We start from the raw sequence: 112220 nt of genomic DNA, 5'->3' as shown, positions 1-112220 counted from the left end.
GGCGCTTTACACCACCTACGATGCCTACGGCATCCGCGCCACCGCCGACCCCTTCACCTTTCTGGCGTGGTTCTTTTTCATCGACGGCTGGTTCATGCCCGCGCTCACGTTTCGCCGCTGGCGCGGGCTGGCGGCGGCAGAGGTGTTGCCGCTGGCCAAGCGCGGCGTGCTAGGCGCATTTGTCGCCTTTTTCTCCTTCGGCGCAATCATGCTGGCGACGCGACTGGACAAGGTTGGCGAGGCGGCTGTATTGCGCGAAACCTCGACAGTGTTCGCGGCCTTGATCGGATGGGTCATTCTGGGTGAGCGGACCGGGCCGCGCCGCGTTACGCTGATGGCGCTGATCGCGGCAGGCGCGGTGGTGGTGGAAATGGCGGGATAGAGACATGGCAGGCAGAAAGATCAACCCGTGGCTGAAATTCGGGCTGGAGTTCGGGCCGCTCTTGGCGTTTTTCATCGCTTTCGGGCGGCTGAAGGCACGCAGCTTCAGCTTCGCGGGCACCGAGTATTCGGGCTTCATCCTTGCCACCGCGCTCTTTGTGCCGCTGATGGTGGCTTCGACCCTTGTTCTCTGGCGGCTCACCGGGCGGCTTTCGCCGATGCAGGTGGCAACGCTGGTGCTGGTGGTGGTGTTCGGCGGGCTGACGATCTGGCTCAATGACCCCCGGTTCCTCAAGATGAAGGTGACGATCATCTACCTCATGTTTGCCGGCATCCTTGGCCTTGGCATGGCGCTGGGAAAATCCTGGCTGGCGCTGGTGATGGAAGAGGTGCTGCCGCTGACGCCCGTGGGCTGGCGGATTCTGACCTGGCGGCTGATTGCCTTCTTTCTCGGGCTTGCGGTGCTCAACGAAGCGATCGCCCGCACGATGTCGGACCAGGCCTGGGTGAACTTCAAGACCTTCGGTCTCACCGTGCTGGTCTTTGGCTTCTTCATGGCGCAGGCGCGTCTCTTCGCCCGCCACGCCGCCCCAAAGCAGGACTGAGCGGCAGCCATTTCGCTTGCGTCGGCTGGGGGGGGCCTATATGAAGCCGCATCTTCCGCATTCACGTAATTGGCTGAGCCTCTCGTGGCGGGTCGCGGAAGTGTTCGCCCGCCTATGAAGCCGCCTGAGAAGACAGGAGTTTGCATGCCGCTATACGAGCATGTGCTGATCGCGCGTCAGGACCTTTCCAACGCGCAGGCCGAAGGCCTTATCGAACATTTCTCCACGGTGATCGCGGATAACGGCGGCAAGGTCGTTGAACACGAATACTGGGGCGTCAAGACGATGGCCTACAAGATCAACAAGAACCGCAAGGGCCACTACGCCTTTCTCAAATCGGATGCCCCCGCGGGTGCCGTGCAGGAGATGGAGCGTCTGGCGCGGCTGCACGACGACGTCATGCGGGTGCTGACCATCAAGGTCGATGCCCATGAAGACGGCCCTTCGGTGCAGATGCAAAAGCGCGACGAGCGCAGCGAGCGTGGCGACCGCCCCGACCGCGGCGACCGTGACCGTGGCGACCGTGGCGACCGCGGCGATCGTGGTGGTGACCGTGGCGGCGAACGCCGCGGCGGTTTCGACCGTCGTTGATCTGGCAGCTGGAAAGGACATAAACCATGGCGAACAAACCGTTTTTCCGCCGCCGCAAGGTCTGCCCGTTCTCGGGCGACAACGCGCCGAAGATCGACTACAAGGACGTGCGGCTGCTGCAGCGCTACATTTCCGAGCGCGGCAAGATCGTGCCCGCGCGAATCACCGCCGTTTCGGCGATCAAGCAGCGTGAACTGGCCCGCGCGATCAAGCGCGCGCGCTTTCTCGCCCTGCTGCCCTACGCCGTGAAATAAGGAGCGCGCACATGCAAGTCATCCTTCTGGAACGTGTGGCCAAGCTTGGCCAGATGGGCGAAGTGGTCAAGGTCAAAGACGGCTACGCGCGCAACTTCCTGTTGCCGCAAGGCAAGGCGCTCAGGGCCTCTGATGCCAACATCAAGAGTTTCGAGACCCGCAAGGCGCAGCTTGAAGCGCGCAACCTCGAAACCCGCAAAGAGGCCGAGGCGGCCGGCGAGAAGCTCGCCGGGCAGAAGTTCATCGTGATCCGCTCGGCCTCAGACGCCGGGGCGCTTTACGGTTCGGTCACCGCGCGCGACGTTGCCGAAGCGGCGACCGCCGCAGGCTTCAGCGTTGACCGCAAGCAGGTGGTGATTGATTCGCCGATCAAGGAGCTTGGGCTGCACGACGTTTCCGTGGTGCTGCACCCCGAGGTCGCGATAACGATCACCATGAACGTGGCACGCTCGGCAGAAGAAGCCGAGTTGCAGGCCGCAGGCAAATCGATCCAGCAGCTCGCCGCCGAGGCGGAAGCTGCCGCAGACTTCGAAATCGCCGAGCTGTTCGACGATATCGGTGCCGCCAACGAAGACGGCGAAGACCTCTGATACCAGCGCCTTGCTGAAATGAATCCGCGCCCGGGCAACCGGACGCGGATTTTTTCATGCCGCCTTGACGCAGGTCAGCGCGGCTCAGCCCGGCCCGTGGCAGACTCTCCGCACTGGCATTTTAACAGGGGGTTGCGATGAACATGAATGTTGTTCCCCGTCTGGACACCAGCACCAACACCACCGGCTGTTGCGCGAAATTCAACCCGGAAGGCTGGGACGGTGCCGAGGTGCATTTCCGCGACAAGGCGTTCTTGCGCGCATTGACCCGCAGCGTCATGCATATTCCGCTGAACTGGGGCACGGTCTTCGGCAGGGTTCTGGGCAAGCTCGACGCGGGCGCGGCGGTGGAACCCGAGGGTTTCGTGGTGCTGAGCCGCGAGCTTTCGCCCTGGAGCGCCGAGCACCTTTTCGCTATCCGCGCCGCGGTGCCCGGCGAAGAGGTGACGACACTCAGCGGCGATTTCGTGACCAAGGTGTTCGAAGGCAGCTTCGCCGAGGCGCGGCATTGGCACGAGGCGCTGCAGGCAATATCGGCGGCGCATGGAAAACCGGATGGGCAGGCGTATTTCTATTACACCACCTGCCCGAAATGCGCCAAGGCCTACGGCAAGAACTACGTTGTGGGCTTTGCCGAGGTGTGACGACCGCGCAATGCAACCCCGGCGCGAACACGCGCCGGGGCAGGTGCGCCCGGTCTTGCGCTGCCGCAGGCGCATGCGGCGGGCGTTGTGTAGCAGCGCGGAGGAAATTCGCGCTGGATAACGGCGTCGGCATAGGCCAAACCTGTGCCCGAAGCGGTCTTTAGCGCAGCGGAAAGCGATGCCTGAAACAAATCTCATCCACCCTGTCATTCTCTGCGGCGGCGCGGGAACGCGGCTTTGGCCGCTTTCGCGCAAGGGCTACCCCAAGCAGTTCGCCCGGCTGATCGGCGCGCAGAGCCTGTTTCAGGCCTCGGCGCAGCGGCTTTCGGCACCGGGCTATGCTCCCCCCGTGGTTGTGACCGGCGAGGCCTTTCGCTTCATCGTGACCGAGCAGCTTGCGGCCATCGAGGTGGCGGCAGCGGCGGTGCTGATCGAGCCGGAGGGCCGCAACACCGCGCCTGCGGTGCTGGCAGCGGCGCTGTGGCTGGCATCGCGCGCGCCCGGGGCGCTGATGCTGGTGGTGCCTTCGGACCATGTCATTGCTGATGCGGCGGCCTTTCGGGCGGCGGTAGCGGCGGCGGTGCCACGGGCACGCGCCGGTGACCTCGTGACCTTCGGCATCACCCCCACCCGCGCCGAAACCGGCTATGGCTGGCTTGAACTTGCCGCGGGGGCCGATGCGGCGGCGGCAGTGCCGCAGCCGCTGGCGCGGTTCGTGGAAAAGCCCGATGCGGGGCGCGCCGCGGCAATGCTGGCGGCGGGGAACTACCTCTGGAACGCCGGCATCTTCCTCTTTACCGCCGAGGCGCTGATTGCCGCCTACCGCGCCCATGCGCCGCAACTGATGGCGGGGGTCGAGGCGGCGCTGGCGGGTGCCATGAGCGATCTCGGCTTCACCCGGCTTGCGGCCGGGCCTTGGGCCGGGCTGGAAGATGTCTCGATCGATTTCGCAATCATGGAGCACGCCCGGAACCTCGCGGTAATGCCCTATGGCGCGGGCTGGTCCGACCTGGGCGGCTGGGAGGCGGTCTGGCTGGAAGGCGGTCCCGACGGCGCGGGCAACGTGACCTCGGACCGCGCCACCGCCATTGACTGCCGCGACACGCTGCTGCGTTCGGAAACCGAGGGGCTGGAGCTGGTCGGCGTCGGGCTTGACGGCATCGTTGCGGTGGCAATGGGCGACGCGGTGCTTGTGGCGCGCAAGGCCGAAGGCCAGCGGGTGAAAGAGGTGGTAGCGGCGCTGCGGGCCAAGGGTGCGCGCCAGGCCGAGGCCTTTCCGATCGACCACCGCCCCTGGGGCTGGTTCGAAAGCCTCGCCATCGCCGCGCGCTTTCAGGTCAAGCGCATCGTGGTAAACCCCGGTGCCGCGCTTTCGCTGCAAAGCCACCACCACCGATCCGAACACTGGATCGTGGTTGCAGGCACAGCGCGGGTCACGATTGACGGCGCAGTGCAGCTTCTGAGCGAAAACCAGTCGGTCTACATTCCGCTTGGCGCCATGCACCGGCTGGAAAACCCTGGCAAATTGCCGATGGTGCTGATCGAGGTGCAGACCGGAGCCTATCTCGGCGAGGACGACATCATCCGCTACGAAGACGTCTATGCCCGCAAATGATACCGTCTGGCCAAATGGTGGTGCTGCAATGGCACGGGCGGTGTTTCTGCGCTAGAAAGTGGTTGAGCCCGTTTGATCCCTTGAGGCCGCGATGATCGTCGAGCGAACCCGCCTTTCCGGTGTCCTGGTCCTGACCCCGCGCCGCTTTACCGATGACCGTGGGTGGTTCTGCGAGACGTGGAACCGGCGCGATCTGGCTTTGGCGGGAATTACGGTTGATTTCGTGCAGGACAATCATTCGATGTCGGCTGCGGCGGGCACGCTGCGGGGCCTGCATTATCAGCGACCGCCGCAGGCGCAGGCCAAGCTCGTGGGCTGCACACGGGGGGTGGTGTTTGATGTGGCGGTGGATGTGCGGGCGGGTTCGGCCAGTTACGGGCAGTGGGTTGGAGTGGAGTTGAGTGCAGAGAACGGGCGGCAACTCTTCATTCCGGCGGGGTTTCTGCATGGGTTCGTGACCCGCGCACCTGACACCGAGGTGCAATACAAATGCTCGGCCTATTACGCGCCCGAATGTGATGGCGCGGTGCGGTGGGATAGCCTCGGCATCGACTGGGGGCTGACCGGTGCGCCGGTGCTTTCGGCCAAGGATGCCGCAGCGCCTGCCTTTGACGGGTGGCAATCGCCCTTCAGCATGGAGACCCCGACATGAAGATACTGGTCACCGGCGGCGCGGGCTTCATCGGCTCGGCGGTGGTGCGGCTGGCGGTGGCGCGGGGGCATGAGGTGGTCAACCTCGATGCGCTGACCTATGCCGCCTGCCTCGAGAATGTGGCGAGTGTCGCCACCAGCCCGCTTTACGCCTTTGAGCAGGCCGACATCCGCGACCGCGCGGCAATCGATGCGGTGCTGGCGCGCCATTCCCCCGACGCGATCATGCACCTTGCCGCGGAAAGCCATGTCGACCGCAGCATCGACGCCCCCGGCGAATTCATCGAGACCAATGTCAGCGGCACCTACAATCTGCTCGAGGCGGCGCGGGATTACTGGTCGCGGCAGGGGCGGCCCGAGGGGTTCCGGCTGCACCACATCTCGACAGACGAGGTGTTCGGCAGCCTCGGGCCCGAACGCAAGTTCACCGAGACCACCCCCTACGCCCCGCGCAGCCCCTATGCGGCCAGCAAGGCGGCAAGCGACCATCTGGTGCGGGCCTGGCACGAGACCTACGGCCTGCCGGTCGTGCTCAGCAATTGCTCCAACAACTACGGGCCCTACCATTTCCCCGAAAAGCTCATTCCTGTGGTGATCCTGCACGCGCTGGCGGGAAAGCCGATCCCGGTTTACGGCACCGGCGCGAACGTGCGCGACTGGCTTTATGTCGAGGACCACGCCGAGGCGCTGCTGGCGGTGCTAAGCCGTGGCACGCTGGGGCAAAGCTACAATATCGGCGGCGAGGCCGAGGCGCGCAATATCGACCTCGTGCGGATGCTCTGCGCGCTACTGGACGAGAGGCACCCCGAAGGCGCGCCGCACGACCGCCTCATCCGCTTTGTCGCCGACCGGCCGGGGCATGATGCGCGCTATGCCATCGACCCCGCACGCATTCGCGCCGATCTGGGCTGGCGGCCTTCGGTGACGCTGGCCGAGGGGCTGCGGCGCACGGTGGCGTGGTATCTGGGCAATGAGGCCTGGTGGCGGCCGTTGCAGGGCCGCGCCGGGGTGGGCGAGCGGCTGGGAACAAGGGCATGAGCGGCGGCGGCACCCTCGTTTTCGGCAGCACCGGGCAACTGGCGCGGGCGCTGGCAGTTCATCCGGGGGTGCGCACCATTGCCCGCGCCGAGGCCGATCTGGCCGACGCCGCCGCCTGCGCCGCGCTGATCGCCGCCACCCGGCCCGGCGCGGTGATCAACGCCGCCGCCTATACCGCCGTCGATCGTGCCGAGGCGGAGGAGCCGCTGGCGCGGCGGATCAACGCCGAGGCCCCGGGTGCGATGGCGCGGGCCTGCGCGGGCCTTGGCATTCCATTCGTGCAGGTCTCCACCGATTACGTTTTCGACGGCTCGGGGGCGGCACCCTGGGCGACAGACGCCCCGCCCGCGCCGCTCAATGCCTATGGCCGCTCGAAACTGGCGGGCGAGGTGGCGGTGCGCGCGGCGGGCGGGGTGCAGGCTATCTTGCGCACGGCTTGGGTGTTTTCGGGCAGTGGCGCGAATTTTCTGCGCTCCATGCTGCGGCTTGGGGCCGAGCGGGGCGAGGTGCGCGTGGTGGCCGACCAGATCGGCGGGCCGACCCCGGCCGATGCGCTGGCCGAGGCCTGCCTCACCATCGCCGCAGCGCTTGCCGCCGAGCCCGGCAAAAGCGGCACCTACCATTTTGCGGGCGCGCCAGAGGCAAGCTGGGCCGGGTTTGCGCGCGAGATCTTTGCGCAGGCGGGGCTGGCTTGCGCGGTGCGCGAAATTGCCAGCGCCGATTACCCGACCTCGGCCCACCGCCCGAGAAATTCGCGGCTCGATTGCCGGGCGACAGGGGCGGCCTTCGGGCTGGCGCAACCCGACTGGCGCGCCGGTGTGGCGCGGGCTTTGCGAGAATTGCACAGTTACGAGGTGAAACCATGACGGCACGCAAGGGCATCATTCTGGCGGGCGGTTCGGGCACGCGGCTTTATCCGGTGACACTCGGCATTTCCAAGCAACTGCTGCCGATCTACGACAAGCCGATGGTCTATTACCCGCTCTCGGTCTTGATGCTGGCGGGCATCCGCGAAATTGCGGTGATCACCACCCCCGAAGATCAGCCGCAGTTCCGCCGCCTGATGGGCGATGGCAGCCAGTGGGGGGTGCGCCTGCGCTTCATCGTGCAGCCAAGCCCCGATGGCCTCGCGCAGGCCTTTCTTCTGGTCGAGGATTTCCTTGCCGGTGCAGCCTCGGCGCTGGTTCTGGGCGACAACATCTTTTTCGGCCACGGGCTGGTCGATCTGTTGCACGCAGCCAGCGCCAGCCCCGCCCCCGCCACCGTCTTCGCCTATCAGGTCGCCGATCCCGAGCGCTATGGCGTGGTCGATTTTGCCGCCGACGGCCGCGCCCGCAGCATCGTCGAGAAGCCAGCGCATCCCGCCTCCAACCACGCCGTCACCGGGCTTTACTTTGTCGATGCTACCGCCCCCGACCGCGCCCGCACCCTGCGCCCCTCGGCGCGCGGCGAGCTGGAGATTACCGCGCTCTTGCAAACCTACCTTGCCGACGGCGGCCTAGACGTGCAACGCATGGGCCGCGGCTACGCCTGGCTCGACACCGGCACCCATGCGAGCCTGCTCGACGCCGGCAACTTCGTGCGCACCATCTCGCTGCGCCAGGGCCAACAGATCGGTTGCCCCGAGGAGATCGCCTTCCGCCAGGGCTGGATAACCCGCGAGATGTTGGCCGACACCGCGGCGCGGTACCTCAAGAGCGAGTACGGGCGGTATCTCGACACGCTCTGAAGCGCCCTGTCGCGCGGCACTCCCCATTTCACGGAAGGCAAGGGCCTGTTAGCTGGAGACGGTCTTGCGAGCGCAGGCATCGGGGGTGTAGCACTCGCGCTGCAAGAGACCCCCACCGGAAAGCTGTTCTGCCTTTGGTTGTGCTTCAAGCCGACGCATAGCGGCGAAGGCTTTTTGTCGGCGCGGGCGCGAAACCGAGCGCGGGTAGTGGCGCGCACGGGAAATTTATACTAAACGGCTGGCAAGATTTCATCCGACCGGGGTTTTCATTGCTTTTCCCGATACTCAAGACCGCAGTGAAGAAGGGCATTCCCGGACGCTGGATCGATGCCGAGGCGCGCCAGACCGTGCGCGCAAGACCCCGCGATGACGCTGCCTTTTCCGACCCGCACGCAGCGCTTGACCAGATGCTGGCGCATGAGCTGGTCAGCTTTGATCTTTTCGATACCGTGGTGCGGCGGCGGATGGCGCTCGATCTGGTTCATGCCAGGACTGCGGATTTCGCCGATCAGTTCTTGCGCGGCGACAATGGCCCGCTGCCGCGCGGGCTGATTGCCCGAGCCCGCCACCGCCTGCAAGCAGAGGTCAAGGCGCGAACTATCGCCAACTCGGGCGGCGCGCGCAACGAAGTGGACCTCGCCGATGTGTTCGACACCGCTCTGACCCCGTTTCTGGCCAACCCCGTGGCGCGCGCGCGCGCCGTAAAGGGCCTGATCGCGCAAGAGGTCGGAACCGAAAAGGCGGTGCTGAGCGTTGATCCGGCAATGCGCGACGTGATCGGGCAATTGCGCCGCGCCGGGCGCAAGGTGATCCTGATTTCCGACATGTATCTGCAAGGCGAGCATGTTGAAGAGCTTCTCGATGCGTTGGGCCTGCGCCCGCTTTTCGATCACGCCTTTGTCTCGGCCAGCACCGGCGTGACCAAGGCAAGCGGCGCGATGTTTGCCCATGTCGATAGCGTGCTCGGGCTCGCGGGCGTGGCGCGGCTGCATGTGGGAGACAACCTGCATGGCGATGTCTGGCAACCGCGGCAGATGGGCTGGGACGCGCTGCATTACCACAACCCGGCGCAGGAAGAACGGCGCGAGGCGGCACAGATAAGGGCATGGCTTGGAACCGCGCATCATCCGCAGGCCTTTCGCGCGCTGACCCAAGCCTATCCGGTGCGCGGCGCGCAGGGGTTCGAGCGGTTGACGGCGGCTGCCTTCTCGGCCTTCGCGCGGCAGGTTCTGAGCCGCGCGGTGCAGGGCAGCTATGACCGGGTGCTGTTCCTGACCCGCGACGGAACCCGGTTTCTCCGCGCCATCGAAGCGTTGCTGCAAGGGCAGCTTGCGGGTGCAGCCACAAGTTGCCCGCAAATGGCGGATATGGCGTTCAGTCGCCGGGCCGGGGTGCTGCTGGGCTACCCAGAAATGGATCAGCCGGGGTGGCACCAGTTTCTTGCCGACAATGTCTGGTGGCTGCACCACACACCGCTTTCGATCCGCACGATCATGCGTTGCTTTTCGATTGCCGTGGAGGAGTTGCCGGGGCTCTCGTCCGCGCTCGGCGCCGAGGTCGAAGGCTATCTGGCGGGCGATGACCCCGCGACCGATTTGGGCTTTGACGGGCTGCTGGCGCGGCCAGACCTGCTTGAACCGCTGCACGCCGCACTCGTGGCCAAGCGCGACAGGGTGCGCGCCTATCTTGAAAGCCTCGGGCTTTTCGACCGCGACGAGCGCATTCTGCTGGTCGATATCGGTTATTCCGGCACCGCGCTGATCGCGATCTCGGAGCACATGTTCGCCCGCGAGCGCATGGGGCAACCGGTTCGTGCGCGGCTCGATCTGATGCTGCTTGCGGCAAATCGCTACCACCGCGCAAACCTGGGCCGGATGCACCCGCGGGCAACGCTGCTGCCCGGCGTTCTGATCGGAACCGAGAATTGGCGGCACCGCGCCGCTGCCACGAATTTTGGCTGGCTCGAACCGTTTGCGGTTGATCGAAGCCGGGGCAGCCTGCGCGATTACCGGGCCGATGCCACGGGGCGGTTGCAGCCGGTTTTCGCGCCCGCCGAGGATGACGCAACTCACGGCGCGCTGGCGACGCGCATGGAGGGCTTCGCGGCGGAATACGCGCGGGCATTGCTGCTGGCGGAACTGCCCGCCGAGGAAGCCGACCGGCGGATGCTCGAACTCTGGATTTCCGAGGTGCTCCACCCCTCGCGTGCAACCGTCGAGGAAATCCGCATGCTCTGCCACCACGGCGGACTTGCCGAGGTCACATCGCAGCCGGTCTTGGCGCGTATCCGCCTTTGGGCACCGGTTCAGGATATCCTGCGTTGCATCGCCGATGACCGCTGGTTGCAGGGCAGCCTGCGCCACAGCGGGCTGCAATTCATGATCCCGTTTGCCAACCGCATTGCCGCGGCGGAGTCGCGATGAGGATCCTGTTTTACAACTGGGCGCAGTTCGACGATGCGGGCATGGCGGGTGGCGGGGTCACGGTCTATCTGCGCAACGTGATTGAAGAGCTGCTGCGCCGCGAGGGGGTCGAGGTCTGGTTTCTCTCGTCCGGGCACCTCTATCGAAACTTCGACCGCCGGGTGCGGATCGTGCCCACCCCCAACGCCTACGATCACCCGCGCCTGAAAACCTTCGCCCTGCTCAATTCGCCGATCAAGGCCCCCGCGCATGATGCGTTCTATGCGATCGACCGCTGGGCATCGGACGATGTATCAGTCGGCGTGATCCGGGAATTCCTGCGCGCGAACGGGCCGTTCGACGTGGTGCACCTGCACAATCTCGAAGGGGTCGGTGCCGGGGTGCTGCGGTTGCCAAGGGGCGAGGATGCGAAGCGGTTGTTTTACACCTTGCACAACTGCATGGCGTTCTGCCCGCAGGTCGAACTGCTCTATGATGGCCGACAACGGTGTACCGACTACCGCGAAGGTTACCGCTGCGTGGGCTGCCTTGGTTATGAAACCCGCATGTTTGACCTGATCGCAATGGCGCGGGCGGCCAGCGTGGTCAATCTCGGTCGGTTGGCCGGGCATCCGTTGGGTTGGTTTGTTTTCGGCATGCAAAGCGCCGCACAAACAGCCTACCGGGCTGTTCGCAACCTGTTCAAGGACCTGCGGCATGGCTTCAGGACGCGCTTCGGACACTGGCAACTGGGTGCGCGCAAGGGTTCGGGAAAGCGGTATGACTGGCGCGCTACGCCAGATACACCGCGGCTTCGCGCGCAGCCGCTCGACCGCCGCGCCGGACTTGCACTCGGATATCGCAATTGGCGGCAGAAGAACGCGGCGGCGCTGGCGGAAAACCTTGACGGTTTGTTCGCCGTTTCCGACCTGTTGCGGAGTGTCGCGCTGCCACTGCTGCCCGAGGGCACCAATGTTGAAACCTTGGCCCTGCCGATAGATATAGAGACCACGGCCGAAGATCGCGCCGGGCTTCGTGCCCGAAGGGTCGAGGCAACCGAGGTAACGCTTTCCTTCGTGGGTTATGATACCGCCGCGAAGGGCCTCGCGTTCCTGATTGAGGCGCTGACTGACCTCGATGATCCATTCTACCGCGAAAAGGTGAACCTGCTGGTTGTCGCACGGCTCGGCTCGCACCGGGCGCGGCAACTCTATCAGCTGGAGCGGCAGTTCAAATCGGTTCGCGTCATAAGGGGCTACAGGCGCGACCAGTTGCAGGAACTGTCGGGGATGATCGATCTGAACGTGGTGCCCTCGATTTGTTGGGAAACCTTCAATCAGGTGACGGTGGAACTTGCCCGGCTCGGGGTGCCGTCGCTCCTGTCCTCGACTGTCGGAGCAAAGCAGGCGATAGCCGATCAGGAAACCTTCGTGTTCGAAAGCGGCGATGCCGCCGATTTCCGCCGCAAGCTTGATGCCCTGGTAAAAAATGGCACGCTTCGGGCGCGGTTTTTCGAAACCGAACTCGCAATTCCCTCGGTGCGCGAGCATGTGGATTTGTTGTTGGCGCGCTACGCCAGAGAATGAAGGGGCTATTGAGGGGCGATACGCAGTCGACCGAAAATCAGATCGAGCGCCGGTCCTACCTCCAGATTTTTCTCCAGATGGTGGATGTTTGGTGCTTGCGAGTGATAATCGAGGTTGGGCAAGAGATCATCATGGCGCAATTCTTTGCGCCGCGAGGTAACTGCAGCATTCACGTTGGCGAAGCGTTCGGTGATTTCGCTGGCAAGCGCTGCCCCTATCTGCAGACGCTCGGTGCTTGGCAGCGACGAGACGAAACCGCACACCAGTTCCCGCGCAGGTGGTTTGAGACTGTTAAGAATGTGCATGTAGCGCCAGTCCATGAAGCCGTTTTTTCGCGGTTCAGCTTTGAAATCAGCAGGTTCCAGGCCAATTGTCGAACAGAAGGCGGGTATCGCGCGTGGCATGCGCTTGTAAGGCATGACCTGCACCGCTTCGGTGCCGAACACATGCTCCCACATTGAGAGTATGCGATCATAGTTGTAGCGGTGGTTTTCCGGCGTGACGTTTTTTCTGAACCATTTGGCATCAATCCGAAACCCGTGTCGCGCTATCGTCGATGCCAGCGACACAGCGTAATCAACCTGCGGCCGCAGCCCGATCAGAATTTTGACACTGCTAAAATGTCTTTCGGCAAAAGCCTTTACGCGCTGAATCTCCGCCTCATTGCGCAGCACCGCCTGGCAACCCTCGTCTGAACCGATGCAGGTATGGCACGACGCTGCAATCGGGCTGCTCAGTTCTTCGTCAAGGCGCGTCTCGACGACATCGGCGAATTCGCGAAGTTGCTCTTCGCTTGAAATGTTCCGTTGCCGCAGCGCGATCACATCGCTGTTTTCGAAATCGGCAGCGATCATCGAGACGTGCAGCGAGCGACCTGCTCCGAGCGCGGTGGGAAACAGGAATCCGCGTTGCGCCAATTCCACCCTGTTTGCCGCCAGCCAACTTTGTAGCGATGTCGTGCCGGTCTTTTCAGTGCCTACGTGAAGAATGAGGTCCAATGGAGGCTCCCGAAGATGTCTGGAATTTCGGCGCAAAGGGTCAGTTCGCCAGCCCGTCAAGCCTTTCGCCCAAGGTCAACCCAAGATTGAACAACCCGATCAGTTTGCCCAGTTGCACCGACTCGGCGTTGGCAACATAAAGCGCGTCCTTATCGGCGAGCAGAAATGACTGCGCCAGAAACTGGGTCGCCGGGTCGCGCATGTCGAAGCGGAAGACTGTCGGAATGCCGCGTGCGGACTGAGGATAGGGTGCAAGATCGGCCCTGCCGATCGCGCGCAGCCGATCGGGGCTTTCGTAGCGGAACAGGAACACCCCCGTCGCATCGGCGCGCGCGTCAAGCAGGCCGCCCGCCGCTGAAACCGCTTCCAGCACCGAATAGTCAGCGGTGGCAAGCGCATAGGTGCCGGGGCGCGATACCGAACCGGTCAGCGTATAGCGCGGCGGCTCATGGGTCAGCACGATCAGATCATCGCGCTGCACGCGAATGTCGTTGGCAGGCTTGAGCAGGATCTCGCTCAGAAAGGAGCTGCCCGAGCGCCCGCCCCGCACCACGCTCACCCGGGTTTCATGCGCGGGAAAGCGGCTTCCGCCCGATGCGGCGATCGCCTGCGACAGCCGGTCACCGCGCAATGACAGGCGGTATACGCCGGGCGCGCCGACATCGCCTGCCACGGTGGCCCGGTTGTTTTCAGACTGGGTGATGCTGACCAGCGCCTGTGGCTCGATCGCCTTCCCGGCGAGCCTCTCGACAATCTTGCGCTGAATCTCGTCCGGCGTGTCGCCGAAAACCTCGATCTCGCCAACGTAGGGAAGCGAAATGCGCCCGGCACGGTCAACCACGACTCCGGGAAAATCGGTGCCGCCCGCGCCGCCTTGACCGATGGCAAAAAGCCCGCCCGCCCCCGCCTCAAGCACGCGCACATGCAGCACGTCACCATGCCCGACCGCGTTCGATGGCTCGGCGGCGGCGGCGGATTGCAGCGCGGTAAGCGCGTTGCGGCGCGGCAGGCCAAGGCTGCGCGCCACCTTCACATCGACATTGACCAGCAGAAAATCCAGCGCCTCTGCCCCGGCCTCGACCGCCGCACTATCCGGCCCCTGCTGCGGCAGCGCGCAGGCCGCGACTGTCGCGACGCCGCCCAAGAGCACAAAGCGGCGGGGCACAACCGGAACGACTGTGCGCGAGCGGCTTTTGTTGGTGAGTGGCACGCGAATAACCTGCAAGGAGGGCATCGGGAAAGGGGGCGGGGGAAAGCACGGATCGATGCTTCGGAATCTATGGGATACGACCCGCTGTGTCCAGCCTGCGCAAAGATACAAGGTTTTGGTTGTGGCCCTGCGCGCGAAGCGCCATCCTGCGGGCATTGGAGTGGGCGGGACAGGAAACCGATGCGCGACGCCGAGGGTGCCATTTTCGTGACCGGCGGATCGAGCGGCATCGGTCTGGCGACCGCGCGGCGGCTGGCGCGGGCCGCTGCCGCCCCCAAGCTGGCGCTGTTCGCGCGCAATCCGGCCCGGCTAGAACAAGCCGCGGCGCTGCTGCGCACCGATCTGCCGCAGGCAGATATCCGCACATTCGTGCTTGACGTGACCGATACCGCAGCGGTGGAGGCTGCCGTAGCCGCCGCCGCCGCGGCGCTTGGGTCGCCGCATCGGGTTGTGCTTTCGGCGGGCATCACCTTGACGGGACGCCTTGATACAGTCGATCTTGCAGAGCAGCGCGGGGTGATGGAGGTCAATTACTTCGGCAGTCTCAACATGGTCCGTGCGCTCGTGCCACGGATGCAGGCTGGGGCAAAGCTCGCGCTGGTCGGCTCTGCCGCAGGGTTGCATGGGGTCTATGGCTATGGCGGCTACGCGCCGTCCAAGTTCGCGCTGCGCGGGCTGGCCGAGGTGTTACGGGTGGAATTGCAGCCGCGCGGCATCGGCGTGACGCTCTGCCTTCCCCCCGACACCGATACGCCGATGCTCGAAGCTGAAGTGCCGCTGCGCCCGGCCGTTACCAGCCACATTTCCGCCGCCGCACCCGCGATGTCGGCCGAGGCTGTTGCGGCGGCCTTGGTGCGGGGCATGGAGGCGGGGCGGTTTCTGGTCTTGCCGGGGCTGTCGGTCAAGCTGCTCTATCTCTTCGCACCCTGGATCGCGCCACTGCTGCGGTGGCACCAGCAGCGGCTGATCCGCAGACTTGGCGAATAGGCCGGCCTTTCAGCTGAGGTGCTCGCGCACGATCTGGATGAACATCGTGGTCACCCCCCAGATCAGGAATGCCACCACTGCAATCAGCGCCAGCGATGACTTGACCTGCGGATAAATCGCCTCCTCCGGGAACGAGGGCAACACAAAGGCCGCCACATAGCGCTGCTGCCGGTCTGCCTCGACCCGCGCCAATTCCAGCGACGCAAGCGCGGAAAGGTAGGTTCGCTGGCGGAATTCGAGATCGACGATCAATTCCTCGTACTGTGCCACGGCGGAATTGAGCGAGAGGCCGGGGCTGGCCGTGCCGTTCGCGGTCGCGCCACCCGCTCCAAGCTGTGCCCTCTCGGCGATGATCTGCCGCTCGATCGAATCGATCTGGCTGCGCAACACCCGCACGCTGGGCGCATCTTCAGCAAGAAATTCGCGCAGGCTGCTCATTTCGGTCAGGGTGCGGGAAAGCTGCCCCTGTAGCTGCGCCAGCACGTTTTCCTGCGCCGCCACGGTGCTGGTGGGGTCAATCTGCTGTTCGGTCTCGCGAAACAGTGCAATTGCCGCGCGCTGCGCCTTGAGCGCGGCTTCGGCGCGGGCAAGTTCGGCTTCGGCCAGCCGCACCGTATCTTGCCGCGCCCGTTCGGAAACCATGTTGATCAACTCACTGGTCGCGGCAATGACCGCCTCGGTCATCGCCTGGGCATCCTCGGGGCTGAACGCCTGCGCCTCGACGGTAATGATCTGCGAGGTGCTGTCGTAATAGGCCGAAAGCATCCGCCGCAGGTATTTGACCTGCTGTTCCCGCGTCGCATCTGCTGGCATCCGCATCAGGAAATCGGCCCTGTCGGTGGCGTAGGTGGCTTTCAGGTCCAGCCGCTTCGATAACGCGTCAAGAAACTGGCGGCTCTTGATGAAATCGACAACCATGTAGGAATCCGCCTGCGTGCTTCCTGCGGTGGTGGCTCCGGTAACCATGCCGAGCAGGTCTGGCGTCGGCAGGCCGCCGGGCGAGCGGATCGCGAATTTCACTTCGACTGCATAGCGGTCGGCGGCGACATAGGCGAAATAGTACCCGGCGATGGCCACCGGCAGCAGCACGAAAAGCACGAAGGTGGCGATGGCAAGGCCACTGAAAAGGCGGCGCGAGCCGACGCTGGGCACCTCGATCGGGCCCGCAAGGAAGCTTTGCGCCGGGGGTGGCGGCGCACCGTTTGCGGGTTGCAGCGGCACCGGGCGCGGTGCCGGTTGCTGCATCTTCATCGGCCTGGCCACGGCGGCGACAGCTGCGGCTTGGGCTTTCGGGGCGTTTTCGCTGGCGTTGGTCACGTGCACATGCTCCGCATTGCTGGTCTTTGCGCCACCTCAGGCGTTTTGCGCGTTATAGGCTTCAATCGCATCGTCAAGCCGGTCAAAAAGCACTGCCGTGCCGTTGCTGACCAGCAATCCGCAGTCACAATATTCGCGCAACGCCGCGACCGAATGCGAGACCATGATCATCCGCGAGCGCGACAGCAGATCGTTGAAGGCGGCTTTCGACTTTTTCTGGAATCGCGCGTCACCGACGCTGAGCAACTCATCCACCAGGTAGGTATCAAATTTCAGCGCCATGCTGAGGCCAAAGGCAAGCCTCGCGCCCATGCCGGAAGAATAGGTGTGCACCGGTTCGTTCATGAAGGGGCCGATCTCGGCGAAGGCCGCGACACTGTCGATAACCGCCTTCTCCTCGACGCCATAGACCCGCGCCACAAAGCGGATATTCTCAAGCCCGGTCAACTGGCCGTGAAAGCTGCCGCGAAAGCCAATCGGCCAGGAAACGCGCACGTCGCGCCGCACCCTGCCCCAGTCTGGGTCAAGAATACCGGCGATAAGCTGGAGCAGGGTCGATTTTCCCGCGCCATTGCGGCCGAGCACACCGATATTGCGGTGCGGCAACGTCAGCGTCAGGTTGCTGAGAACCTGGCGGCGCGCACCGCCGCGAAGCCGGTAATTCTTGGAGACGCCCTCGAAGTGGATCAATTCCGATCCCTCCGGCTGACCATGAGCTGCAACATGCCGACGAACAGCAAGACGAGGCCGACGAAGTAAAGATAGCTCAGGCTGACATGCTGGTCCGAATAGATCGGGTAGTAGCCAGCGCGAAAGGCCTCGATGCCGTGAATGATCGGGTTCCAGACCAGCAGCAAGCGGTACTCGGGTGCCACGCTCTCGATGGAAAAGAACAGGCCCGAAATGAAGAACGCCGGGGTCATCACCATGTTGTAGATGTAATGGGTCATGGAAAAACGGCGTTGCAGCACCGCAATGTTCAGCCCGACGCCCAGCGCCAGAAGCCCGAGCCCGCCATAGGCGATCAGCATCTTGCCGACATCCACGGGCACTCTGGCCGAGAACACCGCCATCATGAAACAGAAAACCAGCACCACGATGACCAGCGAGGTGATGGTTTCCAGCATCAGCCGTGCCAGCGCCGCATCGAATTCGCGAACCGTAGGATAGTTGAACAGCGGCATGTTGGCCTCTAGCGCCATGCCGATGAACGACGATGAGTGGCGAAAATACTGGAACGGCAGCACCCCGGTCGCAAAGAAGATCGGAAATTCGGAGGAAAGCGGCCCGCCGCGGCCAAGACCGGCAAAAAACAGCGTCATCACCGATATCACCGCGAACGGCTCGAAAATCGCCCAGGCATAGCCGATGCGCGAACGGCCGTGCCGCACCCGCGCCTCGCGCAGGATCAGCGCATACTGGGTGCGCAGCACCGCCTTGAGGCCTGCCACCAACCTCTGCGCCTCGCCCAGCCCTGCCAGCCGCGATTCGATTCCCAGGCCATCCCCCGTTGGCTTCACCATGCGCACGTCACCAGGAAAGTTTCCTTGCGGTAATTTTGCTGTCGGGCCGGGCGTGCCATTCTACGCGACTCATCTCTCCGGGCACGGCCGACTTCACCCGGCCGAGGCGGAACAGCGGCGCTCTACCGTCCGGCGCGGCATCGGAAAATGCTAGAGCAATTCGCAAAACAACACAACCTCTGCGGGTGATTGGCTTTTGCCGCGAAAACCTGCCGCCGGGCGGCCCCGGCTTGCACCACGGCGTGCGGCACCGCCCCGCTGGCGGAATTTCGCCGCAATCGCGCTGCTGCTGCTGCGCAAGCGCCAATCGCCTCAAAGCCATTGGCATCGCCGGATTTGCCAGATATCGTGAAATTTACGTGGCATAACGGCAAAATGAGCGGGCGGTTGCAAAAGCAGATCTTCATCACGGGCCGATCCTGCCGCCTTCCCGGGGCCGCGAATGTGGCCGCCCTGGCCGATGTGATCTTCAAGAATCGCGATACCGTAACCGAGATTCCGCACAATCGCTGGCTGCATGACTACTTTTTGCACCCGGTACCGGGAACCAAGGGCAAGACCTATACCTTTGCCGCAGGCGTGGTGGACGGGATCTGGGATTTCGAGCCCGCGGTGTTCGGCATTTCGCCCCGCGAGGCGGGGCAGATGGACCCGCAGCAACGCCTGCTGCTGCATGTCGCCTGGGAGGCGCTGGAAGACGCGGGAATTCCGCCAAGGCAGCTGGCAGGCAAGAATGTGGGCGTCTATGTCGGCTGCTCGGCGCTTGCCCATGCCGCGCGGCTTTCGCAAGACGCGGGCATCACCGACGCCTATCTGATGACCGGCAACACGCTGGCGCTGGTTTCCAACCGCATCTCGCATGCGCTCGATCTGCGCGGGCCGTCACTGACCATTGATACCGCCTGTTCATCCTCGCTCTTCGCGCTGAAACAGGCCGAAGTGGCCCTGCTGGCAGGCGAGATCGACATGGCGATTGTCGCCGGTGCGAATGCGCTGCTTGATCCGATACCGTTTGTCGGCTTTTCGGCGGCGCGCATGCTTTCGCCGGGCGGGCGATGCCGGCCGTTCTCGGCCACGGCTGATGGCTATGTGCGCGCCGAGGGCGCGGTGGCGCTGGTGCTTGAACGCGCAACCCGCAAGGCGCTGGGATTGCGCAGGCCCTACGCGGCGCTGGTCGCGGTCGAAACCAATGCGAACGGGCGCACGGTCAACGTCGCGCTGCCTTCCGCCGAAGGCCAGGCCGCTTTACTGCGCCGGGTCTATGACCGCGCCAAGGTTGACCCGGATGATCTGGCCTTCATCGAGGCGCATGGCACCGGCACGCTGGTGGGCGACCCTGCCGAGGCCGAGGCGCTCGGCCGGGTGCTTGGGCAGCGACGCAAGGCAGCGCTGCCGATCGGCTCGATCAAATCGAATATCGGGCATCTGGAACCCGCCTCGGGCCTTGCCGGAGTGCTGAAGGCGCTTCTGGCGCTGGAACATGGCGTGTTTCCCGCCTCGTTGCATGCCGAAGCGCTGAACCCGGCGATTCCCTTCGAGGCGCTCAATCTGGCGGTGGCCCGCGAAAACCTGCCGCTGCCACAGACCGACGGGGTGCGTTACGCCGGGGTCAGTTCCTTCGGTTTCGGCGGTGCCAATGCGCATGCAATTCTGGCATCCGTCGCCGATGCACCCAAGCCCGCGCCCCGGCGCAAAGGAACCCAAGAGGGGGCAATTCTTCTCGCCTCGGCGTTCGCGCCGGAATCGCTGCGCGCCACGCTGGCGGACTATCGGCGACTGATCGGCTCTGCCGACGCCGATGCGGCATCGCTTGAAGAAATCTGCGCTGAGGCCGTGCGGTTTCGCGATCTCTACCCGCAGCGCGTCGCCGTTCTGTGCGACGGCGCAGCCTCGGCCATGGCCGCGCTGACCAGTGCCGAGGCGGGCGCTTCGGATGCGCGGGTGCTGGGCGCAAGGTCAGACCTGACCGACGCCCCGACGGCATTCGTCTTTTCCGGCAACGGCTCGCAATATGCGGGCATGGGGCTTGCGGCGCTGGCTACCGACCCGGCCTATGCGCGCGCGCTGCGGCGCATCGACCGTGCCTTCGCGCAGATTGCAGGCTGGTCGATCATCAAGACCCTGCGTCGCCCTGACCTTGACCAGGCGCTGCGCGATTGCGACGTGGCGCAACCGCTGCTTTTCGCCGATCAGATGGCGCTGGTTGCGGCGCTGGCCGCGCGCGGGCTGCGGCCTGCCGCCGTGATGGGCCATTCTGGCGGCGAGGTGGCGGCGGCTTGCGCTGCGGGTGCGCTATCGCTTGACGATGCACTGTTGCTCATCCATCAGCGCAGCCTTCATCTGCAACACCTGCGCGGGCGCGGCACGATGGCCGCGGTCCAAGCCCCCGCAGCGCAGGTCGCTGAAGCAATAGCAGAATTCGGCGGCGGCATCGAGATTGCTGCCGAAAACAGCCCCAAGAGCGTGTCGATTGTCGGCGCGGCGGGGCGGATCGACGATTTCATCCGGCTTGCACGGCGCTCCAGACGTTGGGCCGCCGTGCGGCTTGCGATCGACTATCCATTTCACGGTGCCGCAGTGGACGAGGTGACGGGAGCGCTGCGCGCAGCAATCGCTGGCATCGTTCCCGCGTCCTGCACGGTTCCCTTCGTTTCCTCGGTAACCGGTCAGATCTGCGCAGGTGCCGCACTTGATGCCGATTACTGGTGTGCCAATGTGCGCCGCCCGGTCGCCTATTCCGCCGCGGTCGAAACGCTCAAGGCAATGGGGTTCAAGGCGGTTCTGGAAATTGGCCCGGCACCGGTTCTGGGCAATTACACGGTTGACAGCCTTGGCGGTTCCGATGGCACGGTGGTCATCAACAGCTTCGAGATGCGCGATGCCGCCGAGGTCAATCCGGTTGCGCGGACCATCGCGCGCGCCCTTGTCCACGGAATTCGGATCGACCTTGCGCGGATGCTGCCAGCGCCGCGCCAGTATCGTCGCGATCTGCCCCGCTACCACTGGAACTGCACCGAGCTGCGCATCGACCGCACACCGACCCTGCTGAACCGATACGGCAATCCCGATGACAGCCACCCGCTGCTCGGGCGCGAGGAGGGGGTCGAGGCGGGCCTCTGGCTCGGCGAGATTGATCAGCATGTCATGCCACAGTTCTGCGACCACCGGGTTGGCGGCAAGGTGGTGGCACCGGGCACCGCGCTTGCGGAAATGGCGCTGGCGGCGGCCCGCGCCACGCTTGCCACCGACCTTGTGGAACTGCGCGATGCCGATATCGTGGCACCGCTGCTGCTTGGGCGCGATGCACTTTACGAAATCCGCACCCGGATCGCGCCCGATCAGACCAGCCTAAGGGTTTCCGGGCGGCACCGGGGCACCGGCGGGGCGCAGCGAACCCACCTTTCGACACGGTTCTACCGCGCCTCGATCGAGCACATGCCCGAACCCGCGCCTGACCCGGAACTGCGGCAGGGCGACCGCGACGGCGCGCGCCTTTACGCGGCTGCAAGGCGGATCGGGCTTGATTATGGCCCGGCCTTCGCGCTGGTCGAAAGGTTGCGCCGGGTCGAACCGGGCGTTGTCGAGGTTTTCCTGCGCGAAAGTGGTTCGATAGGCGGCAGCGCCAACCCGACGCTGATCGACGTGATCGGCGCGGATGCGGCCTTTCACGGGGTGATCGCCGCGCTGGAAGATACCGAGGCGGCGCGGGGTGGCATGGGCTATGTGCCCATTCGCATTGCCCGGCTGTGTGTGCTCCTGCCCTGGGCCAAGGTTGCCTCGGCGCGGGTTCGGATCGAGCGGATCGGGCAGCGCACGGTGCTGGCCTCGTTTCAGCTTTACGATGCGGCAGGCGCGGGGGTCGCGGTTTTCGAGGGCGTGCGCTTTAAGGCGATGCGTCTGGTGCGCGAAATCAGCCTTGACCACCATGCCTTCAGCCAAGTTCTGGTGCCGCTCGGCGCTGCCTGTGCCGATGCGGCCACGCTTGCCCCGCACGACATTGGCGTGGCGCGTCTGCATCCGCTGTTCGCGACAACAGAAGAAACCCATTTCCTGATTGAAGCGGCGGCGCAGGCAATCGCGGTCGAGGTATTGGCAAGACTGGCGGATGATACCGGGGTCATTCGGCCAAAGGCCGAGACCAGATCGCCCTATCTCGCGGCGCTGGTCGGCATGGGCAAACGCGCTGATCTGGTCGCCGCTGGTCCGCAGGGCATGCAACTGACCGCGCGCGCCGCCGAAAGCAGCCCCGGCCCGCTGCTCGATCTGCTGGCCCACGAACACCCCGGGATGGTTGCCGAGCTGGCGCTGCTCGCGCATGCGCGCGCCACCCTGCCCGATCTCATCGCCAGCGGCACCGCCCTGCCGACGACGCTGGCGCATTTCGGGCGCGAGGCGCTGGCCAATCTGGCGGAAGGATCGGCCTCCGAGCGCCTGCAGGTGGCGGCGCTGGCCGAAGCGGTGCTGGCGCTGGTCGCCAGATGGCCGAAGAACCGGGCGCTGCGGATTGCCGAGCTTTCGGATGGCGCGGCGCGCATTCTGCCGCAGTTGCTGCGGGCTTTGCCCACCGATCGGGCAAGCTTTTTCGAAATCACGGTGCCGACGCTCGATGAACCCGGTGCCGCAGCGCAGCTGCCGATGGATCGGGTCACGCTGCTTGAGGCGAAGCCAGAGGTCTTGAAGGTTGCCGGGCCGTTCGATCTGGTTCTCGCGGCAGGAATTCTCAACCGGATGGAATCTTCGGAAGCCGTCCTTTCCATGCTTGGAGCGGCACTGAGCGAACGCGGGCAGATCGTCATGGTCGAACCTGCGCCTTCGGATTTCGCCGATCTGGTGTTCGGCCTCGGCCCCGACTGGTTCGTAGCCTCTGCCAAACCTTCTGACCCGGTTTCGCGGCGCTACGGCCCCGATGATCTGAGGTCGCTAGCCCGTCGGGCGGGGTTGACCGAGGTCGAAACGACGCCGCTTGCCGAAGGCTGCGCCGCGGCAAGCGTGCTCTTGGCGCGCAGTGCGTTGCGGCTCGCCGCCCTGCCCGCGCCCGAACCCGAACATGCCGATCTCATCGCCCGGCTGCTCGACGAGGGCGCTCATACAGAAACAGGCGAAGCGCCGCCGCCCGGCATGCAATTCGCCCGTGCCGAGGGGTCGGTGCCGCGGCTTTATGCGTATTTCCGGCGGGGTGCCGGGGCCGATGATCCGCAGCGCCTTACCGCCGCACGGTTGCTGGCGCTGAAAGAGTTGATGCCGACACTCGCGGCGGAAGGCGGAAGGCTGGTGGCGTTGGTGCCCGGCGGCACCGGGCAAGGCGGCGGCGCGGTCGATCCGTGCCAGACCGCGCTTTGGGCGCTGCTGCGCACGGTGGCGAATGAATACCCGGCGGTGAGCGTGGTTTGTTACGATATCGCCCCCGACCTTGGCCCCGAAGCCGCGGCACGGCGCATTGCCGAACGCGAGGCCGCGACGGACGGAGAAACCGAATTGGTGCTTAGCGTCGAGGGCCATGCCGCGCTTCGCGTCATCCACGGGCCGGGCGTGCAGCGGGGCGAAATTGCAGCTACGGCGATGCGGCAGGTGCTTGAAGTGCCCGCGTCGGGCAAGCTTGATGATCTGCGTTGGGTTGCGCAGCCGCGCCGCACTCCGGGCGCGGGCGAGGTTGAAATCGAGGTTGCGGCAAGCGGGCTCAACTACCGCGACGTGATGTGGGCGATGGGTCTTTTGCCCGAAGAGGCGCTTGAAAACGGCTTCGCCGGGCCGACACTTGGCATCGAATGCGCTGGCACCGTGCTGCGCGCCGGCCCCGGCGTGACCACGCTCCGGCCCGGTGACCGGGTGCTTGGCTTTGGCCCGCAAAGCTTCGCCTCGCATCTGGTGGTTCCTGAGGCCATGGCGACGCAGCTTCCCGATGGCCTCGATCTTGAGGCAGCGGCGACGGTGCCGGTAACCTTTTTCACCGCGTGGTATGCGCTGATCACACTGGCGGCGCTGAAACCCGGCGAATGGGTGCTGATCCACGGCGGCGCGGGCGGGGTCGGGCTGGCCGCAGTGCAGATCGCGCGGCATTTCGGGGCGCGGGTGATCGCCACCGCAGGTTCGCCGGTGAAGCGGTCGTTCCTTCAGGCCGCCGGGGCGGAGCATGTGCTCGACAGCCGCTCGCTGGGCTTTGCCGAGGCGGTGATGCAGCTTACCGGCAATCGCGGCGTCGATGTGGTGCTTAACGGCCTTGCTGGTGCGGCGATGGAGCGCAGCCTGAATTGCCTCGCGCCTTTCGGTCGCTTTCTGGAACTCGGCAAACAGGATTTCTACGCCAACACCGCGGTCGGCCTGCGCCCGCTCAAAAAGAACATCGCCTATCACGGCATTGACGTTGACGAACTGATGGCTTTGCGCCCCGCGCAGGCTCGGGCGATCTATGCCGACATGCTGGCGGAATTCGGCAAGGGTTCATTCCGTGCCCTGCCGTTCCGCGCCTTTGAAGGTGCCGAGGTGGTGAGTGCCTTCCGGCTGATGCAGAAGTCTGGCCATATCGGCAAGATCCTGGTGCGCCCGCCGCAGAAGCTGGCGCTTGACGCAGCCCTGGCCGACACTGGGGCCGCGCCTTTTGACCGCAACGCCACGCAATTGGTGGTCGGAGGGCTTGGCGGGCTCGGGTTTGAAATCGCCGATTGGCTGGTTGCCGGGGGCGCGCGGGTGCTCGCACTCCTTGGGCGGCGGGCCGAGCCTTCTCCCGAAGTCGCGGCGCGCATCGGGCACTGGCGCGCCGATGGGGTGGAGATCGAAGTCATCGGTTGCGATGTGGCCGATGCGGCGGCACTCGATCAGGCGTTGACCCGGCTGCGCGCCCGCCGCCCGATTGCCGGGGTGATCCATTCTGCGATGGTGCTGGAAGACATGCCACTTTCGGCGCTGACCCCCGAGGTGCTGGCGCGCACACTTCCCGCCAAGATCGCGGGCGCGGCCAACCTCGACCGGTTGACCCGGGGCGACAATCTCGGGCATTTCGTGCTTTTCTCCTCAATCGCCACGCTGATCGGCAACCACGGCCAGGCGAGCTATGTTGCCGCCAACGGGTTTCTGGAAGGCCTCGCCCAGAGCCGTCGCGCCGAGGGCCTGCCGGGACTTGCCGTCGGTTGGGGTCCGGTCAGCGACGTGGGCTATCTTTCGCGCAACACCGAAAAGGCGCTGCTGGTCAAGCGGATGTCAGGCAACATCGATTTCACCAGCCTGCAACTTACCCGGGTGCTGGAGCGGCTTCTGGCGCTCGGCTCCGCCGCGGCACCCGTGGTGCATGTTTCGCCCATGTCGTGGAACACACCTGCGGCCACGCTCAGAACGCTTGCCGCACCCGCCTTCCGGCTGCTCAAACTGCTCGGCCAGCGCAGCGAGGCCGAAACCGGCGAAGAGGATCTGCGCGCCACCCTGCTTGGCCTGCCTGCTGCGCGGGCCGAGGAAAAGCTGACAAATTACCTTGTCGAAAAGATCGCGCATATCCTGCAAATCGCCGAAAAATCGGTCAGCCTGCACAAACCGATGAATGAGCTCGGCATCGATTCCCTGATGGGCGTCGAACTTGCGCTGACCCTGCAAGACGGCCTTGGCGATGATATCCCGGTGACCTCGGTTTCCGAGGCGGTCAGCATCAGCGAGGTTGCCCTGCGCATCATTTCCCACCTGCACGGTACCCCGGAGGATGCGGGGCTGCACAGCGACGATGCCCGGCTCGCCCTGCAACACCTGTCGCTGGCACATGAAGACATGCTGCAAACCGAGCGGGCGGCAGAATGAATTCCCGAAACGACCCCAAGGCACGCGCCATCGCCGCCGCACGGGCCGCCGCAGGGCACCGCCCCGGCCGCGCAGAACCTGCGGTGGGTGGCGATGGCTGGCCGGAGGCGGCGAATTTCGCGCAGCTCGCCGATTACCGCAATATCGAGCGCATGCGCATGGCCGGATCGGCAATGGGCGTCGCCAACCCCTATTTTCGCCTGCATGACGGCCACGCGACCGCGCAGACGGTGATCGACGGGCGCGAGACGATCAATTTCGCCTCCTACGATTACGTCGGGCTGAACGCCGACCCGCGCACCGCAGCGGCCGCCAAGGAAGCGATTGACCGCTACGGCGTTTCGCCTTCGGGCAGCCGCCTCGTATCAGGCGCGCGCCCGGTGCACCTCGGGCTCGAAGCGGCGCTGGCGCGGCACTATGGGGCGGCGGCGGCGATCTGCTTTGTCAGCGGCCATTCCACCAATGTCTCGACCATCGGCTGCCTGATGACCGAGGGCGACCTGATCGTGCAGGACACGCTCGTGCACAACAGCATTCAGGTTGGGGCCAGGCTTTCCGGCGCGGCGCGGCGCAGTTTTGCGCATAACTCGATGGCCGCGCTCGAAGCCCTGCTGATCGAGAACCGGGCGCGCTACCGCAACGCGCTGATCGTGGTCGAAGGCCATTACTCGATGGACGGAGACACCGCCCCTCTGGCGCAACTGGTTGCGCTGAAACGCAAATACGGCTGCTGGCTGATGGTGGACGAGGCCCATGCGCTGGGCTGTGTCGGGGCCACCGGCAAGGGCGTGTTCGAGCACACAGGTGTCGACCCGACCGAGGTCGATATCTGGATGGGAACGCTCTCGAAAACACTTGCGTCAACCGGCGGCTATATCGCGGGCAGCGCTGCGCTGATCGATCTCTTGATGGCGCATGCCTCGGGCTACGTCTATTCGGTGGCACTTGCGCCTGCGCTTGCGGCCTCGGCGCTCACCGCGCTGGAACTGCTGGAGGCAGAGCCTTGGCGGGTGCGCAAATTGCAGGACAACACCGCGCTCTTCATCAGGTCCGCCCGCGCCGCCGGGCTCGATACCGGGGCCGCCGAACCGTTTTCGATCGTGCCGATCATGGTGGGCGATTCCCTTGTGGCTGCCAAGCTTTCCGAACGGCTGCTGGCGCGCGGTATCAATGCGCTGCCGGTGATCTTTCCGGCGGTGCCGATGCAGGGCGCGCGTTTGCGCTTTTTTCTCACCGCACTGCATGATGCGGCGCTGATCAGAGCCGCCGTAGAGGCCACGGCCGAGGAATTGCAGAAGCTGCGCGATGACCAGTTCGGAACGGCGATTCCGCTGGCGCTGCTGAATCTATGACGCGCCGGGAAAGAGGTTCTTGCAAGGGCGCGCCACAATGAGGATCCGCGTCGTAGGTGCCGGTTTCAGCGGCGCGGTGATCGCGCGCGAACTGGCCGAGGCTGGCCATGCCGTAACCGTGCTGGATGAGCGCCCGGCGGTGGCAGGCAACTGCCGAACCGAGCGCGACCCGGCGACGGGCGTCATGCTGCACCTGCACGGACCACATATCCTGCACACCGATAACGAGGTGGTCTGGGCCTATCTTTGCCGCTTTGCCCAGATGATGCCGTTCCGGCACCGGGTAGTGGCGCGGGTCGGCGCGCGGGCGTTCGCGCTGCCAATGAACCTGCTGACCCTCAACCAGTTCTTCGATACCGCGCTTTCGCCCGACGAGGCGCGCGCCTTTCTGGCCGAACGCGCCTTGCCACCGCCACCCGAAGGCGCGCGCAACATGGAAGAAGCGGCACTTGCAGGCATGGGCGAAGCACTTTACCGCGCGTTTTTCGAGGGCTACACGCGCAAGCAATGGGGGGTCGAGCCGCGCGCGCTTCCGGCCAGCATCCTCAAGCGGTTGCCGTTGCGCTTTACCTATGAAAGCGACTATTTCTCGCATCGCTTTCAGGCAATTCCACGGGCGGGCTACACCGACCTCGTGGCGCGGATGCTTGACCACCGCAACATCGCGCTCTGCCTTGGCCAAACCGCCGAGGCGCCAGCGGATGGTTTCGATCACACCGTCTGGTCAGGCCCGCTCGATCGCTACTACCGCAACGAATTCGGACCGCTCTCGTATCGCACGCTCGAATTCGAGAGGTTCGAGTTTGCGGGCGATTATCAGGGGGTGGCGGTGATGAATTTCTGCGATGCCGAGGTGCCCTTCACGCGGATCACCGAACATCGCCATTTCGCGCCCTGGGAACCCGCACCGGCGCGCTCGGTCTGCTTTCGTGAATTCAGCCGCGATGCCGGGCCCGGTGACACGCCCTATTACCCGCTGCATCTGGTGGGCGATCAGCACAGACTGGCGCGCTATGTGGCCCGTGCGCGCGCAGACAGTGGTGTAACCTTTGTCGGGCGGCTCGGCACCTACAGCTACATCGACATGGATGTTTGCGTGGCGCGCGCGCTTGAAACCGCCGCCGCGCTCAACACCAGTCTTGCGGCGGGCGCGCCGCCCCCGGTTTTCGTTCATGCCCCGATCTGACGCACCTGCAAGCCCTGCGGTGGAGGTGCTGCAAGCCGTGCTCTCGGCGCATCCCGGGGCACCGGACGCGCTTTATTTCGCCGCCACCTCGGCGCGGGTCGAAACCGGTGCGGCGGGTGCTTTGGTCCTGCCCGAAGGCGGTGTTCTGAGCACCGATTCCTACTTCAACGCCTTCTTCCTCGATTTCTGGCGCGCCCGCACGCCGATTGCCCGGCTAGGGGTGGCTTGCATTGCGCTGGGGCCGCTGGCGCTCCGGGCGGTGGCGCATCTGCCGGGCGGGGGCAGCGAAACCCTGGCAAGCTGGCACCACGAAGGGCAGCGGCACGAGGCGCTGCACTGGGTCTGGGCGCGCAAAGACGCGCCGGGCACCGCAGCGATCGGGCGAATTCACCTTGAGGTCGAGGCCCCGCCCGGCACGGTGATCGAAAGCCTCGCCTATGTCACCGACCTCGCGCCGCCAAACCCGGTCACGCTATCTGTCGGGCTTTGCACCTTCGAGCGCGAAATCCATTTCGAGAAAACCGTCGAGATTCTGCACGCGTTGCTTGAGAGCGCCGATCTGGCGAGGGTCCATGTGGTCAACCAGGGTCGAAGCTTTCATCGCCCGAGGCTTCTGGAGCGGCTGCGCCACCCGGCATTCTCGGTGATCGAGCAGGCCAATCTTGGCGGCACCGGGGGTTTTTGCCGCGCCATGCTGGAGGCCTCCGGCAGCGCCGAGCAGCCAACCCATCTTCTCATCATGGATGACGACATCGAGCTTGATCCCCGCATCGTGCTGCGCGCCAAAACCTTTGCCAGCTATGCGGTGCCTGCTTGCGTGATCGGCGGCCAGGCGATCGAGCTTGAATCGCGCACCCGCTTGCAGGAAGTGGGTGGCCTGCTTGGGCCGGACTGGATGACCCGAACCCTTGGCCGCGACGCCGACCTTGCCGAGCCCGCCACCTTGGAAATCTGGGACCAGAGCTTTACGGTCGATTACAACGCCTGGTGGTTTTGCCTGATGCCGATGGCGGCAATCGCGCGCTGCGGCCTGCCCGCGCCGGTATTCCTGCATGGCGACGATATCGAATATGGCTGCCGTCTGGGTGAGGCGGGCATTGAAATCGTGCCCTTGCCGGGGCTTGGGGTCTGGCATTCGTCGTTTCGCTACAAGCATGCAGGGCAGATCAGTTACTATGATCTGCGCAACATGCTGATCAACGCCGCAAGCCACCCGAATGTGTCCAACCTGCCCGGCCCGGTTTTCGTGCTGGGCTGGGTGATGCATGGGCTGCTGGTGCACCGCTACCGCGCCGCGCTGTCAAGCATGATCGCGCTCGACGATTTTCTGGCCGGGCCGGATGCCGCGCTGGGGCCCGACGGCCTGAGCCGGCATCTGCGGCTCTGCGATCAGATCAACGCCGTGCCGCCACCTGTGCTGCGCAAGGGCGTGGTGCAGGCGTCGCTCACGCTCGCCCCGGCCGCGCAGGCCGACCCCTCGGTGCTGCGCCAGGCGGTGCTTTACTTCCGGCTGTTCTGGCGCATCCTGCTTTGGCCCACGGCGCGCGCGCCGCAGTTGCTGGTCAAGGGTCAGCCGCTGCCGGAAAACACCCTCGGGCATTCCTACCTGCTGGCGACGGGTCCGGGAGCCGAGCACTGTCTGGTGCTGCGCCCAAGGCGTTTGCGGCTGGTGGCGATGACCGTGCAGGCGCTCTGGCTGGCGCTTCGCTACGGCCTTTGCCGCCGCGCCGCCGCGCGGCGCTGGCTTGGCGCGATCGATAGCCTGCGCGCCCCCGCGCATTGGGAGCGGGAATTTGCCCGCGCGCGCGAATGACCGCGCGAATGACCGCGATAAGGCGGCGATCAGGGCTTGCAGAGGACCGCAGCAAAATCGGCCCGCTTGCCGGTCACATATTCCTCGTATTCGGCGCTGCCGGGCATGTCGGCCCATTTCCAGCCGTAGGCCCGAAACGGCCAGGGCACACGCTTCAGCTTTTCGATCCGGCGTGGAATGTCGGCCTCAAGCGCGGCGAACGTGTGTGGCGTGATGTTGGCATAGCGGATGAAGCGCAAACCCCGGTCCTGCGCCGCCGAGCGCAACTCGGCCTCGATCACCGCGTGCTCACCTTGCCGGTAGCCGCCGGAAAAAGCGATGATTCCGCCTGGGCGGCAGACCCTTGCGGCTTCGGCCACAAAGCGGGTCAGGCCGAAATAGGTGGGCGCGCCGACGCTCAGCACGAAATCGAAGCTGGCGTCGGCAAAGGCGATCTCGTCCTTGCCGCCGCCCTTTACAAAGCGGCACCCCGGCACCCCGGCAAGGTTGCGCCTGGCAAGGCGGGTGACGGTGCCGTTGCGGTCGGTTCCCGCCAGTTCCGCCACCGGATAGAGGCAATGGGCATAAAGCAGCCCGCCGCCCTGACCACAGCCGACATCGACCAGTGCCGCGGGTCTTGGGTCAAGGTCAGCGACCATGCTGCGCAAGAGAAGGTGATACATCATCGCATTCGGTTCCTCGCCCGCGACCGCGGGGCAGGCGACCATGTCGGCAGCCAGCGGCAGGTAGCCGCCGTTGAAAAAGAGGTGATTGCGCACCGGCGAAAAGCGGTAAAGCACCTCGTAGGCCGCAAGGTCGAAAAGATGCAGCGCGATGCGGATCGGCGCGGCGGCCCCGGAATGGCGAATGCGAACCAGATCTGGCATGAAATCGTGCCCCTCGTCGTTTCAACCGCGCGCTACCCCGCCAGAATACGGCGGGGTCTTCGTCCAAAGACCACACTCGGCCAGCGGCAGCAATGGCGGCGGGCGGCATGAGAATCTTGTTCCTGCAGGGCCACCCGTCGTTTTTTGCCCGCGATCTTGGCCGCGCCTTGATGGCGCGGGGGCACCATGTGCAGCGCATCAACTTCTGCGTCGGTGACTGGCTCTTTTGGCGTGGGCCGGAATGTTCGTTCTTTCGCGGCAGCCTGACCCGCTGGGAGGTCGAAGTCGAGGCGCTGATGCGGCGCGAGGCAATCACCCATCTGGTCTATTTCGCCGACCGCCACCCCTACCATCTGGCCGCCCAGCGCGCTGCGCAGCGGCTTGGCGTGATCTCGGTCTCGCATGAATTCGGCTATCTGCGGCCCGACTGGATTTTGGTCGAGGAGGGAGGCCAGTCGGCGTTTTCGCATTTTCCCGATCAGCTCGCGGTCATTCTCGCGGCGACCACGGCCCTGCCGCCGCCTGACATGACGCGGCTTTACATTCACCCGTTCTGGCAGGAGGCGTTGCAGGAGGTGGCCTATAACCTTGGCAACTTCCTGCTCTGGCCGCTGCATCCGCGTTTCGTGGCGGACCGCGCGCATGTGCCGCTGCTCGAATATCTCGCCTATCTGCCGCGGCAGTGGCGCGGGCGGCGGGCGGCCGCTCCGGCGCGCGCGTTGGTGGCGGCAAGGCTGGCCGACGACGCGCCATTTTTTCTGCTCGCGTTGCAGATGCAGGGCGATTACCAGATCCGGCACAATTCGCGCTACCGTGACATGCGCGATTTCGTGCGCGAAGTGCTCGGCTCATTCGCCAAGCACGCACCCGGAACGGCGCGGCTGGTGGTCAAGCTGCACCCGATGGACAACGGCCTGACCAACTGGGCGCGCGTGGTGCGCACCGAGGCGGCTGCGGCAGGAATTGGCGCTCGGGTCGATTTTCTCGATGGCGGCGATCTTGCGGCGCTGCTCGGCAGGGCGGCGGGGTGCGTCGTGGTAAACAGCACCGTTGGGCTGCACGCGCTGCAAGCCGCCTGCCCGGTCAAATGCATGGGGATTGCCAGCTTTGATATTGCCGGGCTCACCCATCAAGGCCCGCTCGACAGCTTCTGGTCCGCCCCCGAACGGCCGGACTGCGAGGGGGTCGCGGCGCTGGTGCGGCTGATGGCTGCCGCCGTGCATGTGCGCGGCGAGTTCTTTTCGCCGCAGGGCCGGGCAGCGGCGGTCAACGGTTTCGTGCGACTGCTCGAAGCCGGTCTGGCCCGGCCCTTCGGGGCATTTACCCCGGTTCCGCCCCGGCTGAAGCGGGCGCAGGCCGAGGGCATATCAACCGAACCCTGGGACTGAGGCGGCTGGGCACCACGCTCACCGCCCGGTCATCGCCAGCACAACGCTGACAGTGCGCAGCAGCAAGCCAAGGTCGGTTCCCGGCGAACAGGCGCAGTGATAGGTTTCGTCGAAGCGAACCCGGTTGTCAAAGCGGGTGTCGGTTCGGCCAAACACCTGCCACAGCCCGGTTATGCCCGGCCGCATCTGAAAATACGCCCGACCGCCCGCATCGAGATAGAGCCGCAACTGGTCGGGGGTAAAGGGGCGCGGCCCGACAAAGCTCATCTCGCCAGCAACAATGTTCCAGATCTGCGGCAACTCATCGAGGCTCGATTTGCGCAGAAACCTGCCGAGCCGGGTAATCCGCGGGTCATTGCGCAGCTTCTGTGTCTCGCGCCATTCGCGCGCCGCGGCCTCGTCACCCGCGATCTGCGCCTGCAACCAGACCTCCGCATCCGGCACCATGGTTCTGAGCTTCCAGCAGCGAAACGCGCGGCCATTGCGGCCGACCCGCAGGTGCCCGAAAAAGCCCGGCCCGCCGTCGAGCCTGACAAGGCACCAGAGCAGAGCGATCAGCGGCGCAAGGATCGGCAGCATGCAAAGACCAAGCACGATATCGCCAATGCGCTTGCCAAAGTAGCCAGCGGCACCGGAACCGATCTGGCGCAGAGGCACCACATCCTGAAGTTCCTGCCGGTCGACATACATTGCGCACCTCCGCCGCGCGTGTCGCGGCCCTGTGGCATCCTTGATGAGCGCGACAGCGGGTTTGCCAGCAGTCGCCCCATCCTTGCGTACAGGAATGTAAATACAACTGTAAAGCGAATTCTATGCATCGGAAAATATGCTAGTATCTGTTAATAATAGTTAATTTTCGGATATTGTGCGCAGGGTGCGTGAGCAGGAACACAACCCCTGGCTGAAAACGCTCCGCGACTTTGACCTGGAGGATCGCTGGCAGGGCGCTACCCGGTCAGATCCGGGTGCCGCCGATAAGTGCGGCAAGCTCGGCCACGCGCGCCGCGAGCAATGACGCATCGCCCCGGCTTTCCACGTTCAGCCGCAACAGCGGCTCGGTGTTGGAAGCGCGCAAATTCAGCCGCCAGTTCGGGAACGCAAGGCTAAGCCCGTCGTTCTCGTCACAGGCCGGGTGCAAAGGCGCAAAGGCGGCGCGAACCCGGGTGATGACAGCAGCCGCATCGTCCACGCGAAAATTGATCTCTCCGGATGAAGGGAAATCGCTGCGCATTGCCGCCAGCAATTCCGCCAGCGACCTGCCGCTGCGCGATACCAGTTCGGCAATCAGCAGCCAGGGAATCATGCCGCTGTCACAGCACATGAAGTCGCGGAAATAGTGATGCGCCGACATCTCGCCGCCGTAGATCGCGCCGCTCTCGCGCATCGACTGCTTGAGATAGGCGTGGCCGGTGCGGCTTTCGATCGCGCGCCCCCCCGCCGCCGCCACGATGCTGCGGGTGCCGAGCACCACCCGCGGATCATGCACGATCCCGGCACCGGGGGTTTTCAACAAGAAGATCTGCGCCAGCAGACCAACGACATATTCGCCCGCCACGAACGCGCCTTCTGCATCGAAAAAGAAGCAGCGGTCGAAATCGCCATCCCACGCCACGCCAAAATCGGCTGCGGAGGCGCGCACTGCCCGGGCGGTCGCGGGCTGGTTTTCGGGCAGAAGCGGGTTCGGAATGCCATTGGGAAAGCTGCCGTCGGGCGCGTGGTGCATGCGCACAAAACGCAAGGGCGCACCGCGCGCCTCCAGCGCTTCGGCGATTGCGTCAAAGCTCGGCCCGGCCGTGCCATTGCCTGCATTGACCAGTATCGTCAGCGGCCTGAGCGCAGCCACATCAACGAAGGACAGCACCTTTTGCACATAGGCACCGCGCACCTCCGGGCATGTGGTCAGCCCGCCGCGCCTTGCAGCAGCGAAATTGCCGGTCTCCGCCAGCGCCTTCACCGCAGCAAGCTCGGTTTCCGGGTCAAGCGGGCGCGCGCCCGGCCCGACCAGCTTCATGCCGTTGTAATCGATCGGGTTGTGCGAGGCGGTCACCTCGATGCCGCCATCGGCACCCAGATGCGCGGTGGCAAAATACACCTCTTCGGTGCCCGCAAGCCCGATGTCCAGCACCTCTGCGCCACCATCGCGCAGCCCCCGGGTCACCGCCGCAGCGAGAGTTTCAGACGAAGCCCGACAGTCGCGGCCAACGACCACGCGCCCTGCCTTCCGGACCTCGGCAAAAGCGCGCCCGATCCGCCAGGCGATGTCGTCATCAAGCTCCACCCCAAGCCGCCCGCGCACATCATAGGCCTTGAAGCACGTCAATCGCGGCATCGGCTCTGGTCCTGCTCTTCAAAGAGAATGCCGGGCCCGGTGCCCCGGTCGTTCAAACAGCTTGGCTTTCTACACCCGCCACCAGGTTTCGGGGCGGGGCGACAGCCCCTCAATACAATGCGCTAGCCCCGATGAAAAGTTCGACCGGAGCCGGAGTTGCCACCCCCCCGCGCCGCCATAGCCAAAACAAAAGGGCGCGAGGTTGCCCCGCGCCCCTGCAAATTGCGTTTCCTTGCAGCTCAGACCTCGATGGTCTCAACCGCCTTCGCCTCAAGCGTGTCGGAACGGCCGATCTCGATCCGGCGCGGCTTCAGCGCCTCGGGAATTTCCCGCAGAAGGTCGATGTGCAGCATGCCATCGGCATGGCTCGCGCCCTTCACCCGCACATGCTCGGCCAGCGCGAAACGGCGCTCGAAAGCGCGGGTGGCAATGCCGCGGTGCAGGTAGTTGCGCGCGGGCTCTTCAGCTGCCTTGCGCGCCGCGACGATCAGCGCCCCATCGCGCAGCTCTACCGTCAGGTCATCGGCACCAAAGCCCGCCACGGCGATCGAGATGCGATAGGCATCTTCGCCGAGCTTCTCGATATTGTAGGGTGGATAGGTCGGCTGGCCGATATCGGCCGAAAGCGCGCGGTCCATCAGGTCTGCCAGATGGTCGAAACCGACGGTGGCACGGTAGAGCGGAGTAAAGTCGAAATTGCGCATGATGCATCCTCTCAAGAGCGATGTTGCTGGTATGCCCGCCCCATCCGGGGCCGGGCCGCTGCCGCCGGAACCCGCTTGCGCGGCACCCCGACTGCGCAAATCTGGGCAGGCAGGCGCGGTCTTTCAAGGCCGCTGCCGCCTCAGGGTCGCACGAATTTTGCGCCCGTTGTCGCCGCCATCTGCCCGCCGCTGCCTGCGCTGCCGGTACTGCCGCGATCTGCATCAAGCACCGCCCGCAGCGCCGCCACGCCCGCGACCGATACCGCGAGCGACACCTTGCGCCCTTCCGCGTCGGCCATCGCCGAGACCACCGAAACGATGCTCGGCACACCGCCGCGAAGCACGAACACCGGTGCCCCCGAGGCACCGAAATCCGCCTCGCAACTCAGCATCAGCACCTCGCCGGCGCGCTCCAGAACCTGGCAGAGCGATTGCAGGCTTGGCGCCCCCTCGCGGTCGCGCGCGTAGGAGACCACGCCCACATCGGTACCGGCGCGCGGCAGCGCAGCCATGGCAAAGGGCATGACCGTAGGCAGCCGGATCGGCTGGTCAAGCTCGATCAGCGCGATGTCGCCCTCGATCCGGTCGATCTTGTCGCTGTCGCCATAGCGGTAGCCTGCGGGCACCACCGCCCGCCGCGCGCCGCGATAGGCAATGGCGCTGCCATTGCGCCAGCCCGCCAGAAAGTTGATCTGGTCGGTTCCGATCATCGCCCCGGAGCGGCTTGAAAACAGGCAATGCGCAGCCGTCAGCACCAGATCTGGCGCAATCAGCGCCCCGGTGCAGAACGCTTCATTGCCCAGATCGACGCGCCCCACCGCCTCCCAGCCGCGCCCCTGGTCGCCGGTCACCAGTGCGCGCAGCGCCTCGTCAGCCGCCGCCGGGGCCGTTGCCAGCATCAGGCCCAAAGCCGCTTTTGCAAGGGTCAATAGGCGCATCGCCGCTCCCCGAGGTTTCACCGTCCCGGCAAAGCTAGGCGGCGGATGCGGCGGGATTATGGCGCATCGGCCCCGGCCAGCGCGCGCGGCACTGGCCCGCCTGTCGCCCAGTCGAGCAATTCGACCGTATGCACCACCGGAAGGCGGGTGCCGCCGCCGATCTGCACCATGCAGCCAATATTGCCCGCCGCGATCACCTGCGGCTGCCGCGCCACCAGCGTTGCCACCTTGCGCCGCCCCAGTTCGGCAGCGATGGCCGGTTGCAGCAGGTTGTAGGTGCCCGCCGAACCGCAGCAAAGATGTGCATCCTCGGGCTCGACCACTTCGAACCCCGCCTGCTTCAGCAACGCCTTCGGTGCAGTTTTCACCTGCTGGCCATGCTGCAACGAACAGGCCGCATGATAGGCGACCCGCAGCCCTTTTGGTGCCCCCGCAGGAAGGCCGATGCGCTCCAGAAACTCGGTCACATCCAGTGTCAGCGCCGAGATTTCCACCGCCTCGACGGCCAGCGCGCTGCCCGCCAGCATCGCCCCGTAATCCTTCACCGTGGTGCCGCAGCCCGAGGCGTTGATGATGACCGCATCCAGCCCCCCTGTGGCCTTCGCGGCACCCCAGGCGCGAATGTTGGCCGCCGCCTGCGCGTGGCTTTCCGCCACCCGCCCCATATGGTGCGTCAACGCCCCGCAGCAGCCCATGCCGCGGGCAATCACCACCTCGCAGCCGAGCCGCCGCAACAGGCGAATGGTGGCATCGTTGATATCGGTATTGAGCGCCTTTTGCGCGCATCCGGTCAGCAAGGCCACCCGGTAGCGCCGCACCCCAATTGCGGCAAACACCTGTGCATCGTCATTGCGGCTTACCGGCGGGATCGGCACCGCGGCCATTTCCAGCATGGCGCGCAGCCGCGCATCCGGCACCAGGCGGCGGAACGGACGGGCAAGCTTGGCGGCCCCCATCGCAAGGCGAAACCTCATCGGATGCGGCACTACCCGCGCCAGCACCCAGCGCAACAGCCGGTCATGCCAGGGCCGCCGGTAGCTGGCTTCCACATAGGCCCGCGCCTGGTCGATCAGATGCATGTAATGCACCCCCGAGGGGCAGGTGGTCATGCAGGCAAGGCAGGAAAGGCAACGGTCGATATGCTTCACGGTGCGCGCATCTGCGGGCCGCCCGCTTTCCAGCATCTCCTTGATCAGGTAGATGCGCCCGCGCGGGCTGTCGAGCTCGTCCCCCAGCACCTGATAGCTCGGGCAGGTCGCGGTGCAAAAGCCGCAATGAACGCAGGCCCGCAAGATCTCGTTGGCGCGCGCCAGACCGGGGTCGGCAAGCTGTTCGGAGGTGAAAGAGGTCTGCACCTCATGCCCCCCCGACCAGCAACCACGCAACCGCGATGAACAGCGGCAGCCCGGCCAGCGCCACATAGCCGCCGCGCGAAAGCTGCGCCCCCAGCAGCGCCCGGATGCCCTGCACCAGTGCCGCCGCCGCCAGCCCGGGCACCGCCACCGCCACCAGCGGCCGCATCGAGGCCGCACCAATCCACGCCAGCGCGCAGACAATCGCCGCAAAGCCGATGCCGATCAGCGCCCCGCGCCCGGCGGGCAACTGGCAGAGCGACAGATAGACCACCACCGGCACCAGCAGCGGCACCGCATTCAGACCTTCAAGCATCATGCCCCCAATCCTTCGCCGAATATCCCGCGCGGGTCGAACTTGGCCCGCAGCGCCTCGCCCAGTTCCGCGACGCCGGGTGCCTCAGGCTCGCTCGCCACGCCGCAGCCCCGCATCAGGGTGGCGTGGCCGCTATAGGGTGCCGCCATGGCGCGGGCATTGGTGCCCTCGGGAAGTACCGCCCAGATCAGCCCGCCGCCCCAGTCCAGCACCACCGGAACGCCAAGCCGCGCGACTATCCCCGGCGCTTCCGACGGCTTCACCGAAAATCGCCAGACATCGCCAGCGCAATGATGCAATGGTGCCACCTCGCCCAGATCCCGCCAAAGCGCCGCCGAGCCTGCGCGCTCGATGCGCGGCGTGGCGAAGCGCTGCATCAGTTCGCCAAGCCGACCAACCCGGTAGCCAACCGATTCCGCCAACCCCTCCAGCCGCAGCATCGCGCCCAGCCCCGGCATCCAGCCCGCGCCGCTTACCTCATAGGGGCTGCCGAGCGCCGCAGCCATCGCCGCCACCGCATCCCCCACCCCGATCCCTTCCAGCAGAAGCGTCGCCTCGCTCGCCGCTGCGGGCATGAGCTTGAAGGCTACCTCGCTCAACACCCCAAGCCTGCCCCGGCTTCCAGCCATCAGCTTCACCAGATCATAGCCGGTGACGTTCTTCATCACCCGCCCGCCGCTCTTGATGACCTCGCCGCGCCCGTCAACGAACCGCACCCCGATCAGCGCATCGCGGGCGGCCCCTGCCCGCACCCGCCTTGGCCCCGACACATTGGCCGCAACAACGCCGCCGATCGTGCTCTCGCCCGAAGCACCGAGCAACGGGCCCCAGCGCACCGGCTCGAACCCCAGCCGCTGGCCTTCGCCCGCCAGCAACGCCTCGACCTCGGCCAAGGGCGTGCCCGCCCCCACTACCAGCGTCAGCGCCGCAGGCTCGTAAAGCCGCACACCGCAAAGCCCGGTGGTATCAAGCACCTCGCCCGCGCCCACCAGCCCGCGCGTGCCGCCGCCCTGCACCCTGAGCGGCCCCGCCGCATCCCGGATCGCCGCCGCCAATTCGCGCTCATCTTGCGGTCTCATCGCAGCCCCTGCTTCTTCATCGCCCAAATACCCTCGGGGGGTCCGGGGGGCAGAAGGCCCCCCGGCTCAGCCCCGCCGCGCAGCGCTCACCTCCAGCGGGAACACCTTGGCAGGGTTCAAAAGCCAACCCGGGTCGAACACATCCTTCACCCGCATCTGCGCCTCCATATCTGCCCGCGTGAACTGCGCCGACATCAACTCGCGTTTTTCAATGCCCACGCCATGCTCACCGGACAGGCAGCCGCCCACCTCGACGCAGAGCCGCAGGATATCCGCCCCCAAAGCCTCGCAGCGCTCCAGATCGCCTTCGCGGTTGGCGTCATAGAGGATCAGCGGATGCATGTTGCCGTCGCCGGCATGAAACACATTCGCCACCTCCAGCCCCGCCGCAGCCGCCATCTCGCCGATCCGGCGCAGGGTTTGCGGCAAGGCGCTGACCGGAATAGTGCCATCAAGGCAGACGTAATCGTTGATCTGCCCCATCGCGCCAAAGGCAGATTTCCGCCCCAGCCAGATGCGCTTCGCCTCCTCGTCCGATTGCGCCTCGCGAAATTCCACCGGCGCGTGGCGCATGGCTATTTGCCGGATCAGCCCAAGCTGTTCGTCTATCTCCGCCTCGGCCCCCTCGACCTCGACGATCAGCAGGGCCTCGCAATCGGGATAACCGGGCTGCGCAAATGCCTCGGTGGCGCGGATGCAGGGCCGGTCCATGAACTCGATCGCCACCGGCAGCACCCCGGCACGGATGATGTCGGCAACGCAGGCCCCGGCCACCTCGCTGCTGTCGAACCCGATCAGCACCGGGCGCGCGCCCTCGGGCTTCGGCAATATCCGCAAGGTCGCCTCCGTCACCACCCCCAATTGGCCTTCCGAGCCGCAGATCACCCCCAGAAGGTCAAGCCCCCCGGCATCGGCATAGGGCCCGCCGATCTCCAGCACCTCGCCCGCCATCGTCACCAGCGTCACCCCCATCAGGTTGTTGGTGGTGACCCCGTATTTGAGGCAATGCGCGCCGCCCGAATTCATCGCAATGTTGCCCGCGATCAGGCAGGCAAGCTGGCTGGAAGGGTCGGGCGCATAAAAGAACCCCTCGCCCTCGACCGCCGCACTGACCGCAAGGTTGGTGCGCCCGGCCTCGACGCGCACGAAGCGGTTGGCGGTGTCCACCTCCAGCACCGCGCTCATCCGCGCCACGCCAAGGATCACCGCATCGGCGCTGGGCATCGCGCCACCGGCAAGGCTGGTGCCCGCACCGCGCGGCACCACCGGCACGCCGTGGCGGTGGCAAACCTTCAGCGCCGCTGCCACCTCGGAGGTCGAACGTGGCAGCACCACCGCCAGCGGCCGGGTGCGATAGGCCGCAAGCGCGTCGCATTCATAGGCCCGGGTCTCGAAAGGGTCGTCGATGACCGCATCGGCTGGAAGTACCGCGCGCAACGCCGCCACAATGGCCGCCTTCTTCGCCAGAATCGCCGGGTCAGGAACGGGCATCTGCATGACACTTCTCCTCATTTGGTAAAAAAATATAACCAATTCGTGCGGTGAGCAAGCAAAATTGGTTTACCGCGACAAAATACCTGCGCCGCGTCGCCACCGTTTGACCTGCCTCAACGCACCCCGGCGACATCGGCACTAGTATTGTCGCGCGCCCAGGTGGCGGCCCTTGCGTTTTGACCGCCCGGAAGTGGCGCTGAAGGAGGGCATCATGAAACGCCGCACAACATATGCGCTGGCAGCGTCCGTTCTGGCTCTGCTTGTCGCCGCAGGTGTCGCGGTGCAGGCAGCGTCGTGGGACAGCATCACGCTGAAGATGAACCCGGTGAAGGGCGAGGCGGTCGCCTATGACCGCTCCGATTGCACCGCGCCCGGGGCGCAGGGCTATTTCGTCTTCATCGACAAGCCCGGCGTCACCTACACGTCGGTCGGCTGGTTCAACGACAAGGCAAGCTGCATCACGCTTGGCCCGAAGACCCGGGTGCGCATCTACCAGCACATCAACTTCAAGGGCTCGACAAAGGACATCGAAAACCCCGATTCCGATGTCGCAAAGACGGTCGAGTTGTCGGGCTGGTGGAATGACACGCTGAGCTCGATCAAGGTCTGGACAATGCCATGAGCAGTGGCACCGACCGCGCTGAAACTGGCGTGCCACGCGCGATAGCCGCTGCGGCGCTGCTTCTGGGTGCCGCAGTCCCGGCGGTTGCCGCGCCGTTGCCGCCGGTTCCGCCGTTCGACGTCTGCGGCACCGTTGTCGCGCTCAGTTGGCTGCCCGCGCATAGCGAGCCCGCGATCAAGGGCATGTCCGGCAGCGCCGGGGTTGACCGGAGCTGGCCGGAGCGGTTGGCGGTGGTCCTTGACCGCGCCTGCACCGATGACCCCGAAGCTCTGGCGCTGAGCAACATGTTCCAAAGCGGCACCGCAGGCAGCACCGGCCGCGACCTCGCCGAAGGACAAGCGTTGCTGGTGCTGCCCGAGGTGGATATCGGCGCAGTGACGCTTGGGCGCGGGATTTGCGTCAGCGGTTTCAAGGTCAGCGGCGATGAGGGCGGCACCTGGACCCGGTTTGGCGCGCTGGTGCAATTGCCGCAGGCCTGCGCACCGGGCTGTGCGCCGTAATGGCTTCAGGCGCGGCGCAGGCCCCTGCGCCGCCGCCCCTCGATCAGCCACGCCGCAACGCTCAACGTTGCGGCAAGCAGCAGCCACGCCCAGCCGGGCAGCAGCGGGCGCAGGCGAATGTCGATCGTCGCCGCGGCACCTCGCGGCGTGATGCCGATCCAGCCGCGCCCGGCAGTCGGCCGCCCGGCGCGCACCTGCCGCAGCTCAGGCAGCCCGCCTTCAAGCGCGGTCACCGCGCCGCCGCTTGCCGCCACCGCCGCCGAAAGCGGGTCGGGGCTGGCTACCGGTGCCTCGTATTCGCGCGGCGATGCCGGGCCAAGCGCCACCACCCGCTCCAGATCACCGGCGCTGAGCCGGTAAAGCCCCGGTGCCGGGGCCAGCCAGCGCGCGGTAAAGCGGCCCGGCGCGGTTTCTGCAAGTTCCAGCGCCACCCCGGCACCGTCTGGCCCGGTCACCGTGACCGTTCCTGCCGCCTCGGCCATGCTGCGCCGCACCACGGTCAGCGCCAGCGCCCCCGGTTCCACCTCGGCCAGCAGCGCTTCTTCCTCCAGTTCCGGCTCGGCCATTGCCCAATGCGCGATCCGGCGCAGCAGTTCCGCCTGCGGCCCGCCACCTTCGTAGCCCCGATCCCAGAGCCAGGCCTGATCCGAGGCGAGAAGCGCCAGCCGCCCTTCGCCGACGCGGTCAAGCAGCAGCAGCGGCGCGCCACCAAGCCCGGACAGCACCACCTGCCCCTGCGGCGCGGTATCCAGCGCCACTTGCCGCAGCCAACGTCCCCAACTTGGGTCTGCCCCCGGCCCGGTCGGCCCGCCGGGCAGCGCCGTGGTTACCGGGTGGCGCAGCCCAAGCTCGGTCGGGCGCGGCAGAAACGCCCCTTCAAGCACCCGCCCCGACGGCCAGGCGGGCAGGATTTCGCCCAGACTGGTATAGGCAAGGCTTTCGGCGGTGGCGAATTCCGGCCCCGCCGCCACCAGCACCGCGCCGCCACGCTGCACATAATCACGGATATTGCCGAAATAGGCGGCGGGCAGAATGCCGCGCACCCGGTAGCGGTCGAAAATGATCAGGTCGAACTCGTCGATCTTCTCGACAAACAGCTCTTGCGTCGGAAACGCGATCAGCGACAGCTCATCCACCGGCACCCCGTCCTGCTTTTCCGGTGGCCGAAGAATGGTGAAATGCACAAGGTCCACCGCCGAGTCGGATTTCAGCAGGTTGCGCCAGGTCCGCTCGCCCGCATGCGGCTCGCCCGAAACCAGCAGCACCCGCAGCCTGTCGCGCACCCCGTTCACCTGCACCACGGCAGAGTTGTTGCGCGTTGTCAGCTCCCCCGGTGTCTCGATCAACTCGAACTGCACCACGTTCTGGCCGCCGTGTTCAAGCATCAGCGGCAGTTCCAGATCAACGCCGACCGGCACCTCATAGGCCTCGGCCGCGCCACCCTCGATGGCGATGCGCAACCCGGCAGTGGCGGCCACGGTACCGGGCACCGCGCCAAGGTCGTCAATGCGAAGCTGCACCTTTACCGGCTCGCCGATGATGCCGAATGCGGGTGCGGTTCTTATCAGCAGCCGCCGGTCCCAGTCGGTGGCGCGCCCGGTCATCAGCAAGTGCAAAGGCGCTGGCAGCGCGGGCACCAGCGCCGCATCATGCACCTGCCCGTCGCTCAGCACGATGACCCCGGCGATCCTGTCGCGCGGTTCGGCGGCAAGCGCCTCGGCAAGTGCGGCGGCGATCAGCGTTCCCGCATTGGCCTCGCCGTCACCCAGACGGACCCTGCGAAATTCGGTGTTCGGCAGCGCCGCAATCTCTGCCTCGAGATGCGCCAACGCCGCATCGGTCTGGCTTTCGCGCCCCGGCAGGCTTTGGCTGGCGCTGCGATCTTCAAGCACGATCACGATATCGCTCAGCCCCTCTCGAAGCTCGGTCTGCACCCCCGGCCCGGCCAAAGCGGCCAAAAGCACCGCCGCCGCCATCGCGCGCAAGGCCCAGCCGCGCAGCCCCCGCCAAAGCGCCAGCGCCACCGCGACCGCGGCCAGCGCCGCCCCCGCCCAGATCACCGGCCAGGGCACCAGCGGCGCGAAGATCAGGCTCAACCCGCTCATTGCCCAAGCCTTTCGAGAAGCGCGGGCACATGCACCTGATCCGATTTGTAGTTGCCGGTCAGCACATGCATGATCAGGTTGACGCCAAAGCGATAGGCAATCTCGCGCTGCCGCTCGCCGGTCTGGCCGCGCCCCACCGGCAGAAGCGGCGCGCCAAAGCCATCGACCGCCCATGCCGCCGCCCAATCGTTGCCACCAATGACCACCGGCGTCACGCCGTCATTGAGGTTGCGAAACGGCATCCCCTCAGCCAGTTCCGCGTCAGGCGGTGCCGCCTCGACCCAGATGCCGCGCCCCTCGAAGCGGCCCGGAAAGTCCTGCAAAAGGTAAAAGGCGCGGGTCAGAACATGGTCACGCGGGATCGGTTCCAGCGGTGGAATATCAAGCGGGGCCGCCAGCGCCTGCAACCGCCGCCCCTCGGGCGTGGCGGTCCCGAACCCGGCAAAATCGGCATCGCGGGTATCGAACAGGATCATCCCGCCAGCGCGCAGGTAGCGGTTGAGCCGGGCATAGGCAGTGGGCGAAGGCACCAGGGCATCGGCGGTGACAGGCCAGTAAAGAAAGGTGAAAAGCGCCAGCTCGTCGGCTTCAAGATCAACTGCCACGGGCGCTGCCGGTTCAACCGAACTGCGCGCGTAAAGCACCTGCGAAAGGCCAAGCAACCCCGCCGCCGCGATCCGGTCCACCTCGGCAGAGCCCGATGGCACATAGGCAAGAACCACATCCCCCGCCACCATCATTGCGCGCGCAGTGTCCATTTCCGCCCGCGCCGCCTGGGGCGCTGCGGGCAGGAGCGCCAACACCAGCAGAGCCGCCAGCGCCCGCCCGCCACCGAGCCGCCCCGAAACCGCCAGCGAACCCAGAACATCGGCAATCAGCAGCGCCAGCGCCAGCGCCAGCAGCGCGCCTTTCAGCGGCAGCGACTGCGCCACCTCGGCGCCGGTCTCGACCGGCACATCGGCGGGCCACTCCACCGGGGCCAATGCCCGCCCCGGCGCGATCACGTTCAGCGCCGCCCGCCGCTCGCCCGCCGCATAAAGCCCCGGCGGCAGTGCCGGGCCGAGCGCCCGCGCCGCCAGCGCCTCGCCGCTCACCCCTGCCACCGCGCCCGCTGGACGCAGCACCCCAAAGCCGTCCAGCACCCGCTCGGCGACCCAGGTTGCGCCCGCCAGATCGGCCGAGGCTCCGGCGGCGGGCCGGGTCGAGACCGCAAGCCGTTCAAGCATCTGCACGAACAGCCCCGAAAGCGGCAGCGTTGACCATTCGGCATTGGCCGAGACGTGGAACAGCACCACCCAGCCCTCGCCCAGCCGGGCACGGGTCACCAGCGGCGTGCCATCTTCCAGCGCGGCAATGGTGCGCCCGGCCAGTTCCGGCGCGGGTTCGGCCAGCACCTGCGCGCGCACGGTCACGTCATCGGGCACGGCAAGGCCTGCAAACGGACCGTCAGGCGCGAAGGATGCAAGGCTGCGCGGAGCGCCCCAGCTCATCGTGCCGCCCACCTCGCGCCCGCCCGCGCGCAACCGCACCGGCAGCAAGGGGTCATCGGCACCGCTCGTTCCCGCTGCCAGCCTTGGCCCGGCGAAACGGATCAGCAGGCCGCCCTTTGCCACCCAATCCGCCAGCCGCTCCGGCTCGGCCACCTGCGCGACATCCGCCAGTATCACCACATCGGGGGCGGCCAGCAGCATATCCTCGGGCGTGCCTTCAAGGATCTCGGCGCTCGGGGCCAGCGCCTGGCGCAGGTAATGGGTCGGGGCCAGAAGCTCCAGCCCCTCGCGCGCCGAGCTGGCCGCGATCAGCGCCACTTTGCGCCGCTTGAGGCTGTCATCGGTCAGCGCCACCGCCCCGGCACCGCGCAGCCCGGCAATCTCGAAACGGGTGATCCGGTTGCGCAGTTCGGGCGGCAGTGCAAATACCGCCTCGCCGCCCGGCGCGGCCGCCACCCGGGCCAGATCGCGCTCGATCCCTGACGGATCAAGGCCTAGCGCCACCACCTCCACCGGGCCCGCCGCGCCATTTGCCAATAGCGGCACCCGCAGCGCGCCATCCAGCAGGTGCGGCGCGCCAAGCGCCAGCACCGTGCCCGCAGGCTGCACCACCTGCACCGCGCCGCGCGCCGCCACCGTCTGCAAAAGCCCCGCCCGCATTTCGCGCGCCAGACCATCGGAAAGCCAGAGCGTGTCAAACGCGCCTTCCGGCAGCAGCGCCGCCCAATCGGATGCCCCCGGCTCCCAGCCGCGCGGCACAAGGCCCGGCAGGGTCTCGGCGACCGCGTCGGCACTGGCAAAGACCAACCGCCCGCCGGGCGGATCGCTGAGCGCCAGCAGCGCCACCGGGCGGCCTGCACCCCGCGCCTCGTCAAGCGCGCGCGCGGCGCGATCCTGCGTCCGTGCCCAGACCGGGGCCTGCGCCCAGCTTGCATCCAGCATCACCAGCAGCGGTGCCGAACCCGCTGCCCGCTGCGCCGGGTTCAGCACCGGCCCGGCAAAGCCTGCAATTGCCGCCGCCAGCGCCGCCATGCGCAATGCCAGCAGCCACCAGGGCGTGCGTTCGGCCTGCACCTCGCGGTCGGGCAACCCCAGCAGCAGCGCCACCCCGGGAAACCGCCGCCAGAGCGGCGCGGGCGGCATTGCGCGCAGCACGAACCAGAGCACCGGCAGCGCCAGAAGCGCAGCCAGCAACCACGGCGAGGCAAATCCCAGAGCACCGAATACGGCCATCAGCGCCCCCGCTCCAGCGCCGCATAAAGCCACAAAAGCGCCAGCGCCGCAGGCTGCCCGGTGTGGCTGGTGCCAAACTGCCAGCCCGCCGCCCGCGCCAGCCCGCCCAAAAGCGCGCGCCGCGCCGCCAGCCGTTCCAGATAGCGGGCCCGCAGATCGCCCGCCTGCCGGGTCTCGTGGCGCAAGGTGCCGCCCATGCTTTCAAAAATCACCCGCCCATCATAGGGAAAGGCTTCTTCGTCGGGGTCAAGCACCTGCATCAGCACGCCCCGCACCCCACGGCCCGCGGCGGCGGCAAGCGCGGCTTCGACCGGCCCGGTATCGCCCAGAAAATCCGAAAGGAACACCGCGCGCGCATGCGCCGCGATGCCGGTTGCACCTGGGGTGCCATAATCGCCCGCCACAGCCCCCGGCGCGGCAAGCAGGGCGGCAAGCTGCAACAGCTGCGCCCGACCCGGGCGCGGCGGCAAGGGCGGCGCAAGCAGCCCCACCCGCTCGCCCGCGCGTACCATCAGCACCGCCAGCGCCAGCGCCAGAAGCTGCGCCTGCGCGGCCTTGGGCACCCGAGAAGGCGCGCCGCTGAACTGCATCGAGGCCGCGCCATCAACCCAGAGGTGCACCGATTGCGCTGCCTGCCATTCCCGCTCGCGCACATATTGCGCATCCGACCGGGCCGAGCGTCGCCAGTCGATGCTGCGCGCGGTATCGCCCGCAGCGGCGGCGCGAAACTGCCAGAACTCATCGCCCGCCCCGGCCCGGCGGCGGCCGTGGCCACCGATCTGCACGGCGGCTGCCAGATGTTCGGCGGCAACCAGCAAGGGCGGCAGGGGGGCCGCCAGCGCCTCGGCCTCGCGGCGCAGCGAAAGGGCGGCCGAAAGGCTCACGCGGCCTTACCTTTCTTCTGCGCTTCGGCGTCTGCTGTTCCCTTGGTTTGATCCGGGGGTGGCAGGGAAGCGGGGATGGATGTCATGCTGGCTGCCCGCGATGGTTCAGGTCGCATCTCCGCCCGCTTAAGACGCCCGTCTCGACCGCTGATTAGGCTGCGCGATCCATCGCCCTGTAAGGCGACGACGGCGAGGGCGGGGTGCCTTATGGGAGAACTGCGACGGAGGGAGGAATGGATGTCTTCATCGGGATCGACGTGGCCATGGAGGTCCGCCGGGCCTGCGCCATGTACCGCAATGCGCGGGTGCTGTGCAGCCATGCGGTCGACAACGATCCGGCCGCTCTTGGGGCTTTGATCGGCGAGATCGAGGGGCTGGAGGCCCGCTGCACGCGGACCGCCGTCGACATGCTCGGCGGCGCTGCGAGCCTGCTCTGCGCCATGCTGGCCGAGGCCGGGCTGCCGGTTGTCCATACGCCGGGGCGCGCGGTGAACCGCGCGCGCCAGGGCATCCGGGGCGGCGAGCGCAAGTCCGATCCGAAGGGCGCGGCCGTCATCGCCGAGCCGGCGCGCACAAGGGCCGACCTGCGCGCCGCGGACCCGCCCGAACCGCTCGACGCCGAGATCCGTCTGCTGGTTTCCCGCCGCCGCGAGCTCGTCACCGAGCAGACCCGGCGCGCCGGACGCCTGCGCGACCTGCTGTGCGGCCTCTTTCCGGCGCTGGAGCGGCGCATCGACCCGACGACCCGCACGGGCCTCGTGTTTCTCAGCCACTATGGCGCGCCCGAAGACATCCGCGCTGCCGGCGTGAAACGCATCGTCCGCAAGCTGGCCAGGGCCGCGACCGGCCTGCGTGGCCTTGAGGCGCTGGCCGCCCGCGACCGGCTCAAGGCGACCGACCAGGCGATCCGGGAGCGGCTCGCAGCCCACCCTGACGCGGCCCTCATCCTCTCGATGCCGGGGATGGGGGCGACGCTGACCGCCGTGCTCATCGCACTGGTCGGCCGCATCGACCGCTTCGACGGCGCAGATGCTCTGGCCGCCGCCGCAGGCCTCGCCCCGGTGCTGCGCCAGTCCGGGAAGACCCGCTTCCTGCGTCGCGCAGCCGGTCGCGACAAGGCCCTGAAGCGCGTCTTCTATCAGGCCGCCTTCACCCACCTCGGAAGCCCCGACAGCCGCGCCTTCAACGACCGCAAACGCGCCGAGGGAAAACGCCACCACCAAGCCATCATCGCCCTCGCAAGACGACGCGTGAACATGCTCTGGGCCATTCTCCAAAACCGAGAGCCTTTCCGCGAAAACGTCAAACTGGCCGCTTGACTGGCGCATTAGGCTGCCGCCTCGCTGCGGGTCACTTCGGCGGCTATCCGGTCGATGATGGCCGCCAGCGTCTCGCCCCGCGCCCGGGCCGAGAAACTGAGCGCCATGCGGTGCACAAGCACCGGTCGCGCCAGCGCCAGCACATCCTCTGCCGATGGGGCAAGCCGCCCGGTCAGGAGCGCCCGCGCCCGCACCCCAAGCATCAGCGCCTGCGCGGCGCGCGGCCCCGGCCCCCAGGCCAGCGCATCGCCAAGCCCCGCCCCCGCCTCGGCAGAGCCGGGGCGGCAGGCGCGCACCAGATCAAGAATGGTTTCCACCACAGCCTCGCCCACCGGCATCTGCCGCACCAGCCCCTGCGCCGCGATCAGCTCATCGGCGGTGAAGACCTGATGCGAAACCGCCTGCGTCGCGCCGGTGGTGGCCAGAAGAATGTCGCGCTCGGTGGCGCGGCTGGGGTAATCGACATCGATCTGCACCAGGAACCGGTCAAGCTGCGCCTCGGGCAAGGGGTAGGTGCCCTCCTGCTCGATCGGGTTCTGCGTGGCGAGAACGTGAAACGGGCGGCCAAGCGGGCGATGCACCCCGGCCACCGTCACCTCGCGCTCCTGCATTGCCTGCAACAGCGCCGATTGGGTGCGGGGGCTGGCGCGGTTGATCTCGTCCGCCATCAGCAACTGGCAAAACACCGGGCCTTCGATGAAGCGAAAGGCGCGGCTGCCATCAGCCGCCGTTTCCAGCACCTCCGAGCCCAGAATATCGGCGGGCATGAGATCGGGGGTGAACTGAATACGGCTCGCCTTCAGCCCCATGACGGTGCCGAGCGTATCGACCAGCATGGTCTTGCCCAGCCCCGGCAAACCGACCAGCAGCCCATGCCCACCCGACAGAAGCGCCACCAGCGCCAGTTCCACCACCCGCTCCTGCCCGATGAAGCGGCGGTCGATCGAAATCCGCGCGGCAGCAAGCTTTTGCCCCAGCGCTTCGTATGCGGCAACCGGACCCTCGGACGTGGCCATGACAAAACTCCCCTGATGCGTTACCCTAGGCTCGCAGATAACACCCGCAAACCCAATGACAAAGCAGTGATGCCCGAGAATCCGCCCGCACAAAACCCCGTGAAGCCCACCGCCGAGGGTCTGGTCGCCGCCGCAGGCGGTTTCCGGCGCAAGGGACCGCCGCCGCTGCACCTGTGGCACCCGCCCTTTTGCGGCGATATCGACATGAAGATCGCCCGCGATGGCACCTGGTTCTACCTCGGCACGCCGATCGGCCGTGCGCCCCTGGTTCGGCTTTTTGCCTCGATCCTGCGGCGCGAAGGCGATGCCTATTTCCTCGTCACCCCGGTCGAAAAGGTCGGTATCCGGGTTGAAGACGCTCCCTTCATCGCCATTGATGCCGAATGGCGCGGCGAAGGTGCGGCGCAGGACATCGTCTTCACTACCAATGTCGGTGATGCCGTCGCCGCCGGCCCCGCACATCCGATCCGTTGCCCGCGCGACGCCCTGACCGGCGAGCCGTCGCCTTATGTGATGGTGCGCGACGGGCTGGAGGCGCGCATCGACCGCAAGACCTTTTACCGCCTTGTGGAAATCGCCCGCCCGGCGCGCCATGAAGGCGCTGACTGGCTTGGGCTCTGGTCCGGCGGCGCATTCTTCCCGCTGATCCCGGCGGCCGAGCTGCCCTGAAGCCGCGCTCCGCGGGGGATATTTGGACCAAAGCAGGGCGGCAGGGTCAGTGCGCCTCGGCCCAGTTGGCACCCTCGCCCGCATCTACGACCAGCGGCACCGTGAGCTTTACCGCAGGTTCCGCCGCCCCCGCCATGACCGCGCGGGCGCGGGTGATGAGCTCTGGCACCGCGCCCGCCTCGACCTCGAAAACCAGTTCGTCATGCACCTGCAACAGCATCTGTGCGGGAAGCCCGGCGATTGCCGCGGGCATCCGGATCATGGCGCGGCGAATGATATCGGCCGCCGCGCCCTGAATCGGCGCATTGATCGCGGCGCGCTTGGCAAAGCCCGCGCCGGGGCCTTTGGCGTTGATCTCGGGAGTGTGGATCTTGCGGCCAAAGAGGGTTTGCACATAGCCATTGGCACGCGCGAAAGCCACGGTATCATCCATGTATTGGCGGATGCCGGGAAAGCGTTCGAAATACCGGTCGATAAAGCCCTGCGCCTCGGCGCGCGGTATGCGCAGGTTACGCGCGAGGCCATAGCCCGAAATGCCGTAGATGACGCCAAAATTGATCGCCTTGGCGCGGCGGCGCACCTCGGGCGTCATCTCCTCCATCGGCACGTTGAACATTTCCGAGGCGGTCATGGCGTGAATGTCGTGGCCCTGCAGGAACGCCTCTTTCAGCGCCGGAATATCGGCGACATGCGCCAGAATGCGCAGCTCGATCTGGCTGTAATCGAGGCTGACCAGGCGCATTCCCGGACCGGCAACGAAGGCCTCGCGGATGCGGCGGCCTTCATCAGAGCGCACCGGGATGTTTTGCAGGTTCGGGTCGGTCGAGGCAAGCCGCCCGGTATTGGCCCCGGCGATCGAATAGGAGGTATGCACCCGCCCGGTTTCCGGGTTCACATGGCCCTGAAGCGCATCGGTATAGGTCGATTTCAGCTTCGAGAGCTGGCGCCAGTCAAGCACCCGAGCCGCAAGCTCGCTGCCTTCCGCGGCGAGGTCTTCAAGCACATCCGCCCCGGTCGCATAGGCCCCGGTCTTGCCCTTCTCGCCACCCGCCAAGCCGAGCTTGTCGAACAGGATTTCTCCCAGCTGCTTTGGCGAGCCGACGTTGAAGGGCTGACCGGCGAGGCCGTGAATTTCTGCCTCAAGCCCCGCCATCCGTTGCGCGAAAACGTTGGACATCCGCATGAGGGTGGCGGCATCGACCCGCACCCCGGCCATTTCCATCTCTGCCAGCACCGGCACCAGCGGCCTTTCGAGCGTTTCGTAAACGCTTGTCACCTGCGCGCGGTGCAGTTGCGGCTTGAAAAGCTGCCAAAGGCGCAGCGTTACATCGGCATCTTCGGCGGCATATTTCACCGCCTCGTCGATCGGCACCAGATCAAAGGTGATCGCCGCCTTGCCGCCGCCCAAGAGATCCTTGATCGGAATCGGCGTGTGGCGCAGGTATTTCGCGCTCAGCGCATCCATGCCATGCGTATTCAACCCCGCCTGCATCGCGTAGGACATCAGCATGGTGTCGTCGAAGGGTGCCACGCGGATGCCTTGGCGGGCGAAGATCTTCCAGTCATATTTCATGTTCTGGCCGATCTTGAGGACGCTTTCATCCTCCAGCAGCGGTTTCAGCATTGCCAGTGCTTCGTCGAGCGGCAACTGACCCGGCGCAAGGCTCCGCGCCCCGAAAAGATCGCCGCCGCCAAGCTTGTGGCCAAGCGGCATGTAGCCGGCCTGCCCCGGTTCGGTGCACAGCGACACGCCGACCAGTTCGGCCTGCATCTCGTCAAGGCTTGTGGTCTCGGTATCGACCGCGACCCAGCCACGGGCATGGGCCGCCACGATGAACCCCGCCAGCGTTTCCGCATCGCGGATGCAGGTATAGGCGGCGTGGTCAAAGGCGGCCGCTTTGGCAGCGGGCGCGCCCACCGGTTCGGCGTCGCCGCTGCCACTGGCGGCGGGCGCGGGCGCGGGCGGAGGTGCCACCCCGAACTTGTCGGCAATGCGGCGGGCAAGGTTGGCAAATTCCATCTGGGCGAGAAAGCCGAGCAGCACCTGCGGATCGGGTTCGCGTACCGCAAGGCTTTCGAGGCTGAAATCGAGCGGCGTATGCGCATCAAGCGTCACCAGCCGCATCGACATGCGGATCTGTTCGGCATTGTCCAGCAGCGCCGCGCGGCGCTTGGGCTGCGTTATTTCTCCGGCCCGCGCCAGCAGGGTTTCCAGGTCTCCATATTCGTTGATAAGCAGCGCCGCGGTTTTGATGCCGATCCCCGGCGCGCCGGGGATGTTATCGACGGCATCGCCCGCCAACGCCTGCACATCGACCACCCTTTCAGGGCCCACGCCGAATTTTTCAACCACCTCGTCAGGGCCGATCCGCTGCCCCTTCATCGCATCAAGCATTTCCACGCCGCCGCCGACAAGCTGCATCAGGTCCTTGTCCGAGGAGATGATGGTGCAGCGCCCGCCCGCCTCGCGCGCCTGCCGTGCCAGTGTCGCAATGATGTCGTCGGCCTCGAAATTGGCCATTTCGATGCTGGCGAGGTTGAACGCCCGCGTCGCCTCGCGGGTGAGCGGAAATTGCGGCCGCAGATCTTCTGGCAGTTCGGGGCGGTTCGCCTTGTAGGCGGGAAAGATCTCGTTGCGGAAGGTCTTGGCCGAATGGTCGAAAATCACCGCCGCGTGGGTGGGGGCATCGGCCCCTTTCGCATCTTCGATATAGCGCAGGATCATGTTGGCAAAGCCCGCCACCGCGCCCACCGGCAGCCCGTCAGACCGGCGGGTAAGCTGTGGCAGCGCGTGATAGGCGCGAAAGATGAAGGCCGAGCCGTCGATCAGATGCAGATGGCAGCCTTTGCCGAAACTCATGGGCTTCCCCTCCCTCGGGTTGCGCTCGGCGGGCCGCCCCACGCCTCAGTGGTCGGCTTGGGCGTGTTCGCGGTCGATCACGAAGCGCTTGCCGCAATAGCCGCAGGTAACCTCGCCGGTGCCTGGCGGGATCACCAGATACACCCGCGGATGCCCGTCCGCGCCGGTTCCGCCACTGCAGGCAACGGTCCAGGAGGTGACTTTCTCGGTTTCGGGGCAAAGGGTCATCGGGCAGGCTCCATTGGCATTCTGGCGCGAATTGCGCGGATCGGCCCCATGATAGCGACTGCGGCGGGCCGGGCAAGCGGCAACGGGCAGGCGGGACAGATGCGCGCCACTTGCCCTTGGCGGCATCTGGGTCTTCGCGGTCATGTTCATGGCAATGGCAAGCGGAGGGCAAGATGCGAAAGGCATGGTTACCTGCGACGATCTTCACCGCCTTGCTCGGCGCACAGGATGCGGCGGCCGATCTTGCCGCCGGGCTCGCGGCCTATACCGCGGGCGATACTGCAACAGCACCGGCAGAATGGGCACCGCTTGCGGCAGCAGGCGACCGCGAGGCGCAGTTTCGCCTCGGCATCCTGCTTGAATATGGCCGCGGCGTGCCACAAGACCCGGCCGAGGCGGCGCGGCTCTACCGGCTCGCCGCCGCGCAGGGCCATGTGCTGGCGCAGCGCAACCTCGCCACACTCTTGCATCTGGGCCGGGTGCTGGCACGCGATCCGGTCCGCGCCCAGATTTGGGCGCGCATCGCCGCCGATGCTGGCGATTCCGCTGCCGCGGCGCTCAGCGAGAGCATTGCCGCCACCATGACCGAGCCCGACCTCGCAGAGGCACAGCGGCGGGCGCGCGCCTGTCTCGCCTCGGGCTACCTTGCCTGCGAGTAACGTTTTCGCGCATGGCACCCTGCACGGGAGCGCAGTAGTTTCGCCGCAACGAGTCGCGCGCGAAAGGGCAGAGCATGGCACGAAGGGTCTGGGCAATGGCGCTGGCACTGGCGGTATCGCTTGCCGCGCAGTCCGCCGCCGCCGACTACCGCGAGGGTCGTGCCGCCTATTTGCGCCGCGATTTCGCCGCCGCAATCGCCGCCTGGGTGCCACTTGCCGAGGCAGGCGATGTTGATGCGCAGTTCAGCCTCGGGCTGCTTGCGGAAAACGGCGAAGGGTCAGAGCCAGACCCGGTGCTTGCGGCGCGCTGGTACCGCATGGCCGCCGCGCAGGGCGATACCCGATCACAATCAAATCTCGGCGCAGTTCTCGCCACAGGCGCGGGCTCCGAGGCCAATTATGCCGAAGCCCGGCACTGGCTGGCGCTTGCCATCGCCGACGGCGATCTGACCGCGCTTTATCACCTTGGCGTGCTTTCGGAAAACGGTCGGGGCGGTGTCAGGGATGAAGCCGAGGCGCTGCGGCTTTTTGGCCTCGCCGCCGCCAGGGACCACCCCGGCGCGCAGTTCGCGCTTGGCGGTATGCATGCGGTGGGGCGCGGCGTGGCGGCTGACCCTAGCGCCGCGCTCGGCTGGTATCGGCAAGCCGCCACGCAAGCCCATCCCGGCGCATTGGTGGCGCTGATACATGCCTATGCAGAAGGCCGGGGCACGACAAAAAGCGATATCACCGCGCTTTTGTGGGCAACCCTCGCCGCTTCACGCGGCATCCCCGAGGCAATCGCCTGGCGCGAACGGCTTGAGGCGGCACTGCCCGAAGCCGATATTGCCGAGGCCCGCCGCCGCGTCGGCATCTGCGTGATGTCGCGTTTTGCCAACTGCGAATAGCCACCCGCGCGCGCCGCAACCGCAGGCTGATGCCAGCGCGCCCGCCGCGTGCTATGCTCCGGCTCAGAGGCCTCGGGCGGGGAGGGGAGCACGGAATGGGCAGACACGGGCGGTTTCTGGCTTCGGTTCTCGCGTCGGTGCTGGCGGGCACGCTGGCCGCAGGTGCCGTGCGCGCAGCAGATTTTCAGGCCGGGCTCAGCGCCTATACCGCTGGCGATTTCGCCACCGCGCTGGCGGAGTGGCAGCCGTTGGCCGAGGCGGGTGACGCGGTTGCGCAGTTCAACCTTGGCGTCATGCACCAGTTTGCCAAAGGCATCGCGCAAGATGATGCGGCGGCGGTGCACTGGTATGCGCTTGCCGCCGCGCAGGGCTATGCGATGGCGCAATCAAGCCTTGGCGTGATGCACGATTTCGGCCTCGGCACCGCCAGTAACGATGCCGAGGCGGCGCGCTGGTATGCGCTGGCGGCGGCGCAGGGCGTGGCCAAGGCGCAAAACAACCTCGGCCTGCTGCATGAGACCGGGCGGGGCGTGCCGCAGGATCTGGCCGAGGCAGAGCGGCTCTACCGCCTCGCGGCAGATCAGGGCTATGCCAAGGGCCAGCTCAATCTCGGGCGGCTCCACGAGGCGGGCCGGGGGCTGCCGAAGGATTTTGCCGAGGCGCGGCGGCTTTACCTGCTTGCCGCCGCGCAGGGCGACGCCGAGGCGCAGTTCCTGCTCGGTGCCATGCACGATGCCGGGCGCGGTGTGACGCAGGATTTTGCCGAGGCGGCGCGGCTTTACCGCCTCGCCGCCGATCAGGGCAACGCCGAGGCACAGTTCAACCTTGGGGCCATGCATGAGGCGGGCGAGGGTGTCGCCAAAGACCCCGCCGAGGCGGCGCGGTGGTATCGGCTTGCGGTGGCAGAGGGCCACGCGCGGGCCATGACCAACCTTGGCGTGCTGCATGCGGCGGGTCGCGGGGTGGCACAGGACGAAGCCGAGGCGGTGCGGCTTTACGCAATGGCGGCGCGGCTTGGCAACGCCACCGCGCAAGGCAACCTTTCAGGCAAATACGAACGCGGCGAGGGGGTCGCGGCAGACCCGGTCACGGCGCTTGTCTGGGCCATTCTCGGGGCCGAGGGCGGCAACCCCCGCGCCATCGCCGCCCGCGACAGGCTCGCGGCAATGCTGCCCGAAGCCGAGGCCGCCAAGGCCCGCCGCCGCGCCGACGACTGTCTTGCCTCGGGTTATACGGCCTGCAACTAGGTCTCGCGGGTTCTTGCCGGGGTGGCAGAGTGACGATAGGCTCCGCTTTGGCGAAAGGGCAGCGACGAGGGCACCTATGGCGCAGGCGGCATGGCTGTTAATGGCGGCATTTGCTCTGTTGGCTGCGCCAGGGCGGGCAAGTGCTGCGGATTTTCTGCAAGGCCTCGCAGCGCTGATGGCGGGCGACTATCAGGCTGCGCGCGCCGAATGGGAACCGCTGGCGCGCGAAGGCAATGCCTTGGCCCAGTTCAATCTCGGTGTAATGTACGAGCAAGGCACCGGCATGGATCCCGACCTGCCGGGCGCGGCGCGACTCTACCGCCTTGCTGCCGACCAAGGTGATGCAAAAGCCCAGGTCAATCTCGCCATTCTGCTGGCCGAAGGTCGCGGTTTGCCGCAGGACCTTGCCGAGGCGGTGCGCCTGTTTCGTCTGGCCGCCGAGCAGGGCGATGCGCTGTCGCAGACGCGCCTTGGGCAGCTCCACGCTACAGGCCAGGGTGTGCCGCAGGATTTCGCCCAGGCCGCCATGCTTTACCGCCGCGCCGCCGATCAGGGCATTGCCGCTGCGCAGTTCAACCTCGGGGTGATGCACGCCGAGGGCCAGGGCATGCCACAAGACCACGTCGAGGCGGTGCGCATGTTCCGCCTTGCCGCCGGGCAGGGTCATGCCGAGGCGCAGTTCAATCTGGGCGTGATGAGCGCGCAGGGCATGGGGATGGCAGCAGACCCGGAAACTGCCGCGCGTCAGTACGGCCTCGCGGCCAGCCAGGGCCACCCGCGCGCGCAGTTCAACCTTGGCCTCATGTTTTCCGACGGCATGGGCGTGCCGCAGGACCATGCCGAGGCCGCCCGTCTGTGGCACCTTGCCGCCGGGCAGGGTCATGCCGGCGCGATGAACAGTCTCGGATGGGCGCATGTCGATGGGCTTGGCGTGGCGCAGGACTATGCCGAGGCCGCGCGGTTCTTCCGCGCCGCCGCAGGGCTGGGGCTGGCCGATGCGCAATATGTTCTGGCGATCCTGCACCTTGACGGCATCGGCGTACCACATGCCCCCATGACCGCCCACATGTGGGCCAATATCGCGAGCACCAACGGCAACGAGACCGCCCCCACCCTGCGCGACGAAATCGCCGCCACCCTCTCCCCCGCCGACCTGACCGAGGCCCAGCGCCGCGCGCGGGAGTGCCTCGCCGCCGCCTACACACGCTGCGACTGAGCCCCCGGCCCCGCTCCAGCCGACACTGGCAACAGTTGTTGCGGGCCGCGCGGATGTGCTCATGGGCGAAGCCGAGGCCGACAAGGCCCGCCGCCGCGCCGCAAGCTGCGCTTTGTCGGGCTTCGTGACCTGCTGAGGCGCGGTTGCAGCGGCATTCAGCGATTTGCACGAGGGGCGGCGGCGGGGTAGCCTTGCGGCCATGGCGGCGGCGGAGGGGGTGCGATGCGCAGGGCGTGGGTTTTGGCGGGCGTGATCGGGCTGGGGCTTCTGGCGCAGGGGGCAAGGGCGGATTTCGCGGCGGGTGTGGCGGCGTATGAGAGGGGCGACTACAGGGCCGCAGTCGCGGAATGGTCATCGCTGGCCGAAAGCGGCGATGCAGAGGGGCAATTCTTCCTTGGTCTCATGTATGCGGAAGGAAAGGGAGTGCCGCTGGATTATGCAGAGGCGGCACGACTCTACCGCCTCGCGGCGGAACAGGGCTTTGCCCTTGCGCAATACAACCTCGGCGTAAGTTTTGCGAACGGCTTGGGCGTGCCGCAAGATCACACGGAAGCGGCCCGGCTCTATCGGCTTGCTGCCGATCAGGGCTTTCCCCAAGCGCAAACCAGCCTCGCCGTCATGTACGACATCGGCCAGGGCGTCGCGCAAGACTACGCCGAAGCTGCGCGGCTTTACCGATTGGCCGCCGATCAGGGCGATGCCGGTGCGCAAAACAACTTGGCGCTTATGTACGACGACGGCAAAGGCGTGCCGCAGGACTATGCCGAGGCCGCGCGGCTCTACCGTCTGGCCGCTGATCAGGGCAACGCTGAGGCCCAGAAAAACCTCTCGCGTTTGTACCTCTTGGGCTGGGGTGCCCTGCAAGACCCCATCGCCGCCCACATGTGGGCCAACATCGCGGGTGCAAATGGCAGCTCCATTGCCCCCGCCCTGCGCGACCTCCTTGCCGCAAGTATGACCCCCGCTGACATCTCCGAGGCCCAGCGGCGGGCGCGGGAATGCCTTGCCTCCAACTATACCCGTTGCGATTGACCCCCTACCCCCGCTCCACCCGGCACTGGTAGCAGTTGTTCCGCGCCGAGCGGATGTGCACATAGGCAATCGCAGGATCGGCCAGCAGCTCCGCCGCCCGTGCCGCGATGGCCTCGCGCGCCACCACGCCGCCGCTGCCATAAACGATGCGGTCATTCGTGCCATAGCCACGCAGGATGTAGTCCGGCGAGGCGAGGATTTGCGGCAGTTCGTGGCCGGGTGTGGCGGGCTCGCAGGGCCCGGCATGCAGGAAGATCGGGCCGATTTCCGCATAGGGCTGGGGCTTCGGAAACGGGCGATACGCCAGTATCAGCATCGGCGCGCCCTCTGCGATCAGCCGCAGGCAATGGCGGCAGGGGTTTCCGCCGCCCTCCGCCAGCACCCGCTCGGGCGGCTGGCCGTTGGCATCCGGGCCACCCGCCTGCAAGGCACGGACGGCGGCAGTGGGCAGGGCGACAAATCTGATGCGGGTCATGGCTACTCCGGTTTGCAAGCTCCGCGCCACCCTGCCCGCCGCAGCAGTCCGGCGCGACCCGGAACCTGCGCAATCCTGCCTCGCCGCCGCGTGGCGCGCGCTCGGTTGCCGGCAACAGGTTCACTCCCTGGTGCCCGGAACGTCTATCCTGCAATTTCAACGTGTTGAAAGTTCGCCAGCACCCAGCCGCCACGCGCCGCCGCCCTTTCCCCGCCCGACGCCATCGCCTAGACTGCCCGCATGTCGCCGCTTCCTGCCCCCCTTGCCCGCTGGCTCGCCACCCGAGGTTGGCAGCTTCACCCGCATCAGGCGGCAATGCTGGCGTGCGCGGGGCGGCCGGCAACACTGCTCATCGCCCCCACCGGCAGCGGCAAAACCCTTGCCGGGTTCCTGCCAAGCCTCGCAGAGCTCGGGGCCCAGCCGGAGCCCGGCCTGCACACCCTCTACATTTCGCCGCTGAAGGCTTTGGCGGTCGATATTCGCCGCAACCTGACCGCGCCGGTCGCCGAAATGGGCCTGGCCATCCGCATTGAAGACCGCACCGGCGACACCTCGGCCCACAGCCGCCGGAACCAGCGCGCCGCCCCGCCGCATATCCTGCTGACCACGCCCGAAAGCCTTGCCTTGCTGCTCAGCTACCCCGATGCACCGCGTATTTTTGGCGGCCTCAGGCGGGTGGTGGTTGATGAAATCCACGCGCTCGCCGAAAGCAAGCGCGGCGATCAGTTGATGCTTGGCCTCGCGCGGCTGCAAGGCCTCGCGCCCGGTTTGCGCCGGGTCGGGCTGTCGGCGACCGTTGAAGACCCCGCTGCCCTCGCCCGCTTTTTCGCGCCCGTAGGCTGCGAGGTGCTGGCCGCCGATCCTGGCCCCGAGCCCGATATCGCGATGCTTGCCACCGCCCCGCCGCCCTGGGCGGGCGGCGGCGGGCGCTACGCGATTGCCGAGATTCTGGCCGAGGTCAGGGCGCACCGCACCACCATCATCTTCCACAACACCCGCGCCCAGGCGGAACTTTTCTTCCATGCGCTCTGGCTGGCCAACAGCGAGAACCTGCCGATCGGCATTCACCATGGCAGCCTTGACCGCGAGGCGCGCGCGCTCACCGAGGCGGCAATGGCGGCGGGAGAGTTGCGCGCGGTTGTGGCCACCGGAAGCCTCGATCTCGGGCTTGACTGGGGCGCGGTGGATCTTGTCATTCAGGTGGGCGCGCCGAAAAACGTGAAGCGACTGGTGCAGCGGATCGGGCGGGCCAATCACCGCGCCGGAGCCCCTTCAAAGGCCTTCCTCGTGCCCGCCAACCGCTTTGAAGTGATCGAATGCTGGGCCGCACTTGCCGCCGTGCGGGCGCGCGAGCTTGACGGCGAGCCGCGCCCTCCCGGCGCGCTCGACGTGCTCTGCCAGCACCTCGCACTGACCGCTTGCGCCGGGCCATTCGACGCCGAGGCGCTTTTTGCCGAACTGCGCCGGGCCGGGCCCTATGCGGCGCTCAGCCGCGCCGATTTCGATGCCTGCCTCGATTTCTGCGCCACCGGCGGCTACGCCCTGCGCGCCTATGACCGCTGGCACCGGCTGATGCAGCGCGATGGCCGCTGGACCCTGCGCGACCCGCGCAGCGCCCGCGATCTGCGCATGAACATCGGCACCATAGTGGAAACCGAGACGATGAAGGTCCGGATGCGGCGCGGCGGCACCCCCCTGGGCGAGATCGAGGAAGCCTTTGCCGCCACCCTTTCGCCCGGCGACAGCTTTCTGATCGGCGGTCAGGTGGTTCGCTTCGAGGGATTGAACGAGCTGACCGTGGAGGTCAGCCATTCCGCCGCGCGCCGGCCGAAGATCGCGGTTTTCTCAGGGTCGAAGTTTTCCACCTCCACGCGGCTTTCGGCGCGAATTCTTGAGCTGATCGGCGCGCGGGACCCGGATTTGCCCGCCCACACCCGCGACTGGCTGGCGCTGCAAGCCGAGGTTTCCGCTTTGCCGGATGCCGCGTCCATGCTGGTCGAGAGTTTCCCGCATGAGGGGCTCGAATACGCCTGCTTCTGGGGTTTTGCCGGGCGCGGAGCCATGCAGACGCTTGGCATGGTGCTGACCCGGCGGATGGAGGCGCTTGGTCTGGCACCCTTGGGTTTCGTCGCATCGGATTGCGCGGTGCTGATCTGGGGTCTGGAACCTCTGCGCGACGCCGCGCGCCTCATGCAACCGGAAGCGCTGCGCGAGGGGTTGGCGGAGTGGTTCGAGCAAACCTCGGTGATGAAACGCGCCTTTCGGCCGGTGGCGACCGTGGCGGGGCTGATTCAGCGCAACCTGCCCGGCAAACGCAAGAGCGGGCGGCAGGCCGCCTTTTCGTCGGATATTCTTTACGACACGCTCGCCCGCCATGACCCCGGCCACCTGATGCTGCGCATCGCCCGCGACGCGGCGCTTGTCGGTATGGTCGATGCGGGGCGTCTGGAAGCGATGCTGGCGCAGTTTGCCGGGCGGGTTGAGTTGCGGCGCATCGCGCGGGTGCCGCCGCTTGCCGCACCGCTGCTGCTCGAGATGGGCAAGGTGGCGGTTCAGGGCGCGGGGCGCGAGCGGCTGATGGAGGCAGAAGCGGCGCGGCTGATGGCAGCGGCGGGGTTGCAGTAGGGGGGGCTTTCCAAACCCCGCAGGGTGTTTTGCCAAGGCAGGCCATGCCGGGCGTGGAACTCTGCGGTCTTCGGGAGTATCGCGGTGGCAGGTGCAGGGGCGGGAATGCGCGGATACCGGTTCGAACTGGCGGGGACGGCGCTTTTGGCGCGGGGCACGGGCACGCTCTGGTGGGAGGCGCAGCGGCTTCTGGTAGTATCGGACCTGCATTTCGGCAAAGCCGAGCGTATTGCCCGACGCGGCGGGGCGCTGCTTCCCCCCTATGACACCGCAGCGACGCTGGCGCGGCTTGATGCCGAGATTGCGGCGCTTGATCCCGCCGGTGTTGTCTGCCTTGGCGACAGTTTCGACGATCTGGAGGCGGCGGACATGCCCGCGCCCGAGGCGCTCTGGCTGGCGCGACTTATGGCGGGGCGGGAATGGGTCTGGGTCGCGGGCAACCATGACCCCGGACCACTGGCAATCGGCGGAACCCATGTGGCCGAGCTGGCGCGCGGGTCGCTGCAATTTCGGCACATTGCCGAGGCCGAAGCTGCGGCAGGCGAAGTTTCAGGGCATTTTCACCCCAAGGCGCGGCTTGGTGGCACCCAGCGCCCCTGTTTCCTGATCGACCAGCGGCGCGTCATCATGCCCGCTTTCGGTGCCTATACCGGCGGGCTGAGATGCACCGACCCGGTTCTGACAGGGCTGATGCAGCCAGGCACCGTGGCCGTGCTGACCGGGGCACAGGCGCTTGTGCTGCCGATGCCGATGCCGAGACCCGGCTGACGCTGCGATGCAGGTTCAGCTGCCGCCCGCTCCGATGCCATCGAGCATCACCTGCACCGCCGCCCGATAGGTTTTGGATACCGGCACCTTGCTGCCATCGCTGAGCTGCAACACCGCCTTGCCCGAAGCCGACGTGGAAAGCCTGACCGCCGACGCCGCAACCCAATGCGAGCGGTGCACCCGGGTGCCAGGAATGCCCCCGACCTCGGTGATTGCATCACCCAACCGGATCAGCACCGCGGTGGTGCCGGCCTCGGTCACCACATCCACATAATGATCGCGCACAGAAAGACGCAGCAGCGGCGCGCGCATCTCCACCGGCAAGCGGGCATAAAGGCGCGGTTCGCCCGCCCCGGAGGGCGGCGCAACGACGTTTTTCTGCGGTGCCAGCGCAAACCGGATGGCGCTGACGCCCATCGATGCGGCAAAAACGAGAAGCGATAGCTCGACCAGCCCGGGTGCCGGGGTGATTTCGCTGTCAACCAGCTCGGCAGCGATAGATTGCAACGGCGGCGCGAGCAGCAGCGTTACCAGAGCCGCCAGCACCGGTGCCTGTGCGGCAAAATGCCGCAGTCCGAAAACACTCTCCACCAGCGTGCGCACGCCTGTGCCAAGCAAAATCGCAACAGCGATCAGTCCCGGCCAGAACACCAGCCGAAGTTCCAGCGACAGCGAGTTGAGGGTTCCGAACGGCCCGGCGATAATGCCAAAAAACGAAATCGCAGCCCAGATTACGGGCGCCGCCGGGAAAAGCAGATTTGCTTTCCATTGTTGAAAAAAAGAGGCCATCAACCTCGAGCTCAAATGCATTGCCCTGCAACTGTGCTACTCGTTCGCTCACAATCGCGCAACACTGTTGCCAGCACGCGCCGCCGGGGCTTTGATCGCGGTAGCTGCAAGGAGCCCGCCATGCCCTACCCCGTTTTGCCACGCATCGCCGCCAGTTTCGCCCAGCAGGCAATGATGCGCACGATCGGCGCGCAGATTGTCGCGGCGGAAAGCGGGTGCTGCGAAATCTCGGCGCCGCTCTTGCCGCAGATGGGCCAGCAGCATGGCGCGGGTCATGCCGGTGTGACCTTCGCGCTTGGCGACACGGCGGCGGGCTATGCGGCGCTGACGGTGATGGAACCGGAGCGCGAAGTGATGACCGCCGAGATGAAGATCAACCTTGTGGCACCCGCGGTGGGGGTGCGGCTGATCGCGCGCGGGCGGGTGGTCAAGGCGGGGCGGAGGCTGGACGTGGTGACCGCCGAGGTCGAAGCTGAGGCCGCGGACGGATGCCGCAGGCTGGTTGCGGTATTGCAAGGCACGATGGTGCCGGTAGATCAGGCGTGAGCGGTGTTACCGCGCTCAGGCGGTCAGCCCCTCGGGTTCGGGAAGGTCATTGGCGCGGCAGGCGGCGGTGACGGTATTGGCCAGAAGGCAAGCAATGGTCATCGGGCCAACGCCGCCCGGCACCGGGGTGATCGCCCCTGCCACCTGCACCGCGCTGGCAAAATCGACATCACCCACAAGCCGGGTCTTGCCCTCGTGTGTCACGCGGTTGATGCCGACGTCGATCACCGTAGCGCCGGGTCTGATGAAATCGCCGGTGATCATCTGCGGCCGTCCTACCGCCGCCACCAGAATGTCGGCACCCCGGCAAACCGAAGCAAGCTCGCGGGTGCGCGAATGCGCGATGGTCACGGTGCAACTTTCGCGCAACAAAAGCTGCGCCATCGGCTTGCCGACAAGGTTCGAGCGGCCAACGACCACGGCGTTCATGCCCGAAAGGCTGCCAAGCTGGTCGCGCAGGAGCATCAGGCAGCCAAGCGGGGTGCAGGAAACCATCGCCTTGCCGCCCGAGGCCAGGAGCCCCGCGTTGAGAATATGCAGCCCGTCCACATCCTTGGCAGGGTCGATCCGTGCCACGATCTCGGTTTCGCTCAAATGCGCGGGAACCGGGAACTGCACCAGAATGCCGTGCACGGTCGGGTCGGCGTTCAGCCGGTCGATCAGCGCATAAAGGGCTGCGGTGGTGACATCGGCGGGCAATTTGTGCTCGAAGCTGTTCATCCCGGTTTCGCGCGAAGCAATGCCCTTGTTACGCACATAGACCTCGGAGGCCGGATCGGTGCCCACCAGCACCACCGCAAGCCCCGGCGCAATGCCGAAATCGGCCTTCAGCCGCGCGACGTGCTCGGCCACCTTGCCCCGCAGCTTTGCCGCAAAGGCCTTGCCGTCGATAATGGTTGCGCTCATGCGTCTTTTCCCCTTGCCAGAGCTTCTTCCTCGCGGGCAATCGCCCAGTCGATGATCTGTCGCCAGAGCGCCTCGGCCAGAGCCGGGTCGAGGCCGCGCGCCACGGCTTCGCTTCGCACATGCGCCAGCACCTCGGCCACCCGTTCCGGCACCAGCGCCGCCATGCCCTCGGCACGCTTCAGCTCTGCCGCGCGGTCGATCAGCCGCGCGCGATCCGCGAGTGCCGCCACCAATGCGGCATCGAGCAGGTCGATCTCGGCGCGCAATTCGGCCATGCTGGCAATCTGGGCGGGCGATTTCATCGGCAGGCTCCCGAGACTTCGGATGCGGGGCTAATGCCCGGTTTCCGCCGCAGGCTCAAGCCCCGCGCCTCAGAACAGGCCCACCACCAGCCCTGTGTCATCAAGCCCGATGGTCTCGGCCGAGGGCACCTTGGGCAGGCCCGGCATGGTCATGATCTCGCCGCAGATCACCACGATGAAGCCCGCACCGGCGGAAAGCCGGACTTCGCGGATCGGCAGGGTGTGCCCGGAGGGGGCCCCGCGCAGGTTCGGGTCGGTCGAGAAGCTGTATTGCGTCTTTGCCATGCAGACCGGAAAGTGCCCGTAGCCCGCCGCTTCCCATGCCCGCAACTGGTCGCGGATCGACTTGTCGGCGATTACTTCGCCCGCGTGGTAGATGCGCCGCGCGATGGTGTCGATCTTGTCAAAGAGCCCCATTTCATCGGGGTAAAGCGGGGCAAAGGCACCGGCACCGCTCTCGGCCAGCGCCACCACCTTTTGCGCCAGTTCCTCGGCACCCTCGCCGCCCTTGGCCCAGTGGTGGCAAAGCACCGCCTCGGCACCCTGACGGGCGACATATTCCTTTACCGCCGCAATCTCGGCCTCGGTGTCGGAGGTGAAATGGTTGATCGCCACCACAACCGGCACGCCAAAGCCTTTGACGTTGGCAATATGGCGGCCAAGGTTCGGGCAGCCCTTGGTCACGGCGGCCACGTTTTCGGCCCCGAGGTCGGCCTTGGCGACGCCACCGTTCATCTTCATCGCCCGCACGGTGGCGACAATCACCGCCGCCGCAGGTTTCAGCCCGGCCTTGCGACACTTGATGTCAAAGAACTTCTCGGCACCAAGGTCGGCACCGAAGCCCGCCTCGGTCACCACATAGTCGGCCAACCGAAGTGCCGTCTGGGTGGCGATGACCGAGTTGCAGCCATGCGCGATGTTGGCAAACGGGCCGCCGTGTACAAAGGCGGGGGTGTTTTCCAGCGTCTGCACGAGGTTCGGCTGCATCGCATCCTTGAGCAAGACCGTCATCGCGCCATCGGCCTTGATGTCGCGGCAGTAAACCGGGGACTTGTCGCGCCGATAGGCCACCACGATGCGACCAAGGCGCTCTTGCAGGTCTTCAAGGTCGTTCGACAGGCACAGAATCGCCATCACTTCGGAAGCCACGGTGATGTCAAATCCGGTTTGCCGCGCAAAGCCGTTGGAAACCCCGCCAAGCCCCACAACCATGTCACGCAGCGCGCGGTCGTTCATGTCCATCACCCGCCGCCAGACAATGCGGCGCTCGTCGATTTCCAGCGAATTTCCCCAGTAGATGTGGTTGTCGATCATCGCCGTCAGCAGGTTGTGCGCCGAGGTGATCGCGTGAAAATCGCCGGTGAAATGCAGGTTCATCTCTTCCATCGGCACGATCTGCGCATAGCCGCCGCCCGCCGCGCCGCCCTTCATGCCGAAGTTGGGGCCAAGGCTTGCCTCGCGGATGCAGATGGCGGATTTCTTGCCGATCCGCGCCAGCGCATCGCCAAGCCCGACGGTGGTGGTGGTCTTGCCCTCGCCCGCCGGGGTCGGGTTGATCGCGGTGACAAGGATCAGCTTGCCCTCTGCGCGCCCTTCCAGCCCGGCGATGAATTCGCGGTCCACCTTGGCCTTGTCGTGACCATAGGGAATGAGCGATTCCACGGGAATGCCAAGTTTCGCGCCGATCTGGGAGATCGGGAGTTTCTTCGCGGCGCGGGCAATTTCGATGTCGGTTTTGACGGTCACGGGGGAAGCCCTCCAGAGGCATCGGGGTTTGGCGCAGACTAGCCAGTTACAGGCCGCAGGAAAGCGCGTTTGCGACATGAAAGCGAAAGGATGCGCCGCCCGCCGGAAACCCTCTACACGGTCAGAACAAAGAACAGGCGGCGAAACGGCATGAACACCGACCCATCAGCCTCGGCCGGGTAAGCCAGTGCCAGTGCCGCCTCGTAGCGCGCGACAAAAGCGGCCTGTTCGGCAGGGCCCAGCTTTTCGGCCATGGGTCGCATCGCGGTGGATTGGGTAAAGATCCGCACCGGGTGGGCGCTCGCTTCAGCCGCTAGGCGTTGGGTGTATTCGCTCTCCCACACCTCCGCGCGGCCAAGGGCGGCGAGCAGGCGGGCATAGTCAGGTGCGGCCATCACCGGCGGCTTCCAGAGCGAAAAATCGAAGCGGTCGGGGAACATCTCGGCAGCAATCGCACGCAGCAGACGGTGGCTTGGCGCATCGTGCTGGCGCGGCATCTGCACCGCCAGAACCCCGCCCGGCGGCAGCAAGGCGGCAAGCCGCGGCATCAGCGCGGCGTGGTCGGGCAGCCAGTGCAGCGCTGCGTTGGAAAAGATCAGTGCCGGGGGTCTGGCGGGGTGCCATATGGCAATATCGTCGGCGTCGCACCGCTTGTAGGCACCGGTTGCCGCCGCCTCTGACAGCATCGCAGGCGAGGTATCAATGCCAATGATCCTGCGGTCTTCAAACCGCGCAGCCAGCGCCGGGCCAACAGCGCCACTGCCGCAGCCGAGGTCTATCACGTCGCCCTTTGGCAGCCTGCCCACCTGCTCCAGCAGATCGAGCGCGGGACGGAGGCGCAGCCCGCGAAAACGGGCATAGGCCTCGGGGTTCCAATCGCTCACAACCAGCCTTTACGCTTGAAATAGAGGTAGGGCAGCACCGCCGACAGCACCTGTAGCCCGAGCGCGAAAGGATAGCCCAATTGCCAGTCGAGTTCGGGCATGAAGCGGAAGTTCATGCCGTAGATCGAGGCGATCAGCGTGGGCGGCAGGAATACCACCGCAGCCACCGAGAAAATCTTGATGATGCCGTTTTGCTCGATGTTGACCATGCCAAGTGTCGCATCGAGCAGAAAGGTGATCTTCTGGGTCTGCGCATTGGCGTAATCGGCAAGCGAACGCAGGTCGCGCGCGACGGTCTTGATGCGCGAGCGCCGATCTGCGGCACCCTTCTTGGCATCGGGTGCCAGCGAGAAAAAGCCGATCACCCGATCGAGCGTGGCGAGGCTTTCCTTGATCTTGGCGTTCATGTCTTCGGCCTGACCGATGCGCTCCAGTATCTGCGAAAGCTGGTTGCGCTGTTCCGGGCTGCGCGCACCGGAAACGAAAACGTCGCGCGAGATATCGTCGTGCCGCCGGGCTGCGGCCTCCAGAATGTCGGCGAGGCGGTCGGTGACGGTTTCGAAGATCGCAATCAAAAGCGTCGTGCCGGAGCGGATGCCAAGATCAGCCTTGGCGGCGCGCTGGCGGAACGTGGCGAACGAGCGCGGCGCGTGATAGCGCACCGTCACCAGCCGGTTTCCCGAAAGAATGAAGGTGACGGGGGCCAGTTGCGGGGCTTCGCTATGCGCGTTGGCAACCACGCTGGCGGTCAGAAAGAAGGCACCGCCTTCGGTGTAAAGCCGCGAGGAAGCTTCGATCTCTTCCATCTCCTCGCGGGTGGGGATCTCGACACCGAGCAGGGTCTCAAGCTGGTGCTCTTCCTCAAGCGTGGGGGCCTGCATGTCGTGCCAGAGCACCTCGTCGGCGGCGAGAATCGCCCCGGGCGGGCCGTCATAGGTGGTCAGCAGGCCGTTGCGCACAATATAGGTGGTGATCATCGCGCCCTCCTCCGCCGTTGCTCCGGCCTGCGGGCACCCGGCTTGGGGCAGGAACCGCTGGCAAACGCCCCCTAACCGGGCGCGCGCCCGCTGTCCAGCCCCTCAGGCATGGGCCGGCGCTTCGCGCTGGCGAATGGCTTCAGGCGCTGGGTTCGGGGGCGTGGCCGCTGCCCTTGGGCGCGGTGGGCTTGGTACGCGGAACCGCCATAACCGACGGCACGTTGCCGGTCGGCGGCTGCGCGCTCGTGTCATCGCCACCAAGCGTCTCGCCGCGGGTGATGCGCGCGATTTCTTCGCCGGTCAGGGTTTCGTATTCGAGCAGGCCTTTGGCCAGCCGCTCCCATTCCTCGGCCTTCTCGATCAGAATGGCGCGCGCCGCCGTATAGCCCTCATCGATCAGATCCTTCACTTCGGTCTCGATCAGCTCCTTGGTCGCCGCCGACACCGAGAAGCCGCCGGTAGAGCCGGAATAGCCTTCGTGCGCCTCGGCGTAGTCGATGCTGCCAACCTTGTCGGACATGCCCCAGCGCATCACCATGGCACGCGCCAGCTGGCTGGCCTGCTGAATGTCACCCGCCGGGCCGTTCGAAACCCCCTCTTCGCCGTATTTGATGATTTCGGCGGCCTTGCCTGCCATGGTCATCGCGATGCGCTGCTTGGCCTCATCCTTGTGCATGTTCAGCCGGTCCATCTCGGGCAGGCTGACAACCATGCCAAGTGCTGCACCGCGCGGAATGATCGTGGCCTTGTAAACCGGGTCGCATTTCGGCATCGCCATGCCGACAACGGCGTGGCCAGCCTCATGGTAGGCGGTCTTTTCCTTCTGCTCGGGTGTGAGCACCATCGAGCGGCGCTCGACCCCCAGCATCACCTTGTCCTTCGCCTGCTCGAAGTCTTCCATCGTCACGAACCGCCGCCCGATCCGCGCCGCCATCAGCGCCGCTTCGTTGACCAGGTTGGCAAGGTCGGCACCGGAAAAGCCGGGGGTGCCACGGGCGATCAGCCGCAGTTCCACATCGGGCCCCTGCGGCACCTTGCGGGCGTGCACCTGCAGGATTTTCTCGCGGCCCTTGATGTCGGGGTTCGGCACATGGATCTGGCGGTCAAAGCGGCCGGGGCGCAGCAGCGCCGGGTCGAGCACATCCTTGCGGTTGGTGGCGGCCACGATGATCACACCCTCGTTGGCCTCGAACCCGTCCATTTCGACCAGAAGCTGGTTCAGCGTCTGTTCGCGTTCGTCATTGCCGCCGCCAATGCCGATGCCGCGCGAACGGCCCACCGCGTCGATTTCGTCTATGAACACGATGCAGGGCGCGTTCTTCTTGGCCTGTTCGAACATGTCGCGCACCCGGCTTGCGCCGACGCCTACGAACATTTCGACAAAATCGGAACCGGAAATGGTGAAGAATGGCACCCCCGCCTCGCCCGCGATGGCGCGGGCCAGCAGGGTCTTGCCGGTGCCGGGCGGGCCCACAAGCAGCGCCCCCTTGGGGATCTTGCCGCCGAGCCGCGAAAATTTCTGCGGGTTGCGCAGAAACTCGACGATCTCCTCAAGTTCTTCCTTGGCCTCGTCAATGCCTGCAACATCATCAAAGGTGACTCGCCCGTTCTTCTCGGTCAAGAGCTTGGCCTTGGATTTGCCAAAGCCCATCGCGCCGCCTTTGCCGCCACCCTGCATCCGGTTCATGAAAAATATCCAGATGCCGATCAGCACCAGAAAGGGCAACCAGACGCCAAGGATCGACATGAAGCCCGATTGCTTTTGCGCCTCGACCTTCACCTCGATGCCGTTGGCGATCAGCTTTTCAGTGATCTGGTCGGCTTCGGGCTTGATGGTGGTGTATTGCACCCCGTCCTTGCCGCGGAAAACCACCTGCTCGCCATCGAGCACCACGCTTTCCACGCCGCCGGTCTGCACTCGGGTCAGAAAGTCGGAATAGCTGACCGAGCGCGCGCTCAGGGTGCCCTGCCCGCCGCTGAACAGGTTGAACAAGGCAAGTATCAGCAAGAACAGCACGACCCAGAAGGCGATGTTGCGCACGTTACCCAATGGGTATCCTCCCATGTACCTGGCGCACACCCGTGGCGCGCGTCCGTTGCAAGTGAAAATAGGCATTCGGCCAGAAGGTTCAATGCACGAAAAGCGAAGCGAGGAAATCATCGCCGTTGCGGGCGGGTTCTGCGCGCCAGCCATTGGCGAAACCGGCAAGCGGAGCCGCCACCAGATCCGGCCCACGCCAAAGCGCAGGATCGGCGGCAAGGGCGGCACGCGGGCGGCGTGATGCGCGCCAGTCGGGGCAAAGCCGCAGCCCCGCCTCGCCAAGCGCGCGCACCTCGCAGCCGGGGGCGTCCGGCCCGGTGATGCGCCAGCGCCCGTCCCAAAGCGCCCCCGGTGGCACCGCGCCCGAAGCGGCGGACGCCTCGCGGCAGAGCCGCAGCAGCGGCCCCTCGGGCAGAGCCAGGCAGCCGTGCAGCGTGGCGGTGGTACCGGCACCCGCAGCCTCGGCGAACCCGGCCAGCGCCGGGCCGCGCGGCGCGTATTCGCTGCCCGCGATCCAGCGCAGGGCATGGGCAAGCAGGCGGCGTCGCACCTCGGCGGGCAGCGCCTCCAGCCCGGCACGGTCGATCAGCACCTCGACCGCCTCGACGCGCGCCAAAGCCGCCGCTGCGGCGTGCGTTTGCACCACCAGCGCCGCGCGCACCTCGCGCAAATGCTGGGTCACTTCGGCGACTCCGGTGGCGGTAATGCCGAGCGGCGCAAGGGCTGCGAGCGCGGCGCGGGCGCGAATCCGTTCGTATGCCGCGTTTTCGTTGCTGGGGTCATCAACCCAACCGAGTCCACGCGCCCCAAGCCAGCCGCGCAATTCGGCCCGGGTACTCTCCAAGAGCGGCCGCAGCCAGAGCATGCCCTCAGCAACCCGCTCGGAGGCCATGCCCGAAAGCCCGTCAACCCCGGCCCCGCGCGCCAGCCGCATGAAGAAGGTCTCGGCCTGGTCGTCGGCGGTATGGCCCAGTGCCACGGCGGGCAGGCCCTCGTCGCGTGCCCAATCGGCGATCAGCCGGTAGCGCGCGCGCCGCGCCGCCTGCATCAGGTTGCCGTGCCCGTCCCATCCGCGCCAGACCAGCGCCCGGTGCACCAGCCCAAGCGCCGCCGCGGCGCGCATCACCCCGGCCACCTCTGCCGCGGCCTCGGGCCGCAAACCGTGGTCGAGCGAAACCACCACCGGCTCGGGGCCACCTGCGGCGCGATGCTCTGCCAGAAGGTGCATCAGCGCGATGCTGTCGCCGCCCCCTGAAACCGCAACGCCCAGCCGCGCAAAGCGACCGGGCGGCAGAGCGGCGGCAAGGCGCGCCGCAAGCGGCAGCGCGGGCAACTGGGTCACTGGCAGTTCAGCGTGCGCATCATCGCGCCCGCCTCGGTCGCGGCAGCGGCTCCGGGAAAGCGCAAGCCGACCTCGGTCAGCATCGCGCAGGCCTCGGGCACCTGTTGCAGATCGGCAAGCGCCCGGCCGAGCATCAACAGGCTTTCCGGCGCGCGCGGCCCGTCGGGTGCCCCGGCAAAGCCTTCGAGCCAGGCGCGCGCGGCCCCCGCAACATCGCCCGCAGCCTGCAACGCCTGGCCACGATAGAATTGCGCGTCGGCAGTCAGCGGACCGCCGGTGTAAGTGGTGTTGAACACAGCAAACAACTCGGCTGCGCGCGCGTATTCGCCCGCATCGAGCGCCGCCTTGGCGCGGTCGAAATCGGCCTGCTCGCTCATTGCCAGCGCCGGGGCCGATCCGGTCACCCCCGCGCCAGAGGCACCGCCGCCATTTGCCGCCACCGCACCGCCACCCAAAAGCGGCGTCGCTCCGACCTTGGAAATATCGCAGCCGGGTTCCAGTTCGCAAAGCCGGAACTCCAGATCGCCAAGCCGGTTGGTGCCATCGGCGACCACCCGGTTGATGCGGTTCTCCAGCGCCTCGCTTTGCGCCGTCAGCCGCACCAGCGCCGCCTCGATCGCGTCCATCCGCGCCAGCGCACCAACGCCGCCCGCCGCGACGAGCCCGGCACCACCACCGCCGATCAACTCGGCGCGCAGACCCTCAAGCGCGGTGGCAAGCGCGCCCAGTTCGGCGCGAATGGAGGCCAGCGACTGGGCATTGCCTTGCGCCAACGCCGGTGAGGCCAGCGCAAGACAGACCGCAAGCACGCCCAATCGCCGCATCTTCACCCCCTCAAACGCCCGCGCCAAGCGAAACCACGGTCAGCGCGCGGCGGTTCTGCGCGTAGCAACTTTCGGTCGAACATACCGCCAGCGGGCGCTCCTTGCCATAGGACACGGTGCGCAGGCGGTTCGGCGCAACGCCTTGCGAAATCAGGAATTCCTGCACCGCATTTGCGCGCCGCGCGCCAAGGGCGAGGTTGTATTCGCGGGTGCCCTGCTCGTCGGCATGGCCTTCGATGATCGCCGAATATTGCGGGTTCTGGGTCAGCCAAAGCGCCTGCCCGGAAAGGATGTTGCGCGCTTCGGGGGCCAGCGTCGATTGATCGACCGCGAACAGCACCTTGTCGCCCACCGTCTGCATGAAATAGGCCGGCGAGCGCGGATCTGACGGATTGCCGAGCGGCGAGGTCGAAATGCCGCCCGCGCCGCCAGCGCCAGCGCCGGTGCCGAAACGGTCAGGGTTGTTGCACGCCGCCAGCCCGAGGGCGGCGACGATCAGAAGCGATTTGGTGATCAGGGTCATGGTGGTTCCGCCTTGTTTCTTGTTGGCTCGATTGCAGTCAGTCTAACAGGTTGGCGCAGGCTTGGAAATCCGGCGCGGGGTCAGGGTTGTAACGGCGACCAGGCCGGGTCGGATGCCGGGCCGGGGGTGGGCACCAGCTTGAGGTTGCGCCCCGAGATATCGACCGAATAAAGCCGCACCTCGCCCGCCGCACCGGGGGTTTCGCGGGTGAACATGATGACCCGGCCATTCGGTGCCCAGGTCGGCCCCTCGTCGAGGAAAGAGGCGGTCAACAGCCGCTCTTCGCTGCCATCGGTGCGCATTACGCCGATGTGGAAACGGCCCGGCGTTTGCTTGGTAAAGGCGATGAGGTCGCCACGCGGCGACCAGACCGGGGTGCTGTAGCGACCATCCCCAAACGAGATTCGCGCCGCCTCGCCACCTGCAACCGGCATGATGTAAAGCTGCTGGGTGCCCGAGCGATCGGATTCGAACACGATCTGGCTGCCATCGGGTGACAGCGACGGCGCGGTTTCAATGCCCGGCGTGTTGGTCAGCCGCGAGGCAGCGCCCGAAGCGATGTCCATCACCCAAAGGTCGGTATTGCCGCCTTGTTCAAGCGAATAGACCACCCGCGCGCCATCGGGCGAGAACCGCGGGGAAAAGGTCATGGTGCCGGGCTGATCGGCCAGAAACCGCCCCGAAACCGCCGCCACATCGATCAGCTTGATGCGCGGGAAGCCGGTTTCGAAGGTGGTGTAGAGCACCCTGTCGCCGGTGGGCGAAAACCGTGGCGAAAGCACGATGGTGCTTGAATCGGTCAGGTATTGCAGGTTGGCACCATCGTAATCCATCACCGCCAGCCGCTTTTGCCGCGCCCCCTTGGCCCCGGTTTCAGAGACGAAGACCACCCGGCTGTCGAAATAGGCCCCCTCTCCGGTGATTGCCGAATAGGCGGCATCGGCCACCTTGTGCGCAATCCGCCGCCAGCTTGTCGCCGAGCCACCAAGCTGCTGGCCGACCATTTCGGTGCCCGAAAACACGTCGTACAGGCGGAATTTCACCGTCACCCGCCCGTTCGACACCGATACCGCGCCAACGACCAGCGCCTGTGCATTGATCGCTTTCCAGTCTGCATAGGCGACCGGCGCGTCAAAACTGGTGATCCGGGCGATATGGGCGCTGGCGGGAATGTCGCGGAAAAGGCCGGTTCCGGTCAGATCGCTTGTCACCACCGCGGTGATGTCTGCGGCATATTGCGCGGCATCCGGGGTTTCGGCAATGAACAGCGGCACTGCATAGGGCAAAGGCTCGATCACACCTTCGGTGATTTCGATGCGCAGCGGCCCGCTTTGGGCCAGCGCGACGGGAGCCGGGGCCAGCGCCACAAGGGCGAGCACGATGAAAAGCAGGGGGCCGAGGTGCATCAGGCAAATCCCTTTTGTCGGGTTGGGTCGGTTGGTGCCACTATGGCCGGGTCCGCGCATCACTTCATCCTCATTTTTTCGGGATTGAAGACGATTTCAATTGTCGCCCACTGGTCGTATTTCTCGCTGGGCAGCGCGAAGCCGTTCGCACCGCAGCGCAGAATGGCGCGGCGACCGGCATCGAATGCCAAGGCCGCCGAGGCTTCGGTGCCGCCCTCCGCCGAAATCCGCCGGATCGAGGCGGCGTTCGGGCGGCCGTCGGGCTGCATGTCAACACTGATCGTCACCGTGGTGCGCAGCGCATCGGTGGAAAGCGCGCCAACGTTCCAGCACGCCTTCACCGCCAGCACCAGCGCATCCTTTTCGCCCGCGGTCAACGGCGGGCCGGTTGGCGCGCGGCCAACACCGCCGGTGCCGGTCGCGGCGGGCGCGGCCATCGCCTCGGCAAGGGCTGCCGCCACCGCATCGGGTGCGGCCGGGCGCGGCGGCGCGGGCGTTGCCGCTGCGACTGCGGCAGGGGGGCGCTTTGGTCTTGCCTGCGGGCGTGGCGCGCTGAGCGGCGCGGAACTGAGCGGCTCGGCCTCGGTCGGCGTCGCCTCGGTGACAATCTCGGTGGTCGCCTCGGGCGGTGCCGCGGCGGCTTGCGGCGGGTCGGGCACCGGCTCTGCCGCCGGGTTCTCCTCCGGCGTAACGGCGGCCACGGGGATATCGGCAACCGCCGCGTCGGGCGGCGGCGCGGCGGCGGGCGTGGGTGCCACCCGCGTCACCGGGCGCTGCTCGGGCACCGGGCTGACCTCGGGGGTCAACCGCGGCGAGGCGACCTCGACCGGAGGCAAGGGCGGCGCGGGCGGCGCATCGGGCACCTCGGCCAGTTGCGGCAGCGGCTCGGGCGGGGTTGGCAGCGGTTCGGCCAGCGGTTCGGCCAAAGGCTCGGCAAGGCCCGGGGTCGGCGGCGGGGCCTCTGCCGTCGGTGGCGGCGATGCGGCATCGGCCTGCGGCACCTGTGGCTCGGTTGCCGGTGCCTCCGCCAGCCTTGGCGCGGCGGCGGTCATCGCCATGAATTCGGCCTCGGACATCACCGAAACCTCGGTCATCTGCACCGGTGGCGCATGGCGCGGGCGCAGCAGGGCACCGCCAAAGGCAACCCAGGCGATCACCCCGATATGGAGCGCCGCCGAGAGGCCCGTGCCGATCCTGTCCGCCTTGTCCATCGGCATTCGCTGCCCTTGCCCGCCCTAGTTGCCCGGCGCGGTCTGCCCGGCAAAGCCCGGGCCGCCCGCATCGGTCACCAGCACGATGTTGGAATAGCCCGCGTTGTTCAAAGCCCCCATCACCTGCACCACGCGCTCATAGGGAATGGCACCGTCTGCGCGCAGAAAGAGTTTGTCGCTGACGCGCTCCGCCGCCACTGCGCGCAACCGCCCGATCAGTTCGGCGTCCGGCACCGGCGTGTTCATCACCATGATCTGCCCGTCGAGGGTCAGCGAAATCGTCAGCGGTTCTTCCTGCTCGGCGGGCACGGCGCGGGCGGCGGTCTTGGGCAGTTCCAGCGGCACCCCCACGGTCAGCAGCGGTGCCGCAACCATGAAGATGATCAGGAGCACCAGCATCACATCGACGAACGGGGTCACGTTGATCTCGCTCATCGCGGCATGACGACGGTGCCCAGACCGCCGCCTGCGCCTCCCGCCGCCCGCCTTTTTCATCACGCCCGCGCCCATCGCCTAGTCCGCGTCCAGCTGGCGCGACAGGATGGTGGCGAATTCGTCGGCAAACGCCTCGTAGCCCGAGGTGATGCGGTCGCTGTCTGCCGAAAGCTTGTTGTAGGCGACCACTGCCGGAATTGCCGCCAGCAAGCCAAGACCGGTTGCCATCAGCGCCTCGGAAATGCCCGGTGCCACCACCGCCAATGAGGTGTTTTGCGAAATCGCGATGCCCTCGAACGCCACCTTGATGCCCCAGACGGTGCCGAAAAGCCCGACGAATGGCGCGGTGGAACCGACCGTGGCCAGAAACGGCAGCCCGGCGTTCAGATGCTCGCTTTCCTTGGCAATCGCCACATCCATCGAGCGGTCGATGCGCGCCTGCGCCCCGGCAATCAGCCCGCCGTCTTGGCGGTGGCTGCGCCGCCATTCGAGCATGCCCGCCGCGAAGATCTTTTGCGACGCCCCCGCAGGTGCCGCGCCGATCGCGTCGAACAACTCATCCAGCGGCTCGCCCGACCAGAAGGCGCGGTCGAACACCCCCGCCTCGCGCCGCGCCAGACGATAGGAGATGAACTTGCGGATGATGATCGACCACGACCAGAAGCTGGCCAGTGTCAGCAACAGCATCACCAGCTGAACGGTCAGTGACGCGCGGGCGAAAATCGCCAGCAACGAAAAATCGATCTCTTGCGCTGCGGCAAGGGTGCTTGGTTCCATCGGTCTCTGCTCGCCTTATGGGCCGCGTTATCTGCGGCTCTGATTGGCAGGCAAATTACACGCGGGGAAGGGGAAAGCCAACACATCTGCGTCAGATGCGCGCCAAGATGCCGCCTCAGCCGAGATCCTGCGCCAATCTTTGGCGAATTTCCGCCGGAATCCGCGCGGCAGCGCCACTTGCGCCGATGCAGACGCAGGTGACATCGGCGGCAAACAGCACCGCGTCGCCGCGCCGCACCTGCTGCGCCATCTCGAAGCGCGCGCCGCTGACGGCGGTCAGGCGGCTGGTGACGGTCAGCACCTCGCCGAAATGCGCGGGCTTGAGGTAGTCTGCCACCACCCGGCGCACCGCGAACACCACCCCCTGATCGCGCCGGAGCGCCATCTGATCGACCCCGAGCGCCGCGATCCACTCGCTGCGGCCGCGCTCGATGAACTTGAGGTAATTGGCGTAATAGACGATGCCCGCAAGGTCGGTATCTTCGTAATAGACGCGGATCGAAAGCGTATGGGTCATTTGCTGTCCATCTTGATAAGCCCCGAAAACCCGGCCACGGCAAGCAGCGTCAGCCCCCAGCCCGCGGCAATGTGCAGCCAAAGGTAAACCCGCGCCGCAGCACCCCGCGCCGAGCTGTCATCGGGGATCCAGTAGCTTTGCATCTCGAGCGCGACCACCGGGATCAGCGTATCGGCGGAATAGACGAAGGCGCTGAAGCGCGGATAAGCCCGCCCCTCGGGCTGGCGCTGGAAACAGGCAAGCTGGGTTTCGCCCGGTGCCGCCCGGCCCGAAACGATGCGCCCGAGGCTCGGAACATGCCGCCGCGCATCACTGGCAAACCCGCAGAGCACCCATTCCGGCGCGCGCTGAATTTGCGGCAGGTTCGGCTTGATCGCTCCAGCGCTTGCGGCATAGCCAAATGCGCCCCAGCCGATCAGGAGTATGCCCGCAAGCCAGGCAAATGCCCAAAGCGGCTCGCGGCCATAGCGAACGGTGATGGCCAGCAATGCGTCGGCCACCAGATAGGCCCAACGTTTCGGGTGAAAGCGGTTGATCCGCGCCCGCCGCGCCCGGCGCTGCAACCGTTCCTTCTCGATCAATATCTTGCGGGCATCACCCTGATGCCCCATCTCGCGCAGCACCCGCGCGCATTCCTCATAGGGCTGCGGCCAGAACTCCTGTTTGAACCGCGCCGGGTCTTGCAGCGCCAGCCAACGCAGACGCGTTTTTGCATCGACTGGGGCTTTCCCGGTAAATGCCCCGTAGCGGCAGCGATCAAGGACCAGATTGCCCGGCCCCGGCCAGCACGCGGGGTCGTCAACGATGATCCCGATTTCGGCAGCGGTCAGGTCGAGCCGGCCTTTGACCTTCGCGCCTTCACGCAGAAAAAACACACCGGTTATCTGCGCACCTTGCACGGTCAGCGCCCGCCCGTCCTTGCTCGCCGAGAACTCCGCCGCTGAGCAATCAAGATCGCCGCCGAGCTTCGCCCCCAGCAGCCGCACTTCGCCTTTTGCTTTCACGGAGCTCAGAAGCGCACGTCGCGCCTCAATCCCGTCGGCGTTCAGCGCCTCGCCACCCTCGCCCGCCGTGAACTGCGCCCCCGTGCAGTCAAGGTCGCCGCCGAGCTTCGCCCCCAGCAGCCGCACTTCGCCCGTCGCTTTCACGCCGCGCAAAAACACCCCGCCCCGCGCCTCAAGCCCATCGCCGCCAAGCCCCTGCGCCAGCACCGATCCATTGAGGAACAGGCTTTGCAGCCGCGCCCCGCGCAGCAGAACCATGTCGGCGAAGTGGCAATGAAACAGCCCCAGATCGCCCGCCAGCGTGCAGCCTTCAAGGTCAAGCCCGCGCGTCTCGGCCCCCTCCGGCCCGTCGCCCTCGATCACCGCACCCCAAACCCGCAGCCCCTTTTCCGAAACCTTGCAATCCTCGAACCCGCCCAGCGCCAGCGCCCGCAGGAACGAGGCGCGCAGCCGCGCCTCGCGCGGTGCATCCGGCCCCGGCAGCGCGGGCGACACCACGAACGCCTCGCGGTTGCCCGCCTGCAACCACGCCACCAGCCGCTGCTCGGCCGGCCACAATTCCCCGAACCCGGCCAGATCGCTCACCCCGCACCCCCCTGAACCGCCACCCGCGCCGCCAGCCGCAGCGCGTGGCTGGGATCACGCGCGGCGGCGGGCAGTGCCGCATCATAGCCCGCCCGGATCAGCGCCGCCACCGGCGCGCGCAACACTGCCACCCCCCGCACCTCGGCCAGCGCCGGGCGCAGGGCAAAGGCCCCCTCGCCCCAGGCTAGGATCATCTGCACCGCCTGCCCGAGCGCCAGGGTTTCGGCGGGCAGCGCGGCAAGCGCCGCATCCATCCGCACGAAGGCAAAACCGGCCTTGATCGCGCCGCCGCTGTCGAAACGGAAGCTTCGATACTGGTTCGCCGCCTGCGCGTTCAGCCGCGCCACCAGCGCAGGCACATCGCCCAGCATTGCCGCCAGCCCCGGCACCGCCAGCAACTCTTCCCAGTCGCGCAGGAAAAACAGCATCAGGTTGGCACCAAGATCCGGGTCGGTTTCGGCCATCCGGTGCCGGGCCAGCGCCACCACCGCCTCGATCGCGCCCTTGACCACGGCAAGCGTCGCGTCATCGACCCCGAAAACCACCGGCACGATCGGCCGCCCCCAGCGCGCGAACCTGTAGCCCCCGTCGCCGTGCCGGAAATGCGCCTCGACCTCGCCTGCCTGCACCGCCGCCCCCGCTGCTTCAGCCCAAATATCCACGCCCCGGCCCGGCCCCCGCGCCACGGCCATCATCGCGCCTGCGGCAGCGGCGGCGGGCGCGCGGCCCCGGCGGGGCCCAAGCCCGCCGCCCCGCGCTTCAGATCAACCCGTGGCTGCGGAACATCGCCTTCACGTCGGTTTCCGGGCGCGCGCCGAAATGGCTGATGACCTCGCTGGCGGCAAGGCAGCCCATGCGGCCCGCGACAGCCAGGTGTTGCCCCGAAGCGTAGCCGTAAAGGAACCCCGCCGCGAACTGATCGCCCGCCCCGGTGGCATCAACCGGCACCACCCGGTGCACCGGCACCGTCACCCGCTCGCCCTGCCCGATCAGCACCACATCAGCCCCCGACCGGGTGCAGACCACCATCGCGCAATCGCTTGCCGCCTGCGCCAGCGCGGCATCAAGGCCGCACTGATAAAGCGCCTCCCATTCATGCTCGTTGCCGATCACGTAATCCATCTCGTCGCGCACCAGGCGGCGAAAATCGGCGCGGTGGCGGTCAACGCAGAACGGGTCTGAAAGCGCGACACCGGCGCGACCACCGCCGCCATGGCAGGCCTTGACCGCCTTGAGAAAGGCCGCCTTGCCCTTGTCCTTGTCGAACAGATACCCCTCCAGAAACAGCAGTTGCGCGCTGCCTGCCACTACTTCTGCAACATCATCGGGGCCAAGCTCGGCTGAAATGCCAAGGTAGGTATTCATCGACCGCTCGCCGTCGGCGGTCACGAAGATCATGCTGCGCGAGGTCGGCAACTCGCCCCCCGCCACCGGTGCGTTGACAAAATCGGTGCCCTCGCCCGCCATCGAGCGGGCGTAAAAGCGGCCCAGGGCATCATCGCGCACCCGCCCGATGAAGGCGGTGGAAAGCCCGAGGTTGCCAAGCCCCGCAAGCGTGTTGGCGACCGATCCGCCGGGTGCCTGGGTGCGCGCATCCATCGCGGCATAAAGCGCCTCGGCGCGCTCGCGTTCGATCAACTGCATCACACCTTTGGTGATGCCCATGTGTTCAAGAAAGTCATCGTCGGTCTGGCTGAGCACATCGACGATGGCATTGCCGATGCCGACCACCTGATACCGGGTCACGGGGTCTTCTCCTCGAAAAGGCAGATGTCGGAGATCGGGCAGCTGCCACAGCGCGGCTGGCGGGCGGTGCAGATATAGCGCCCGTGCAGGATCAGCCAGTGGTGCGCGTGGCGCTGAAACTGCACCGGCAGGTTATCCTCCAGCGCCCGCTCAACCGCCAGCACGTCGCGCCCCGGCGCTATGCCGGTGCGGTTGGCGACCCGGAAAACATGCGTATCGACCGCTTGCGCGGGGTGACGGAAGGCGATGTTCAGCACCACGTTGGCGGTCTTGCGGCCGACGCCGGGAAGCGCCTGCAAGGCTGCGCGCGAATCCGGCACCGTGCCCGCGTAGCGCTCGATCAGGATCTGGCTGAGCGCGATGACATTGCGCGCCTTTTGCCGGAACAGCCCGATCGTCCTGATCGCCTCGACCAGCCGCTCTTCGCCAAGCGCGACCATTGCCGCAGGTGTCGCGGCGCGCGCGAAAAGCCCGCGCGTGGCCTTGTTCACGCCCGCATCGGTGGCCTGGGCGCTGAGCACAACGGCAACCAGAAGCGTGAAGGCATCGGCATGTTCCAGCTCGCCCGCAGGTGCCGGATTGGCCGCCTGAAAGCGGCGGAAAATTTCTGTCTGGCGGGCGAAATCAAGGGCTCGGCGCATCTGCCCCCTATGCCGCCCGATGCCGCCGCTGGCAAGGGCCACGCGTGTTTTCAGCAAATTGCGCACGTTCTTTTTTTCGGCATTAACCGGCGCTTCGGCGTGGTGCCCGATGTTGCAAACAGGCGTGGTGGCAAGGGGCGGGTGCCGATGCATATCTGCTATCCGAGGGGCGCGCTGCAACGCGACCCCGTTTTCGGTTCTTGGGTATTCGACCCGGGCTTTGGTCTGGCCTCGGTTGCGCTGAAACTGGAGAAGGTAACTCCGGGCGGGGTTAGCGTGCTGCGTGATGCGCAGGGGCGCGAACGCGCACGCGGGGCGCTGAGCTATGACACGCCGCTGCGCCTGCTGCGGGGAAATGGCGGCTGCATCGGGGTGGAGCGGGTCGAGATCGGCGCGGTTACCGTCATTGTGCCAACAGAACCGCTTGAACCGGGGTTTGCCTACATGCAGGCCGAGGCACCCGCCCCGCCGCTGTTGCGGTTTGGTGCCGCCGCGCTGGCGCAACTTGCGGCGCTTGGGGCAGGTGCGATGATCGCCACCAAACAAGGCGCTCTGCCGGTCGAATGGCTTCGCCCCGGCGACAAGGTGCTTACCCGCGACCACGGTTATCGGCCCTTGCTTTCTGTGGCGCGGCTGGAAGGCGTGGATGCGCGCGCAGAAGCGGTGCCGTTCTGGCTGCCTGCCGACGCTTTCGGCGCGCATAAACCGCAGCGTCCCTTGCTGGTAACGCCCGGGCAAAGGGTGCTGATCGCGGCTCCCGAATTGCGGCTGATGTTTGGCGAAGGCGAGATGTTGGCGCGCGTCGATACACTGGCGGCAACCTTCGGCATTGCCCCCGAGCCGCGCGCGCTGGTGCCACGTCTTTTCGTGCTCATCTGTGCCGCGCAGGAAGTGGTTCTGGTTGACGGCCTCTGGTTTGATACCGCGCTTGCCACGCCCGATCTGCTTGCGGCGTTTCCGCCCTCTGACCGGGCAACACTGGCCCAAACCCTTGGCGCCGACCACGCGACCCCTGCCCGCAACGGGCTCGACGCCCGGGGGCTTGCCGCGCTCGCCTGCCCGGCATTGCCCGGGCGGCGCTGGCTGGCCGCCTGAAACCACAGCTTTCGGGTCGCGCGCCCGCGCGCCACCGCCTATCATGGGGCGGAAAGGACCAGCCATGCGCGCCGTCGAGGACCATTACCATTACCGCGTGATCGCCCGGGCGCTGGCGCTGATCGATGCTGCGCCCGCCCCCGGCCCCTCGCTGGAAGAACTGGCTGCTGCCCTTGGCATGAGCGCTGCACATTTCCAGAAGGTATTCTCGGCCTGGGTCGGGGTTTCGCCCAAGCGCTACCAGCAATACCTGACGCTCGACCATGCGCGGGCGTTGATCGCGAAGCGCCTTCCGCTTGATGCGGTGGCCGACCTCGCCGGGCTTTCGGGAACCGGCCGCCTGCACGACCTCTTTCTGCGTTGGGAGGCGATGAGCCCCGGCGAATATGCGCAGGGCGGCGCGGGGCTGGAGATCCGGCACGGCAGCTTTGCCTCGCCCTTTGGCGAGGTGGTGGCGATGGGCACCGAGCGCGGGCTTTGCGGCCTGGCCTTTGCTGCCGAGGTCGGCGCGCAGGCGGCTTTTGCCGATCTTGCCCGTCGCTGGCCAGCGGCGCGTCTGGCACCCGCCCCGGAGGCGATTGCGCATTGGGTCGAGGCGGCGCTTGCGCAGCGGGGAGAGGCGGCACTGCATCTGATCGGCGCGCCATTCCAGATCAAGGTCTGGGAAGCGCTGCTGTCGATACCTTCGGGACAGGTCACCACCTATGGCGACATTGCCGGGGCCATTGGCGCGCCACGCGCCCTGCGCGCGGTGGGAACGGCGGTCGGACGCAACCCGCTGGCCTTTGTCATTCCCTGCCACCGGGCGCTGCGCAAATCTGGCGCGATGGGCGGCTACCACTGGGGATTGCCGGTCAAACGTGCCATGCTTGCCTGGGAATCGGCGCGGGCGGAGGCAGTTCCCGGCAGGCTGGCACGAACGTGATGCGCAAAAACCTGCCGGTGCCCCAAGCCTGCGTGGAACTCGGTCGCAGAGTGGCGTTATACTCGCGCCAAGGCCCCGCCAGGGGGCTTCGGGCATGAGGTGTGACATGAGCGGTAAACGGATAATCCTGACGGTAGCCTGCAGTGCGGTTCTGGTTGCATCCTGCACCAACCCCGAAGGCGCGCTTGCGCCCAACCGCACGCAAGGCGGTGCCACCATCGGTGCCATGCTCGGCGGCTTTTTTGGCGCAACACGCGGCGGCAATGACGCGCTTGGCAAGGCGGCTGTTGGTGCGGTTGCCGGTGCCGCCATCGGCGGGCTGATCGGGCAGGCTCTTGACAAGCAGGCAGCCGAACTTGACCGCGATCTCGGCAATGGTGTTGGCGTGGTCAATACCGGCAGCGCCTTGGTGGTGACAATGCCGCAGGATCTGCTTTTTACCACCGACAGCACCGCGCTGCGCCCCGAGTTGCAGCGCGATCTGCAAACCCTTGCCACAAGCCTGCTGCGCTACCCGGATACAATGGTCGAGGTTGTCGGCCATACCGACAACACCGGCGCGGCGGGCTACAACCAGACCCTGTCGCAGGGCCGCGCGAATACCGTGGCGGGGGTGCTCGCCAATTCCGGGGTGCCCTTCAGCCGCATCACCGCCTACGGCCGCGGCGAGGATCAGCCGATTGCCTCGAACCTGACACCGGAAGGTCGCGCGCAAAACCGCCGTGTCGAGATCATTATTCGGCCCAATAGCTGAAGCTCGGCAAAGCTCCGCACGGAAGCCGGGCGAGCCGCACCGCTTTGTCTTGCGCATCGGGTGATGTGGTCATAGATTTTGACCAAATCCGGGGGTGCGATGCCTTATCAGAAGATCGAGTCGGAAAAACTCAGCCAGGCAGTGGTGCGCCAGATCGAAGTGCTCATCCTGCAAGGTGTGTTGCGCCCTGGCGAGCGGCTGCCTTCCGAGCGCGAGCTTTCCGAGCGGCTCGGCGTATCGCGCCCGAGCCTGCGCGAAGCGGTGGCGGAATTGCAGGAAGCCGGGCTGCTGGTCACCCGCGCCGGGGCGGGCATATTCGTGGCCGATGTGCTGAGTGCTGCGTTTTCGCCTGCGCTGATCCGGCTTTTTGCAAGCCACGATCAGGCGGTGTTCGACTATCTCTCGTTTCGCCGCGACATGGAGGGGCTGGCGGCCGAGCGCGCGGCAAGGCTCGGCTCGGATACCGACCTCAAGGTGATCGACACGCTTTTCTCCCGCATGGAGACCGCGCACCAGAAACGCAACCCCGCCGACGAGGCGGCGCTTGATGCCGAGTTTCACATGGCGATTGTCGAGGCGAGCCATAATGTCATCATGCTGCACATGATGCGCGCGATGTTCGGGCTCTTGCTTGAGGGGGTATTTTACAACCGCAACGTCATGTTTCGCCAGCGCACCACGCGCGATTCGCTGCTCGATCAACACCGCGCGATCAACGCAGCCCTGCAGGCGCGCAATGCGCCAGCGGCAAAGGCCGCGATCGAGACCCATCTGAGCTTTGTCGAAGCGGCTTTGCTTGACCAGCAAAAGGCAGACCGCCACGAGGCGCTGGCGCAATTGCGCTTGCAGCACGAGGCTGAGCGCGCATGAAAAGCCCGGCCGCGACGGGCCGGGTTTTCATACTGCACCGGGTCAGGCTTCAGTTCAGCCGTGCCGCGACTTCGCCGATTGCGGCATCGGTCAGCTTCGACTTCGCATCTGCGCCAAGCTGCGCCGCCAAAAGCTCGGATGCTGCGGCCACCGCAACGTTCACCGCGCGGTCCTTGACATCGCGCAGCGCCGCCGCTTCGGCCGAAGCAATCTGCTCTTCCGCCGCTTTCAACCGCCGCGCAATCGACACCTTCAGCTCGGCCTTCGCCGCCTCGGCCGCCGTCATCGCATCACGCCGCGCCGTGGCCACGATCAGATCGGCGGTTTCCTGAACTTCGCGGCTCTTGCGCTCGTAGTTGGCCAGCAACGCCTGCGCCTCTTCGCGCAAGGTGCGCGCCTCTTCGAGGTCGGCCTTGATGCCCGCCGCGCGTTTGTCGAGCATGCCGCCCAGCATCGCCGGAACCTTGTAGTAAAACAGCACGCCCACAAACAGCAGGAACGCCAGTGTCACGATGAAGTCGGTGTTCTTCAGCGAAAAGAACGGGCCAGTGGCCGCAAAGGCCGGGCTGGCAGCAAACACCAGAACCGCCGAGAGCTTTTTCATCCTGTCACCCTTTCAGCCGTGCATCGACGGCTTTGGCAACCGCCTTGGCATCGGCCTTGCCGCCCATTGCCGCAACGATGTCGGCTGCCGCCTCGCGCGCCACCGCCACCACCGCTTCCATTGCCCCGGCACGAATTTCGCCAATCCGGCGTTCAGATTCGCTGGCGCGTGCGGCGATTTCGGCATCGGCGTGGGCCGTCGCCGCATCGAGGTCTTTCTGGATCTCGGCGCGTGCCTGCCCGACAATCTTTTGCGCGTCGGAACGGGCCTCGACCAGGGCGCGCTCATAAGCGGCCTCGGCTTCCTTGGCACGCAGCTTGAATTCCTCGGCGGCGGTCAGATCGCCGGTGATGGCGCTCTGGCGATCTGCCAGAACCCCGCCAATACGCGGCAGCGCGATGCGCGAAAGCACCCAGTAAATCGCCACCAGCGTCACCACGAGCCAGAATATCTGGTTCGGGAAGCTGGCAAAGTCGAGCTGCGGCATACCTGCGGATTCCGCGGCATGTCCCGCGGCGGCACCCGCTGCGTCGTGCGTAGTTGTTGCCATGTCGTCCCCCTCGGACCCTTCAAGAACCCGGATGGGCCCGAACCTCAGGCCCACCCGACCGCAAGGATGCGAGCAGGTCTCAGACGGCGAACATCAGCAGAAGTGCGACGAGGAACGAGAAGATCCCCAGCGCTTCGGCGAATGCGATGCCGATGAACAGCGTCGCGGTCTGGCCAGCGGCGGCCGAGGGGTTGCGCAGCGCGCCCGACAGGAAGTTGCCGGCAACGTTGCCCACACCAACCGCAGCCCCACCCATGCCCATGCAGGCAAGACCAGCGCCGATGTACGCACCCATTTGAACGATATCGCCTTCCATGTTCGTCACTCCTTGAGGTTGGAATTGGCTGAATTGGTTGTTGGTTGAACCTGCCTAGTGGTGCGGATGCAGCGCATCCTTGAGATACACACAAGTCAGGATCGTGAAGACATAGGCCTGGATGAAGGACACCAGAATTTCGAGCCCGTACATCGCGGTGATAGCCACGATGGATAGCGGCGAGATCACCGCGACTGCGGCAAAACCCGCGAAAACCTTGATCACGGCATGCCCGGCCATCATGTTGCCCGCAAGCCGGATCGAATGGCTGACCGGGCGCACGAAATAACTGATCAGCTCGATCAGCGCCAGCACCGGGCGCAGCGCCAGCGGTGCCGAGGAAACCCAGAACAGGCCGAGGAAGGCAGCGCCGTTCTTGACAAAGCCAAGAATGGTCACGGTCAGGAACACCGCCATCGCCAGCACCGCCGTAACCGCAATGTGGCTGGTGGGGGTGAAGGCGCGCGGCAGCAGGCCGAGGAAGTTGGCGAATACGATGAACATGAACAGCGTGAAGATGTAGGGGAAATAGCGCAGCCCGTCCTTGCCGGTCACGTCTTCCACCATCTTGTGAACGAAGCCGTAAGCGAGTTCCGCGATCGACTGCATCCGGGTCGGGATCACCGCGCGTCCACGGGTGCCCACCACCAGCAGCAGATAAATTCCGACAACGGCAAGCGCCATCCAGAGCGTGACGTTGGTGGGCGTGTACCAGTTGATCGGACCGTCGCCGAAAAGCGGCTTCACGATGAACTGATCCATCGGGTGGAATGAAAGTGCGCTGCCTGCTTCTTCCGTCGCCACGTCTATGTTTCCTCTTTCCGCGCAGATTGCTCTGCCAGCCGCTCGCCCTCAACTTCGCGGGCCGTGCGCAGCATCACCCGCACCCCGGCCGCAAAGCCCAGAAGCGTGAAGATCACCAGCAGCAACGGCATCGTGCCAAACAGAATGTCCAGCCCGTACCCGATGCCGAAGCCGATCCCCAGCCCCGAAACCATCTCGATCACCATCCGCCAGGCGATATTGGCCTGGCTGAAGTGCTCGTCCGCGCGCGGCCCCGGCATCAGCGCCCGTTTCTTCTCTGCAATCCGGTCCTCCAGCGCGCGCAACCGCGCCGGGTCCGGACCGTCAGGGGGAGCAACAGGCATGTTTGGGGCCCCGCACAAAGTCGCCGTCTTCCTATGCGGCAACGCCCCCCGAGTCAAGCCCGGCGAAATCGGCCTACAGCCTTGATATGTAATGGCTTTAATTCATCTGTATCGCATGCGCCAGGCCGCACGCGCGGAGGATGTTCAACCGGATGGTTGACGATTGCGAGGTGTTTGCGCTAATTCGCCGCATGCCCGCCGCCGCCCCTGACCTTGACCAGCTTTTCGCCGCCCTTGCCGACCCGACCCGGCGCGCGATCCTCACCATGCTGCTTGAAGATGACATGGCGGTCAGTGATGTCGCCGCCCCCTTTGCCATGTCGCTCGCGGCAATCTCCAAACATCTGGGCATTCTCGCCGATGCCGGCCTGATCAGCCAGGAAAGGCGCGGTCGGCTCAGGTGGTGCAAACTCGAACCCGGCAGCCTGCGCGCTGCCACCACCTGGATGCAGGGCTTCGGCCAGTTTGACCCGATCGATCTCGACGACTTCGAGCGGTTTCTGGAAGCGGAATTCGCCGACCCGGCTTCTTCTTTGTGAAAATACCCTGCGGGGGTCCGGGGGTGCGAGACCCCCGGCCTTACCACCCATGGCTGCGGTCATAGCCGCTCACCTTTGGTGCAACCCAACCCGGCGGCGCGACCCTTGGGCAAAACACCTCAACCGAAAGCGGATGGCAGGCGGCGGTATCGCTTGAATGCTCGGCACTGCAATCGCCGCCGGGGCAGGCCGAAAGCGCCCCCAACAGGTCGATTTCCGCGAAGAATTCGAGGTAATCGCCCGCCCGCACCGGGCTTGCCTTCATCACATATTGCCCGGTGGCGCGGTCGAACCCGGTGCACATGAAGACATTGAGCACGTCATGCACCGCCGCCTCGGCCTCAAGCAGGGTCAGCCCGCGCGCCTCGGCCAGTGCCCGCGTCAGGTTCGAATGGCAGCAGTGATGATACTGGCCGCCGCCGGAAAGCAGGCTGTGCGTGTAGGGGTCGCAGCGGGTGCCGATCACGTCGTGGACCGAGCAGCCGAAAGCATCAAACCCATACCAGTCGAGCGTATCCGCGGTGATCGTCGCCATCGGCCGCAGGTAGGGAAAGCCAGACCACATCCGGTCGCCGCGCCCCAGATGGGTGCCATGCAGCGCGCGGGTCTTGCCGGAATAGAACCGCTCGGCAAGGTCGGCGGCGTTCCAGAGGTTGAGATCGCCCACCTGCGCACCCGCGGGGCAACCGATGCGAAAGAAATGCCCCGCGGGAACTTCGAATGTGCGCGCCTCGCGCGGCGGCACCAGAAGCGCGGCGGTCATTTCCCAGTCGGCGCGGGCTTCGTCGAGCGCGGCAAGGTCAGGCACCGGCAGCCCGGCTACCGGGTAGCAGATCACCGGCGGCACCGCGCGGCGGGCTTCGGCATCTTCGGGCGCGGGGCCAAGCGGGGCAGGTTTCATCGCGGTCTCCTCGTGCCCGGCGGGGCACCTGCCAAGCCTCCATCGAAGCGGGCGAAAAGAAAAGCCCCGTCGCCCTGCCCTCGCATTTGCGCAACAGGGTGCGCGGCGCGCGCAGTCGCGGGGCAGTGCGGCGCTTGATGATCGGCTGCGGCTGTGGCAGTCCTTGGCGCGAGTTTGCCCGCGGCTGCGGGCTTGGGTTGGCTGCGGGCATCGGGTGATTGCCCGCGCCGGCCGATGCCGGGGGTCGCGGCCCCCCGATCAGGATAGGGCTTGGGCAATGGACATGGCGCGCAGGTTTCGAGGCATTCTTGCCGGGCTGCTGATCGCGGTTGTCGCTGGCTGTTCTGCCAGCACGCCACCAATCGGACCTGCCGATCTTGCGCTGGTGGGCACCCCGCTTGAGGGGTGTTGCCGCGAGACCGAAGTCTATGCGCCGGTGCTGATCGCGCTGATCGAACCGTTTGCGCCGCTGTTGGGAAACGCCGTGGGCGCAAGCGTGTATCGTTCCGGCTATCTTGCCGACGAAAGGGTGCAGGCACAGGTGTTGCAGGTCGTCCGCCCACTGGATGTGGTTCTGCTCTCGAACAAGCATCGCGCCTCGGGCAACACGATCCCGGGGCTGTTCGGGCATCTGGCGGTCTATCTCGGCACCGAGGCCGAATTGCGCGCGCTCGGCATGTGGAACCACGCCACCGTGGTGCCGCATCAGGCCGAAATCCGGGCTGGCATGACCTTCATCGAATCGGACCGGCTCGGTGTTCACCTGTCGCTGCCTGAAGAAATTCTCAATACCGACCGTGTGGTTCTCACCCGGCCGCAGCTCGCCTCCAACGCAAGGCGGCGCGAGGTGGTGGCGGGATTCGCGCAACGTCTGGGAATGAAATTCGATTATCACTTCGACAATGCCACCCCCGACGAACTCTATTGTGCCGAGCTTGTCTCGATCGTCATGCCGGAGCTCAGACTGCCCACCCGCATCATCTACGGGCGGGAGACGATTCTGCCCGATGACGTGGCAGCGCAGGCCTCGACCGGGCGCATCCCGCTGGCGGTTGCTGCCTATTTCCGGGGCAAGCCCGAAGTGTGGGAACGCTCTGACCGGGCCGGGTTGATCACTGACCTGGCCGATTGGTGGCAGCGCGGCAGGAACGAAAAGCCCGCCGCCGGAGCGCCGGGCGTATAGGCGGGCCAATCGCTGGCCGTAAGCCCCCGGCGCGCCGCGCCAGAAGGCCTCAGACCACCCGCTCCAGCATCATCTTCCTGATCTCGGCAATCGCCTTGGCGGGGTTCAGGCCTTTCGGACAGGTCTTGGTGCAGTTCATGATGGTGTGGCAGCGGTAGAGCTTGAACGGGTCTTCAAGCGCATCGAGCCGTTCGGGCGTAGCCTCATCGCGGCTGTCGATGATCCAACGATAGGCGTGCAGCAGGGCGGCCGGGCCAAGGTAGCGGTCGGCGTTCCACCAGTAGCTCGGGCACGAGGTCGAGCAGCTTGCGCACATCACGCATTCATAAAGCCCGTCGAGCTTCTTGCGGTCTTCAATCGACTGGCGCCATTCCTTGGCCGGGCGGTTGGTCTTGGTTTCAAGCCACGGCATGATGCTGGCGTGCTGGGCGTAGAAATGCGTGAGGTCCGGGATCAGGTCTTTCACCACCGCCATATGCGGCAGCGGGTAGATTTTCACATCACCCTTGATCTCGTCGAGGCCGTAGATGCAGGCCAGCGTGTTGATACCGTCAATGTTCATCGCGCAGGACCCACAAATGCCCTCGCGGCAGGAACGGCGGAATGTCAGTGTCGGGTCGATATCGGTCTTGATCTTGATCAGCGCATCAAGAACCATCGGGCCGCAGCTGTCCATATCGACGAAATAGGTATCGACCCGCGGGTTTTCGCCCGTATCGGGATCCCAGCGGTAGATGCGGAACTTGCGGACATTCTTGCCCTCGGGCTTCGGCCAGGTCTTGCCGACGCGGATTTTCGAGTTTTTCGGCAGGGTGAACTGAACCATGATTATCCCTTCCAGTCTGAGCGGGAATAGAGCGGCTGCGACGGGCGCTGGCCGGATTTGTTGATGACGCAGGCGTCGAATACCGCCGCGGGGTCGCGCCCCAGGAGGTAGTCCGACGAGATGGTGATGTTGGCGAAACCGCCGGCACCGCCGGTGCCCGCGCCGAAACCGACCTCGCCGCGCGGCTGTGCGGCCAGACGGGCCTCTTCGAGGCATTCGGTTTCGGCCTGATGCAACGGAACGGGACCGCAGGCGGCCAGCAGCAACAGCGCGATCAGGGCAAGGCGATTCATGCGGCAGCCCCTGCGTTGATATGGTTGCTGCGGTATAGCTTGCGCACCACCAGCTTCAGCCCCGACCAGACGGCATCGACCGCGCAGACCTTCACATCGACCAGAACATCTGCCAGGGCGCGATCACGAATGAGGTTTTCGCTGACATCACTCGCAATCCCGGCGGCCTTCTTGGGCCAGGAAATCCAGATCATGCCATCAGGCGTGATACCGTCGCGCAGCGCGGGCAGCGCCTCGCTCAGGTTCGCGGCGCTGGTGGTGAACAGGTGGATCGCATCGCGCGCGGCAGGTGGCAGCGCGCGCCAGTCTGCCACCTGCTCGACCGACCGAAACGCCCGGCAGGTCGCCAGATAGGCAAGGCTCTCGGGCAGGGTGGCAAAGGCGACTGCCTGCCCGTCCCGATACCCCAGCTTGTCAGGCAGGGGTGTGCCTGAATATCCGGCGGCACACATCAGTAGACACGCTTTTTCGGGGCGATCATCTTCGGGTCGATGCCACCGTCTGCCAGCGAGGTCAGCGGCTCGGTGTGCACCGGCCGATAGCTGAGATCAACCTTTGCGCCATTGACGCGCGCGATGGTGTGCTTGCGCCAGTTCTTGTCGTCGCGCTCGGGGTAATCCTCATGCGCATGCGCGCCCCGGCTTTCCTTGCGGGCAGCGGCACCGGTGATGGTCGCCAGCGCGTTCGGCATCAGGTTGGTCAGTTCGAGCGTTTCCATCAGATCCGAGTTCCAGATCAGCGAGCGGTCGGTAACCTTGATGTCGCTCATCTTGCCGGCAATGGCTGTCATCAGTTCAACGCCCTCGGCCAGCACTTTTTCGGTGCGGAACACGGCGGCGTTATCCTGCATCGCCCGCTGCATTTCCAGCCGCAGATCGGCGGTGGCAATCGTGCCCTTGGCGTGGCGCAGCGCATCGAACCGCGCCAGCGAAGCATCGACCGAAGCGGTGTTGAGCACCGGGTTCGGGGCCGCGGCATCGACTACCTTGCCTGCCCGGATCGAGGCGGCGCGGCCAAGCACCACAAGGTCGATCAAGCTGTTGGCACCAAGACGGTTGGCACCGTGCAGGCTGGCGCAGGCAGCCTCGCCCACCGCCATCAGCCCCGGCACCACCGCGTCGGGTTCCGCCTCGGTCGGGTTCAGCACCTCGCCCCAGTAATTGGTTGGAACGCCGCCCATGTTGTAATGCACCGTCGGCAGTACCGGAATCGGCTGCTTGGTCACATCAACACCGGCAAAGATCTTGGCGGATTCGGAAATGCCCGGCAGCCGCTCGGCCAAAAGCTCCGGCGGCAGGTGCGAAAGGTTGAGGTGGATATGGTCCTTGTTCGGGCCAACGCCGCGGCCTTCACGAATTTCCAGCGTCATGCAGCGCGAAACCACGTCGCGGCTGGCCAGATCCTTGAAGGTCGGGGCGTAGCGCTCCATGAACCGCTCACCCTGGCTGTTGGTAAGGTAGCCGCCTTCGCCGCGTGCGCCTTCGGTAATCAGCATGCCGGGGCCAAAGATGCCTGTCGGGTGGAACTGCACAAACTCCATATCCTGAAGCGGAAGCCCGGCGCGCGCCACCATGCCGCCGCCGTCGCCGGTGCAGGTATGCGCCGAGGTGCAGTTGAAGTAGGCGCGGCCATAGCCGCCGGTGGCCAGAACCACCATTTTCGCGTTGAAGACGTGCAGCGTGCCGTCGTCAAGCTTCCATGCCACCAGACCCTGGCATTTGCCATCGTCCGACATGATCAGGTCGAGTGCGAAATATTCGATGAAAAACTCAGCGTTGTTCTTCAGGCTCTGGCCATAAAGCGTGTGCAGCATGGCGTGGCCGGTGCGGTCGGCGGCGGCGCAGACCCGCTGCACCGGCACGCCTTCGCCGTATTCGGTGGTATGGCCGCCGAACGGGCGCTGGTAGATCTTGCCGTCTTCGGTGCGGCTGAACGGCACGCCGTAATGTTCCAGTTCGTAAACCGCCTTCGGTGCTTCGCGCGCGACATATTCCATCGTGTCCATGTCGCCGAGCCAGTCCGAGCCCTTCACGGTGTCGAACATGTGCCATTGCCAGCTGTCCGGGCCCATGTTGCCAAGGCTTGCGGCAATCCCGCCCTGGGCTGCAACCGTGTGGCTGCGGGTCGGGAACACCTTGGTCACGCAGGCGGTGCGCAGCCCCTGTTCCGCCATGCCGAGCGTCGCGCGCAGTCCGGCACCACCGGCCCCCACCACGACCACGTCGTATTCATGCGTCTCATATGCGTAGGCAGCCATATCAGTTCCCCAGAGCGATGCGGGCAAGCGCGTAAAGCCCCGTGGCGGTAATCACCCAGGACAGCGAGATAGCGAACATGACCAGCCCCTTGCGCAGCGAGCCGTGCGAATAGTCCTCGATCATCACGGTTGCACCCTTGGCAAAGTGGCGCATCGCGACAACCAGCACGAGCCCGGTAAGAATCGCCGGGAACGGCCGCGAGAAGGTTGCAAGCACCTCGTCGCGGGTGCCGCCCAGGGCCGAGCCGAAAACGTAAAGGAAGGTCGGCACCATGAATGCCAGCGCCACGGCGCTGACATGCATCGACCAGTAATGTTCGGTGCCGGTCTTTGCCGAGCCTTTGCCGACGGCGCGCTTGCGGTCAGTGATATAACGCATCGTGGCCTCCCTCAGATCAGGATCAGGGTTATCGCGGTCAGCACCGGAGCGCCGATTGCACAAGCCCAGCCGAGCAATTCGGCGGTCTTGAGATCGAGCCCGCGGCCCGCATCAAAGTAGAGGTGTCGCAGCCCCGCGAGGAAGTGATACCAGATCGCCAGCAGCGAGAAGGCAAAGACCAGATCGCCAAGCCACGAGGTCAGCACCCAGTCGGCCAGCGCAAATTGTTCTGGCCCCATCGCGGCGGCCAACAGCCACCAGACGCCGAGGATGAACGCCGCCGGAAGTGCGTTGCCGGTTATGCGGTGCATCATCGAGGCGAACGAGGTGATCTGTGGTCGCCAGACGATGCGGTAGATGGTCAGATGGGGGGAAAGAGGCCGGTCAATCCGGTTTGCGTCCGCCATGTTGGGTCCCTCTGTCGCTTGCGCGCCCGCAAGGCGGAGTATGCCTCCGCAGCGGGGTTGCCCTAATGATGCACCCTCAATAGCGCGTTTTTTCGCCAAGTCACGCCCTGGCGCGCAGGTGCGGCGATTTTTCCGGGGGGAAACCATGCTGATCGGGAAATGTGATCACAAATTCGCACGTCTGGCTCCGCTGCTGCCGCTCACGCAGATGTGAACCCGGTTCAGGTCGGCATCAGCGCCCAGTAATCGAGGTCGAGCAAGACCTCGGGCGCGTATTTTCCGTTCTCGCCACGAAATGCAAAAGGCGCTGCCCCGTCTTTCACCGCCACCAGCCGCAGCCTGATCGCCCCGACGCCCGGCGCAGCAGTTTCGGCGCGGTCAAGCACCTCTGACCAGGCCCGTACCGTATCGCCCGCAAAACAGGGGTTAGCGTGGACGCCCGCGTTCAGCGCCACGATCATCTGCGCGTTTGCCAGCCCGTTGAACGAAAGCGCCCGCGCCAGGCTGATGACATGGCCGCCATAAATCAGCCTGCGCCCGTCTGGCTGTTGGGTGGCATCGAAATGCACCTTGGCGGTGTTCTGCCAGAGCCGGGTCGCGATCATGTGCTCGGCCTCTTCGATGGTCACGCCATCGACATGGTCGATGCGCTCGCCCGGCGCATAATCGCCCCAGCGGTGCGGCTCTCCCGCCAGCGCGAAATCGTAGCGGCTGAAATCAAGCCCCTCCGGAAGCACCAGATCGGCCGCCGCCACCGCACTTGCCAGATCAGGCACCACTGAAACCGGCGCGGGCGCATCGGCATGGCGCTTGCGGACCATCACCCAGCGCACATATTCCAGCACCGCCTCGCCGCGCTGGTTCAGCCCCCGTGTGCGCACCCAGACAACGCCCGAAGTGCCATTCGAATTCTCCCGCAGCCCGATCACCGTCGACTCGGCGGCCAGCGTATCGCCCGGCCAGACCGGCTTCAGCCAGCGCCCCTCGGCATAGCCAAGGTTCGCCACCGCATTCAGGCTGATGTCGGGCACGGTTTTGCCGAACACCAGATGGAACGCGGCAAGGTCATCAATCGGTGCCGCCGCCAAACCGCAGGCGCGGGCAAACTCGTCGGATGAATAAAGCGCCCCGCGCGCAGGATAGAGTGCGTGATAAAGCGCCCTTTCCCCCCCCGAGACGGTCCGCGGCACCGCATGGCGGATAAGCTCGCCCAAGCGGTAATCCTCGAAGAAGCGCCCCGGGTTGGTCTTCATCTACTGCTCTCCCAGCCTCATTTCGGGGTGGTAGGGGGTGGGCACATCCTTCACCACCGCCTGCGCGCAGCGCATCACGCCACGCGCCGCATCAAAGGCATAGGCGGGGCTGCCATGCAGCGCCCAGCCCTTCGACAGCGCCAGCGAAACCTTGTGGCAAAAGGCCTGCGTGTCGTCGTCGCTCAGCAGCCGGTAGATCAGCATCAGAGCACCGCCACAAAGGGGTTGTGGCCCAGCCAGTAGTGAATGCCGGAGATGACCGCATAAAGCAGCACGGTCGCGGCAAGGTTTTTCGCGTCGCCCGAAATGCTGCCCTTTGCCGGGCGTTTCCACGCAGCGGCGCGGTTGATCAGCACCATTTCCGCCACCGCCCAAAGCCCAAGCCCGCCGAACAACACCACCGACGCCTGATCGCCGTTCACCATCAGATGCGACACTGCCCAGACCAGAACCCCGGCCAGCATCGGGTGGCGCATCTTGTCCACCAGCAGGCCCTTGGTGGACCCGGCACCGAGCAGAAAAATCGCCACCAGCATCAGCGCGTTGTTCGCATGCAGCGCCCAGGCGGGGGTATGGTAAAGCTGCACCACCTCGGCGCTGCGGAACCCCAGCACCATCAGCACGATGGCCATGATCGACAGCCCGGCGACCATCGCCTTGCCGCGATCGCCCATGCTGGCGCGGGCCTTGGGGGCAAGACGTTTGAACAGATGAGCACCAACCCACAACAACAGACCCAAAAGCAGTACCGCCATGACGCCCTCTCAGTTTGCGTTCAATGCGGCAATCGCCCCGGCTTTCGCCAGCACCTGCCGCGCGGTGACGATATGCAGGTTTTCGACAATCTTTCCATCCACAACCGCAACGCCCTGCCCTGCCGTCATTGCCGCATCAAAAGCGGCGATCTGACGGCGGGCGAGGTCAAGCTCTGCCTCCGAGGGGGCAAAAGCGGCATTGGCAATGGCCAGCTGCGCCGGGTGGATCAGGGTCTTGCCGTCAAAACCCATGTCGCGGCCCTGCGCACATTCGGCGCGCAGACCTTCCTCGTCCTTGAAGGCGTTGTAGACGCCATCGACAATGGTCAGCCCATGCGCCTTGGCGGCCAGCAGACAAAGACCAAGCCCGGCGATGAGCGGTAAGCGGTCGGCGCGAAAGCGGCTGCCAAGCTCCTTCGCCAGATCGTTGGTGCCCATCACCATGCCGCAGAGGCGCGGGTGCGCGGCAATCTCGGCAGCGTTCAGCATGCCCAGCGCGGTCTCCATCATCGCCCAGAGCGGCAACCCGGCAATGCGGCCCGCCACCGCCTGCACATCGGCCGCCGAGGAAACCTTGGGAATCAGCAGCGCGTCGATATCTGTGCCCGCAAAGGCCGCAATGTCGTCGGCACCCCAGGGCGTATCAAGCCCGTTCACCCGCACGATGCGGGCGCGCGGCCCGAAATCCGTGCTGGCAAGAACCTCGCGCAACAGCGCTCGCGCGGCGGGCTTTTCTTCCGGTGCTACCGCGTCTTCAAGGTCGAAAATGATCGCATCCGCCGCCAGATCACGCGCCTTTTCCAGCGCACGCCCTTTCGATCCGGGAATGTAGAGCACCGAGCGGTAGGGGCGCGCAGCCGAGTCCATGATTCTCTCCCTCGCAACAATCTTTCGCCAAGGACCACATTTTCGGCATATTCGGCAAGCCCGGATTTGCCGCAGCGCAGAATTTCCGCTGGGGCAGAGCAGGAACGCGCGCCCGCTTTACCCGGCTTTGCCAGTGCCCGCGCAGCCTAGGCAGAAATCTGCCCATCGCAAAGGTGCCCCATGTCACAAAAAACGCTTCTCGCCGCGCTCGGATTTGGCGCGCTCATACTTGCCGCGCCACAGGTGCATGCCGAGGCCACCAGTTGCGGGCCGCGCGCGCAGGTCCTTGCGGAACTGGCAATGCGCTACGGCGAAAGCCGCCGTGCGGCAGGGCTTGCCTCGAACCAGGCACTGGTCGAACTGTTCGCCTCGGAAGAAACCGGCAGCTGGACCATCACGCTCACGCTGGCCTCCGGGCTGACCTGCCTTCTGGTCGCAGGCGAGGCCTATGAGGCGCTTTCGGTAATACCCGGCAGCGGGGCCTGAACCTCAGACCGCTTTCCAGAGCAGACTGAGCGACATTGCCAAGAGGGCCCAGGTGACAATGCGGAAGAACTTGTCCTGCGGGATCACCCGCACCAGCCGCACCCCGGTCAGCACCGCCAGCGCCGCCGGGGCCATCAGCAGCACCGCGAGCCTCAGGCTTTCGCCCGATAACTGGCCAAGCGCATAATACGGCACCAGTTTCACCGCGTTGATCCAGGCAAAGAGAATGGTCGAGGTGCCCGCGAAAACCAGCTTGTCCATGCCCAAGGGCAGCGCATAGATCTGCCAGGGCGGGCCGCCGGAGTGGCTGACGAAGCTGGTGAATCCGGCAATCGTTCCCCAGAAGATACCCGGCCCCGGACGCGCCTCGCGGGCCCCGCCGATCCGAGGCCGAATGATCGCGTTAAGCGCGAAAAGCGTACCGATCAGCCCCACCAGACCGCCCACCATGCGGTCGGAAACCATGCTCGCGGTCGCCCAGCCCAAGCCGATGCCCAGCACCGCTGCCGGCGCCACGATCGCCAGAACCCTGCGATCATAGGCCTTTCGCCACGCCCAGAGGCCGAACATGTCGGAAACCACATAGACCGGCAGCAGCAGGCCCGCCGCTGCAACCGGGCTCATCACCAGCGCCAACATCGGCACGGCAAGCATTGAGACGACCGGCAGGCCACCCTTGGACAACCCCACCAGCACCGCCGCCGCGACCGCCAACACCCAACCCGCCGCCGAAAGATCCATTGCGCCCCCCGCCTCGGGGGGGCTTTAGCGCAAACCTTGGCGCAACGGAATGCCCAGCGGCATTGCTGCGTTGCAGCGGGCTTGCACGAAGCCACTCAAGCGGCTAGGCACTTGCCCGTCAGTCTTTTCGCAAACCCCCTGACCTCGGAGGAATTCATGGCCAGACCCAAGATCGCGCTGATCGGCGCGGGGCAGATCGGCGGCACGCTCGCCCATCTTGCCGCGATCAAGGAACTCGGTGACGTTGTTCTGTTCGACATCGCCGAAGGCACACCGCAAGGCAAAGCGCTCGACATTGCCGAATCTGGCCCCTCCGAGGGCTTTGACGCGGTGCTCAAGGGCACCAACAGCTATGACGACCTTGCCGGGGCCGACGTCTGCATCGTCACCGCCGGGGTGCCGCGCAAGCCGGGGATGAGCCGCGATGACCTTCTGGGCATCAACCTGAAGGTGATGAAAGCGGTCGGCGAGGGCATCAAGACGCATTGCCCCGACGCCTTCGTGATCTGCATCACCAACCCGCTCGACGCGATGGTCTGGGCGCTGCGCGAATTCTCGGGCCTGCCGCACAACAAGGTGGTCGGCATGGCGGGCGTGCTCGATTCCGCGCGTTTCCGGCACTTCCTTTCGGTTGAATTCAATGTCTCGATGCGCGATGTCACCGCTTTCGTGCTCGGCGGCCACGGCGACACCATGGTGCCGCTGGTCCGCTATTCCGCCGTTGGCGGTGTGCCCCTGCCCGACCTTGTGAAGATGGGCTGGACCTCGCAGGACCGGCTTGACGCGATCGTGCAGCGCACCCGTGATGGCGGGGCCGAGATTGTCGGCCTGCTGAAAACCGGCTCCGCCTTCTACGCGCCCGCGACCTCGGCTATCGAAATGGCCGAAGCCTATCTCAAGGACCAGAAGCGGCTCTTGCCCTGCGCCGCATGGGTTGATGGCGCGCTCGGGCTGAAGGGCATGTATGTGGGGGTGCCCACGGTGATCGGTGCCGCTGGCGTGGAGCGCATCGTCGATATCTCGCTCAACAAGGACGAACAGGCGATGTTCGACAAGTCGGTTGAATCCGTGCAGGGGCTGGTCGCCGCCTGCAAGGCAATCGACCCCTCGCTGAGCTGAACCTGTAACAATCCACAACTGGGCGCGCCCCGCCAGGTGCGCCCAGTTCCTTTTCGGGGCCTCGAATCGCTACCCCGGCCCGACAGGTGATTTATTGTGATCACACCATTGAATGCTGTGATCACAAATCTCAGATTTCCGCCACCGCAACCGCATTTGCGGCATTTAGCGTTTTGAATGCGCCCGTTTCCGTGGCAGAGACTGCGCCAAACGCAGCCACACGGGACATTGGCCATGAATATCCACGAATACCAGGCGAAGGCGCTGCTGCGCAGCTACGGCTGCCCGGTTTCTGACGGGCGCGTTGTTTTGCGTGCCGAAGATGCCAAGACGGCAGCAGGCGGCCTTGATGGCCCGCTCTGGGTGGTCAAGGCACAGATCCACGCGGGCGGACGCGGCAAGGGCAGCTTCAAGGAACCCGAAGCGGGGCTGAAGGGTGGCGTGCGGCTGGCGCGTTCGGTGGAAGAGGCCGAAGTGCTGACCAAGCAGATGCTGGGGCGCACGCTGGTCACGCACCAGACCGGCCCGGCGGGCAAGCAGGTCAACCGCATCTACATCGAGGATGGTTCCGACATCGCACGCGAACTTTACCTCGCGCTGCTGGTTGATCGCGGCACCAGCCGGGTTTCCTTCGTGGTCTCCACCGAAGGCGGCATGGACATTGAAGAAGTCGCCGCCAAGACGCCCGAAAAGATCCTGTCGTTCTCGGTCGATCCGGCCTCGGGTCTCTCCGATTTCCACGGCCGCCGGGTCGCCTTTGCGCTTGGGCTGGAGGGCGCGCAGGTCAAGCAATGCGTGGCGCTGATCCGCAATCTCTACCGCTGCTTTGTCGAAAAGGACATGGAGATGCTGGAGATCAACCCGCTGATCGTCACCCCCGAGGGCAATCTCAAATGCCTCGATGCCAAGATGGGTTTCGACAATAACGCGCTATACCGCCAGCAGGACATTCTGGCGTTGCGTGACGAGACCGAGGAAGACCCGAAGGAACTCGCCGCCTCCAAGTTCGACCTGAACTACATCGCGCTTGATGGCGAGATCGGCTGCATGGTGAACGGCGCGGGCCTTGCCATGGCGACGATGGACATCATCAAGCTCTACGGCTCCGAGCCCGCCAACTTCCTCGACGTGGGCGGCGGTGCCAGCAAGGAAAAGGTCACCGAGGCGTTCAAGATCATCACCTCCGACCCCAACGTCAAAGGCATCCTCGTCAACATTTTCGGCGGCATCATGCGCTGCGACATCATCGCCGAGGGCGTGATTTCGGCGGTCAAAGAGGTCGGCCTGCAAGTGCCGCTGGTGGTGCGGCTGGAAGGCACCAACGTGGAGCTGGGCAAGGACATCATCCGGGGCTCGGGGCTCAATGTGATCGCAGGGGATAACCTCGCCGATGCAGCGCAGAAGATTGTGAAGGCGGTAAGGGGGTAAGCAGGTGCCTGCCGTGGAAATTGCAGCGAAGGATTGGCTTGAGGATCACAGTGGGCGAATTGCTCAAGAATGTGCTGTTCGGCTCTGCCTCGCCTGCTGTGCAGTTCTTCCCTCCGACCGTGCCTTTGCGAAACTCGTGGACGAACAAGTTCTCGCCGACCTGCTTGAACTGGCATTTCACGGTCGTCGCGTTATGGAGCGGCGCCAGCTAAAGTCCGCGACAATCGGCAGTGATCCACTTTGGCCTCCCTCTAGCAAAGCGCCTCCAAACGGCAACCTGTGGGACGCCTTCGGGATAATCATCCACGCCGAAAGCCTGACATTGGTATGGGAGACGCCGGACCTTGAAGGGAACCCCTACCAAAGCAGCGGACGTAAACCAAAATTCGCAGGCAGCCTAACTGCCAAATCAGACCAAGGGGAAGTGAAACTACCCATTGGAGCAATCGCAGCATCGTTCATCGGTTCCGTGCTCAATCAAATGGCCGGCACCGCGAAGTAAGGAGGCCCCATGGCCATTCTCGTCAACGAAACCACCCGCGTCATCTGCCAGGGCTTCACCGGCTCTCAGGGCACCTTCCACTCCGAACAGGCCATCGCCTATGGCACCAAGATGGTCGGCGGCGTGACGCCGGGCAAGGGCGGCACGCTGCACCTCAACCTGCCCGTGTTCAACTCGGTGCACGAGGCGCGCGCCGTCACCGGTGCCAACGCCACCGCGATCTATGTGCCTCCGCCGTTTGCCGCCGACAGCATCCTTGAGGCGATCGACGCCGAGATGGAGCTGATCGTCTGCATCACCGAAGGCATTCCGGTGTTGGATATGATGAAGGTGAAGCGCGCGCTGGAAGGTTCCAAGTCGCGCCTGATCGGGCCGAACTGCCCCGGCGTGATCACCCCCAACGCCTGCAAGATCGGCATCATGCCGGGCCACATCCACCGTCGCGGCACTTGCGGAGTTGTCAGCCGCTCGGGCACGCTGACCTATGAGGCGGTAAAGCAGACCTCGGACCTCGGGCTTGGCCAATCGACCGCAGTGGGCATCGGCGGCGACCCGATCAAGGGCACCGAGCACCTCGACATTCTGGAGATGTTCCTCGCCGACCCCGAGACCACCTCGATCATCATGATCGGCGAAATCGGCGGTGCCGCCGAAGAGGACGCGGCGCAGTTTCTGGCCGATGAGAAAAAGCGTGGCCGCTGGAAGCCGACCGCCGGTTTCATTGCCGGTCGCACCGCGCCCAAAGGCCGCCGCATGGGCCATGCGGGTGCCATCGTCTCGGGCGGCAAGGGCGATGCGGAATCGAAGATCGAAGCAATGCGCCGCGCCGGGATCGTGGTTGCCGACAGCCCGGCGGGGCTTGGGGAAGCGGTGCTGAAGGCGATCGGGGGCTGACCCATGCCAGTGGCGGCGCGCAACAAGCGGGTGGCCTACGCGATCATCGCCGTCTTTGGCGGCGTGATCGCTTACGCCGCCCTTACCCTCCGCACGACCGATGACCCGCAGGTCATCGCGAAACTGCGCTGCGCGGCGAAATCCGTGGCCCTGCATCAGCAGGTGTTTGCCCAGACCGAAGCGGGCGAACCCTTCCCCGCCTTCCAGGACGAGCTTGAGGCCCGCGTGAACCGCCTCCACCGCTTCGTGCGCGGGCTCACGCAGTCGAACGACCGCCATTCCGTCGCCTACCGACCCATCATGATCGCAGAGGAGGCGGCCCGCGATGCCGCCGTTGCGGAAAACGCCGAGGGCTATGTGCGCGGCACCTGGGCCGAGGTGCAAGCCTGCGACACTCTCCATAACGGCGACCTCCCGGCGTGAACCGCTTTCCCCCTATCCTCTCAAAGGGACCAGAAACATGACCGACCAGACCCCGAACGACGCCTTTCACGCCTCAAGTTTCCTGCAAGGTGCCAATGCGGCTTATGTCGAGAACCTTTATGCCCGCTTTGCCGCCGACCCCGGCTCGGTCGATGCGGCCTGGGCGGCGTTTTTCCATTCGCTGGGCGAAGCCGAGCTGGATGTAAAGCGGCAGGCCAAGGGGGCCAGTTGGGACCGGCCTGACTGGCCGCCGATGCCTGCGGATGATCTGACCGCAGCGCTGACCGGCGAATGGCCGGTCGCCAAGGAAGCCAAGGGCGCGGGCGACAGGATCCGCGCGCGCGCAGCCGAAGCCGGGGTGAAGGTTTCCGACGAGTCGCTGAAACGCGCCGTGCTCGATTCGGTGCGCGCGCTGATGATCATCCGCGCCTTCCGCATTCGCGGCCACCTTGCCGCCGACCTCGATCCGCTCGGACTTGCCGGACAGGCCGATCACCCCGAGCTTGACCCCAAGGCCTACGGTTTCGGCGATGCCGACATGGATCGCCCGATCTTCATCGACAACGTTCTGGGCCTCGAAATCGCCTCGATGCGGCAGATCATCGACATCGTGAAACGCACCTATTGCGGCACCTTCGCGCTGCAATACATGCATATTTCAGACCCCGAACAGGCGGGCTGGCTGAAAGAGCGGATCGAGGGCTACGGCAAGGAGATTACCTTCACCCGTGAAGGCCGCCGCGCCATCCTCAACAAACTTGTCGAGGCCGAGGGCTTCGAGAAATTCCTGCACGTCAAATACATGGGCACCAAGCGCTTCGGCCTCGACGGCGGTGAATCGCTGATCCCGGCGATGGAAGCGATCATCAAGCGCGGCGGTGCGCTTGGGGTAGAGGAAATCGTTATCGGCATGCCGCACCGGGGCCGCCTTTCGGTGCTCTCCAATGTGATGAGCAAACCCTATCGCGCAATCTTCCACGAGTTTCAAGGCGGTAGCTACAAACCCGAGGAGGTGGATGGCTCGGGCGATGTGAAATACCACCTCGGTGCCTCAAGCGACCGCGAGTTTGATGGCAACAAGGTTCACCTGTCGCTGACCGCCAACCCCAGCCACCTCGAAGCGGTGAACCCGGTGGTACTGGGCAAGGTGCGCGCCAAGCAGGAACAGCTGGGCGACAAGACCCGGCATCAGGTTCTGCCGGTGCTTTTGCACGGCGATGCCGCCTTTGCCGGTCAAGGCGTGGTTGCCGAATGTTTCGGCCTTTCGGGTCTGGTCGGGCACCGCACCGGCGGCACCATCCATATCGTCGTAAACAACCAGATCGGCTTTACCACCGCCCCGCATTTCAGCCGCTCCAGCCCCTACCCGACCGATCTCGCGCTGATGGTGGAAGCGCCGATTTTCCACGTCAACGGCGACGACCCCGAGGCGGTGGTGCATGCTGCCAAGGTGGCGACCGAATTCCGGCAGAAGTTCCACAAGGACGTGGTGCTCGACATCTTCTGCTATCGCCGCTTCGGGCATAACGAAGGCGATGAGCCGATGTTCACCAACCCCTTGATGTACAAGGCGATCAAGGGACACAAGACGACCTTGCAGCTTTATACGGAGCGCCTAGTGGCCGATGGCCTGATCCCCGAGGGCGAGATCGAGGACATGAAGGCGGCATTTCAGGCCAAGCTGAACGAGGAATTCGAAGCGGGCAAGAACTTCCGCCCGAACAAGGCCGACTGGCTCGACGGCCGCTGGAAACACCTCGACCGCGAGCGCAGCGAATACGATGCGGGTTCCACCACAATTTCGCCCGATCTCATGGCCGAGGTCGGGCGTGGCCTGACCCGCACCCCGCAGAGCTTTGATCTGCACAAGACAGTCGCGCGCCAGCTTGAAGCCAAGGCCGAAATGTTCCGATCGGGCAAGGGCTTCGACTGGGCCACAGGCGAGGCGCTGGCGTTCGGCAGCCTCGTGGCCGAGGGCTATGGCGTGCGCCTTTCGGGGCAGGATGCGACGCGCGGCACCTTCAGCCAGCGGCATTCCGCGCTGGTCGACCAGACCACTGAGGAACGCTACTACCCGCTCAATCACATCAAGCCGGGGCAGGCGCGCTATGAGGTGATCGATTCGAGCCTCAGCGAATATGCGGTGCTCGGCTTCGAATACGGTTTCAGCTCTGCCGAACCGAACACCCTGACCATGTGGGAGGCGCAGTTCGGTGATTTTGCCAATGGCGCGCAGATCATGTTCGATCAGTTCGTCAGCTCGGGCGAGCGCAAATGGCTGCGGATGTCGGGTCTCGTCATGCTGCTGCCGCACGGCTATGAGGGGCAGGGCCCCGAGCATAGCTCGGCGCGCCTGGAACGCTTCCTGCAACTCAGCGCCGAAGATAACTGGATCGTCGCCAATGTCTCGACCCCGGCCAACTACTTCCACATCCTGCGCCGCCAGATTCACCGCCCCTTCCGCAAACCGCTGGTGCTGATGACGCCGAAGTCGCTGCTGCGGCACCCGAATTGCATCTCGCCAGCCGAGGATTTCTGCACCGGCAGTTTCTTCCGCCGCGTGCTTTGGGATGATGCGCAGCGCGGCCGATCGGAAACGAAACTGCTGGCGGATGACAAGATCCGCCGCGTCGTCGTCTGCTCGGGCAAGGTCTACTACGATCTTCTGGCCGAACGCGACAAGCGCGGCATCGAAGATGTCTATCTGCTGCGGCTCGAACAGTTCTACCCGTTTCCGGCCCATACAATGGTGACCGAGCTTGGCCGCTTCAAACAGGCCGAAATCGTCTGGTGCCAGGAAGAACCGAAGAACCAGGGGGCATGGACCTTTGTCGAGCCCAACCTCGAATGGGTGCTGAACCGCATCGGTGCCGCCTATGGCCGCCCCCGCTTTGCCGGACGCAACGCCTCGGCCTCGCCCGCCACCGGCCTCGCTTCACGCCACAAGGCCGAGCAGGAGGCGCTGGTGAATGACGCGCTGAGCTTCGGCTAAGCTACCCGCGGCGCGACCACGCGCCGACCGAACACATCACCGCGGCAGGCCCTGCCCGCCCGGCACCCGAAACGAAAACTGGCAGCGGCTCCGCGCAGGGGTCCAGGCCGCAAGTCAACGAGGTCAAGATGACAGATGTAATGGTCCCCTCTCTGGGTGAAAGCGTGTCGGAGGCCACCGTCGCCACCTGGTTCAAGAAGGTCGGCGATGCCGTGGCGATCGATGAAATGCTCTGCGAGCTGGAAACCGACAAGGTTTCGGTCGAGGTGCCTTCGCCGGTGGCCGGTGTGCTGAGCGAAATCCTCGCCGCCGAAGGGGCCACGGTCGATGCAAAAGCCCGCCTTGCGATCATCACCGAAGGTGCTACCGCCGCGCCTGGCAAACCAGCGGCCACCCCCGCCGCCCCGGCAAAAGCCGCGAAGGACGTGGAAGATGCGCCCGCCGCGAAAAAGGCGATGGCCGAGGCCGGCATTTCGCGCGACGCCGTGCAAGCTTCGGGCCGCGATGGCCGGGTGATGAAAGCCGATGTCGCCGCCGCCGTTTCCGCCGCCGCCCAGGTCGCCCCCGCAGTCGCCGCGGCGGTGCCAGCCCCGGCCGCGGCCCCCCGCGCCCCGATCCCGGTCGAAGATGCCGCCCGGGAAGAGCGGGTCAAGATGACCCGCCTGCGCGCCACCATCGCGCGCCGCCTGAAAGACGCGCAGAACACCGCCGCGATGCTCACGACCTACAACGAGGTCGATATGTCGGGCATCATGGAGCTGCGCAACACCTACAAGGACCAGTTCGAGAAAAAGCACGGCGTCAAGCTTGGCTTCATGGGCTTTTTCGTGAAGGCCTGTGTGCACGCGCTGAAAGAAGTGCCCGAGGTCAATGCCGAAATCGACGGTGGCGATATCGTCTACAAGAACTTCGTGCATATGGGCGTGGCGGTCGGCACCCCCACCGGGCTCGTGGTGCCGGTGGTGCGCGACGCCGACCAGATGTCCTTCGCCGCGATCGAAAAGAAGATCGCCGAACTTGGCCTGCGCGCCCGCGACGGCAAGCTGAGCATGCCCGAGTTGCAGGGCGGCTCCTTCACCATCTCGAACGGCGGCGTCTATGGCTCGCTGATGTCCTCGCCCATCCTCAACCCGCCGCAATCGGGCATCCTCGGCATGCACAAGATCCAGGACCGCCCGGTGGTCGTGGCAGGCCAGATCGTGATCCGCCCGATGATGTACCTCGCGCTTTCCTACGACCACCGCGTGGTCGATGGCAAAGGCGCGGTGACCTTCCTCGTGCGGGTGAAAGAGGCGCTGGAAGACCCGCGGCGGTTGCTGATGGATTTGTGAGGATAACCTATGCGTATTGCATTGATCTTGCTTCTTGTCGGTCTGTTGATTTGGTTTGGATCAACTATCGTGAAGCTGGAAAACTTGCGTTACGCAAACTCCTTAGGGATTTGCGCCGAGTATAGTCCGCTGCAAGTCGCTGAAAGAAACGCTTGCTTGGAAAATGTCGAAACCAGAACAAGTTGGGCTTGGCATCTGTATTATGCGTTCGTATCCCCATGACCCTCCGCTACCCAAACCCAGACCCCCGCCCCACCCCTCTGACCATGCTTCTTCAACGCCTGAATACCCCCGGGGGGTTCGGGGGGCAGGCATCCCCCCGGCCCCCGCCAGCCAAGGAGACCCGACATGTCCAGCTTTGACGTCATCATCATCGGCGGTGGCCCCGGCGGCTATGTCTGCGCCATCCGTTGCGCCCAACTCGGGCTGAAAACGGCACTGGTGGAGGGCCGCGAGACGCTCGGCGGCACCTGCCTCAACGTCGGCTGCATCCCCTCGAAGGCGCTCTTGCACGCCACCCATTCCCTGCACGAGGTGCATGAGAACTTCGAGAAGATGGGGCTCATGGGCGGCGCGCCGAAAGTGGATTGGGCGAAGATGCAGGCCTACAAGACCGATGTCGTGGCGGGCAACACCAAGGGCATCGAGTTTCTGTTCAAGAAGAACAAGATCACCTGGCTGAAAGGCTGGGGCTCGATTGCCGCGCCCGGCAAGGTCAAGGTCGGCGACGAGGTGCACGAAGCGAAGAACATCGTCATCGCCACCGGCTCCGAGCCCTCGTCGCTGCCCGGTGTCACCGTGGACGAAAAGACCGTGCTCACCTCGACCGGCGCGCTCGCCCTTGGCAAGATCCCGAAAACCAGGGTGGTGATCGGTGCCGGGGTGATCGGGCTGGAGCTTGGCTCGGTCTATGCCCGCCTTGGCGCGCAAGTGACCGTGGTTGAATACCTCGACGCCATCACCCCCGGCATGGACGGCGAAGTGGCCAAGTCGCTGCAACGCATCCTTGCCAAGCAAGGTCTGAAATTCATCCTCGGCGCCGCGGTGCAGGGCGTCGAGGTTGCCAAAGTCAGCGCCACCACCCGCTACAAGCTCCGCAAGGACGAGAGCGAAGCCAGCCTTGCCTCCGAGGTGGTGCTGGTCGCCACCGGGCGCAAACCCTACACCGAAGGCCTCGGGCTGGAAGCGGCTGGGGTAGACCTGCTGCCCCGTGGCCAGATCAGGACCGACGCGCATTTTGCAACCTCGCAACCCGGTATCTACGCAATCGGCGATGCCATCACCGGCCCGATGCTGGCGCACAAGGCCGAGGACGAAGGCATGGCGCTGGCCGAAATCCTCGCCGGCCGCGCGGGCCACGTGAATTACGACGCGATCCCCGGCGTCATCTACACCACCCCCGAAGTCGCCTCGGTCGGCAAGACCGAAGAGGTGCTGAAACAGGAAGGCCGCGCCTACAAGGTCGGCAAGTTCTCCTTCATGGGCAACGCACGGGCGAAAGCGGTGTTTCAAGGCGAAGGCTTCGTCAAGATCCTTGCCGACAAGACCACCGACCGCATCCTCGGTGCCCATATCATCGGACCTGCTGCGGGCGAACTCATTCACGAGATCTGCGTGGCGATGGAATTCGGTGCCTCGGCCGAAGACCTCGCCCTCACCTGCCACGCCCACCCGACCTATTCGGAAGCGGTGCGCGAAGCCGCCCTCGCCTGCGGCGACGGTGCTATTCACGCCTGAGGCGAGGCCGGGGGCTCTGCCCATTCACCCCCGGGGATATTTGCACAAAGAAGAAGCCCGACCCGATTTCTTCTTTGTGCAAATACCCTCGGGGGTGAATGGGCCGCAAGGCCCAGAGGGGGGCTGAGGCCCCCCTTCCTGCCCGCCGCAGGCGTGCTTTACCCCGCCAGGTGCCGCAACCCTTGCGTCACGTCGGTGCGCACCGCCAGCCTGAGGCCTGGCTCGTCCCCCGCCCGCAGCGCTGCCAGTATCAGCCGGTGGTGGCGCGGTGGCTCGTTATGCGCGATGCGCGAATAAAGCGCGGCCATCGTCGGGCCAAGTTGCAGCCAGACCGTTTCGATGATCGCCAGCATCGCCGGGGCCTGGGCACGCAGATAGAGCGTACGGTGAAATTCGAGGTTGCTGCGCACATAGGCCACCGCATCGTGCTTGGCCACCGCCTCGGCATTGGCGGTGTTGATCGCTGAAAGCCGGTCGATCAGCGCCAGATGCGCACGCGGCAGGGCCCGGCTGGCAAGCTCTGGCTCGATCAGCGCGCGCAGCGCCGCCAGTTCCTCGATCCGCTCCTGGCTCAGCTCCGGCGTCGCCACCCGCCCCGAGGACGAGAGCATCAGCGCGCCCTCGGCCACCAGTCGGCGCAATGCTTCGCGGGCGGGCGTCATCGATACGCCATAAGCCTTGCCGAGCCCGCGCAGCGTCAGCGCCTGCCCGGGTTTCATCTCGCCATGCATGATCTGTTGGCGCAGGCCGCGGTAAATGCGGTCATGCGCAGCAAGCGCGGTGTCGGAAGGGCGCGCATTCAGCGTCATCACGGCAAGGGACCATAGCCGCCGCTTGCGGTCAATCGCCGAACTGATAGGCGTGCAAAGCCTGCCCATGCGCCTTGAGCCAGGCCCGCGGTGCGGCGTAGCCGGGACAAAGCCGCGCAACCACCGCCCAGAAGGCGGGCGCGTGGTTCATTTCGGCCAGATGCGCCACCTCATGCGCTGCGACATAGTCGAGCACCTCCGGCGGTGCCAGAATCAGCCGCCAGGAAAACATCAGGCTGCCATCAGGCGCGCAAGAGCCCCAGCGCGAACGGGTATCGCGCAGCGTGATCCGCGCAAAGGGCCGCCCAAGCGCCTCGGCATGGCGGGCGCAGGCAAGCTCAAGCCGCTGCCGGGCAGCTAGCCGCAGGAACGCCACCAGCCGCGGGTTCAGCCGCGCCGCGTCGGGCGGCAGCAGCAATTCGTCCCCCGCAACGCGCGGTGCCCGCACCGGCCCCGCCGTCAGCGCCAGCATGCGGCCCTCGAAAGGCAGTGACGCACCAAAGCCGAGCGGCGCTGGCCGCACCATCCGCGCCAGTGCCGCACTGACCCAAGCGCTCTTGGCGCGCGCAAATGCCATCGCCTCGGCCTCGGCTGCCCAGGTTGGCAGGGTCAGCGTGACCTGTCCGTTACGCCGTGATACCCGCAGGCTGAACCGCCGCGCGCGGCCGGAACGACGCAGCGTCACATGAACCTCCGGCGGACCGGGCAGCAACAGGCGGCGCATCATGCTCCTTTCCGGGCAGGGCTGTGGCGGCGGGGCGCGCAAAAGCCTTTGACACCCCGCATGGGTTGTGGCAGTTGGCTTCGACTCTCGATTACCAGAGCGATGCCAGGAGTTTTCCATGCCGAAAGAGGAATGGGGCGTCAAGCGCCTCTGCCCGCATTGTGCGAGCCGCTTCTACGACCTTGCGCGCGACCCGATGACCTGCCCGGTCTGCGCCAGCAGCTTCAGCGTTGAAAGCCTCACCGCCGGACGCGGGCGGGTGATGATCGCCGACAAGGCGAGCGTGCGCGAGCGCGAGCAAAATGTCGAAGATCTCGATGCCGAAGAGGATATCGACGCAGATACGGGCGATGTCGATCTTGACGACGACTTGCTGGAAGATGACGAAGACGACAGCGTTTCGCTTGACGACATCGCCGATGTCGCAGTGGGCGAAGAGGAAGTCTGAGCCGGTTCCGCACCGTCACAAAGCCTTTCGGGCACGGGGAAACCCGTGCCCTTTGGTTTGCCAGAAACCGCCATCCAGGCCGCGTCGCCACACCTCATTTTCCACTTGCGTGGCCCCGAGCAACTGCCTATACGACCCTGCACGCGGGCCCCCAGACCCGCAGATAACGTGGGGTCATAGCTCAGTTGGGAGAGCGCTTGAATGGCATTCAAGAGGTCGACGGTTCGATCCCGTCTGGCTCCACCAAAATTCCCATCTAAGAAATTGAAAACATTGGACAAGCGATTTTTGCTTCCCCCAATGCTTCCCCCAGCGCACGGCGGAAGCCCCCGGCTTTTGCGGGAATGAAGGGGGGCGAGCCTGCTTTGCCGTCCAGCGCCGCAAGCCCATTTTTTCGCTGATAAGCGCATACGGTGCCACGCTTCGCATGGCCGAAGTTTAACACGATTGCGGGCTGCACCGACAACCCAAGTAACCCTTGACGCGGCAATAGCTGCCGGCCGGTTTCGCGCCGATCTCTACTGGCGGCTGAATGTCATTCACATTCCGATACCGCCGCTGCGCAAGCGACCTGACGACATCCTGTTTCTGGCGCGGCGGTTCGTGGCCGAGCAGGCAGCGGCGATGGAGCGCCCGATCCTCGGGCTTTCAGCGGCCGCCGAGGCATGGCTGGCGCGGCTCGACTACCCCGGCAACGTGCGCGAGCTTCGCAACATGGTCGAGCGGGCGGTGGCACTTTCCGCCGGGCCACGGTTGCAGGAGTACGACCTGAAGGGCGAAGCCCCGCCCGAAGCCGGGGTCGAGGCCGTTGCGCCCAAGCTGAATTTGAAAGCGCAGGTCGAAGATGCCGAGCGCATCGCCATCTTGCGCGCGCTTGAAGAGGCAAACGGCGTTCTGCAGGATGCAGCCG

The 112220-nt window shown here is 65.9% G+C and carries 105 protein-coding genes, 1 tRNA gene and 2 pseudogenes (1 of these 108 running past the window's edge); 49 read left to right on the top strand and 59 right to left on the bottom strand.

Annotated features, from left to right (window positions below; translation table 11 throughout):
* The 13 genes from Q8J98_RS11645 to Q8J98_RS11585 form a co-directional block, all read left to right on the top strand.
* Positions 1-382 carry the end of an EamA family transporter gene (locus tag Q8J98_RS11645; protein WP_305294491.1) on the top strand. Its footprint begins 518 nt before the window's first position, so the window shows 382 of its 900 coding nt (coding positions 519-900); the start codon falls outside the window, past its left edge; it ends in the stop codon at positions 380-382.
* Positions 383-386: 4 nt separating this feature from the next.
* Positions 387-986: an inner membrane-spanning protein YciB gene (locus Q8J98_RS11640; RefSeq protein ID WP_305294490.1), complete on the top strand. Its 600-nt coding sequence runs from the start codon at positions 387-389 to the stop codon at positions 984-986.
* A 144-nt stretch (positions 987-1130) separates the two neighbouring features.
* On the top strand, positions 1131-1577 hold the full coding sequence (gene rpsF / locus Q8J98_RS11635; RefSeq protein ID WP_305294489.1) for a 30S ribosomal protein S6: 447 nt from the start codon (positions 1131-1133) through the stop codon (positions 1575-1577).
* Positions 1578-1603: 26 nt separating this feature from the next.
* A complete protein-coding gene (rpsR, locus tag Q8J98_RS11630; RefSeq protein ID WP_305183074.1) occupies positions 1604-1831 on the top strand; it encodes a 30S ribosomal protein S18 in 228 nt (75 codons plus the stop codon).
* Between the two features lie 11 nt (positions 1832-1842).
* A complete protein-coding gene (gene rplI / locus Q8J98_RS11625) occupies positions 1843-2421 on the top strand; it encodes a 50S ribosomal protein L9 (protein ID WP_305183073.1) in 579 nt (192 codons plus the stop codon).
* A 137-nt stretch (positions 2422-2558) separates the two neighbouring features.
* On the top strand, positions 2559-3065 hold the full coding sequence (locus tag Q8J98_RS11620; RefSeq protein WP_305294488.1) for a hydrolase: 507 nt from the start codon (positions 2559-2561) through the stop codon (positions 3063-3065).
* A gap of 178 nt (positions 3066-3243) precedes the next feature.
* On the top strand, positions 3244-4680 hold the full coding sequence (locus Q8J98_RS11615) for a mannose-1-phosphate guanylyltransferase/mannose-6-phosphate isomerase (protein ID WP_305294487.1): 1437 nt from the start codon (positions 3244-3246) through the stop codon (positions 4678-4680).
* A gap of 91 nt (positions 4681-4771) precedes the next feature.
* Entirely contained in the window at positions 4772-5332 is a 561-nt protein-coding gene (gene rfbC, locus Q8J98_RS11610) for a dTDP-4-dehydrorhamnose 3,5-epimerase (protein WP_305294486.1), read from the top strand.
* Positions 5329-6369: a dTDP-glucose 4,6-dehydratase gene (gene rfbB / locus Q8J98_RS11605; RefSeq protein ID WP_305294485.1), complete on the top strand. Its 1041-nt coding sequence runs from the start codon at positions 5329-5331 to the stop codon at positions 6367-6369. The genes rfbC and rfbB overlap by 4 nt, the downstream gene beginning before the upstream one ends.
* On the top strand, positions 6366-7235 hold the full coding sequence (gene rfbD, locus Q8J98_RS11600; protein ID WP_305294484.1) for a dTDP-4-dehydrorhamnose reductase: 870 nt from the start codon (positions 6366-6368) through the stop codon (positions 7233-7235). Before rfbB ends, rfbD begins: the two co-directional genes overlap by 4 nt.
* Positions 7232-8098 carry a glucose-1-phosphate thymidylyltransferase RfbA gene (gene rfbA, locus Q8J98_RS11595; RefSeq protein WP_305294483.1) on the top strand — a complete coding sequence of 289 codons (867 nt, stop codon included), beginning with the start codon at positions 7232-7234 and terminating at the stop codon, positions 8096-8098. The genes rfbD and rfbA overlap by 4 nt, the downstream gene beginning before the upstream one ends.
* Positions 8099-8367: 269 nt before the next feature.
* Positions 8368-10521 carry an HAD family hydrolase gene (locus Q8J98_RS11590; protein ID WP_305294482.1) on the top strand — a complete coding sequence of 718 codons (2154 nt, stop codon included), beginning with the start codon at positions 8368-8370 and terminating at the stop codon, positions 10519-10521.
* A complete protein-coding gene (locus Q8J98_RS11585; RefSeq protein ID WP_305294481.1) occupies positions 10518-12086 on the top strand; it encodes a glycosyltransferase in 1569 nt (522 codons plus the stop codon). Before Q8J98_RS11590 ends, Q8J98_RS11585 begins: the two co-directional genes overlap by 4 nt.
* A gap of 5 nt (positions 12087-12091) precedes the next feature.
* Here the strand turns inward: Q8J98_RS11585 and Q8J98_RS11580 are convergent, their stop codons facing one another.
* Together Q8J98_RS11580 and Q8J98_RS11575 are read right to left on the bottom strand one after the other, a co-directional pair.
* Positions 12092-13084, bottom strand: coding sequence for a hypothetical protein (locus Q8J98_RS11580; protein ID WP_305294480.1), 993 nt, complete (start codon positions 13082-13084; stop codon positions 12092-12094).
* Between the two features lie 40 nt (positions 13085-13124).
* Positions 13125-14294, bottom strand: a complete 1170-nt coding sequence (locus Q8J98_RS11575; RefSeq protein WP_305294479.1) for a polysaccharide biosynthesis/export family protein — start codon at positions 14292-14294, stop codon at positions 13125-13127.
* Positions 14295-14474: 180 nt separating this feature from the next.
* On the opposite strand from Q8J98_RS11575, the gene Q8J98_RS11570 reads away from it, so the two are divergent.
* The gene (locus Q8J98_RS11570; RefSeq protein ID WP_305294478.1) at positions 14475-15281 is read left to right on the top strand and encodes an SDR family NAD(P)-dependent oxidoreductase; all 807 of its coding nucleotides are present in this window, start codon (positions 14475-14477) and stop codon (positions 15279-15281) included.
* 9 nt (positions 15282-15290) lie between these two features.
* Here the strand turns inward: Q8J98_RS11570 and Q8J98_RS11565 are convergent, their stop codons facing one another.
* Genes Q8J98_RS11565 through Q8J98_RS11555 form a run of 3 tightly spaced genes read right to left on the bottom strand, consistent with a single transcriptional unit; the run spans position 15291 to position 18121 of the window.
* Entirely contained in the window at positions 15291-16598 is a 1308-nt protein-coding gene (locus Q8J98_RS11565; RefSeq protein ID WP_305294477.1) for a hypothetical protein, read from the bottom strand.
* Positions 16599-16634: 36 nt separating this feature from the next.
* Complete coding sequence (locus tag Q8J98_RS11560) at positions 16635-17288, bottom strand: ABC transporter ATP-binding protein (RefSeq protein ID WP_305294476.1); 654 nt, start codon at positions 17286-17288, stop codon at positions 16635-16637.
* Positions 17285-18121: an ABC transporter permease gene (locus Q8J98_RS11555; RefSeq protein ID WP_305294475.1), complete on the bottom strand. Its 837-nt coding sequence runs from the start codon at positions 18119-18121 to the stop codon at positions 17285-17287. The genes Q8J98_RS11560 and Q8J98_RS11555 overlap by 4 nt, the downstream gene beginning before the upstream one ends.
* 375 nt (positions 18122-18496) lie before the next feature.
* On the opposite strand from Q8J98_RS11555, the gene Q8J98_RS11550 reads away from it, so the two are divergent.
* From Q8J98_RS11550 to Q8J98_RS11535, 4 genes are read left to right on the top strand one after another with little or no spacing between them, the layout of a single operon-like run.
* A complete protein-coding gene (locus Q8J98_RS11550) occupies positions 18497-25900 on the top strand; it encodes a type I polyketide synthase (RefSeq protein ID WP_305294474.1) in 7404 nt (2467 codons plus the stop codon).
* Positions 25897-27252, top strand: a complete 1356-nt coding sequence (locus tag Q8J98_RS11545) for an aminotransferase class I/II-fold pyridoxal phosphate-dependent enzyme (protein WP_305294473.1) — start codon at positions 25897-25899, stop codon at positions 27250-27252. Before Q8J98_RS11550 ends, Q8J98_RS11545 begins: the two co-directional genes overlap by 4 nt.
* Before the next feature lie 37 nt (positions 27253-27289).
* A complete protein-coding gene (locus tag Q8J98_RS11540) occupies positions 27290-28438 on the top strand; it encodes a UDP-galactopyranose mutase (protein ID WP_305294472.1) in 1149 nt (382 codons plus the stop codon).
* Entirely contained in the window at positions 28425-30251 is a 1827-nt protein-coding gene (locus Q8J98_RS11535) for a glycosyltransferase family 2 protein (RefSeq protein WP_305294471.1), read from the top strand. Before Q8J98_RS11540 ends, Q8J98_RS11535 begins: the two co-directional genes overlap by 14 nt.
* Positions 30252-30280: 29 nt before the next feature.
* On the opposite strand, the gene Q8J98_RS11530 is transcribed toward Q8J98_RS11535, so the two are convergent.
* Positions 30281-31117 carry a class I SAM-dependent methyltransferase gene (locus Q8J98_RS11530; RefSeq protein ID WP_305294470.1) on the bottom strand — a complete coding sequence of 279 codons (837 nt, stop codon included), beginning with the start codon at positions 31115-31117 and terminating at the stop codon, positions 30281-30283.
* Positions 31118-31224: 107 nt separating this feature from the next.
* Here Q8J98_RS11530 and Q8J98_RS11525 point away from each other — a divergent pair, with 107 nt between their 5' ends.
* Positions 31225-32505: a capsule biosynthesis protein gene (locus Q8J98_RS11525; protein ID WP_305294469.1), complete on the top strand. Its 1281-nt coding sequence runs from the start codon at positions 31225-31227 to the stop codon at positions 32503-32505.
* An 18-nt stretch (positions 32506-32523) separates the two neighbouring features.
* Here the strand turns inward: Q8J98_RS11525 and Q8J98_RS11520 are convergent, their stop codons facing one another.
* The 8 genes from Q8J98_RS11520 to Q8J98_RS11485 form a co-directional block, all read right to left on the bottom strand.
* The gene (locus Q8J98_RS11520) at positions 32524-33195 is read right to left on the bottom strand and encodes a sugar transferase (protein ID WP_305294468.1); all 672 of its coding nucleotides are present in this window, start codon (positions 33193-33195) and stop codon (positions 32524-32526) included.
* 265 nt (positions 33196-33460) lie between these two features.
* Complete coding sequence (locus Q8J98_RS11515; protein WP_305294467.1) at positions 33461-34834, bottom strand: phosphomannomutase; 1374 nt, start codon at positions 34832-34834, stop codon at positions 33461-33463.
* Positions 34835-35073: 239 nt separating this feature from the next.
* Positions 35074-35538, bottom strand: a complete 465-nt coding sequence (locus Q8J98_RS11510; RefSeq protein ID WP_305294466.1) for an Hsp20 family protein — start codon at positions 35536-35538, stop codon at positions 35074-35076.
* Between the two features lie 140 nt (positions 35539-35678).
* Positions 35679-36476, bottom strand: a complete 798-nt coding sequence (locus Q8J98_RS11505; protein WP_305294465.1) for a serine protease — start codon at positions 36474-36476, stop codon at positions 35679-35681.
* A gap of 56 nt (positions 36477-36532) precedes the next feature.
* On the bottom strand, positions 36533-37831 hold the full coding sequence (gene glcF, locus Q8J98_RS11500; RefSeq protein ID WP_305294463.1) for a glycolate oxidase subunit GlcF: 1299 nt from the start codon (positions 37829-37831) through the stop codon (positions 36533-36535).
* Between the two features lies 1 nt (position 37832).
* Entirely contained in the window at positions 37833-38147 is a 315-nt protein-coding gene (locus Q8J98_RS11495; RefSeq protein ID WP_305183047.1) for a hypothetical protein, read from the bottom strand.
* Positions 38144-39223 carry an FAD-binding protein gene (locus Q8J98_RS11490; RefSeq protein WP_305294462.1) on the bottom strand — a complete coding sequence of 360 codons (1080 nt, stop codon included), beginning with the start codon at positions 39221-39223 and terminating at the stop codon, positions 38144-38146. Before Q8J98_RS11490 ends, Q8J98_RS11495 begins: the two co-directional genes overlap by 4 nt.
* A 66-nt stretch (positions 39224-39289) precedes the next feature.
* Positions 39290-40720, bottom strand: coding sequence for an FAD-linked oxidase C-terminal domain-containing protein (locus tag Q8J98_RS11485; protein ID WP_305294461.1), 1431 nt, complete (start codon positions 40718-40720; stop codon positions 39290-39292).
* Positions 40721-40928: 208 nt separating this feature from the next.
* On the opposite strand from Q8J98_RS11485, the gene Q8J98_RS11480 reads away from it, so the two are divergent.
* Together Q8J98_RS11480 and Q8J98_RS11475 are read left to right on the top strand one after the other, a co-directional pair.
* On the top strand, positions 40929-41339 hold the full coding sequence (locus tag Q8J98_RS11480) for a hypothetical protein (RefSeq protein ID WP_305183044.1): 411 nt from the start codon (positions 40929-40931) through the stop codon (positions 41337-41339).
* Positions 41336-41839: a hypothetical protein gene (locus Q8J98_RS11475; RefSeq protein WP_305294460.1), complete on the top strand. Its 504-nt coding sequence runs from the start codon at positions 41336-41338 to the stop codon at positions 41837-41839. The genes Q8J98_RS11480 and Q8J98_RS11475 overlap by 4 nt, the downstream gene beginning before the upstream one ends.
* 5 nt (positions 41840-41844) lie before the next feature.
* Here the strand turns inward: Q8J98_RS11475 and Q8J98_RS11470 are convergent, their stop codons facing one another.
* From Q8J98_RS11470 to Q8J98_RS11460, 3 genes are read right to left on the bottom strand one after another with little or no spacing between them, the layout of a single operon-like run.
* On the bottom strand, positions 41845-43944 hold the full coding sequence (locus Q8J98_RS11470) for a hypothetical protein (protein WP_305294459.1): 2100 nt from the start codon (positions 43942-43944) through the stop codon (positions 41845-41847).
* The gene (locus Q8J98_RS11465) at positions 43941-46667 is read right to left on the bottom strand and encodes a DUF4159 domain-containing protein (protein WP_305294458.1); all 2727 of its coding nucleotides are present in this window, start codon (positions 46665-46667) and stop codon (positions 43941-43943) included. The genes Q8J98_RS11470 and Q8J98_RS11465 overlap by 4 nt, the downstream gene beginning before the upstream one ends.
* Positions 46667-47551, bottom strand: coding sequence for a DUF58 domain-containing protein (locus tag Q8J98_RS11460; protein ID WP_305294457.1), 885 nt, complete (start codon positions 47549-47551; stop codon positions 46667-46669). The genes Q8J98_RS11465 and Q8J98_RS11460 overlap by 1 nt, the downstream gene beginning before the upstream one ends.
* Before the next feature lie 233 nt (positions 47552-47784).
* On the opposite strand from Q8J98_RS11460, the gene Q8J98_RS11455 reads away from it, so the two are divergent.
* Positions 47785-48870, top strand: coding sequence for an IS110 family transposase (locus tag Q8J98_RS11455; RefSeq protein WP_305294456.1), 1086 nt, complete (start codon positions 47785-47787; stop codon positions 48868-48870).
* Between the two features lie 8 nt (positions 48871-48878).
* Here Q8J98_RS11455 and Q8J98_RS11450 read toward each other — a convergent pair whose 3' ends face one another.
* A complete protein-coding gene (locus Q8J98_RS11450; RefSeq protein ID WP_305183039.1) occupies positions 48879-49886 on the bottom strand; it encodes a MoxR family ATPase in 1008 nt (335 codons plus the stop codon).
* Positions 49887-49955: 69 nt separating this feature from the next.
* Between Q8J98_RS11450 and Q8J98_RS11445 the strand changes: the two genes are divergently transcribed.
* Complete coding sequence (locus Q8J98_RS11445) at positions 49956-50555, top strand: DUF1285 domain-containing protein (RefSeq protein WP_305294455.1); 600 nt, start codon at positions 49956-49958, stop codon at positions 50553-50555.
* Positions 50556-50601: 46 nt separating this feature from the next.
* Here the strand turns inward: Q8J98_RS11445 and polA are convergent, their stop codons facing one another.
* Positions 50602-53415, bottom strand: a complete 2814-nt coding sequence (gene polA, locus Q8J98_RS11440) for a DNA polymerase I (protein WP_305294454.1) — start codon at positions 53413-53415, stop codon at positions 50602-50604.
* A gap of 45 nt (positions 53416-53460) precedes the next feature.
* Positions 53461-53829, bottom strand: a complete 369-nt coding sequence (locus tag Q8J98_RS14800) for a zinc-finger domain-containing protein (RefSeq protein ID WP_370868082.1) — start codon at positions 53827-53829, stop codon at positions 53461-53463.
* Here Q8J98_RS14800 and Q8J98_RS11430 point away from each other — a divergent pair.
* The 5 genes from Q8J98_RS11430 (at position 53817) to Q8J98_RS11410 (ending at position 58684) form a co-directional block, all read left to right on the top strand.
* A complete protein-coding gene (locus Q8J98_RS11430) occupies positions 53817-54302 on the top strand; it encodes a sel1 repeat family protein (RefSeq protein ID WP_305294453.1) in 486 nt (161 codons plus the stop codon). The genes Q8J98_RS14800 and Q8J98_RS11430 overlap by 13 nt on opposite strands.
* 74 nt (positions 54303-54376) lie before the next feature.
* Entirely contained in the window at positions 54377-55189 is an 813-nt protein-coding gene (locus Q8J98_RS11425) for a tetratricopeptide repeat protein (RefSeq protein WP_305294452.1), read from the top strand.
* 95 nt (positions 55190-55284) lie between these two features.
* The gene (locus tag Q8J98_RS11420; RefSeq protein WP_305294451.1) at positions 55285-56436 is read left to right on the top strand and encodes a tetratricopeptide repeat protein; all 1152 of its coding nucleotides are present in this window, start codon (positions 55285-55287) and stop codon (positions 56434-56436) included.
* Positions 56437-56536: 100 nt separating this feature from the next.
* Positions 56537-57652, top strand: coding sequence for a tetratricopeptide repeat protein (locus tag Q8J98_RS11415; protein ID WP_305294450.1), 1116 nt, complete (start codon positions 56537-56539; stop codon positions 57650-57652).
* A 222-nt stretch (positions 57653-57874) separates the two neighbouring features.
* Positions 57875-58684 (top strand): tetratricopeptide repeat protein, encoded by an 810-nt coding sequence (locus Q8J98_RS11410; protein WP_305294449.1) that lies wholly within the window; start codon positions 57875-57877, stop codon positions 58682-58684.
* 4 nt (positions 58685-58688) lie between these two features.
* Here the strand turns inward: Q8J98_RS11410 and Q8J98_RS11405 are convergent, their stop codons facing one another.
* Positions 58689-59159: a DUF1203 domain-containing protein gene (locus Q8J98_RS11405; protein ID WP_305294448.1), complete on the bottom strand. Its 471-nt coding sequence runs from the start codon at positions 59157-59159 to the stop codon at positions 58689-58691.
* Between the two features lie 240 nt (positions 59160-59399).
* Between Q8J98_RS11405 and Q8J98_RS11400 the strand changes: the two genes are divergently transcribed.
* Together Q8J98_RS11400 and pdeM are read left to right on the top strand one after the other, a co-directional pair.
* Positions 59400-61784: a ligase-associated DNA damage response DEXH box helicase gene (locus tag Q8J98_RS11400; protein WP_305294447.1), complete on the top strand. Its 2385-nt coding sequence runs from the start codon at positions 59400-59402 to the stop codon at positions 61782-61784.
* Positions 61785-61889: 105 nt separating this feature from the next.
* Positions 61890-62552, top strand: a complete 663-nt coding sequence (gene pdeM / locus Q8J98_RS11395) for a ligase-associated DNA damage response endonuclease PdeM (RefSeq protein WP_305294446.1) — start codon at positions 61890-61892, stop codon at positions 62550-62552.
* Positions 62553-62567: 15 nt separating this feature from the next.
* Here the strand turns inward: pdeM and Q8J98_RS11390 are convergent, their stop codons facing one another.
* Complete coding sequence (locus Q8J98_RS11390; RefSeq protein ID WP_305294445.1) at positions 62568-63341, bottom strand: LytTR family DNA-binding domain-containing protein; 774 nt, start codon at positions 63339-63341, stop codon at positions 62568-62570.
* 120 nt (positions 63342-63461) lie between these two features.
* Between Q8J98_RS11390 and Q8J98_RS11385 the strand changes: the two genes are divergently transcribed.
* Positions 63462-63887 carry a PaaI family thioesterase gene (locus Q8J98_RS11385; RefSeq protein WP_305294444.1) on the top strand — a complete coding sequence of 142 codons (426 nt, stop codon included), beginning with the start codon at positions 63462-63464 and terminating at the stop codon, positions 63885-63887.
* 15 nt (positions 63888-63902) lie between these two features.
* On the opposite strand, the gene folD is transcribed toward Q8J98_RS11385, so the two are convergent.
* The 18 genes from folD to nth all read right to left on the bottom strand — a co-directional run bounded on the left by folD (position 63903) and on the right by nth (position 81754).
* Positions 63903-64793, bottom strand: a complete 891-nt coding sequence (folD, locus tag Q8J98_RS11380) for a bifunctional methylenetetrahydrofolate dehydrogenase/methenyltetrahydrofolate cyclohydrolase FolD (protein WP_305294443.1) — start codon at positions 64791-64793, stop codon at positions 63903-63905.
* A complete protein-coding gene (locus Q8J98_RS11375) occupies positions 64790-65095 on the bottom strand; it encodes a chorismate mutase (protein WP_305294442.1) in 306 nt (101 codons plus the stop codon). The genes folD and Q8J98_RS11375 overlap by 4 nt, the downstream gene beginning before the upstream one ends.
* A gap of 69 nt (positions 65096-65164) precedes the next feature.
* Positions 65165-66841, bottom strand: a complete 1677-nt coding sequence (locus tag Q8J98_RS11370; protein ID WP_305294441.1) for a formate--tetrahydrofolate ligase — start codon at positions 66839-66841, stop codon at positions 65165-65167.
* A gap of 113 nt (positions 66842-66954) precedes the next feature.
* A complete protein-coding gene (locus Q8J98_RS11365) occupies positions 66955-67725 on the bottom strand; it encodes a methyltransferase domain-containing protein (RefSeq protein WP_305294439.1) in 771 nt (256 codons plus the stop codon).
* A complete protein-coding gene (locus tag Q8J98_RS11360) occupies positions 67722-68702 on the bottom strand; it encodes a magnesium transporter CorA family protein (protein WP_305183020.1) in 981 nt (326 codons plus the stop codon). Before Q8J98_RS11360 ends, Q8J98_RS11365 begins: the two co-directional genes overlap by 4 nt.
* Positions 68703-68841: 139 nt before the next feature.
* Complete coding sequence (gene ftsH / locus Q8J98_RS11355) at positions 68842-70752, bottom strand: ATP-dependent zinc metalloprotease FtsH (RefSeq protein WP_305183019.1); 1911 nt, start codon at positions 70750-70752, stop codon at positions 68842-68844.
* 79 nt (positions 70753-70831) lie between these two features.
* Positions 70832-72067: a tRNA lysidine(34) synthetase TilS gene (gene tilS / locus Q8J98_RS11350; protein ID WP_370868084.1), complete on the bottom strand. Its 1236-nt coding sequence runs from the start codon at positions 72065-72067 to the stop codon at positions 70832-70834.
* Between the two features lie 14 nt (positions 72068-72081).
* Complete coding sequence (gene ybgF, locus Q8J98_RS11345; protein ID WP_305294437.1) at positions 72082-72909, bottom strand: tol-pal system protein YbgF; 828 nt, start codon at positions 72907-72909, stop codon at positions 72082-72084.
* A 10-nt stretch (positions 72910-72919) separates the two neighbouring features.
* A complete protein-coding gene (pal, locus tag Q8J98_RS11340) occupies positions 72920-73432 on the bottom strand; it encodes a peptidoglycan-associated lipoprotein Pal (protein ID WP_305294436.1) in 513 nt (170 codons plus the stop codon).
* Positions 73433-73512: 80 nt separating this feature from the next.
* Positions 73513-74838, bottom strand: a complete 1326-nt coding sequence (tolB, locus tag Q8J98_RS11335) for a Tol-Pal system beta propeller repeat protein TolB (RefSeq protein ID WP_305294435.1) — start codon at positions 74836-74838, stop codon at positions 73513-73515.
* Positions 74839-74897: 59 nt separating this feature from the next.
* Positions 74898-76055: a cell envelope biogenesis protein TolA gene (locus Q8J98_RS11330; RefSeq protein WP_305294434.1), complete on the bottom strand. Its 1158-nt coding sequence runs from the start codon at positions 76053-76055 to the stop codon at positions 74898-74900.
* Positions 76056-76073: 18 nt separating this feature from the next.
* Positions 76074-76559, bottom strand: a complete 486-nt coding sequence (locus Q8J98_RS11325; RefSeq protein WP_305294433.1) for an ExbD/TolR family protein — start codon at positions 76557-76559, stop codon at positions 76074-76076.
* 3 nt (positions 76560-76562) lie between these two features.
* The gene (gene tolQ, locus Q8J98_RS11320) at positions 76563-77261 is read right to left on the bottom strand and encodes a protein TolQ (protein ID WP_305183012.1); all 699 of its coding nucleotides are present in this window, start codon (positions 77259-77261) and stop codon (positions 76563-76565) included.
* Between the two features lie 115 nt (positions 77262-77376).
* The gene (gene ybgC / locus Q8J98_RS11315) at positions 77377-77778 is read right to left on the bottom strand and encodes a tol-pal system-associated acyl-CoA thioesterase (RefSeq protein ID WP_305294432.1); all 402 of its coding nucleotides are present in this window, start codon (positions 77776-77778) and stop codon (positions 77377-77379) included.
* Entirely contained in the window at positions 77775-79367 is a 1593-nt protein-coding gene (locus tag Q8J98_RS11310) for a hypothetical protein (protein ID WP_305294431.1), read from the bottom strand. The genes ybgC and Q8J98_RS11310 overlap by 4 nt, the downstream gene beginning before the upstream one ends.
* On the bottom strand, positions 79364-79996 hold the full coding sequence (locus tag Q8J98_RS11305; protein ID WP_305294522.1) for a hypothetical protein: 633 nt from the start codon (positions 79994-79996) through the stop codon (positions 79364-79366). The genes Q8J98_RS11310 and Q8J98_RS11305 overlap by 4 nt, the downstream gene beginning before the upstream one ends.
* Positions 79997-80126: 130 nt before the next feature.
* On the bottom strand, positions 80127-81113 hold the full coding sequence (locus Q8J98_RS11300; protein WP_305294430.1) for an adenosine kinase: 987 nt from the start codon (positions 81111-81113) through the stop codon (positions 80127-80129).
* Entirely contained in the window at positions 81110-81754 is a 645-nt protein-coding gene (nth, locus tag Q8J98_RS11295) for an endonuclease III (protein WP_305294429.1), read from the bottom strand. Before nth ends, Q8J98_RS11300 begins: the two co-directional genes overlap by 4 nt.
* A gap of 147 nt (positions 81755-81901) precedes the next feature.
* On the opposite strand from nth, the gene Q8J98_RS11290 reads away from it, so the two are divergent.
* The 4 genes from Q8J98_RS11290 to Q8J98_RS11275 all read left to right on the top strand — a co-directional run bounded on the left by Q8J98_RS11290 (position 81902) and on the right by Q8J98_RS11275 (position 85398).
* Positions 81902-82849 carry a Hint domain-containing protein gene (locus Q8J98_RS11290; protein ID WP_305294428.1) on the top strand — a complete coding sequence of 316 codons (948 nt, stop codon included), beginning with the start codon at positions 81902-81904 and terminating at the stop codon, positions 82847-82849.
* 64 nt (positions 82850-82913) lie between these two features.
* Complete coding sequence (locus Q8J98_RS11285; RefSeq protein ID WP_305294427.1) at positions 82914-83774, top strand: bifunctional helix-turn-helix domain-containing protein/methylated-DNA--[protein]-cysteine S-methyltransferase; 861 nt, start codon at positions 82914-82916, stop codon at positions 83772-83774.
* 106 nt (positions 83775-83880) lie between these two features.
* Positions 83881-84528: an OmpA family protein gene (locus Q8J98_RS11280; protein ID WP_305294425.1), complete on the top strand. Its 648-nt coding sequence runs from the start codon at positions 83881-83883 to the stop codon at positions 84526-84528.
* A 99-nt stretch (positions 84529-84627) separates the two neighbouring features.
* Entirely contained in the window at positions 84628-85398 is a 771-nt protein-coding gene (locus Q8J98_RS11275) for an FCD domain-containing protein (RefSeq protein ID WP_305183004.1), read from the top strand.
* 49 nt (positions 85399-85447) lie between these two features.
* Here Q8J98_RS11275 and Q8J98_RS11270 read toward each other — a convergent pair whose 3' ends face one another.
* The 5 genes from Q8J98_RS11270 to Q8J98_RS11250 form a co-directional block, all read right to left on the bottom strand.
* Positions 85448-86002 (bottom strand): F0F1 ATP synthase subunit B, encoded by a 555-nt coding sequence (locus Q8J98_RS11270; protein ID WP_305294424.1) that lies wholly within the window; start codon positions 86000-86002, stop codon positions 85448-85450.
* Positions 86003-86006: 4 nt separating this feature from the next.
* Positions 86007-86552 (bottom strand): F0F1 ATP synthase subunit B', encoded by a 546-nt coding sequence (locus Q8J98_RS11265; protein ID WP_305183002.1) that lies wholly within the window; start codon positions 86550-86552, stop codon positions 86007-86009.
* Between the two features lie 79 nt (positions 86553-86631).
* Entirely contained in the window at positions 86632-86868 is a 237-nt protein-coding gene (locus Q8J98_RS11260) for a F0F1 ATP synthase subunit C (RefSeq protein ID WP_009157477.1), read from the bottom strand.
* Between the two features lie 54 nt (positions 86869-86922).
* On the bottom strand, positions 86923-87672 hold the full coding sequence (locus tag Q8J98_RS11255) for a F0F1 ATP synthase subunit A (RefSeq protein ID WP_305294423.1): 750 nt from the start codon (positions 87670-87672) through the stop codon (positions 86923-86925).
* Between the two features lie 2 nt (positions 87673-87674).
* A complete protein-coding gene (locus Q8J98_RS11250) occupies positions 87675-88016 on the bottom strand; it encodes an AtpZ/AtpI family protein (RefSeq protein ID WP_305294422.1) in 342 nt (113 codons plus the stop codon).
* A 152-nt stretch (positions 88017-88168) separates the two neighbouring features.
* Between Q8J98_RS11250 and Q8J98_RS11245 the strand changes: the two genes are divergently transcribed.
* Entirely contained in the window at positions 88169-88555 is a 387-nt protein-coding gene (locus Q8J98_RS11245) for an ArsR/SmtB family transcription factor (protein WP_370867964.1), read from the top strand.
* A 40-nt stretch (positions 88556-88595) separates the two neighbouring features.
* Here Q8J98_RS11245 and Q8J98_RS11240 read toward each other — a convergent pair whose 3' ends face one another.
* Complete coding sequence (locus tag Q8J98_RS11240; RefSeq protein ID WP_305294421.1) at positions 88596-89456, bottom strand: DUF1989 domain-containing protein; 861 nt, start codon at positions 89454-89456, stop codon at positions 88596-88598.
* Positions 89457-89739: 283 nt separating this feature from the next.
* On the opposite strand from Q8J98_RS11240, the gene Q8J98_RS11235 reads away from it, so the two are divergent.
* Complete coding sequence (locus Q8J98_RS11235) at positions 89740-90639, top strand: YiiX/YebB-like N1pC/P60 family cysteine hydrolase (protein ID WP_305294420.1); 900 nt, start codon at positions 89740-89742, stop codon at positions 90637-90639.
* Positions 90640-90688: 49 nt separating this feature from the next.
* Here the strand turns inward: Q8J98_RS11235 and Q8J98_RS11230 are convergent, their stop codons facing one another.
* The 10 genes from Q8J98_RS11230 to Q8J98_RS11185 all read right to left on the bottom strand — a co-directional run bounded on the left by Q8J98_RS11230 (position 90689) and on the right by Q8J98_RS11185 (position 97676).
* Positions 90689-91465 (bottom strand): succinate dehydrogenase iron-sulfur subunit, encoded by a 777-nt coding sequence (locus Q8J98_RS11230; protein WP_305182997.1) that lies wholly within the window; start codon positions 91463-91465, stop codon positions 90689-90691.
* Positions 91466-91467: 2 nt separating this feature from the next.
* The gene (locus Q8J98_RS11225; protein WP_305294419.1) at positions 91468-91758 is read right to left on the bottom strand and encodes a hypothetical protein; all 291 of its coding nucleotides are present in this window, start codon (positions 91756-91758) and stop codon (positions 91468-91470) included.
* Complete coding sequence (locus Q8J98_RS11220) at positions 91755-92210, bottom strand: hypothetical protein (RefSeq protein ID WP_305294418.1); 456 nt, start codon at positions 92208-92210, stop codon at positions 91755-91757. The genes Q8J98_RS11225 and Q8J98_RS11220 overlap by 4 nt, the downstream gene beginning before the upstream one ends.
* Positions 92210-94015, bottom strand: coding sequence for a succinate dehydrogenase flavoprotein subunit (gene sdhA / locus Q8J98_RS11215; RefSeq protein WP_305294417.1), 1806 nt, complete (start codon positions 94013-94015; stop codon positions 92210-92212). The genes Q8J98_RS11220 and sdhA overlap by 1 nt, the downstream gene beginning before the upstream one ends.
* Before the next feature lies 1 nt (position 94016).
* On the bottom strand, positions 94017-94394 hold the full coding sequence (gene sdhD, locus Q8J98_RS11210; protein WP_305182993.1) for a succinate dehydrogenase, hydrophobic membrane anchor protein: 378 nt from the start codon (positions 94392-94394) through the stop codon (positions 94017-94019).
* 11 nt (positions 94395-94405) lie between these two features.
* Positions 94406-94801: a succinate dehydrogenase, cytochrome b556 subunit gene (gene sdhC, locus Q8J98_RS11205; protein ID WP_305294416.1), complete on the bottom strand. Its 396-nt coding sequence runs from the start codon at positions 94799-94801 to the stop codon at positions 94406-94408.
* A 221-nt stretch (positions 94802-95022) separates the two neighbouring features.
* Complete coding sequence (locus tag Q8J98_RS11200; protein WP_305294415.1) at positions 95023-96054, bottom strand: MaoC family dehydratase; 1032 nt, start codon at positions 96052-96054, stop codon at positions 95023-95025.
* Positions 96055-96258 carry a DUF1737 domain-containing protein gene (locus tag Q8J98_RS11195; RefSeq protein WP_305294413.1) on the bottom strand — a complete coding sequence of 68 codons (204 nt, stop codon included), beginning with the start codon at positions 96256-96258 and terminating at the stop codon, positions 96055-96057.
* The gene (locus Q8J98_RS11190; protein WP_305294411.1) at positions 96258-96809 is read right to left on the bottom strand and encodes an NnrU family protein; all 552 of its coding nucleotides are present in this window, start codon (positions 96807-96809) and stop codon (positions 96258-96260) included. The genes Q8J98_RS11195 and Q8J98_RS11190 overlap by 1 nt, the downstream gene beginning before the upstream one ends.
* A gap of 9 nt (positions 96810-96818) precedes the next feature.
* Complete coding sequence (locus Q8J98_RS11185) at positions 96819-97676, bottom strand: CoA ester lyase (RefSeq protein WP_305294410.1); 858 nt, start codon at positions 97674-97676, stop codon at positions 96819-96821.
* A gap of 180 nt (positions 97677-97856) precedes the next feature.
* Here Q8J98_RS11185 and Q8J98_RS11180 point away from each other — a divergent pair, with 180 nt between their 5' ends.
* Positions 97857-98162 carry a hypothetical protein gene (locus Q8J98_RS11180; protein ID WP_305182987.1) on the top strand — a complete coding sequence of 102 codons (306 nt, stop codon included), beginning with the start codon at positions 97857-97859 and terminating at the stop codon, positions 98160-98162.
* A gap of 3 nt (positions 98163-98165) precedes the next feature.
* On the opposite strand, the gene Q8J98_RS11175 is transcribed toward Q8J98_RS11180, so the two are convergent.
* Positions 98166-98903, bottom strand: a complete 738-nt coding sequence (locus Q8J98_RS11175; RefSeq protein ID WP_305294409.1) for a sulfite exporter TauE/SafE family protein — start codon at positions 98901-98903, stop codon at positions 98166-98168.
* Positions 98904-99059: 156 nt separating this feature from the next.
* Here Q8J98_RS11175 and mdh point away from each other — a divergent pair, with 156 nt between their 5' ends.
* The 8 genes and pseudogenes from mdh to lpdA all read left to right on the top strand — a co-directional run bounded on the left by mdh (position 99060) and on the right by lpdA (position 109329).
* Positions 99060-100022, top strand: coding sequence for a malate dehydrogenase (gene mdh, locus Q8J98_RS11170; RefSeq protein ID WP_305182985.1), 963 nt, complete (start codon positions 99060-99062; stop codon positions 100020-100022).
* Positions 100023-100256: 234 nt separating this feature from the next.
* Positions 100257-101450, top strand: a complete 1194-nt coding sequence (gene sucC, locus Q8J98_RS11165; RefSeq protein ID WP_305294407.1) for an ADP-forming succinate--CoA ligase subunit beta — start codon at positions 100257-100259, stop codon at positions 101448-101450.
* A 4-nt stretch (positions 101451-101454) separates the two neighbouring features.
* Positions 101455-101952, top strand: a complete 498-nt coding sequence (locus tag Q8J98_RS11160) for a hypothetical protein (protein ID WP_305294406.1) — start codon at positions 101455-101457, stop codon at positions 101950-101952.
* Between the two features lie 9 nt (positions 101953-101961).
* Positions 101962-102846 (top strand): succinate--CoA ligase subunit alpha, encoded by an 885-nt coding sequence (sucD, locus tag Q8J98_RS11155; RefSeq protein WP_305294405.1) that lies wholly within the window; start codon positions 101962-101964, stop codon positions 102844-102846.
* A gap of 3 nt (positions 102847-102849) precedes the next feature.
* Entirely contained in the window at positions 102850-103269 is a 420-nt protein-coding gene (locus Q8J98_RS11150; RefSeq protein ID WP_305294404.1) for a hypothetical protein, read from the top strand.
* A gap of 37 nt (positions 103270-103306) precedes the next feature.
* Positions 103307-106261: a 2-oxoglutarate dehydrogenase E1 component gene (locus tag Q8J98_RS11145; RefSeq protein ID WP_305294403.1), complete on the top strand. Its 2955-nt coding sequence runs from the start codon at positions 103307-103309 to the stop codon at positions 106259-106261.
* 59 nt (positions 106262-106320) lie between these two features.
* Positions 106321-107592: pseudogene (odhB, locus tag Q8J98_RS11140) on the top strand (2-oxoglutarate dehydrogenase complex dihydrolipoyllysine-residue succinyltransferase); the annotation flags it as partial.
* A 348-nt stretch (positions 107593-107940) separates the two neighbouring features.
* Entirely contained in the window at positions 107941-109329 is a 1389-nt protein-coding gene (gene lpdA, locus Q8J98_RS11135) for a dihydrolipoyl dehydrogenase (protein WP_305294401.1), read from the top strand.
* A gap of 158 nt (positions 109330-109487) precedes the next feature.
* Here lpdA and Q8J98_RS11130 read toward each other — a convergent pair whose 3' ends face one another.
* Entirely contained in the window at positions 109488-110138 is a 651-nt protein-coding gene (locus tag Q8J98_RS11130; protein WP_305294521.1) for a GntR family transcriptional regulator, read from the bottom strand.
* Between the two features lie 31 nt (positions 110139-110169).
* Complete coding sequence (locus tag Q8J98_RS11125) at positions 110170-110862, bottom strand: M48 family metallopeptidase (protein ID WP_305182971.1); 693 nt, start codon at positions 110860-110862, stop codon at positions 110170-110172.
* Positions 110863-110980: 118 nt separating this feature from the next.
* On the opposite strand from Q8J98_RS11125, the gene Q8J98_RS11120 reads away from it, so the two are divergent.
* From Q8J98_RS11120 to Q8J98_RS11110, 3 genes and pseudogenes are all read left to right on the top strand, one after another.
* Positions 110981-111310, top strand: a complete 330-nt coding sequence (locus Q8J98_RS11120) for a TIGR02300 family protein (RefSeq protein WP_305182970.1) — start codon at positions 110981-110983, stop codon at positions 111308-111310.
* 170 nt (positions 111311-111480) lie between these two features.
* Positions 111481-111556, top strand: a tRNA-Ala gene (locus Q8J98_RS11115).
* Between the two features lie 201 nt (positions 111557-111757).
* Positions 111758-112220: pseudogene (locus Q8J98_RS11110) on the top strand (sigma-54-dependent Fis family transcriptional regulator); the annotation flags it as partial.

Origin of the sequence: Phaeovulum sp. (assembly GCF_030684035.1) — a bacterium.
GTDB lineage: Bacteria > Pseudomonadota > Alphaproteobacteria > Rhodobacterales > Rhodobacteraceae > UBA6213.
The sequence above is the reverse complement of the archived record's forward strand: the minus strand, read 5'-3'. Positions and strand labels throughout refer to the sequence as shown.

Excerpts from the sequence above, each read along its gene's own strand:
- Q8J98_RS11640 (WP_305294490.1), top strand. The coding sequence starts at position 387 with ATGGCAGGCAGAAAGATCAACCCGTGGCTGAAATTCGGGCTGGAGTTC.
- rpsF (WP_305294489.1), top strand. The coding sequence starts at position 1,131 with ATGCCGCTATACGAGCATGTGCTGATCGCGCGTCAGGACCTTTCCAAC.
- rpsR (WP_305183074.1), top strand. The coding sequence starts at position 1,604 with ATGGCGAACAAACCGTTTTTCCGCCGCCGCAAGGTCTGCCCGTTCTCG.
- rplI (WP_305183073.1), top strand. The coding sequence starts at position 1,843 with ATGCAAGTCATCCTTCTGGAACGTGTGGCCAAGCTTGGCCAGATGGGC.
- Q8J98_RS11620 (WP_305294488.1), top strand. The coding sequence starts at position 2,559 with ATGAACATGAATGTTGTTCCCCGTCTGGACACCAGCACCAACACCACC.
- Q8J98_RS11615 (WP_305294487.1), top strand. The coding sequence starts at position 3,244 with ATGCCTGAAACAAATCTCATCCACCCTGTCATTCTCTGCGGCGGCGCG.
- rfbC (WP_305294486.1), top strand. The coding sequence starts at position 4,772 with ATGATCGTCGAGCGAACCCGCCTTTCCGGTGTCCTGGTCCTGACCCCG.
- rfbB (WP_305294485.1), top strand. The coding sequence starts at position 5,329 with ATGAAGATACTGGTCACCGGCGGCGCGGGCTTCATCGGCTCGGCGGTG.
- rfbD (WP_305294484.1), top strand. The coding sequence starts at position 6,366 with ATGAGCGGCGGCGGCACCCTCGTTTTCGGCAGCACCGGGCAACTGGCG.
- rfbA (WP_305294483.1), top strand. The coding sequence starts at position 7,232 with ATGACGGCACGCAAGGGCATCATTCTGGCGGGCGGTTCGGGCACGCGG.
- Q8J98_RS11585 (WP_305294481.1), top strand. The coding sequence starts at position 10,518 with ATGAGGATCCTGTTTTACAACTGGGCGCAGTTCGACGATGCGGGCATG.
- Q8J98_RS11570 (WP_305294478.1), top strand. The coding sequence starts at position 14,475 with ATGCGCGACGCCGAGGGTGCCATTTTCGTGACCGGCGGATCGAGCGGC.
- Q8J98_RS11555 (WP_305294475.1), bottom strand. The coding sequence starts at position 18,121 with ATGGTGAAGCCAACGGGGGATGGCCTGGGAATCGAATCGCGGCTGGCA.
- Q8J98_RS11550 (WP_305294474.1), top strand. The coding sequence starts at position 18,497 with ATGAGCGGGCGGTTGCAAAAGCAGATCTTCATCACGGGCCGATCCTGC.
- Q8J98_RS11545 (WP_305294473.1), top strand. The coding sequence starts at position 25,897 with ATGAATTCCCGAAACGACCCCAAGGCACGCGCCATCGCCGCCGCACGG.
- Q8J98_RS11540 (WP_305294472.1), top strand. The coding sequence starts at position 27,290 with ATGAGGATCCGCGTCGTAGGTGCCGGTTTCAGCGGCGCGGTGATCGCG.
- Q8J98_RS11535 (WP_305294471.1), top strand. The coding sequence starts at position 28,425 with ATGCCCCGATCTGACGCACCTGCAAGCCCTGCGGTGGAGGTGCTGCAA.
- Q8J98_RS11530 (WP_305294470.1), bottom strand. The coding sequence starts at position 31,117 with ATGCCAGATCTGGTTCGCATTCGCCATTCCGGGGCCGCCGCGCCGATC.
- Q8J98_RS11525 (WP_305294469.1), top strand. The coding sequence starts at position 31,225 with ATGAGAATCTTGTTCCTGCAGGGCCACCCGTCGTTTTTTGCCCGCGAT.
- Q8J98_RS11520 (WP_305294468.1), bottom strand. The coding sequence starts at position 33,195 with ATGTATGTCGACCGGCAGGAACTTCAGGATGTGGTGCCTCTGCGCCAG.
- Q8J98_RS11515 (WP_305294467.1), bottom strand. The coding sequence starts at position 34,834 with ATGCCGCGATTGACGTGCTTCAAGGCCTATGATGTGCGCGGGCGGCTT.
- Q8J98_RS11510 (WP_305294466.1), bottom strand. The coding sequence starts at position 35,538 with ATGCGCAATTTCGACTTTACTCCGCTCTACCGTGCCACCGTCGGTTTC.
- Q8J98_RS11505 (WP_305294465.1), bottom strand. The coding sequence starts at position 36,476 with ATGCGCCTATTGACCCTTGCAAAAGCGGCTTTGGGCCTGATGCTGGCA.
- Q8J98_RS11495 (WP_305183047.1), bottom strand. The coding sequence starts at position 38,147 with ATGATGCTTGAAGGTCTGAATGCGGTGCCGCTGCTGGTGCCGGTGGTG.
- Q8J98_RS11490 (WP_305294462.1), bottom strand. The coding sequence starts at position 39,223 with ATGAGACCGCAAGATGAGCGCGAATTGGCGGCGGCGATCCGGGATGCG.
- Q8J98_RS11485 (WP_305294461.1), bottom strand. The coding sequence starts at position 40,720 with ATGCAGATGCCCGTTCCTGACCCGGCGATTCTGGCGAAGAAGGCGGCC.
- Q8J98_RS11480 (WP_305183044.1), top strand. The coding sequence starts at position 40,929 with ATGAAACGCCGCACAACATATGCGCTGGCAGCGTCCGTTCTGGCTCTG.
- Q8J98_RS11475 (WP_305294460.1), top strand. The coding sequence starts at position 41,336 with ATGAGCAGTGGCACCGACCGCGCTGAAACTGGCGTGCCACGCGCGATA.
- Q8J98_RS11470 (WP_305294459.1), bottom strand. The coding sequence starts at position 43,944 with ATGAGCGGGTTGAGCCTGATCTTCGCGCCGCTGGTGCCCTGGCCGGTG.
- Q8J98_RS11465 (WP_305294458.1), bottom strand. The coding sequence starts at position 46,667 with ATGGCCGTATTCGGTGCTCTGGGATTTGCCTCGCCGTGGTTGCTGGCT.
- Q8J98_RS11455 (WP_305294456.1), top strand. The coding sequence starts at position 47,785 with ATGGATGTCTTCATCGGGATCGACGTGGCCATGGAGGTCCGCCGGGCC.
- Q8J98_RS11450 (WP_305183039.1), bottom strand. The coding sequence starts at position 49,886 with ATGGCCACGTCCGAGGGTCCGGTTGCCGCATACGAAGCGCTGGGGCAA.
- Q8J98_RS11445 (WP_305294455.1), top strand. The coding sequence starts at position 49,956 with ATGCCCGAGAATCCGCCCGCACAAAACCCCGTGAAGCCCACCGCCGAG.
- polA (WP_305294454.1), bottom strand. The coding sequence starts at position 53,415 with ATGAGTTTCGGCAAAGGCTGCCATCTGCATCTGATCGACGGCTCGGCC.
- Q8J98_RS11430 (WP_305294453.1), top strand. The coding sequence starts at position 53,817 with ATGCGAAAGGCATGGTTACCTGCGACGATCTTCACCGCCTTGCTCGGC.
- Q8J98_RS14800 (WP_370868082.1), bottom strand. The coding sequence starts at position 53,829 with ATGCCTTTCGCATCTTGCCCTCCGCTTGCCATTGCCATGAACATGACC.
- Q8J98_RS11425 (WP_305294452.1), top strand. The coding sequence starts at position 54,377 with ATGGCACGAAGGGTCTGGGCAATGGCGCTGGCACTGGCGGTATCGCTT.
- Q8J98_RS11420 (WP_305294451.1), top strand. The coding sequence starts at position 55,285 with ATGGGCAGACACGGGCGGTTTCTGGCTTCGGTTCTCGCGTCGGTGCTG.
- Q8J98_RS11415 (WP_305294450.1), top strand. The coding sequence starts at position 56,537 with ATGGCGGCATTTGCTCTGTTGGCTGCGCCAGGGCGGGCAAGTGCTGCG.
- Q8J98_RS11410 (WP_305294449.1), top strand. The coding sequence starts at position 57,875 with ATGCGCAGGGCGTGGGTTTTGGCGGGCGTGATCGGGCTGGGGCTTCTG.
- Q8J98_RS11405 (WP_305294448.1), bottom strand. The coding sequence starts at position 59,159 with ATGACCCGCATCAGATTTGTCGCCCTGCCCACTGCCGCCGTCCGTGCC.
- Q8J98_RS11400 (WP_305294447.1), top strand. The coding sequence starts at position 59,400 with ATGTCGCCGCTTCCTGCCCCCCTTGCCCGCTGGCTCGCCACCCGAGGT.
- pdeM (WP_305294446.1), top strand. The coding sequence starts at position 61,890 with ATGCGCGGATACCGGTTCGAACTGGCGGGGACGGCGCTTTTGGCGCGG.
- Q8J98_RS11390 (WP_305294445.1), bottom strand. The coding sequence starts at position 63,341 with ATGGCCTCTTTTTTTCAACAATGGAAAGCAAATCTGCTTTTCCCGGCG.
- Q8J98_RS11385 (WP_305294444.1), top strand. The coding sequence starts at position 63,462 with ATGCCCTACCCCGTTTTGCCACGCATCGCCGCCAGTTTCGCCCAGCAG.
- folD (WP_305294443.1), bottom strand. The coding sequence starts at position 64,793 with ATGAGCGCAACCATTATCGACGGCAAGGCCTTTGCGGCAAAGCTGCGG.
- Q8J98_RS11375 (WP_305294442.1), bottom strand. The coding sequence starts at position 65,095 with ATGAAATCGCCCGCCCAGATTGCCAGCATGGCCGAATTGCGCGCCGAG.
- Q8J98_RS11360 (WP_305183020.1), bottom strand. The coding sequence starts at position 68,702 with ATGATCACCACCTATATTGTGCGCAACGGCCTGCTGACCACCTATGAC.
- ybgF (WP_305294437.1), bottom strand. The coding sequence starts at position 72,909 with ATGCGGCGATTGGGCGTGCTTGCGGTCTGTCTTGCGCTGGCCTCACCG.
- pal (WP_305294436.1), bottom strand. The coding sequence starts at position 73,432 with ATGACCCTGATCACCAAATCGCTTCTGATCGTCGCCGCCCTCGGGCTG.
- tolB (WP_305294435.1), bottom strand. The coding sequence starts at position 74,838 with ATGCACCTCGGCCCCCTGCTTTTCATCGTGCTCGCCCTTGTGGCGCTG.
- Q8J98_RS11330 (WP_305294434.1), bottom strand. The coding sequence starts at position 76,055 with ATGCCGATGGACAAGGCGGACAGGATCGGCACGGGCCTCTCGGCGGCG.
- Q8J98_RS11325 (WP_305294433.1), bottom strand. The coding sequence starts at position 76,559 with ATGGGCGCGGGCGTGATGAAAAAGGCGGGCGGCGGGAGGCGCAGGCGG.
- tolQ (WP_305183012.1), bottom strand. The coding sequence starts at position 77,261 with ATGGAACCAAGCACCCTTGCCGCAGCGCAAGAGATCGATTTTTCGTTG.
- ybgC (WP_305294432.1), bottom strand. The coding sequence starts at position 77,778 with ATGACCCATACGCTTTCGATCCGCGTCTATTACGAAGATACCGACCTT.
- nth (WP_305294429.1), bottom strand. The coding sequence starts at position 81,754 with ATGCGCCGAGCCCTTGATTTCGCCCGCCAGACAGAAATTTTCCGCCGC.
- Q8J98_RS11290 (WP_305294428.1), top strand. The coding sequence starts at position 81,902 with ATGCATATCTGCTATCCGAGGGGCGCGCTGCAACGCGACCCCGTTTTC.
- Q8J98_RS11285 (WP_305294427.1), top strand. The coding sequence starts at position 82,914 with ATGCGCGCCGTCGAGGACCATTACCATTACCGCGTGATCGCCCGGGCG.
- Q8J98_RS11280 (WP_305294425.1), top strand. The coding sequence starts at position 83,881 with ATGAGCGGTAAACGGATAATCCTGACGGTAGCCTGCAGTGCGGTTCTG.
- Q8J98_RS11275 (WP_305183004.1), top strand. The coding sequence starts at position 84,628 with ATGCCTTATCAGAAGATCGAGTCGGAAAAACTCAGCCAGGCAGTGGTG.
- Q8J98_RS11270 (WP_305294424.1), bottom strand. The coding sequence starts at position 86,002 with ATGAAAAAGCTCTCGGCGGTTCTGGTGTTTGCTGCCAGCCCGGCCTTT.
- Q8J98_RS11265 (WP_305183002.1), bottom strand. The coding sequence starts at position 86,552 with ATGGCAACAACTACGCACGACGCAGCGGGTGCCGCCGCGGGACATGCC.
- Q8J98_RS11260 (WP_009157477.1), bottom strand. The coding sequence starts at position 86,868 with ATGGAAGGCGATATCGTTCAAATGGGTGCGTACATCGGCGCTGGTCTT.
- Q8J98_RS11250 (WP_305294422.1), bottom strand. The coding sequence starts at position 88,016 with ATGCCTGTTGCTCCCCCTGACGGTCCGGACCCGGCGCGGTTGCGCGCG.
- Q8J98_RS11245 (WP_370867964.1), top strand. The coding sequence starts at position 88,169 with ATGGTTGACGATTGCGAGGTGTTTGCGCTAATTCGCCGCATGCCCGCC.
- Q8J98_RS11240 (WP_305294421.1), bottom strand. The coding sequence starts at position 89,456 with ATGAAACCTGCCCCGCTTGGCCCCGCGCCCGAAGATGCCGAAGCCCGC.
- Q8J98_RS11235 (WP_305294420.1), top strand. The coding sequence starts at position 89,740 with ATGGCGCGCAGGTTTCGAGGCATTCTTGCCGGGCTGCTGATCGCGGTT.
- Q8J98_RS11230 (WP_305182997.1), bottom strand. The coding sequence starts at position 91,465 with ATGGTTCAGTTCACCCTGCCGAAAAACTCGAAAATCCGCGTCGGCAAG.
- Q8J98_RS11225 (WP_305294419.1), bottom strand. The coding sequence starts at position 91,758 with ATGAATCGCCTTGCCCTGATCGCGCTGTTGCTGCTGGCCGCCTGCGGT.
- Q8J98_RS11220 (WP_305294418.1), bottom strand. The coding sequence starts at position 92,210 with ATGTGTGCCGCCGGATATTCAGGCACACCCCTGCCTGACAAGCTGGGG.
- sdhA (WP_305294417.1), bottom strand. The coding sequence starts at position 94,015 with ATGGCTGCCTACGCATATGAGACGCATGAATACGACGTGGTCGTGGTG.
- sdhD (WP_305182993.1), bottom strand. The coding sequence starts at position 94,394 with ATGCGTTATATCACTGACCGCAAGCGCGCCGTCGGCAAAGGCTCGGCA.
- sdhC (WP_305294416.1), bottom strand. The coding sequence starts at position 94,801 with ATGGCGGACGCAAACCGGATTGACCGGCCTCTTTCCCCCCATCTGACC.
- Q8J98_RS11200 (WP_305294415.1), bottom strand. The coding sequence starts at position 96,054 with ATGAAGACCAACCCGGGGCGCTTCTTCGAGGATTACCGCTTGGGCGAG.
- Q8J98_RS11195 (WP_305294413.1), bottom strand. The coding sequence starts at position 96,258 with ATGCTGATCTACCGGCTGCTGAGCGACGACGACACGCAGGCCTTTTGC.
- Q8J98_RS11190 (WP_305294411.1), bottom strand. The coding sequence starts at position 96,809 with ATGGCGGTACTGCTTTTGGGTCTGTTGTTGTGGGTTGGTGCTCATCTG.
- Q8J98_RS11185 (WP_305294410.1), bottom strand. The coding sequence starts at position 97,676 with ATGGACTCGGCTGCGCGCCCCTACCGCTCGGTGCTCTACATTCCCGGA.
- Q8J98_RS11180 (WP_305182987.1), top strand. The coding sequence starts at position 97,857 with ATGTCACAAAAAACGCTTCTCGCCGCGCTCGGATTTGGCGCGCTCATA.
- Q8J98_RS11175 (WP_305294409.1), bottom strand. The coding sequence starts at position 98,903 with ATGGATCTTTCGGCGGCGGGTTGGGTGTTGGCGGTCGCGGCGGCGGTG.
- mdh (WP_305182985.1), top strand. The coding sequence starts at position 99,060 with ATGGCCAGACCCAAGATCGCGCTGATCGGCGCGGGGCAGATCGGCGGC.
- sucC (WP_305294407.1), top strand. The coding sequence starts at position 100,257 with ATGAATATCCACGAATACCAGGCGAAGGCGCTGCTGCGCAGCTACGGC.
- sucD (WP_305294405.1), top strand. The coding sequence starts at position 101,962 with ATGGCCATTCTCGTCAACGAAACCACCCGCGTCATCTGCCAGGGCTTC.
- Q8J98_RS11150 (WP_305294404.1), top strand. The coding sequence starts at position 102,850 with ATGCCAGTGGCGGCGCGCAACAAGCGGGTGGCCTACGCGATCATCGCC.
- Q8J98_RS11145 (WP_305294403.1), top strand. The coding sequence starts at position 103,307 with ATGACCGACCAGACCCCGAACGACGCCTTTCACGCCTCAAGTTTCCTG.
- lpdA (WP_305294401.1), top strand. The coding sequence starts at position 107,941 with ATGTCCAGCTTTGACGTCATCATCATCGGCGGTGGCCCCGGCGGCTAT.
- Q8J98_RS11130 (WP_305294521.1), bottom strand. The coding sequence starts at position 110,138 with ATGACGCTGAATGCGCGCCCTTCCGACACCGCGCTTGCTGCGCATGAC.
- Q8J98_RS11125 (WP_305182971.1), bottom strand. The coding sequence starts at position 110,862 with ATGCGCCGCCTGTTGCTGCCCGGTCCGCCGGAGGTTCATGTGACGCTG.
- Q8J98_RS11120 (WP_305182970.1), top strand. The coding sequence starts at position 110,981 with ATGCCGAAAGAGGAATGGGGCGTCAAGCGCCTCTGCCCGCATTGTGCG.